This window comes from Pseudomonas sp. S11P7, from assembly GCF_023195435.1.
Classification (GTDB): Bacteria; Pseudomonadota; Gammaproteobacteria; order Pseudomonadales; family Pseudomonadaceae; genus Aquipseudomonas; species Aquipseudomonas fluorescens_G.
In genome coordinates this window covers 5,023,187-5,138,529 of record NZ_JALPKS020000002.1, presented here as the reverse complement: position 1 = coordinate 5,138,529, position 115,343 = coordinate 5,023,187, and the positions used below count along the sequence as shown (strand labels likewise).

Genomic DNA, 115,343 nt, shown 5'->3' with positions numbered 1-115,343 from the left:
TCGGCGGCGGCGACACGGCGATGGACTGCAACCGCACGTCGATCCGTCAGGGCGCCAAGTCGGTGACCTGTGCTTATCGTCGTGACGAAGCGAACATGCCCGGCTCGCGCAAAGAGGTGAAGAACGCCAAGGAAGAAGGCGTGAAATTCCTCTACAACCGCCAGCCGATCGCCATCGTCGGTGAAGACAAGGTTGAAGGCGTGAAAGTCGTCGAGACCCGTCTTGGCGAACCGGATGCCCGTGGCCGTCGCAGCCCCGAGCCGATTCCGGGTTCCGAAGAGATCATCCCGGCTGATGCCGTGGTCATCGCCTTCGGCTTCCGCCCGAGCCCGGCGCCGTGGTTCGAACAGTTCGAAATCCAGACCGACAGCCAGGGCCGCGTTGTTGCGCCTGAGCAAGGTCAGTACAAGCACCAGACCAGCAACCCGAAAATCTTTGCTGGTGGCGACATGGTGCGCGGTTCCGACCTGGTGGTGACGGCGATTTTCGAAGGCCGCAATGCGGCTGAAGGGATCCTCGATTACCTGGGCGTCTGAACCCGTCCGGCTGACTGCAATGCAATACCTGTGGGAGCTGGCTTGCCAGCGATAGCATCACCTTGGTTTACCTGACGAACCGAGTTGTCTGCATCGCTGGCAAGCCAGCTCCCACAGTGTTTTGTGGTGTTGCAAAGTCAGCATTCCAACGTGACAAATTGACCCGATAGACAAAAGGCTGACCCACATCCGTGCCTTTTGCCTCGCGCTCTGAGAAAATGCCCGCACTTTTTTTCCGGATGCCGACATGACTGCCCTGAAGAACGACCGCTTCCTCCGTGCCCTGCTCAAGCAACCCGTTGACGTCACCCCCGTGTGGATGATGCGCCAGGCCGGTCGCTATCTGCCGGAGTACCGCGCCAGTCGCGCCCACGCCGGCGACTTCATGAGCCTGTGCATGAATCCGCAATTCGCCTGCGAAGTCACGATGCAACCGCTCGACCGCTATCCGCAACTGGACGCGGCGATCCTGTTTTCCGACATCCTCACCATCCCCGACGCCATGGGCCAAGGCCTTTACTTCGAGACTGGTGAAGGTCCGCGCTTCAAGAAAGTTGTCAGCACCATGGCTGACATCGAAGCGCTGCCGATTCCTGATCCGCACAAGGATCTGGGTTATGTGATGGACGCGGTCAGCACCATCCGCCGCGAACTGAACGGCCGCGTACCGCTGATCGGTTTCTCCGGCAGCCCGTGGACCCTGGCCACCTACATGGTCGAAGGCGGTTCGTCGAAAGACTTCCGCAAGACCAAAGCGATGCTCTACGACAACCCGCAAGCCATGCACCTGTTGCTGGACAAACTGGCACAGTCGGTGACCTCGTACCTCAACGGCCAGATCATGGCCGGTGCACAAGCGGTGCAGATTTTTGATACCTGGGGCGGCAACCTGTCGGCCGCGGCGTATCAGGAATTCTCGCTGGCCTACATGAAGAAAATCGTCAGCGGCCTGATCCGCGAGAACGATGGTCGCAAGGTGCCGGTGATCCTCTTCACCAAGAACGGCGGCCTGTGGCTGGAAAGCATCGCCGAGGCCGGCGCCGACGCCCTGGGCCTGGACTGGACCTGCGACATCGGCAATGCCCGCGCCCGGGTCGGCGCCAAGGTCGCGCTGCAAGGCAACATGGACCCGACCGTGCTCTACGCCAAACCGGAAGCGATCCGCACCGAAGTCGGGCGCATTCTGGCCAGCTATGGCAAGGGCAGCGGGCATGTATTCAACCTCGGCCACGGCATCACGCCTGAGGTTGATCCTGAACATGCCGGCGCATTCCTGCGCGCGGTGCATGAACTGTCGGCGCAGTATCACGACTAATTTTCGCCCAATAAAAAAACGCCCGGTTTATGCCGGGCGTTTTTGTTTCCACGATTCAACGTCGTACGCAGATCAATTGTAGGAGTGAGCCTGCTCGCGATACGGTGAGTCAGTCGCTGAAAGTGCTGGCTGACCCACCGCTATCGCGAGCAGGCTCACTCCTACAAGGGTTTAGGCTTTGACACCTTGCAGCGGCGGCAACTTCGCCAGCTTCAACGCCACCCCAAGCGCAATCAGCAACAGCACCCCGATGAACAACCCGATCCCGTTCCAGCCTCCGAGATGCCAGAACACCCCGCCCGCCGTGCCGGCAATGCTCGACCCGGCGTAATAGCTGAACAGGTACAGCGACGATGCCTGGCCTTTGGCCTTGGTCGCGCGGCGGCCGATCCAGCTGCTGGCTACCGAATGCGCGCCGAAGAAGCCGAAGGTAAAAATCAACATGCCGACGATGATCAACAGCAGCGGTGCGAACATCGTCAGCGCGAGGCCGACGAACATCAGCGCAATCGTCGCCCAGAGCACTTTGCGCCGCCCCAGTTTGTCGGCCAGGGAACCGATCTTCGCCGAGCTGTAGATTCCCGACAGGTACACCACCGAGAGCAACCCGACGTACACCTGATCGAGGTGGTACGGCGCTGCCAGCAAGCGATAGCCGATGTAGTTGAACAGCGTGACGAACGCGCCCATCAATACAAACGCTTCAAGAAACAGCAGCGGCAGGCCGGCGTCGCGAAAGTGCATGGTGAAACCATCGAGCAGGCTGCGCGGATGCAGTGAGCGTGAGCGGAAGTTGCGCGACTCGGGAAGAATCTTCCAGAACACCGCCGCCGCAATCAGCGCCAGGCCGCCAATCACCAACATCGCCGTGTGCCAACTGACGAAGTCGATCAGCACTCCGGTAATCAGGCGCCCGCTCATCCCGCCAATCGCGTTGCCGGCGATGTACAAGCCCATCGCCAGACCGATGTGTTGCGGATGAATCTCTTCACTCAAGTAAGTCATCGCCACCGCCGCCAGGCCACTGAGTGACAGGCCGATCAGTGCGCGCATGACCAGGACGCCGTGCCAGCTCGGCATCATCGCGCTGGCCATGGTGCACAGCGCAGCGGCGAACAATGCGGCGACCATCACCGGTTTGCGCCCGACCCGATCGGAGATCGGCCCGGTGATCAACAGCCCGAAGGCGAGCATGCCGGTGGCCACCGAAAGGATCAGGCTGCTCTGCGCCGCGTTGATCGCGTATTCATGGGACAACAGCGGCATCATCGGCTGCACGCAGTAGAGCAAGGCGAAGGTCGCAAAACCGCCGCAGAACAGCGCCAGCACCGTGCGCATGAACGCCGGTGTGCCTTTTTCGATAAAGATCTCCTGCAGCTCGGCGATGGCATCGTCCGCTGCAGCTGGCGGGACTTCATGGGCTAATGGCGCAACGGCAGTTTTCACTTCAGACCTCGGGGGAGCACAGCCAGGCAGGCAATGAAAAAATCATATAGCTGGCTAATGTTTCTATCCAATATATTGTTCGACCTGTTTGATAGCTTTCACGACCTAATGGGAAATCCATGGAACTGCGCCATCTACGCTACTTCATCGCCGTCGCCGAAGAACTGCATTTCGGCCGCGCGGCACAGGTGCTGGGCATTTCCCAGCCGCCCCTGAGCCAGCAGATTCAGGCGCTGGAGCACGAGGTGGGCGCGCGCCTGTTTGAACGGACCAATCGTCGGGTCGAACTCAGCGAAGCCGGGCGGCTGTTCCTACAGGAGGCGCGGTTGGCGCTGGCGCAGGTCGATAAGGCCGCCGATGTCGCGCGTCGGGCGCAGTTGGGGGAACTGGGTGAATTGAAGATCGGCTTCACCTCGTCGGCGCCGTTCAACTCGACGATCCCGCAGGCGATCTTCGCCTTTCGCCAGCGTTTCCCGGCGGTGCATCTGAACCTGCGGGAGATGAGCAGCACCATGGTCGCTGATGCATTGGTCGACGAATCGATCGAAGTCGGCATCATGCGTCCGCTGGGATTGCCGGACTCGTTGAGCGTGGTCGAATTGATGCGTGAGCCGTTGGTCGCGGTGCTCAGCTCCACGCATCCATTGGCGCAGGGCTCCGAGCAAGGGCTGTTCCTCTCGGCACTGGCGCTGGAACCGTTCGTGTTTTTTCCGCGCAGTTATGGCAGCGGCTTGTACGCGCAGTTATTAAGCCTGGCCCGAGACGCCGGGTTCAGCCCACACTTCGCCCAAGAGGCCGGCGAGGCAATGACCATCATCGGCCTGGTTGCTGCGGGCCTGGGGGTTTCGGTGCTGCCGGCGTCCTATCAGCGGATGCGCATCGACGGCGTGGTCTACCGCCCGCTGCTCGATCCGCAAGCGATTTCGGCGGTGTGGCTGGTGCAGCGCAAAGAGCAGAAATCCCCGATGGCCAAGGCTTTTGTCGAACTGCTGACGCGAAAGGTCGACTCTATGTGAAGGCTGATGGCCTCTCCGCGAGCAGGCTCGCTTCCACTTTGGAATGCGATCCCTGTGTGCGAGCCTGCTTGCGAAGGCGTAAGGCGCACAAGCTACATACATACAATGTGTCAACTCAGATAGTTGAACCACGTATGTGAAATAGATTTAAATTAGATTAATTTGAGAGTCCGGGTCATAAGCTTTTAAGCTTATGAATATATGGCACCTCATTGTAGTGAAATTGTCGGTCGTTATTACTTCTTTTTCAGTATTAATCGTGGAGAAGTGGGTGTCGGCATAATGGAAGTCTTCGATGTACTTGTCGAGAGTTATTGGGTTCGGTGAGCCGAAGGCTTTTACTTTGATCGTCAATATGTGCGTGTCTATATACGAATAGGGGACGACGAAGCTCGAGTCTGGATCTCGGTGTTTCAACTTGAAGCTGTATTTTGCTTTTTCTTCGAATGTCTGACCCGCGCTCTTAAGATCACTGGTCGCTTTTACCATCATGGTTACCAGTAAATTCTTGAGTTCTTCTTCATTTTTTATAGTTGTGCTCATTCCATTAAGCTCCAGTAAGGATTAACAGGTTCAAGTACTCCTAAAAAGCTATGGATCTTGAATTTTCGAGGAAAGAGTAGGGCAAATTCGATTCGCTTCGCACCTGTCAGTCTTGACAGGTTTTTATAATGTTTTTTCATGGCTGAACGTTTTTTCCGCCCTTTTTATATATAAGTTTCCTGCTATAAAATTGGCAGCGTAAAGCCCGGCGCAGTTATGGCAGCGGTTTATATGCGCAGTTATTAAGCCTGCCCCGAGACGCGGGTTCAGCCCGCACTTCGCCCAAGAGGCCGGCGAGGTAATGACCATCATCGGCCTGGTTGCTGCGGGCCTGGGGGTTCGGTGCTGCCGGTGTCCTGTCAGCGGATGCGCATCGACGGTGTGGTCTACCGCCCGCTGCTCGATCCGCAAGCGATTTCGGCGGTGTGGCTGGTGCAGCGCAAAGAGCAGAAATCGCCGATGGCCAAGGCTTTCGTCGACCTTCTTACACGCAAGGTCGAGTCCGCTTGAAGATCGCAGCCTTCGGCAGCGCCTGCAAGAAAGCCCGAATCCCATGTTAGGAGCTGCAGAAGGCTGTGATCTTTTGATCCTGCCGTTAGGGCTGCTGCACCAAATCCTGCACTTTTAATATTTGCGAAAGGCCGTAATCAATCAATGTTTTTCCGAGATAAAAACAATATCCTCATTATCAGGTTTAGAGACAATAGAATCTTTGTAGGCGGGCGTTTGTACTGATATTACTGGTGAATTTTGTTCATTTATTAACAATTCTCGAAATTGTCTATCTTTAGGAGAAAGTCCTTGTGCCTGCTCTTCGGTTAGTGCCAAAAGTTGCTCGTCAGTATAAGTTGTCATGATGGTCACCAGGTTTCGGAGAAGTTTGCTGCAGCATTTTCCACCTGACGAGTGATTTTTGAACCTGTAAGAACTAACAGTTTTTTATACGTTTTTGCGATATGGGTTATGCACAATGACACGGATATCTGGATGCATCCGTTCCCTGTGGCGAGGAGATAAAACTCCTCACCACAGGCCGAAGTCAATCAGTTAGTCAGTTAGTCAGTTATTCAATCGACGTGCGCCAGATCCCCGCGCAACGCGACGCTCGACACCAATGTCCCGGCGCGGCACTGGAATTTTTCGGTGTCTTTGTACAGGTCGCGCTGGTCGACGCTGGCGATGTTGATCACAGCGTTGGCGTCGGCGTTTTTCGCGGCGTTCTGCAGGGTGGCCAAGGCTGATTGCAGAGCCCAGAAGCAGGCGTCTTCGTCCGACTTGTTCGAGCCGTTGGTCTTGCGGCTGCTGCTTACGGTGTCGAGTTTGCGCACTTGCTTGGGCAGGGTTTCGCCGGCCAGATAGAACTTCACGCTGCCGTCGAGCAGGCCGGCGTCGGTGGCGCGTTTGACGCCTTCGCGGAAGCTCAGGTAGGTCGGCTCGTCAGCGCCCTGTTTGATGATGCCGAGGTTGTTGACGGCTTCGATGTCCGGATTGATCGACAGTTCTTTGAGCACATTGTCGCGCAGGCGGTTGACCCAGCGGTTGTAGTTGCCGTGGATCTTGCCGTCCTTGGCATTGAGGCCGTAGCTGCTGCGGTAGTCGATCTCGAACGAGGTCGGGGTGAACGGAATATCGACTTCGGCGTGATGACGACCCCGTACGGTTATCGCCGCTTTGATCATGCCCGGGCGCACCGATTGCACCACCCATTGCCGATCATTGAGCGCAGTGACGATCGCGCGGCTCATCTGTTGCTGGGTGAAGCCCAGGTTCGGCGAAAATTCTTCCCTGGCGTTGTACACCGGTTTGCTGGTGCAACCGCCGAGCACAACGATCAGTGCCAACAGAGCGGCGATGCGGTGAAACTGAGTCATTCCCTTCACTCCAAACGTCTTGCGGTCAGTGCCAGCGGCGGAAAATCAACGAGGTGTTGACGCCACCAAAAGCGAAATTGTTGTTCATCACGTAGTCGTGATGCATCTGGCGGAATTCGCCGCGCAGGTAATCGAGTTTTCCGCAGTGCGGATCGACCTCGTCGAGGTTGAACGTGTGCACGTACAGGTCGCGGTTGAGCATTTCGATGCTGAACCACGACTCCAGCGCGCCGCAGGCGCCAAGGGTGTGGCCGAGAAAACTCTTCTGCGAGCTGATCGGCATGCGTTCGCCGAACAAACTGCTGGTTGCCAGTGTTTCGGCAATGTCGCCCTGTTCTGTAGCCGTGCCGTGACCATTTACATAACCGATCGCATCCGGCGTCAGCCCGGCGTCTTCCAGCGCCAGCTCCATGGCGCGGCGCATGGTCACTTGTTCGGGGCGTGTGGTGTGCTGCCCGTCGGCATTACTGCCGAAACCGACGATCTCGGCGTGGATGCGTGCGCCACGGGCGAGGGCGTGTTCCAGTTCTTCGAGAACCAGCATGCCGCCGCCTTCACCGATGACCAGACCGTCGCGGCCCTTGTCGTATGGGCGCGGGCTGCTCTGCGGGGCATCGTTTTTCAGGCTGGTGGCGTAGAGCGCGTCAAAGACCATGGCTTCGGTCGGGCACAGCTCTTCGGCGCCGCCGGCGAGCATCAGCGGCAGGCGACCGAACTTTATCGCTTCATAGGCGTAGCCGATGCCCTGGCTGCCACTGGTGCAGGCGCTGGAAGTCGGGATCAAGCGGCCGGTGAGGCCGAAAAAGATGCTGATGTTGGCCGCCGTGGTGTGCGGCATCATCCGCACGTAGGAATTGGCGTTGAGCCCCTCGGCCACCGAGTTGAGCAACATGTTGCCGAATGCCTTGATCTCATCGGTGCTGCCGGTGGACGAACCGCACGCGACGCCCATGCGGCCGTCCTTGATCGATTCGTTGCCGAGCAGCCCGGCATCGGCCAAGGCTCTTTCCGAGGCACCGACCGCCAGCCGCGAAACCCGGCCCATGCTGCGCAGTTGCTTGCGCGTCCAGTGCGCCGGCACTACGAAGTCGTCGATGGGGCCGGCAAGACGCGTGTTCAGTTCGCTGAAGCGGTCCCACTCGTGCATGCGGCGGATGCCGCTGCGGTTGGCGGCGAAATGGCCAGCAATGGTGTCCCAGTCGCTGCCCAGCGAGGTGATGCCGGCCATGCCGGTGACGACGACGCGCTTCATCAGCACAAGCCTCCGTTGACCGCCAGCACCTGACGGGTGATGTACGAGGCTTCCGCCGACATCAGGAAATTCACCGCAGCGGCCACCTCTTCCGGGGTGCCCATGCGTTGCGCGGGGATCATTTTCATCAGCTCTTCCACCGGCACGTTTTCATCGAGCATTGCCGTGTCGATCAGGCCCGGGGCGACACAGTTAACGGTGATTTTGCGCTTGCCCAGCTCGATCGCCAATGCCTTTGCCGCGCCGATCACGCCCGCCTTGGAGGCGCTGTAATTGACCTGACCGCGGTTGCCGATCAGCCCGGAAACCGAAGTGATGCAGACAATCCGCCCAGCGGCGCGGCGGCGAATCATCGGCATCATCACCGGGTGCAGCACGTTGTAGAAGCCATCGAGATTGGTGCGCAACACCACGTCCCAATCGTCATCGCTGAGCGCGGGAAAGGCGCCGTCGCGGGTGAGGCCGGCATTGAGCACCACGCCGTAATAGGCGCCATGGGTTTCGACGTCGGCTTCGAGAATGGCTTTGCAGGTTTCGCGCTCAGCCACATCGAATTGCAGGATGCGTGCGTTGCGCCCCAGCGCTTGGATTTGCGCCTGAACCGCTTGCGCTTCAGCCATGCCGCTACGGCAATGCAGGACGATATCGTGCCCGGCCTGTGCCAGACGCAGGGCAATGGCGCGGCCGATGCCACGGCTGGAGCCGGTGACCAGTACCGATTCAGTCATCGTTCGACTCCTTGGTTTGTTGCAGATATTGGGTGGCCTGTGGCGGACGAAACACATTCAGCCGCGCACTGGCATGGATGCCCACGCCGTGAATGTGGCATTCGAACACGCCCATGCCGTTGTCATCTTCCAGCGAACGCAGGCCGTGGACGGTCAGTTCGCTGCCGGCAGGAAAAGCTTCGACGTTGCACTCGAACTTGCGTGTGCCGAGCAGAAAACCCAGCTCGACCGGATTGCCTTTCTGCCGCGCGTGGCAACCGGCGAACGCGGCGACGCTCTGTGCCATCAGCTCGACTCCCACCCACGCCGGCAGGCTGCCGTCGGCAAGGTTGAACAGGCCGTCCGGCTTGACCGTGAGGCGGGTGAAAATCTGCTCATCGTCGAAACGCTCGATCGCGTCGATCAGAATCATGTCGCCGGCATGCGGCAGCAGTTCGGCGAGCGGCCAGGGGGTCATGGGGCGTCTCCGATAATCAGGCTGACGTTATTGCCGCCGAAGGCAAACGAATTGCTCATCAGGTAGCGCGGTGCAATGGACGACAGGCGTGTGCTCGCGGTCACCCAGTTCAGCGCAGGCAGGGCAGGATCGGCCGCGCCGTCCCAGACATGCGGGGGCAAGGCGTGCTCGTGGTTGTCGGCGCTCAGGCTCAGCCAGCAAAACGCCGCTTCCAGCGCGCCGGCAGCACCGAGGGTGTGGCCGGTCAGCGGTTTAGTCGAGGAGCAGGCGACGCCTTCGGCAAACAGCGCCGCGACCGCCAGACTTTCCATGGCGTCGTTGTGCTGGGTCGCGGTGCCGTGCAGGTTGAGGTAGTTGATTTGCGCTGCTTGCAGTTGCGCGCGGCTCAGGGCTTTACGCATCGCTTGCAGGGCGCCGCGACCGCTCGGCTCCGGGGCGGAAATATGGTGCGCATCGGAACTGGCGCCGGCGCCGAGCAACGCGATAGCCGGGCCTGCGCCCGCCTCTTTGCTCATCACGAACAGCACCGCCGCTTCACCGATATTGATGCCGTTGCGGTTGGCCGAAAACGGATTGCAACGCTCGTCCGACATCGCTTCCAGTGAGGAAAAACCGTTGAGGGTCAGTTTGCACAGGCTGTCGACACCGCCGCACAGCACCGCGTCGCACAGGCCCAGATCAAGCAGGCGCTGAGCGCTCATCAACGCCCGCGCGCTGGAAGTGCACGCGGTGGAAATCACATACGCCGGGCCGCTGAGTTGCAGCCACTCGGCGAGAAAATTCGCCGGAGCACCGAGTTCCTGCTGCCGGTAATCGTATTCAGCCGGGAAATGCTGCTCACGAATGTAGTGCGCCAGACCTCGGCTGGCCTCGTCGATGCCCGAGGTGCTGGTGCCGAGCACCACGCCGATGCGCTCGCGGCCATAGGTCTGGATCGCCTGCTCGATGTCATCGCGGATTTGCAGCGCGGCTTCGAGCAGCAATTGATTGTTGCGCGTGCTGTGCTCGGCCAGTTCTGCCGGGATCGGCGCCAGCTCACCGGGCACGGCGGCCACCGGCAGTTCGCGCTGTGGGACCCAGACGGATTCGCGGCACATGCCCGAGCAATCGCCGGCAAACAGCTTGCGGGCAACTTCGCGTTTGTCACGGCCCAGCGCGCAGATCACGCCCAGAGCATTCAGGTAAGCGGTCATGGCGTGGAATCACCGAGCGGGGAAACGCGATAGTGCGGGCCTTGCGGCAGGTTCAATTCGAAGCTCAACGGTTGTGCATAGTCAATGGTCCAGCGCGCTGGCAGGGAGCGTTGCCGGTCCTTTTGCTGCGCGGCGGGATAGTTGCGCAGCAGCTCGCCGGACGGGGTCAGGGCGAACAACAGCGCGGCAAACAATTCCCGCGCCTCGGGGTTTGGCGGCAGCAGGCCGTCGGCCTGCCACTGGCCATCGATCAATTGCTGGCGGGCCTGGGGATGCCCAACGGGTCCATCATCGACCAGCGGATGCCGGGCCCCTCGCGCTGGATCACCAATAGCCAATCCTGACGCTGCCCGGCCTGCTGGCGCTCGATATGCAGCTGCAGGGGCAGGGGCAAGGTCGGGTTGGCCGCGGGCAGCGGCGCCTGGCTGGCGCAAGCGCTCAACAACAGGGAACAGCACACCATCACCAGCCACACCAAAACCCCTGTGGGAGCTGGCTTGCCAGCGATAGCGACGGCACATTGAGCATTTTGGTTGACTGACACACCTCTATCGCTGGCAAGCCAGCTCCCACAGGTTTTCGGGTGTGCAGGTAGATGGCTGTACATTCAGGAGGTTCCTGCCGATGGCTTGCGAGCGACAACATTCACCAACGTCTCTTCCCGCTGCCCGAACGGCTTGGGCTTGCGCAACCCGAAGCGCTCCAGCAAGCCGAAGTCCTTCGACCGGCTCCACCACAGGTACGGGTAGGACACATTGCGCTCGGCAAACTCGAAACCCTGCTCGCGAATCATCTGCAGATACTGCGCCGCGCTCTTCTGCACATGCATCGGATGGCGGAACAGCCAGCGGATTACCCAGGTATCGATGTAAGCCTCGGTGGACTCGGCGAACAGCAGATAGCCGCCCGGTTTCAGTACGCGATAGAACTCGGCGAGGGCTTTTTCCTGCTCGACCAGGTGATGGAACGTCTGATGGCAGAACAGCAGGTCGACACTGGCGTCCGGCACATTGAGCTTCGCACAGTCGCTACCGATCAAGTCGACGTCCAAATCCAGACGTGCTGCTTCAGCAGCACTCAATTCGAGGCTGTGCCGATCGGCGTCGATACCGATCAGGCGCTGCGGGGAGAAGGTCTGGCGCAGATGAGCGAACGACTTGCCCTGGCCGCATCCGGCGTCGAGCAGCACCGGTTTTTGCGGCAGCGCCTCGGTGAACAACCCCCGCAGATCATTGATCGCCACGCGCAGTACATGGTGCTGCCAGGTGTGGCTGCGCAGGAACCAGAAACCGAAGCGGGTTTCCTCGACGTAGCTGTCGCTCAAGTGGTTCATGGGGCGTCCTTTGCACAGAGTTCGGAAATCATGTTCAGGCGTCGGCGCGCTTCGCTGACGAACGGGTTGCGTTCGTCCCAGGCGTAACCGGCGAGAATCGAGCAGATCATCCGGCGGATATCCGCCTGACCGTTTTCATAAAAAATCACGTCCTGAAAGGTGCCGGCGTACCAGCCCTCGACGTAGCAGCGGAAGGTGTCGACGCCGCGCTTGAGCGGCTCGGCAAACTCGCTTTGCCAATCGACCGCTTCACCTTGCAACTGACGGTGCAGCACCGCAGCGGCCGTGCTCGCTGAGCGCATGGCGATGGTCACGCCGGAAGAAAACACCGGGTCGAGAAATTCCGCGGCATTGCCGAGCAAGGCAAAACCCGGCCCGTGCAGGGTTTTTACATTCGCCGCATAGCCGCCGAGGGTGCGCGCCGGGGTATCCCACACGGCGTTGTTCAGTACGCCGGCCAGACTCGGCGTTTCCCTGATGAAACCGCGCAGGCAGGCATCCAGATCCGCATCGCGACCTTTGAAGTGCTCAGCTGCCGCCACTACGCCCACCGAGCAGCGGCCATTGCTGAACGGAATCGTCCAGAACCATACGTCGCGGTGTTCAGGATGGGTGGTGACGAGAATTTTCTCGCGGTCGAAGGCCGGGTTGTCGATGTGATCTTCGACATGCGTGAACACGGCCTGACGCACGGGGAAATTCGACGGTGCCTCCAGATCGAGCAAGCGCGACAACACCCGCCCGTAGCCGCTGGCATCGAGCACGAAATCGGCTTCGACGCGGTACTCGCTGCCGTCCTCGCGACGTACATCAAGCTGTGGTCGCGTCCGCTCGAAATCGACGCTGACAATGGCATCGCCGTAGCGGATCTCGGCACCTTGCAGGGCCGCTTGATCGGCCAGCAGTTTGTCGAAATCTGCGCGTTGTACCTGAAAGGTGGTCGGCTTGCCATCGGTGAAGGTGTCGCTGAAATCGAAGGCGCTGTAGCGCTCGCCCCAGGCGAAGGCGGCGCCGGTCTTGCGCTGGAAACCGGCGGCATTCACCGCCTCAAGCATGCCGGCCTCTTCGACGAAATCCAGGCAATGGCTGAGCAGGCTTTCACCAATGGAGAAACGCGGGAAATGCTGGCGTTCGATCACCAGCACATCATGGCCCTTGCGCTTGAGCAGGGCGGCGGCGATGGCACCGGACGGGCCGGCACCGATGATCACCACCTGACGCGATTGCAGTTCAGCGATTGGCACGGGAGCTCCGGGACAAATGAGAGTTGAGATTCGGCGGTGCGCGGTGCAGACCGATCAGTGCCGGCAGCAGCGTTGCGATCAGACCCATCAGCATCAAGGCAAAGTACAGCGCCGGGCTGATCAGTTGTTGCTGCAACAGCAGATTGAGAAAGACGATTTCACTCAAGCCGCGGATGTTCAGCAGCACGCTTTCGCGCCAGCGGCTGGCCCCTGCGAACGAAGCCCCGGCCCAGCCGAGGCCGAGCCAGTTGCCGAGCAGTTTACTGGCAATCGGCAACAGCAGCAGCGCCGCCCATTGCAACGCGTCGAGGCTGGCGAACGCGCTGTGCACATCGATCTGGACGATGCCGAAGGTGAGGATCAACGGAATCGCCAGCCACGTTTGCAAACGGTTCATCCACCGCGCCGGCAAGGGCAGCACCAACGGCACTTTCAGGGCGGCCATGCACAGCAGATAACCGATGCCGAGAATCAGTGCGTTGAGTTTGTAATGCTCGGCCATCACCAACAGCGCAAAGAAGCCGAGGCTGAACGTCAGCGGTCGACGCACACCGCACAGGCGCAGCAGCAACGGCACGCCAGCCAGGGCCAGCGGCAGCAACAGACTGCTCAGGTGCAGACTGCCCTGAGCGAGGCCGAACAGCGTCCAGCAGGTCAGATCGATGAGGATGGCGGTCTGCACCAGGCGGCGGGTGGCGGCGGGCGGGTAATCGATATGGCGCAGATACAGATACAGCACCGGGATCGCGGTAATCGCGAACACCAGCCCGATCGCCAGCGAACTCAGCCACGGCTGCGCGGGCAGCAGCCAACAAGCCGCCGCCAGACCCGCTGCGAAAGGCACGGCGAAACTCGGTAGAGCGATCTTTACGCTTTGCCGATCCAGTTTCAGATCGATGACATCGCTGAGAATGTGCCCCAGCAGCAGGGCGAAACTCAGGCTGTACAAACTGTTCAGCCACTCTGGTGCGATCAGTTGCGCGCCGCTGAGCTGCCAGCCCGGTTCGATCCAGACATACATCAACAGCGGCAGGCCGACACTGGCCAACAGCAACTGACTGACAATCGGGATCAGGCCGAAGTGGCGGCCAACGCGGGTCGCCACGGCGAATAATGCCAAAGCCAACAGCCAGAAAGCCGCGACCATCATGCGTGCGGCTCCGTGGCAGTGGCGCTGTGCGTATGGCGTCCGGCCCACGGCGCGAGCATGAAGCTGAACGCCAGACCGAGGCTCACCGACAGACCGAAGTTGCTCACCGCTGGCGTGCTGGACACCGCCAGCAGACCGAACGACAGCCAGGTTGTCACGGCGGCCAGCAAAGTGCCGAGCAAGCTCACCGCCGCGCCGCCGACCTGTTCACGCATGAGAATCGCGTAATCGACGCTGATCGCCGTCACCAGCAGCAGGCCGAACAGACTGAACAGCGTCAGCGGCTGACCGAGCCAGCCGAGGCTGGCCAGGCTGCACAGCGCCGCCAGCAGTGGCAGGGCGACGATGCGCAGCGCGCCACCGAGGCCGAACGGCAACATCAGCACCAGCACGATCAGCACGCAGGAGGCGAGCTTGAGTTCGGCAGCGCTGACCTGCGTCGCGGCGAAGACTTCATTCAATTCGCTGAGACGGTCGACCAGGCGCACGCCCGGCAAGTCCAGCGCCTGCACCCGCAGCAGCGCCGGGTTGTTCAGGCCTTGCAGGCTGGTGATCGCCGCGACGCCATCGTCGGTGGGGCCGAGCCACAGCGTGCGGTACGGCTCGCCGAGCGGACCGGCCAGCGCGGCGTCAATGTCCTCGGCAGGCACGCTCTGCAACTGCTGCAGCTCGGCTTGCAGCGCCGCCAGCGGTACGCCCAGGTCGAGCAGTGGCTGCCAGTGCTGCGGCAGCTGATTCAGCGCGGCGCGCACCCGCTCTTGCTGAGTGGGCGGGCTGACCAGTTGATCGAGGGCCAGATAGCCTTGCAGCTTGTCGAGATTGACCAGTTGCTGCAGACGCTCGCTGAGCGCCGCCTGACGTTCGAGCAGTTGTTCCTGATTGGCGGCACGAACCAGGAAAAACTGGCTGGTCGGCTGATAACCGGTGATGCGCGCAATGGTCTGCGCTTCATCGGTCAGCTGTTGCGGTGCGCCGACCCACTGGCGGATGTCGTTCTTGCTTTGCAGCTGCATCAGGCCGCCGGCGCAGAACGCAATCAGCAGCGCCAGCAGCACCGGCGTGCGCACGCGTGCGAGGATTCTTTCGCGCAGCGTGACCAGGCGTTCGGCCAGTTGCAGCGGCCATTGTGCCGGGCGCAGTTCGAGGTTGTTCAGCAGTGCCGGCAGCAGGCACACCGCGGATAAATAGGCGCCGAACAATCCGGCCGCGGAGAACACGGCAATCTGCGTCAGCGCCGGGAACGGCGTCCACGCCAGCGCCAGATAGCCGATAGCGCTGGTGACCAGACTCAGCGTCAGCCCGGAAAGCGTCAAACGTAGCGCCGGCCAACTGCGCCACGGCTTAAGGCTCCAGCTTTTCGATAAATAGTGCAGCGGATAATCCACCGCCACGCCGATCAGGCTGGAACCGAGCACCAGGGTCATTACGTGCATGTGGCCGAACAGCGCGACACACGCGACCGCGCCGAACAGCATGCCGACCAGCACCGGGACGAACGCCAGCAACACCCGCCAGCGGCGGAACGCGAGCAACAGCAGCAAGAGGATGCCGACCGTGGCACCGCCACCGACCCAGGTCATTTCCCGAGTCGCCTGTTGCTGGCCGTTGGCGGCATACAGCAAGCCGCTGGCGGCCAGCAGTTGTACGTCGGATTGCGCCGCTTGCGCGCGACTCTGCGCGAGCAGATCGGCGACTTGCAGTGGCAGGTTCATGTCGAAGGCGTTGCCGCGGGTGCGCGCCCGCAGCAGGACCCAGCTTTTGCCGTCGGCGTCGGCGATCAACGCGCCGCTGCCGATGTCCAGTTGCACCGCGCCATGTTGCGGCTGGCTGTTCTGGATGCGCCCGGTCAGGCCCAGCCAATCCTCCTGGCTCGATACCAGGCTGAAGCCGCTGAACGGGTCGAACAGCGCCTGAACCCGTTGCTGAATGAACGCGTCGGGATGTTCGATCAGCAGTTGTCGATCATCGGCCGAGAGCATCGCCAGCCGCCCTTGCAGCAGTTGTGCGCGCAGGGCCGGCAGATCGGCTTGCAGGTTCCACTGCACCTTCTCGAACAAGCCGCTGGCCTGCCAGTGCTCGCCGAGCGTCTGCGCCATGGTCACCGCCTGCTGGCGATCGGCGTGCCCGACCAGCACCAGCATCTCGCGGTTGAGCGGTTCCTGCATGCGTTGTTCGGCGCGCTGTTCGAGGGCGTCAGGCTGGGTGCCAGGCACCAGTTCCATGAGGTTCGCCGACAATGGTGGCCCGGCGCGCCACTGCCAGCCGGCCAGCGCAACAACCGCCAGCAGCAGGATCAGAAACAGCCACGGCAGCCTGCGTTCACTCGGCAAAGTCATGTTGCTCCGCGTCGCTCAAAGGCTGTTCGGCCGTGCTGTTCTGCATGCGCAGCACGGTAATGTCGCCCTGGGTTTCCAGCAGCTCGATGGTCTGCACCAGCGCGCCGCCGTCGATGTTGATCTGCTTGAACACTTGCTTGAGCAGCAACGAGCGCGGGGTCAGGGTCAGTTGCCACTGCTGCGCATCGCCTGTGAGCGCCAGTTCGAAATCCCGTTGCAGGCCGCTGCTGTCGCCTTGCAGTACGGCAAGGAACAAACGGTTCTGCTCGGCGCCGGCGCTCTTGTTCGGCAACAGTTGCCAGCCCGCACCGTCACGCCGGGCGATGCCTTTGGCGCTGATGCGGTAGTCCTGCTGCAACGGGGTTTTCAACAGCCACAGCAAACCGTGATTTTTTGCCAGGACGAAGCTGCCCTTGCTGATCAACGGCTGCGGCAGGGCGCGCAAGTGTTTTTCCTGGACGAACTGGCCGTGGATGACCTCCGGCTTCGCCAGTTGTGCGCTCAGTTGCTGCAGGTCGAAGGCCTGGGCCAGTGACGAGATGAGCAGCAGCGCCAAGGCGCTGAGGCTTTTGACGAGTACGTTCATCGCAGCATCCTTTCTACGGCGTCGGTAAAGACTTTCGGCGAGACCAGCTGCATCTCGCGGCGGCTGACTTCGACGGCGACCTGCACCGAGCTGGCGCGGGTCAGGCGCTCACCGGTTTGCAGGTCAGTGATCAGGTAATGGATCTTCAGACGGTTTTCCCACTCGACCAGACTGGCGCGCACATTCAGCCGCTGGCCGAACACCGCGCCGCGCACGTAGCGCAGTTGCAGGTCGATCACCGGCCAGGCGTAACCGGACTCGACCATGGCCGTGTAGTTGTGGCCGATCTTGTCCAGCAGCGCACAGCGTGCGACTTCCAGGTATTTGACGTAATGCCCGTGCCAGACCACGTGCATGGTGTCGACGTCGAAGAACGGCACGAGGATTTCCGTGTCGGCGTGCAGCACTCCGGCGCTACGCATGCAGCCTCCAGTGTTGCGCGGCAATGCGTTGCAGGCACAGGCGCAGCTCGCCTTCCAGCGCGCGGTCTTCGATGACCGGCGGGAAGTCTTTGCTCAGTTCCTCATGCATGGCGGCCAGCGCCGGCGGCAGCGGCCGCGCATCGTCAGCTTGTGCGCGCAACCACACGCCTTGGTTGGCGGCCAGCAAGGTGGCGGCGGCGACCTGTTCGGTCAGCTCCAGCACGCGGATCGCATCGCGGGCAGCGATGGTGCCCATGCTCACCTTGTCCTGGTTGTGGCACTCGGTGGAGCGCGAAAACACGCTGGCCGGCATGGTGTTTTTCAGCGCTTCGGCGGTCCACGCGCTGGTGCCGATCTGCACAGCCTTGAAGCCGTGATTGATCATGGCCCGATCCGCCGGAGCGCCGGAAAGGTTGCTCGGCAAGCCGTGGTTGTAACGCTCGTCGACCAGCAAGGCGAGTTGCCGGTCGAGCAGATCGGCAACGTTGGCCACCAGATTCTTCAGGCTGTCCATGGCGAAAGCGATGTGCCCGCCGTAGAAGTGCCCGCCGTGCAGCACGCGCTCGGCTTCGGCGTCGATGATCGGGTTGTCGTTGGCGCTGTTAAGTTCGGTTTCGATGAACGAGCGCAGCCAGTTCAGGCTGTCGGCCAGCACGCCGAGCACATGCGGGGCGCAGCGCAGCGAGTAACGATCCTGCAGGCGATGCAACGGCGCGGTCGGCGCGTCGATCGCCAGATCCCTGCGCAACCATGCGGCTACCTGCATTTGCCCTGGATGCGGTTTGGCCGCGAACAGCCGCTCATCGAAATGCTCGGGATTGCCTTGCAGCGCAACGACGTTGAGCGCGGTAATGCGCGTGGCCAGTTGCAGCAGGTAGTCGGCGCGGGCGAAGGCGAGGCAGGCGAGGCCGGTCATCACTGCGGTGCCGTTCATCAGTGCCAGCGCTTCTTTCGGGCGCAACACCAACGGCGTCCAGCCGAGTTCGCGGTGCACATCGGCGGCCTGGCGGCGCTCGCCACGCAAGAGCACTTCGCGCTCGCCGGACAGGGTGGCGGCGACATACGACAACGGCGTCAGATCACCGCTGGCGCCGACCGAACCTTCTTCAGGAATCAGCGGCAGGATGTCGTGTTCGAGAAACGCCTGCAGACGCTCGAGCAACTCGATCCGCACGCCGGACACGCCGTGGCACAGCGATTGCAAACGCGCCGCCAGCACCGCGCGGGTGGCTTGCGCGTCGAGCAGTTTACCGAGGCCGCAGCCGTGGAAGGTGTAGAGGTGACGCGGCAATGCTTCGACGTGATGCAGCGGCACCGCCACCACGCAGGAATCGCCATAACCGGTGGTCACGCCGTAGATGACGCCTTCCTTGTCCAGCAGCGAATCGAGAAACCGCGCGCCTTTGGCGATGCGCTCGCGGTAATCGGCATCGTTCTGCAATTGCACGGGCACCTGACGGTTGGCCAGGGCCAGCACGTCTTCGATGCGCAAGGGGCGTTCGCCGAAGGTTACCGGCTCAGGGATTGGCGTGGTCATCGGTTTTCCAGAAAGGGTAGAAGTTGAACCATTGCTGCGGGGCTTCAAGGCAATAGTGACTCAGGCGCTGCGCATAAAGACTGGCCCACTGATGAATGACCTGCTCGCGCTCGGGACGCGTCCACACCACCGCGTCGGCGAACGGTTCGAGGGTCAGGCGATAGTGGCCGTCGGGTTGTTTCAGGCACATCAAAAGATTGACCGGGCATTTCAACAGGCCGGCCAGCAACCACGGCCCTTGCGGAAATGGCGCCGGGTGGCCGAGAAAGTCGACGGTGACGCTGCGCCCGCCATGCAGCGGCACGCGGTCGCCGGCAATCGCCAGCCACTCGCCGCGCTCCAGCCGTTCGTGCAGTTGCAGCATGATCACCGGGTCGAGTTCGCTGACCTGAATCAGGCGCAGATTGGTTGCCCCGGCCTCGCCGAGCAAGCGATTGAACTGCTCGGCGTGCTTGGTGTGCACCAGCACGTTCATGGTGACTTTTTCGCCGATTTCCGCCAGCGCGCGACACACCTCGAGGTTGCCCAGGTGCGCGCCGACCAACAGCTGACCACGAGTGCCGCGCAACTGCTTGCGCAACAACGCCGGGTCGATGATTTCGATCTGCTCGATGCGCAGCTTGCCGTTCCACACGTCGAGCTTGTCGAGCAGCGAATCGGCGAAGGTCATGAACTGGCTGAAGACGCGCCAGTGGCTCGGGCGCAGATCGTCGCGCTGACTCCATTCGGCCAAGCGCTGCTGGTACTGCCAGGCGCTGCGCCGGGCGATGCGGCCGAACAGGAAAAAATACAGCACGATGCCGTACAGCAACGGGCTGAGCAGACGGCGACCAAGGACCTTGGCGGCCACTGCGGTGAATTTCATCAGCAGGAAGCTGCCGCGCTCTTCGCGGTCGGCCCAATGCTTGTTGTCGGTTTCTTCGCTCATGGTTTGCACCGGCGCCAGAGGATCACCGGCAAGCGCAGCAACATGCCGAAGAACAGCCGCGTATGCATGCTGGAAATCAGCGCGTTGTCATGGAACAGGCGAAAGTGCGACACCCCGTCCAGCGGGTAATGCACGCTGGTTTGCAACCAGCGCATCGGCTGGTTGCGCCACGCCAGGCGCACGAGGATGTCGGAATCGAAATCCATGCGCTTGCCGACTTTCGCCGAGTCGATCACCGCCAGCGTCGGCGCCAGCGGATACACGCGAAAGCCGCACATCGAATCGCGGATCTGCAGCGACAGCGTGTTGATCCACACCATGACGTGGGTCAGGTAGCGCGCGTACAAACGCCCCTTGGGCACGCTTTCATCGAACAGCGGATAACCGCAGATCATCGCCACGGGATGTGCACGGGACTCGGCGACGAACCGGGCGACATCGTGCAAATCGTGCTGACCGTCGGCATCGACCTGCAGGGCATGGCTGAAACCCAGCCGTGAGGCTTCGCGTAACCCGGTCATCACCGCGCCGCCCTTGCCCTGATTGGCGGTAAGGCGCACCAGAAACACGTCTTCACGCTGGGCCAGGCCATCGAGTACACGCGCGCAGGACGGTGCGCTGGCATCGTCGACCAGAATGCACGGCAGGCCCTGGGCGAGGAGGGCGTCGACCACGCTGCCGACTGCGGTTTCGTGGTTGTACACCGGAATCACGGCGCAAGGCTTATGCATGCCGGTTCTCCTTTGGCACACCGCGACCTCTGTGCGAGCGAGCCTGCTCGCGATTGAGTGCGCAGCACTCACCGAGATCAACCATGTTCAGCCCCCAGCAAGATCCGCCCACTGGAACACGTCGCCGTGTCATTGCGATAAGCAAAATACAATTTGCGCCGCTCGGCATCGAAACGCAGGTGCAGTTGAATTTCATCACCCGGGCGCACCAGTTGCTGGAATTTCAGCACTTCCATGCCGGCGAATGCACCGTCGAGTTTCAGTAATTGACGGCCGAGATTCAGCGCCCACTCCACCTGCACCACACCGGGCAAAACCGGCGCTTTGGGAAAGTGTCCGCTGAAGTAGGCCAGGTCCGGCGGCACGCTGAGTTGCAGACTCCACTCACCGTTCGTTTCGATCTGTTCCAGCACTTCAGGCGCTTTCGGGCGCGGCGCAATCAACAAGGCGTCGACTTCGGCCTGGGGCAGTTTGCCCTGGCTGTTGAGCGGTAGTTGCCGCAGCAGCCGCCAGCGCCGGGGCAGGGCCAGCGCTTCACAATGCGCCTTGAGGCGTTCGCGCAGCGACTCGGTCAGGCTGCGGCGACCATGTTCACGCAGTGCAAACAGACCGGCATCGCTGAGCACCAACAAAGCACCGAGCGAGGCGCGATTTTCTTGCACCACGCCCAGGCGTGCTTCGGCGACCCACTCGTGGGCAACCAGGGCCTGCTCGAGCATGGGCAGGGAGATGCGTTTTTCTTCGAGTTTGACGATCCGGTCGAGGCGCCCGAGCAGTTCGAAACGCCCATCGGAAGCAATGCGTGCGGCATCGGCGGTGTGTTCGATGTGCCCGGCCGGCAAGTAGGGTGAGGCGATCAGCAGCGCGCCGTCGCTGTCCTGGCTCAGTTCGACGGCGGTGAACGGTTGCCACAGTGCCTGGCCCTGACGCCAGGCGATTCCGCCGGTTTCCGAGCTGCCGAGAATTTCCGTCGGCCATTGCTGCAAGCGCTGATACAGGCTTTGCGCGGCCTCATGAGGCAGCGCGCCACCGGAGGAAAACACCCGGCGCACCGCGCTCAGCGCCGGCCAGTCGAGGTTGTCGCCCATGCGCTTGAGCAGTGCCGGGCTGGCGACCCAGGCGAAGGCCGGGTGTTCGCGGCTGGCGCGCTGCACGTCTTCGGGGAATGCCAGTTGCTTGCGCGCGAACGGGCGCCCGGCGCACAGCGGCCACAGCACGCGAAACAGCAGGCCGTAGATGTGCTGGGTGGCGACGCTACCGATGATGCACGCTTCTCCCAGATCCGCGCCCCACAACTGTTCCAGTGCCTGGACTTCATTGGCCAGTTGGCGCAGCGTTTTGTCGATGCGCTTGGGTTCGCCGCTGGAGCCTGAGGTGCACAGGCTCAGTCGGCATTGATCGAGATCCAGCGCCGCGCCCGGCAAGGGTGGCTGCTGAAGTTCATCGAGTCGGGTATCGCCAGGCTGATCGGTCAGCCACAGGTCGACGTCGCCCGTCCAGCGCTGGCGCGTCTGCCCTTGCAGATCCGCAGGCAACAGCACGCTGACGCCAGCACGCCATGCCCCCAGCAGCGCGATGGCCAGTTCGGCGGCATCTTCCAGGTGCACGGCCAGATGGCGCACGCCTCGTGCCTGCAGCGCGGCGGCGACGCTCAGCGCCTGCTCGCACAGCGCGGCATGATCAAGTGCCGGTGCGTGGCTGACGGCCCGCAGCGGTTGGGCCTTGAGCAGCAGGTGCTCAAGTTTTATCCAGTTCATGTACGGCCTCTTACCCGTTGTCGTATCAGCCATTCAATGGCAAACATCAGGCCGATCAATCCATAGGAGATCAGGCCGGTGTACAACATCCACCAATCCAGCGGCGCCCACAGGGTCAGGAGGGCGGCGCACAAACCGTTGCAGAAGAAAAACACACTCCAGGCCAGGGTGACCTGGCGCGTGTAGCGAATCGCCTCGGGCGGCAGATCCGGCTCACGCAAGCGCGCCAGCCGCTCGACCATCGGCATGCCGAACGTCAGGCTCGAGGCGAACAGCACCAGCATGAAGCCGCTGATCAGCACCGGGTACCAGCGCAGCAATTGCGGGCTGTCGAACAGCGCCAGGAGCACGCAGAAGGCAATCGCCACGCCTGCCATCCAGACGCTGCCGGGTTTGCGCTCGCCGCTCAGCACCCGCGCCAGCCACAGACTGCCCAACAGCAGGCCGAACTGCCACGGCGCGAAGTGCTCCATGCCGAAATACACCGCAAACGGGTACAACAGGCCGGCCAGCAGCAGGCCGAGGCCGATCAATCGGCTCATGCGGCCGGTTGAACCAGACGGTAGACCGCCTCGACCACATCACCGACGGTGCGCACCGCTTTGAATTCTTCGGCGGCGATTTTCTTGCCGGTCTGGCGTTTGATGTGATCGATCAGATCGACCGCGTCGATGCTGTCGATCTCCAGATCCTGATACAGGTTGGCGTCCATGCTTACGCGGGCCGGATCGAGCTCGAACAGCTCGACCAGGGCGTCGCGCAGGGTGTTGAAAATATCGTCACGAGTTTGCATGGTCCGGTCTCAAGCTGCTTTGGCCGTGACAAAAGCCGCGAGGCTCGCCACGTTGGTGAAATGGTTGCGAGTGTCTTTGGCATCGGCGTCGATCTTGATGCCATATTTTTTCTGGATCGCCAGACCCAGTTCCAGCGCGTCGACCGAGTCCAGACCCAGGCCTTCGCCAAACAGGGTCTGCTCGTCACCAATGTCGTCGGGGCCGATGTCTTCGAGACCGAGGGCATCGATGATCAGCTGTTTGATGTCACGGTGCAGATCGCTCATCTTCGGCGAGCTCCTTAATGAAATAGTCATGCAAATAATCGTTGAGCTTGCGCGAGGCTTGCGGTGCGGGCCCCTGCGCGGCGAAGGTCTGTGGGTCTATATCGGCGCCCACGCGAAAACTGAAGTGCACGCGGCGCTTGGGAATGCGGTACCAGGGTTCGGCTTTGGTCAGGGTGGTCGGGCTGACCTTGATGATGACCGGCGTGAGTATTTTCGCACCGCGCAAGGCAATCGCAGCGGCCCCCCGATGAAAGGCCGGCGCCTGTCCCGGCTGGGTCCGAGTGCCCTCGGGAAAGATGATCAGGGTCTGGCCGTCTTGCAGGGATTGGGCCGCGGCGTCGAGCATGTCCATGCTGCCGTCATTGCTGATGTATTGGGTGCTGCGCAGCGGGCCGCGGGTGAAGGGGTTTTCCCACAGGCTTTGCTTCACCACGCAATTGGCCTGGCGCACCAGGCCGATCAGGAACACCACGTCGATCAGCGACGGGTGATTGGCGATGATCATCTGCCCCGGTCGACCGAGGCGCTCTGCGCCCTCAATGTCGTAGGTCAGCACACCGGTGCGGGCCATGAAACGCACGAAAAACCAGAACAACCGGCTGACGGTTTTGCGCGCGCGTTGCCTGTGCGCAAGCGCGTCGCCGGACAGGCAGTTGAGCAACGGAAATACCAGCAGGCGCAGGCACAGGCCGCCCAGCCCGAACAGGGCGAAGCTTGCGGCAGTGGCCAGCAAGCGCCAGTAATAGGCGTCGCGGTTTTTCTCGGTCACCGGTTGCGTTGCCAGGTCCATACACGATTTTTCCACGCATGTTGGCAATGGGGTTGCTGGCCGAGCAGGGTACGCAGCAGATTCAGCGCGTGTGGCCAGTGCGCCTTGGACCGTGTTTGCGGGGTGCTGTTCAAGGTCAGCCGCCAGTCGGTGCCCGGCGTGAGCAGAAGCCCGAGCGCATAAGGGAAGGGCACGTCATCGACCCATGCCGAATAGGCCGCCGGTGGCTGTTCCTCGGTAATCACCAGCAGCACCGCCGGAGCGCCTTCAGCCAGCAGGGCCGCAGCCTCGAGCATGCCATGTTCGAGACCGTCGCCCGCGGCGGCGAGGGCGGTCATTTCACTGGTTTCGCCGCGCATGATCGACCACAGCCCGATAATCGCGTTGTGCACCGAAAGGCTGAACTGGGTGGGCGACAGCGGTTGTTCGTTGGCCAGATCGCAAAGGATGTCGTAGGTGCGCGGGGTTTCGCCGTGACGCGAGACAAACACCAGCGGCAGGTCGTCCCGTCCGTCGGCCAGCGGCCAGCCCACGCTGAAGGCCATCCGCGCCAGACGGCTCAGGCGACGGCGCTGCATGGCCGGCAAAAACGACACATCGGGCGCGGCATCACTGCTCTGAAGCACGACCGGTTGGCGGCTCCAGGCCTGCCAGGCGTCCACGCTGTCGAGCCCGGGGGCCCACGCGCGCCATTGGGCGATGTTGAAGTTGATCACGGACATTCATCCCGCCCCTACGGGCAATTATTGACGCGTTGAATCGCCCAGGCCGCGGCAGGCCTGACGTGGCGCTCGGCGCCGGGTGGCGCGCATTATCCCGGTGCGACGGGTGTGTAGCAAATGCTGGTTACATTTTGCTCAACGAAATGTACCGAGCGGTTCGCCGGGGTGACTGTCACATGGCCATTATCCAGATTCTCAGCGGCGTGTCTGTCGGCCTTCTCGGCGATCGGTGGTGGTTATCACGCTTTCTGATCGCAGATTTTTGCCCCTGAGGTTGTAGTCCGCGTCCGTGAAGGTAGCGAAGCGAGGTCGCGCGCATCTACACTCGGTCATTCTTTGATACACGGAGGTTTTGTCATGCGGCGCGTGGTGTTCAATCAGAAAGGTGGCGTAGGCAAGTCGAGCATTGCCTGCAATCTGGCGGCGGTCAGCGCCAGCGAGGGTTATCGCACACTGTTGGTCGACCTCGATGCCCAGGCCAACTCCACTCAATACCTGACCGGGCTGACTGGCGATGACATTCCGATGGGCATCGCCGATTTCTTCAAACAGACCCTGTCCTCCGGGCCGTTTTCAAAGAAGAACCAGGCCGACATCTACGAAACCCCGTTCGACAACCTGCACATCATCACCGCCACCGCCGAACTGGCCGACTTGCAGCCCAAGCTCGAAGCCAAACACAAGATCAACAAGCTGCGTAAATTGCTTGATGAACTGGCTGAAGATTACGACCGAATCTACCTCGATACGCCGCCAGCGCTGAATTTTTACGCGGTTTCAGCGCTGATCGCCGCCGATCGGGTATTGATCCCTTTCGACTGCGACAGTTTTTCCCGTCAGGCCCTGTACGGACTGATCGCCGAAATCGAAGAGCTCAAGGATGACCACAACGAAGGCCTGGAAGTCGAAGGCATTGTGGTCAATCAGTTCCAGGCAAGGGCCAGCCTGCCGCAGCAGATCCTCGATGAACTGATCGCCGAAGGCTTGCCGGTGCTGCCGGTGTACCTGTCCAGCTCGGTGCGCATGCGCGAATCCCATCAGGCCAGCATGCCGCTGATCCACCTCGACCCACGGCACAAGCTGACCCAGCAGTTCGTTGAGCTGCATGACCTGCTCGAAGGCCACTGATCCCCCCGACCACGCAAATCCCTGTAGGAGTGAGCCTGCTCGCGATCAGGCCGTTACATTCAAAGCTTGCGTTGACTGACACGACGCCATCACGAGCAGGCTCACTCCTACCATTGGATCTGTGGTGGGTCAGATTCCTTGGGTGCGCAACCACGCCATCAACTGCGGCAACGGAAACGCGCCACTCTGCCGCGCCACTTCCCTGCCGTTCTTGAACAGAATCAGGCTCGGAATCGAGCGAATCCCCAACTGCGCCGACAACTGCTGATTGGCCTCGCTGTCGAGCTTGGCCAACCGACACTTGCCCGCCAACTGCGCCGCCGCCTGCTCGAACACCGGCGCAAATGACTTGCACGGCCCGCACCAGTCCGCCCAGACGTCCACCAGCAGCGGCAGATCGCCCTTGATCTGACTGGCGTTATCGCCTTGCTTGAGTTCGAAGGGTTTGCTCAACAACACCGCCGATTTGCAGCGCCCACATTTGGGCTGATCAGCCAGGCGCTCGGCGGGAATGCGGTTGAGGCCGTTGCAGGACGGGCAGGGGATGAGGAGTGGTTCGGGCATGATGGGCTCTCCAGCGGAAGTCTATGAGACTGATCTGGAGGCAAAGTCACCATTATCAAGGATAGGTCCGTAGGTCATTACCTTCTCTATTAGAGGAAATGGCCTACGTGCGTCAGTGCGGAGGCTGACTATCTGTATCCGATCGAATCAGTAATCTTGTGCGGACTTGAACAAGTCATCTTTTGGATATCCATCTTTATGACCGTCAAAACAATCAACCGCCTCTCACTCTCGGAGCCTTTAAAGGGTTCTGAATATCGAAATACGGGAGTCTTCCCCCATTCGCTGCATCGTCCAGAAAATGAAGATGACTACGATACCTTGGTGCTAGTGCTCGACGAACTTCTAGAGATTACGGGCGACGATGAGTCGCATCCTTTGATGAGCCTTGTCGATATCATCGGTGACTGGATCGAGGAGTGGGATCACACCCATCACCCCATGGCCCAAGCGAGTGGCGAAGAGGTTCTCGGTTACATGATGCGCGAACACGGCCTGACCCAAAGCGATTTGCCGGGCGTCGGTCCTCAATCCGTCGTTTCGGAAGTTCTCAGTGGCAAGCGCAAGCTGAACCTGCGCCAGATTCGCTGGTTGGCTGAGCGCTTCAATGTGCCCATCGACGTGTTTACCTGATTCTGCCTCAGGAAGAACAACTGACCTCCAGATGCTTGCCCCACTCCGGCGGCCGTTCGGCGTAACTCTCCATCCCCGTCTGCTGTTCAAAAGGTTTGCTCAACACGGCGTGCAGTCGACGTACTTCGGAATAATCGCCTTGCTCAGCCGCATCAATAGCTTTTTGCGCCAGGTAGTTGCGCAGGATGTACAGCGGATTGACCGCATGCATCCGCGTGCGGCGCTGCTCTTGATCGGTATCGCCATCGCGAGCAACGCGGGCCACATAGCGTTCGCCCCAGGCATCGAAACCCTTGATGTCGACAAAGTCATCACGCAAGCGGGCGACGGCCTGTTCGGCTGACTCTTCACCGAGGCGGCGGAAGAACAGCGTGTAATCGACGCCGCTGTTCTGCATCAGTTGCAGCAGGTTTTCCAGCAGTTGCTGGTCGTCGTCTTCGGCAGAAGTGAAGCCGAAACGGCGGCGCATCAGGTCGAGGTAATGCGCCTGGAACAGCGGCAGGTACAAGCCGAGGGTTTCGCGCAGGGCTTCGACGCTGATGAACGGCGTCAGTGCCTGGGCGAGGGCGCTGAGGTTCCACTGGCCGACCGGCACCTGATTGCTGAACGAGTAACGGCCCTGATCATCGGAGTGGTTGCAGATGAAGTTGGCGTCGAAATCATCCAGAAAGGCGAACGGGCCGAAGTCGAAGGTGATGCCGAGGATCGACATGTTGTCGGTGTTCATCACGCCGTGACAGAAGCCGTAGGCCTGCCATTTGGCGATCAGTTCGGCATTACGCTCGACGATCTCGCGGAACATCGCCAGATACGGTTCCGGTTGTTCCAGGCATTCGGGGAAATGCATCGCAAGGACGTGCTCGCCGAGCTGCTTTTGCTGCTCCGGGCGCTTGGTGTAGTAGAAATACTCGAAGTGGCCGAAGCGGATATGACTCGGCGCCAGACGCAGCACCATCGCCGCGCGTTCTTGTTTCTCCCGCCAGACCGGCGTGTCGGAGCCGATCACGCAGGCTGCACGCGAGGAAGGAATGTTCAGCGCATACAGCGCTTCGGAAGCGAGAAATTCGCGGATCGAAGAGCGCAATACTGCGCGGCCATCGCCCATGCGCGAAAACGGCGTCTGCCCGGCGCCCTTGAGGTGCAGGTCCCAATGTTCGCCGGCGTTGTTGTAGACCTCGCCGAGCAACAAACCACGACCGTCGCCCAGTTGCGGCGTATAGCCGCCGAACTGGTGACCGGAATACACCATCGCCCTTGGTTCGGCATCGGCCCACAGCTTGTGGCCGCCAAACAGTTCGGCAAATTCCTCGGTTTCGGCGGTCGCCGGGTCCAGATCGAGCAGGGCCAGTGCGGCCGGGCTGGCCACTACCAGCCTTGGATTGTCGATCGGCTCGGGGAGTACGTGGGCGGAGAACGCGTCGCCCAGACGGGCGAAGCGATTGTCGAAAGTCAGTTCGTCGAGGGCTTTCACAGGCCGGCTCCAGCAGAATGTCCGAGCATTCTGCTGGGACCATAGCGGTTAGTCGAGTTTGCTCGGCGGCGGTTCCGGCAACGGTTTCTCCGCATCGACGACCGGCGCGATGGTTTTGTTCTCCGGCTCCACCGGCACCATCTTGTATTCCTGACCGTGAAGATTTTTCAGATAAATCTCCATTTGCCGGAACGAGATGTTGATGTGCTGCTTCTTGAACTCGCGGTTGATGAAGCGGTTGACCTCATCAAGCACCGGGTTGCGGTCGCCGAGGTCGCGCACATGCATGCGCAACTCGTGATCAAGGGTGCTTTCGCCGAAATTGAGGAAGTACACGTGCGGCTCCGGTTCCTTGAGCACGCGCGGGTTTTCGCGGGCGGCCTTGAGCAGCAGTTCCTTGACCAGATCCAGGTCCGAGCCGTAGTCCACGCCGAGTTTGAGGGTGACGCGGGTGATGGTGTCGGTCAGCGACCAGTTGATCAACTGGCCGGTGATGAACGTTTTGTTCGGGACAATGATGTCCTTGCGGTCGAAGTCGGTGATGGTCGTGGCGCGGATGCGGATCTTGCTCACCGTGCCTGACAGGTTGCCGATGGTGATGGTGTCGCCGATCCGCACCGGACGTTCGAAGAGGATCATGATGCCGGAGATGAAGTTGGCGAAGATCTCCTGCATGCCGAAGCCGAGGCCGACCGACAGCGCCGCCACCAGCCATTGCAACTTGTCCCAGCTCACACCAAGGGTCGACAGGGTCGAAACGAAGCCGACGCCGGCAATCACATACGACAACAGGGTCGTTGTTGCGTAGGCGCTGCCCTGGGCCAGATCGAGCTTGGACAATACAAACACTTCAAGCAGTCCGGGCAGGTTGCGCGCCAGGGCGAAGGTGATGCCGATGATGATCAGCGCGCCGAGCATGTCGCCGATGCTGATCGGCACCATGCTCATGTTGGCGCCGGTGCCGCTGGTGTATTCGTAGAGGGTGATGTTGTCGAGGTACGAAAACACCGAAATCAGGTCCGACCAGACCCAGTACAGCGCGGCGATGAAGCCGCCGAGCAGGGCCAGACGGATCAGGCGCAGGGACTGTTCGTTGACCTTTTCGATGTCCAGCGTCGGTTCTTCGATCACCGCTTCGCCGTCGCCAGCCTCTTTCGCCGCCTGTCGTTTGGCCAGCGCGCGTTGGTAAGCCAGACGCCGTGCGGCAACGCTCAGACCGCGGACGAATGTGGCCTCGATCACCAGCCAGAACATCAGCAGGTACAGGGTGTTGATCAGCCGGTCGCTGAGTTTCAGCGCGGTGTAGTAGTAGCCGAAGCACACCGCGACAAACAGGGCGATCGGCAGCAGGGTGAACAGCACGCCAACAGCTTTGCGGAACAGCGAAGTGTTTTCGTGGGTCGGGCTGGCGATCAGCAAGCGGCTGAGCAGCCACGCCATCAGGGCGTAGCAGGTCAGCACCACCGGCATGCCAAGCACATCATCGGCCAGTGCGGCCGGTTGCAGTTCGGCGACGGCCACGATGGTCACCAGCGCCATCACCACCAGACCGAGGCGACGGATCCAGCCTTGGAGAAATTCGACCTGCGGTTTTTCCCAGCGGAAGTGCAATTCAGCCACGCCGCCCGGCGCGAGAATCCGGTAGGCGGTGTAGAACACCAGCCACGCCTGACCCATTTGCAGCAGTGCCGCGCCCATATTGGCGTTCTGCCCGCGGGCGTCGATTTGCAAGGCCAGCCCGCACAGCGCCAGACCCAGCGCCACCGGCATCGCCAGCAGAATGTTGATCAGGATCGCCTGCGGCGTATGCCACTGACTGTCGCGTTTGAAGTGACCGATGTCCTGATGGACCTTGTTCAGCCGCGCATAAAGATTCTTGCGCCGCCACAGCAACGCGCCAATCAGCAGCGCCAGCGGCAGGAACAGCAGCGGCCGCTGGGTCAGGCCGTCGACCAGCTCACTCAGGCTCGATGCCCACGGCAGGGTGTTGACCTGACGCTCCAGACGTTCCGGCACGCCGCGCATCCATTCGACGTCCAGCGGTTTGTTGCTGGGGATCCAGAACATCTGTTCATCGAGGGTCGCGCGCAGGCTCTGCGCGGTGCTGAGCAATTGCTTCTGGTTGAGCTGCAGGGTGATCGACTCGTTGAGCACGGCGCTCAACTCGCGGTTCAGCCGTTCGAGCAGATCAGCGCGGGTGTTGGCCAGATCCAGCAGGCTTTTGCGCAGTTGCGGGGTGACCTGTTCCGGCGGTTGCGTGGCCAGCAGGTTGTCGACGTAGGTCGCCGGGTTGCTGAGCAATTCGCGCTGCTGGCTGACTTCGAATTGATACAGGCGAATATCGGCGATCTGATCGGCCAGGTCGCGATCGACCTTGAGGTGCGGCAGGGCCTGTTTCTGCTTATAGAGAATCTTCGACAGCAGCAGGCTGCCCTTGAGCACGTTGATCTGCTCATCAAGGGCCGAGTCGCTTTGGGTCAGGCTGTCGAGTTGCTGTTTGGTCTGCAGGTTCTGCTGGGTGACTTCGTTGAGGCGGTCGGTGCTTTTGAGCAGATAGTCGGAGAGTTTGAGGTTGGCTGTACTTTCACTGGCGAGCAGGCTGCTGCCACCGGCCTTCTGCGCTTCGATCGACTGCTGCGTCACGGTTTCCTGCGACTGCGCCAGACGCTTCTGGTTGATCAGGGTTTGCAGTTCCTGAATTTCGCGGTCGAGGCGATCGGACTTCTCCGAGAGCAGGTCATGTTGAGCGTTGCCCAGATCCTGCAACTGGCTGTTGCCGGCCAGTTCCTGACGGCGCAGCGGAATTAAGGCATTGAGCGCTGCGAGTTCGGCATTCAACTGGTCGCGCTGTTCGGCGCTGACGGTTTTACCCGCGTCCTTGCCGGATTTGAGGATGTTGTTGATCTGCTGAATACGCGTCTGGCTGGCGGAGATTTCCGCCTGGGCACGCTCGGGGCGAGTCTGCGCGGTGATGATCAGGCTGTTGGCGTCGGCAAGGGCCTTTTGCAAGTCGCTTTGCTGGGTCGAACGCTCGGTAAGGATCTGCTCCAGTTGCGGAATCGACTCCTTGGCGAAACGCTGCGCCACTGGCACCACGGCAGTGGCCTTCAGGCGTGCCAGCTCGCGGGTGTTTTCGATGGTCTGCCTGGGGGCGCTGGCCAGTTGCTGCTTGAGATCGACCAGTTTCTGCTCGTAATCCCGCCGATTGGTCAGTTGCGTGAGGGTACTTTGCAGCACGCCCTGCAAGGTCTTTTTATCGGCATCCGGCAGTTTGCTGTCGGCCAGCTTGTCGAGGCTTGCCTGCACGGCATCGCTGGACGGTGGTTCGGCGGCGTACAACGGGCCGACGGTGAGACTCAGGCCCAGCAGGGCCATGGCAAAAAAGGAGCGCAGGGTAGGCATAGAGACCGGTCAAGCAAGTGAGAGTGGACGCAGTTTAGAGGAAGAGCCCGGGGCCCGGGCGACTTCCTTCGGGGAATCTGACGCCCACTTTGCCGATCTTGTTCCCGTCCATGACTGCCACGGTCCAGTGGGTGTTGTTCCACTCCACCTGGTCACCGACGACGGGGGCACCGCCGACTTTCTGCGCAATGAAGGCGCCCAGGGTCATGTCCGGATCGATGCCATCGGCCGGCAAGCCATAAAGTGCAGCAACCGCTTTAAGCTGGGCGTCTCCTTCGAGCACGAAGTCGCCGAAAAAGCGCAGATCGAGGCCGCGCTGCGGCGCCTGACTGAACAGTTTTCCGAGGGCGCCGAGGTTGTGTTCATGGCCGATAACACACAGCAAATCATCGACTTCCAGCACCGTACTACCCGACGGATGGAGCAGTTGCTGACCGCGAAACAGGGCGGCGATGCGTGTGCCTTCGGGCATTTTCAGCTCGCGCAGGGGCGAACCGATGCACCATTTCTCAGCGCCGAGCTTATAGACGAACAGCTCCCACTCGCTGGTGACATGCACCTCCAGCGCCGAGCGGGAAATCGGCGCCGGCTCCGGCGGTACCGTTACTTTCAGCAGTTTCGCCACCCACGGCAGGCTCGTGCCTTGCAGCAGCAGCGACACCAGCACGATGAAGAACGCCAGATTGAAATACAGCTGCGCATTCGGCAGCCCGGCCATCAGCGGGAACACCGCGAGAATGATTGGCACCGCGCCACGCAGGCCGACCCAGGAAATAAAGGCTTTTTCGCGGCCATGGAAAGCCTTGAACGGCAGCAGGCCGACCATCACCGACAGTGGCCGCGCAAACAGAATCATCCACAGCGCCAGACCCAGCGCTGGCACGGCGATCGGCAGCAGATCGTGCGGGGTGACCAGCAGCCCCAGCACCAGGAACATGCCGATCTGTGCCAGCCACGCCATGCCATCGAGCATGTGCAGAATGCCATGACGGCTGCGCACCGGCCGGTTGCCAATCACCAGACCGCACAGGTAAACGGCGAGGAAGCCGCTGCCGTGCAGAGCGTTGGTCAAGGCGAACACCACCAGCCCGCCGGCGATCATCAGAATCGGATACAGACCGGTCGCCAGGTTGATCCGGTTGACCAGTTGCAACATCACCCAGCCGCCGCCGAGGCCGATCACCCCGCCGATGCCGAATTCGCGGATCAGGTGGGTCAGCAGGCTCCAGTGCAGGCCGGTCTGGCCGCTGGCGAGCATGTCGATCAGGGTGACGGTGAGAAACACCGCCATCGGGTCGTTGCTGCCGGATTCGATTTCCAGCGTGGCGGTGACCCGTTCGTTGAGGCCCTTGCCACCGAGCAGCGAAAACACCGCTGCGGCGTCAGTCGAGCCGACGATGGCGCCGATCAGCAGGCCCTGAATCAGGTTCAGGTCGAACAACCACGCCGCGGCCATGCCGGTGAGCCCGGTGGTGATCAGCACGCCGACGGTGGCCAGCGACAGGGCTGGCCATAAGGCCACGCGGAAACTCGACACCCGCGTGCGCAAACCGCCGTCGAGGAGGATCACCGCCAGCGCGAGGTTGCCGACCAGATAGGCCGTCGGATAGTTATCGAAAATGATCCCACCGCCATCGACCCCGGCGGCCATGCCGACCGCGAGGATGATCACCAGAATCGGAATGCCGAGGCGCGAGGAAAGCGAGCTGACCAGAATACTTGCGCCTACCAGCAACGCGCCGATCAAGAACAGGCTGTTGATGGTCGTCGCATTCAAAGGCAGTACTCCAGAAGCGTAAAGACAGGCACAAACTGACCATGCAGTCTGCGTGCCAGCGATTCTAACCTGTTGAAATGTGATGCTGTCAAAAAGCTTTTTCAGCGAGGCATCCGGATCTGCGCTCGGCGGGCGACCGCTGCCCTCACCTAGCCCTCTCCCGGAGGGAGAGGGGACTGACCGCGGTGTTTATGCGCATCACGCCGACCGGATAATCCAGAGTCGAACGCGAAATTTGAAAGGCCCCCAATCGGCTCCCTTTCCCCTCGCCCCCTGGGGAGAGGGCTGGGGTGAGGGGGTAAGCTTTTGACCTTAGAGGCTGAACCGCCCAACCATGTTGTTCAGATCCAGCGCCAGTCGCGACAACTCATTGCTCGCCGCGCTGGTCTGATTCGCCCCGGTCGCCGATTGCACCGACAGATCACGAATGTTGACCAGATTGCGATCAACCTCGCGCGCTACTTGCGCCTGCTCTTCGGCGGCGCTGGCGATCACCAGGTTGCGCTCGTTGATTTCGACGATGGCGCTGTTGATGGTGTCCAGCGACATGCCGGCACCGCGGGCGATGTTCAGCGTCGATTCGGCGCGCTCGGTGCTGTTGCGCATCGAGTCGACGGCGTGTTCGGTGCCACTCTGGATGCTGCCGATCATCCGCTCGATCTCGCTGGTCGACTGCTGCGTGCGATGAGCCAGTGCGCGAACTTCATCGGCGACTACCGCAAAACCGCGTCCGGCCTCACCGGCACGGGCCGCTTCAATCGCCGCGTTCAATGCCAGCAGGTTGGTCTGATCCGCCAGACCACGAATCACGTCGAGCACCTTGCCGATATCGCGAGACTCATTGGCCAGATCGCCAATCAACGACGCCGTGCTCTGCACATCAGCGCTCATGCGTTCGATGGCGCTGACGGTTTCCTGCACCAGATCGCGACCGTCGCCAGCCGAAGTGGTGGCATTCTTCGAGGCTTCCGAAGTGCTGACGGCGTTGCGCGCAACTTCTTCTACGGCGCTGGTCATCTCGTTGACCGCGGTGGCCGCCTGTTCGATTTCGTTGTTCTGTTGAGTCAGGCCACGGGCGCTTTCGTCGGTGACGCTGTTCAGCTCTTCGGCGGCAGAGGCAAGCTGGGTGGCCGAGCCGGAAATGCGCTGCAGGGTGTCGCGCAGTTTCGCTTGCATCTTCGCCATGGCCGCGAGCAGACGCCCGGCCTCATCGCTGCCATCGACCTGGATCGGCTGGGTCAGGTTGCCTTCGGCGATGGTTTCCGCCGCGTCGAGTGCCTTGGCGATCGGCTTGGTGATGCTCACGGTCAGCAACCAGGCGAACAGCATTGTCAGGCCGGAGGCGATCAGCAACAGGGTCACGACCAGATTGAAGGACATGGAATATTGGTCCTTGGCGCCCTGATCGATGTCGGCGATCTGCTGGGTATTGATGTCCAGCAAGCGTGCCAGCGCGGTATTAACCGCTTCCGAGTTGGCCAACAGGTCGGTGTTGAGCAGTTGCTGCAATGCGTCGATCTGATTGTTGCGCGACAGGGTTTTCATCCGCTCTTCGAGCTGGCGGTATTGTCCCAGCAACTGCACATACTGATCGTATGCCGAGCGTTCTTCCGGGCTGGAAATCAGCGGCTCGTAAGCACGTTGCGCCTCGGTGATCTGGCGGTTGCGCATGTCGAACAGTTCGATGGTTTTCTGCTGCACGTCCGCTTCGCGGTTGATCAGCAGGCGATACGACAGCACGCGCAAGCGCAGGGTCAGCTGGGTGAATTCATCCAGCGCCTTGATCGACGGCACGCTGGTGTTGGCGATGTCTTCGCCCGCCGAGCGGATCTTGCTCATCTGATTCAAGGCGAAGACGCCGAGAATCAACATCAGGCCGCCGATCAGGGCGAAACCGGTGAACGCCCGGGGGGCGATATTCATATTGCGAAGGGACATGGACGGATACCGAAAAGGGCCGCATCCATGCGGGTTGAGCTGCTGTATGGCTGACTTATCGGTCATACGACTAAAGTCTTGAGGTGGTGTGCGTATTTGTCGCAGCGGGGGCGGGGCGACGAAGTGCAGGAACCAGATCGGCAGATCACAGTCTTTTAAACTCGCGGGAACGGTCCCCCGCCAGGAAAATCAAGGCTTTGCGCCGGTTTAACCCTGGCATCCGTGGTGACTTTTCTTTATCGTACGCGCCCTTTGAAAAACGCTTGGAAGATCAAAATGTTGGAAGCATCCCTCAGCCAATTGGAACAGCTCGTCAGCGACCTGGTGCAACAGAACCAGACCCTCGCGCAGACCAACCAGACCCTGTCCACGGAACTGGCCCAGGCCAAGGATGAAAATGAAAGCCTGCAACTGAACCTGATGGAGCAGGAAGAAAAACACGGCGCCACCGCTGCCCGCATCCAGGCACTGGTTGATCGCGTCAACGCCGGCCCTGTCAGCGCATGAACCACGGCACAGCAGGGGTAAAAGTCATCTCGATTCTCGGGGAGGACTATTCGATCAAGGCACCGGCCGGGGAAGAACAGACCCTGCTGGACGCGGCCATGATGCTCAAGGCCACGCTGGAAGACACCAAGCGCAAATACCCGACCCTGATCGGAGACCGCTTGCTGGTGCTGGCGGCGATGAATCTGTGCTCGCAGCAGATTGAAATGAAGAAGCAGCACCAGGAAGAACTCGACCGTTATCAAGAGCAAGTCAGCGCCACGGTCGACACCATCGCCAAGACCATCAATCAGGGTTGAGGCTGTTGGGCACAACCAAAGAATAGATTGTCGATTGCGCTGTATACAATCGGCACGGCTGTTGCAGTGTTTCAGCCACTTATTCTTTGGGGGTGCTCCATGCAGTGGTGGCGACGCAGTATCCAATGGCAGCTGATTCTCGGCATGGGCGCAGCCCTGTTGCTCAGCATTCTGATCGTGGTTGGCATTTATACCCTGGTGGTCAATCGCCTCGCCCAGTCCTATCTGGTCGAGCAAGCGCTGCCGTCGAGCATTGAAGCGACGCGCAACGATATCGAACGCATCCTCGTGCAACCGCTGACGGCGGCCAAGGACATCGCCAGCAATTCCATGGTCCGCGACTGGCTCGCGGCAGGCGAAGACAGCGGCAAACTCGCGGGCTTCGCGCAATACCTGGAAGGCATCCGCGCCGAACACAAAGCTTTTACTGCTTTGATCATCGGCACCGAAAGCAATCACTACATCACCGAAAAAGGCCTGGATCGCACCCTCAGCCGGGACAAGCCGGCGGATGCCTGGTTCTATGCCTTTCTCGACAGCGATCAGCCGCGCACTCTGAATATCGATAACGATGGCGCGACCGGTGAGCTGGCATTGTTCATCGATCTGAAGGTCGTGCAGGCCGGCAAAGTGGTCGGCGTCGCCGGCCTCGGGCTGAGCATGAAAGAGCTGTCGGAGCTGATTCACAATTTCAGCTTCGGCGAGCGCGGCAAGGTCTATCTCGTGCGTTCCGACGGTTTGATTCAGGTGCATCCCGAGGCGCAGTTCAGCGGCAAGCGCACCTTGAGCGAGCAGATCGGCACCGATGCAGCGCAAGCGCTGCTGGGCCATAAGAATGCGGTCAACAGCAGCTTCCAGCGTGACGGCGAAGACTTCCTCGCGTTCAGCCTGCCGCTGCGCGATCTCGGCTGGACGCTGGTGGCCGAAGTGCCGCAGTCACAGATCTACGCAGAAGCGCGTAAAGCCATGTGGATGAGCGGCGGTATCGGTCTGCTGGTGGCGTTGGTCTGCCTCGCATTGATCGTTTGGCTGGCGCGAGGGCTGGTGCGGCCGATTCGTCAGGTAACAGCGGCGCTGGTAGCAATCGGTAGCGGTGGTGGAGATTTGACCCAGCGGTTAGATTCTAGCCGCGCCGATGAACTGGGTGACCTTGCGCGCGGCTTCAACCGCTTCCTCGACAGTCAGCGCGCGATGATCGGCGAAGTGCTGACCACCAGCAAGAACCTGCGCACGGCCGTGGGCCAAGTGGCGAAAGTAGTGGAAAACACCGCCGAGCGCTCCGGCCGTCAGCAGGAAATGACTGATATGGTCGCCACGGCAGTCCACGAAATGGGCCTGACCGTGCAAGAAATCGCGCAGAACGCCGGCAACGCCGCGTTCGCCTCGCAAGCCGCCCGCGACGAAGCTTTGCAGGCGCGGGAAGTGGTCGGCGGCTCGATTCGGCATATTGAAAGCATGTCCGACGAGATCGGCGTGGCGGCGGGCGCGGTCGGTGAGCTGGCGCAGCAGGTCGCGTCCATCGACTCGGTGCTGGCGGTGATTCGTGGTGTGTCTGAACAAACCAATCTGCTGGCGCTCAATGCCGCAATCGAAGCCGCGCGCGCTGGGGATATGGGCCGTGGCTTTGCGGTGGTGGCCGATGAAGTGCGCACTCTGGCGCGTCGCACCCAGGCCTCGACGGACGAAATTCAACAAATGATCGGCAGCCTCAAGCAAGGCGCGGAAAACGCCGTGTCGTCGATGCGCACCGGGCAGGCAGCGACCGGCACCGGGGTTGAGTCGAGCCAGCGCACCGGCGCGTCGTTGACGGCAATTACCGGACAGGTCGAGCGCATCAGCGACATGAACCACCAGGTGGCGACGGCAACCGAAGAACAGTCGGCGGTAACCGAAGAGATCAATCGCAACGTGCAGGGGATTTCCGATCTGGCCCGAGCGACGGCGGGGGAGGTTCGCGCGTGTCGGGAGGATTGCCGCATGCTGCAGACGCTGGCCGATGATCTGGCGCGGCAGATGGGTGGATTTCGTTTGAGCTGAGTTAACTCTGGCTTTCGTGGAGAGTCGACGCGCCTCAAAGGCGCGTCCGATTCACTTGCATTTCACTTCAGAAAAGCAGAATTTCTCGTCCATAAAAATCGATGCCGCCAATGGTCTCCAGATAAAACACCCGCTTCTCCCGGACAGTCCACACTTGCTGGCCCTCGTGATAAGTATCACCCGCTGCGACTGTTCTAAACATATCGTCGCTGTTGAAATCCGTAGTGCTGAGATAGCTCGAACGCGGAGTGACAACCATGGCTTGATAAAGATTTGCACCCTTCTTGATATAACGCTTTTCGGTGACACGCTCAGCAGATGGATCTTTGACAACGTCATTGACCCGTGCTGAAAAAACGAACTCTTCTGCGGTTAGATTGACGTACGGATCAATTAGCAGCTCTGAGTCTGCGCCGCCATATACCACTGCTCGCCACTGACTGGCGCTGATGAAGGTGTAATCCTTGTAAGCGACGCGATTGACCGTCTCATAGCGGTCCTCCGCCGTAATGATCTCAAACATTGCTGTTGCCGTTGTCTCGACAGCCGGTATTGAGTTATCCGGCGCTGTCGTGATGCTGATCAGCGATCGCTCATCAGAAAGACGATGGTGGTTTTTGCTGATGACAGTTGAAACCGAGGAGTCCTTGTTAGTCCACACCGTGCCGTTTCGCATTCCAAATTGCGAAATCGAGGCAAGGACGCAATAGTCCTCTGTTACCAGTCCGGCAAGTTTGATGGTTTGATCGGCAGTCTGGTTGTCCATGTGGCTTGCTCTTTCCAGGGTAAGAAGAGGACGTGAAGTCCGAGTTTGCCGGGCAAAGTTCAAACTACATGTCTGGCCAAACCAGCCTACTGCGCGGGACCCATTTGCACACCTGTCAAACATGACAGGTGTGCAAAGCCCGAAAACGTGTTTTGTCCGAGCGCAGGCGCTTGAATCAGAACCACGCCTCCCGCATCCCCAGACACGTATCATCCCGCGCCTCGAGCAAGTCCAGCTCATGCTGGCAACCCGGCACTTCCCACGTCAGGAAATACCGCGCCGCCTGCAACTTGCCTTTGTAGAAGTCGACGTCCGCCGCGTTGCTTCTGGCCAACCCTTCTTCGGCGCGAATCGCCTGCTCCAGCCAGCGCCAGCCAATCACCGTATGCCCGAACACCTTCAGGTACAGCGCCGAGTTCGCCAGACTGCTGTTGACCTTGCCCTGCGCCAGATCGCTGAGCAAACCGAGGGTCACGGTTTGCAGGCGGGCCACGAGTTTTTCCAGCGGCACACGCAGCGCGGTCAACGATTCATGCGCGGTTGCCCGTTCGGCGGTCGTGGCGATCAGGCGGATCAGTTGTTTCAAGCCTGCACCGCCGTTCTGCGCCAGTTTGCGCCCGAGCAGGTCAAGCGACTGAATGCCGTGAGTGCCTTCGTGAATCGGGTTCAAACGGTTGTCGCGGTAATACTGCTCAACCGGGTATTCCCGGGTGTAACCGTGGCCGCCGAGAATCTGAATCGCCAATTCGTTGGCCTTCAGACAGAACTCCGAGGGCCAGGATTTGACGATCGGCGTGAGCAGATCCAGCAACTCATGGGCCTGTTTACGCTCGGCTTCGGTTTCCAGCGTGGTGGTGTCATCGAACAGGCGCGCCGCGTAGAGGCCGAGGTCAAAGGCACCTTCGACGTAGGACTTTTGCGTCAGCAGCATGCGTCTGACATCCGCGTGCTGAATGATCGCCACCGGTGCGGTGGTCGGGTCCTTGCTGTCCGGCACCCGGCCTTGTGGCCGTTCGCGGGCGTATTCCAGCGAATACAAATAGCCGGCGTAACCGAGCATCACCGCGCCCATGCCGACGCCGATACGCGCCTCGTTCATCATCTGGAACATGTAGCTCAAGCCGTGATGCGGCTTGCCCACCAGATAGCCGACACACTCGCCGTTATCGCCGAAGTTCAACGCCGTGGATGTGGTGCCCCGCCAGCCCATCTTGTGAAACAGCCCGGCCAGCAGCACGTCATTGCGCTGGCCGAGGCTGCGGTCGTCGTTGACCAGAAACTTCGGCACGATAAACAGCGAGATGCCTTTAACCCCCGGTGGGGCGTCCGGCAGCTTGGCGAGGACCATGTGTACGATGTTTTCCGACAGCGGATGGTCGCCGCCGGAAATGAAGATCTTGTTGCCCTTGAGGCGATAAGTGCCGTCGGATGCAGGCTCGGCGCGTGTACGAATATCCGACAGCGACGAACCGGCGTGCGGCTCGGTCAGGGCCATGGTGCCGAAGAAGCGCCCGTCGATCATTGGCTGCAGGAAGCGCTGTTTCTGCTCCTCGGTGCCAAAGCTTTCGATCAGGTTCGCCGCACCCATGGTCAGAAACGGGTACGAGGTCGACGCCGCGTTGGCCGACTGGAAGTGTGCGAAGCACGCTTGTGACAGCAGGGTAGGCAGCTGCATGCCGCCAGCCTCGAAACTTCTCGCGGCGTTGAGGAATCCGGCTTCAAGGAAGGCATCCACCGCCGGTTTGACTTCGGGAATCAGAATCGCCTTGCCGTCTTCATAGCGCGGCTCGTTCTCGTCGCCCTTGCGGTTATGCGGGGCGAAGTACTTCTCGGCGATGCTGCGCGCGGTACCGATGGCGGCGTCGAAGGTTTCACGGTTGTGCTCGGCAAAGCGCTCACGCCGGGTCAGGCCCTCGGCATCGAGGACTTCGTACAGCTCGAAAGCCAGATTGCGGGAACTGAGCAGCGTCTCGGACATGGTGGCTTACCTTAAAGAAAGTATGCCGCAGTCTAGGTAGGCCCATAAAAATGGGGAAGGAAGATAGATAAGGGTGATGGGGCGGCACAAGCCACAAGCTTCAAGCTGCAAGTAAGAGCAGTTTGCTTCTACTTACAGCTTGCAGCTTATAGCTTGCCGCTGCTGCTTAACCTATTGTCATCAGACTGGCATTGCCTCCGGCAGCAGCCGTGTTAACACTCAACGCGCGCTCGATCACCAGACGCTCCAGCGCAATGTTGGTCTCGCCCTGGGACAAGCCCTGAACCCCGACAATCGCACCGGCACGCTTGGCGATCTGCTGGCAGACGCCGCGCAACTGGTCGGAGTGGCCGTGATGCAGAACCGCATCGAATACCACGTCGTCCTTGTTCCAGTCGGAAACCAGTTTGATCCGCGCCTGAATCTCCTTCGGCAGGCGTGCGAACAAGGCCTTGCTGATGTCGGACTCTGGCCACACCGCCGAACCGCCCACTGCCAGTACCGCGGCCAGCTGCGTCAGCAGATCGCCTTCGACTTCCGCCAGGCACAGCACATGCTCACGCGGCAGGATGGCATAGCTGTTGCGCTCGCCGGTCGGGCCGGCCAGTACGCGGGTGATGCCGCTCTGCGATTGCGCAGCGTACTGCACGCACAGAGTGCTCAGGTCGGCGTACTGATTGCTTTCGGCCCAGGCTTTCAGCGCGGTCAGCGGTTTGCTCATGGCGTCGCGCAAGCGAACGTCCGGCGCTACGACGGCATCACCGCGAGCGAAGGATTGTTCGATGGCGTCGGTAGGACGTGTCGACAGCAGACGGTACAGGTACAGCGGGCCACCGGCTTTCGGACCCGTTCCCGACAGGCCTTCGCCGCCGAATGGCTGCACGCCGACCACGGCACCGACGATGTTGCGGTTGACGTAGACGTTACCGGCGTTGACGTTGTCGATCACCTTGGCGATGGTTTCGTCGATGCGCGTGTGCACACCCAGCGTCAGGCCGTAACCGGATGCGTTGATCTGGCCTATCAGTTGATCCAGCTCTTTGCGCTTGTAGCGCACCACGTGCAGCACTGGCCCGAAGATCTCGCGCTGCAATTCGTCGAAGCTTTCCAGCTCGATCAGGGTCGGCATGACGAAGGTGCCGCGTTTGACTTCTTCGCTGTCGGCGATCGCCACTTGATATACGGTGCGACCTTTGTCGCGCATGGCCTGGATGTGCTTGTCGATGCCAGCCTTGGCTTCGGCGTCGATCACCGGGCCGATGTCCACGGACAGACGCTCAGGGTTGCCCAGACGGCTTTCCGCCATGGCCCCTTTGAGCATTTCGATGACGCGATCGGCGGAATCTTCCTGCAGGCACAGGACTCGCAGCGCCGAGCAACGCTGACCGGCGCTATCGAAGGCCGACGACACCACGTCGATTACCACTTGTTCGGTCAGCGCCGAGGAGTCGACGATCATTGCGTTCTGGCCGCCGGTTTCGGCGATCAGCGGGATTGGACGGCCCTGGCTGTCAAGACGACCGGCAATGTTGCGTTGCAGCAGACGGGCCACTTCGGTCGAGCCGGTGAACATCACGCCTTTGACGCGCTCATCACCCACCAGGCCGGCGCCGACGGTTTCACCGCGACCGGGCAGCAGTTGCAGCACGCCCTCTGGAATACCGGCTTCGAGCAGCAGGCGCACGGCCTGAGCGGCCACCAGCGGAGTCTGTTCGGCCGGTTTGGCCAGTACCGGGTTACCGGCAGCCAGCGCCGCAGCGACTTGACCACTGAAGATTGCCAGCGGGAAGTTCCACGGGCTGATGCACACCACAGGGCCCAATGGGCGGTGGGCGTCGTTGCTGAAATCGTTGCGTGCCTGCACCGCGTAATAACGCAGGAAGTCGACCGCTTCGCGGACTTCGGCGATGGCGTTGGCGTAGGTCTTGCCGGCTTCGCGAGCCAGCAAGCCCATCAGCGGCTGGATCTCGCCTTCCATCAAATCAGCGGCACGTTCCAGAATCGCCGCGCGTTCGGCCGGCGGCGTGGCCTGCCAGATCGGCGCGGCGTTGAGCGCGCATTGGATGGCGTTGTCGACGTCTTCGACGGTGGCTTCCTGAACGTGACCGACCACATCGCGATGATCCGACGGGTTCAGCACCGCGGCCGGCGTTTCGTTGCTCGTCGCGCAGCCGAGCATCGGCGCGGCTTTCCAGTCGTTGTGGGCAGTTGCCAGCAAGGCGCAGGACAGCGACGCCAGACGATGTTCGTTGGCCATGTCGATGCCGCTGGAGTTGGCGCGCTCGGCACCGTACAGGTCACGTGGCAGCGGAATGCGCGGGTGCGGCAGACCGAAACCACCTTCCACGGTCGCCATCTGCTCGATCTGCGCCACCGGATCGGCGACCAGTTCCTGGATCGAAATCGACTGGTCGGCGATGCGGTTGACGAACGAGGTGTTCGCGCCGTTTTCCAGCAAGCGACGCACCAGATACGCCAGCAGGGTTTCGTGTGTGCCGACCGGCGCGTACACGCGGCACGGACGGTTCAGCTTGCCTTCGGCAACTTTGCCGACAACCTGCTCGTAGAGCGGTTCGCCCATGCCGTGCAGGCACTGGAATTCGTACTGGCCGGGGTAATAGTTCTGACCGGCGATGTGGTAAATCGCCGACAGGGTGTGGGCGTTGTGCGTAGCGAACTGCGGGTAGATGGCTTCCGGCACCGACAGCAGTTTGCGTGCGCAAGCAATGTAGGAAACGTCGGTGTACACCTTGCGGGTGTAGACCGGATAACCTTCCAGACCTTCAACCTGGGCGCGCTTGATTTCGCTGTCCCAGTACGCGCCCTTCACCAGACGAATCATCAGGCGGTGACGGCTGCGGCGAGCCAGATCGATCACATAGTCGATCACGTACGGGCAGCGCTTCTGGTAAGCCTGGATGACGAAACCGATGCCGTTCCAGCCAGTCAGTTGCGGCTCGAAGCACAGGCGCTCAAGCAGATCCAGCGACAGTTCGAGACGGTCGGCTTCTTCGGCGTCGATGTTCAGGCCGATGTCGTATTGCTTGGCCAGCAGGGTCAGCGACAGCAGGCGCGGGTACAGCTCGTCCATCACGCGCTCGTACTGCGCACGGCTATAACGCGGGTGCAGTGCCGACAGCTTGATGGAGATGCCCGGGCCTTCATAAATCCCACGGCCGTGGGAGGCTTTGCCGATCGAATGAATAGCTTGTTCGTACGACGCCAGGTACTTCTGCGCATCGTGTTCGGTCAGCGCCGCTTCACCGAGCATGTCGTAGGAATAACGGAAACCCTTGGCTTCGAACTTGCTCGCATTCGCCAAGGCTTCGGCGATGGTTTCGCCGGTGACGAACTGCTCGCCCATCAGGCGCATGGCCATGTCGACGCCCTTGCGGATCATCGGCTCGCCGCTCTTGCCGATGATGCGGCTCAGCGACGACGTCAGGCCGGCTTCGTTGTGCGTCGAGACCAGTTTGCCGGTCAGCAGCAGGCCCCAGGTTGCGGCGTTGACGAACAGCGACGGGCTGTTGCCCAGGTGCGGCTGCCAGTTGCCGGTGCTGATCTTGTCGCGGATCAGTGCATCGCGAGTGCCCTTGTCCGGGATACGCAACAGCGCTTCGGCCAGGCACATCAGTGCCACGCCTTCCTGGGACGACAGGGAAAATTCCTGCAGCAGACCCTGAACAATGCCCGCGCGGCCGCCAGCACTTTTCTGGTTACGCAATTTTTCCGCGATGGTTGCGGCAAGCTTGTTGGTGGCTTCGGCCATCGCTGCCGGTAGACGTGCCTGCTCGATCAGCATCGGCACCACTTCTGGCTCAGGGCGACGGTAAGCAGCAGTGATCGAGGCGCGCAGCACCGATTGCGGCAGGATGCTTTCGGCGAATTCGAGGAAGCATTGGTGAGCGTGATCGGTATGGACTTCACCGGCGTCGTCGGCGTCCTTGGCGGTCAAACCGTTCAGCTCGGTCAGGGTTGCACCACCCTCGAGTTTTTCCAGGTAATTGAAAATTGCCTGCTTGATCAGCCAGTGCGGCGTGCGATCGATCGAGGTTGCGGCAGCCTTCAGGCGTTCGCGGGTCGGGTCGTCGAGTTTGACCCCAAGGGTGGTGGTAGCCATATTTTTATCCTCATGGTTGCCACAGTTGCGTGGCATCAGCTGGCGGCAAGATTAGCCGTGCGCCGAATGAGGTGCAACCGGGTGCAACCCTTTTTTGTCGGAAAAAACCGCAACTCGTCAGGAAATAAATTCCGCGACGAAACTACTGCTCCTGCTTGGTGCTTTTGCTTCTAGCAAAGGGCCATGACTGCTACAAAAGGGAGCAAAAACACGGCGATTGTCGGTAATTCCGACTGGGTGCAACTTATTCTCATGAAATTGGTTGCACCTCATTTGATTTGTTGCATAGCATTCGCGCCCAAGGTGCAACCGGATCTGATCCGGTGTACCGGCTGATGGCTTTCCTGGGGAAACATCAGTCATAAATGCGCGGGATCCCGGATCGTCTGCCAAACGTCGTCGTTTGCGTGCGGTTCATCACCGCCGCTACATAAAAACAAAGCCAGGGCGTAACTCAATGAGCGTAAGCAATCCAACCCTGATCACGTTCGTGATCTACATCGCAGCAATGGTGCTGATCGGCTTGATGGCCTATCGCTCCACCAACAACCTTTCTGACTATATTCTCGGTGGTCGCAGCCTCGGCAGTGTCGTCACTGCGCTGTCTGCCGGTGCCTCCGACATGAGCGGCTGGTTGCTGATGGGCCTGCCGGGCGCCATCTACATGTCCGGGCTGTCCGAAAGCTGGATCGCCATCGGTCTGGTCATCGGTGCCTACCTGAACTGGCTGTTCGTTGCCGGCCGTCTGCGCGTGCAGACCGAGCACAACGGCGACGCCCTGACCTTGCCGGATTACTTCGCCAGCCGTTTCGAAGACAAGAGCGGCCTGTTGCGGATCATCTCGGCGATCGTGATTCTGGTGTTCTTCACCATCTACTGCGCTTCCGGCATTGTGGCCGGTGCCCGTCTGTTCGAAAGCACTTTCGGCATGTCCTACGAAACGGCGCTGTGGGCCGGTGCGGCGGCAACGATTGCCTATACCTTCATCGGCGGTTTCCTCGCGGTGAGCTGGACCGACACCGTACAAGCCACGCTGATGATCTTCGCGTTGATCCTTACGCCGATCATCGTCCTGCTGGCCACCGGCGGCGTCGACACCACGTTCCTGGCGATCGAAGCCAAGGACCCGAGCAACTTCGACATGCTTAAAGGCACCACTTTCATCGGCATCATCTCGCTGATGGGCTGGGGTCTGGGCTACTTTGGTCAGCCGCACATCCTTGCGCGCTTCATGGCCGCGGACTCGGTGAAATCGATCGCCAAGGCGCGTCGCATTTCCATGACCTGGATGATCCTGTGCCTGGGCGGCACCGTGGCGGTGGGCTTCTTCGGTATCGCTTACTTCTCGGCGCACCCGGAAGTGGCGGGCGCGGTCACCGAAAACCCTGAGCGCGTGTTCATCGAACTGGCCAAGATCCTGTTCAACCCGTGGGTGGCCGGTGTCCTGCTGTCGGCGATTCTGGCGGCGGTGATGAGCACCCTGAGCTGCCAGTTGCTGGTGTGCTCGAGCGCCCTGACCGAAGACTTCTACAAAACCTTCCTGCGTAAATCCGCCTCCCAGGTCGAACTGGTCTGGGTCGGTCGCGCCATGGTCTTGCTGGTTGCGTTGATCGCCATCGCGCTGGCCGCCAACCCGGAAAACCGCGTACTGGGCCTGGTGTCCTACGCCTGGGCCGGTTTCGGTGCCGCGTTCGGTCCGGTGGTGCTGATTTCCGTGATCTGGAAAGACATGACCCGCAACGGCGCACTGGCCGGCATCATCGTCGGTGCCGTCACCGTGGTGGTGTGGAAGCATTTCGAACTGCTGGGTCTGTACGAAATCATCCCGGGCTTCATCTTCGCCAGCCTGGCGATCTACTTTGTCAGCAAGGCCGGCGAGCCGACTCGCGGCATGGTCGAACGCTTCCAGGCAGCGGAAAAGGATTTCCATCTGAACAAGTAAGGCGCTGAGCTTCGGCTCACATCGAACGGCCCGTATCCGAAAGGAGACGGGCCGTTTTTTATTGGCTGTGATTTCTCACATGCATTGAAGAACCCTGTGGGAGCTGGCTTGCCAGCGATGGCGGTGTGTCAGTCAATGAATAAGTTGAATGTGCTGACCTCATCGCTGGCAAGCCAGCTCCCACAGGGTTTTGTGGTGTTTGTTCGGGTTTGTCTGTAGTCGGATGTGCCAATTTTCAGAGGTTTTTCGACAATAGAAGTAGGGCAAATCTGATTTTCTCGTCACCCGTCCAACACCCCTTGCCCCTCATGCAGAATCGCCCGCCCTCAAACAGCAGAGAGACATCGGATGTTCGCGCCTGCCAATCAACCGCGTTTCACGTTGACCCTCGAAGGCGCCCGGCATGAGTTCAAAGTCCTTGAGTTCACGGGCAAGGAAGCCATCAGCCAACCCTTTCGTTTCGAGCTGGAACTGGTCAGTGAGCGACCGGATCTGGATCTTGAGAGCCTGCTGCACTGTCAGGCGTTTCTGAGCTTTGATGCGGACGGTTCCGGCGTTCACGGTCAGATTTATCAGGTCAGGCAGGGCGATTCCGGGAATCGTCTGACGCGCTATCACCTGAGCCTCGTCCCGCGTCTGACGTATCTGGGACACCGCATCAATCAGCGAATTTTCCAGCATCAGAGCGTGCCGCAAATTGTTGCGCAGGTGCTTAAGGATCACGCGATCCTTCGTGGTGCGTTCGAGTTTCGGTTAGGCAGCGAATACCCGGTTCGTGAGTACTGTGTGCAATACGCCGAAAGCGATTTGGCATTTATCCAGCGGTTATGTGCCGAGGTGGGTATTCATTACCACTTTCAACACGGCCCCGACGCGCACGTATTGGTGTTCGGTGATGATCAGACGGTGTTTCCCAAACTGGCCACGCCGACCCTTTATCTGCCGGGCAGTGGCATGTCTGCCGGCGCCCCGGCGGTTCAGCGTTTCAACGTTCGTGTGGAAACCCGCACCAGCGTGGTTACCCGGCGCGACTACAACTTCGAAAAGCCCCGCCTGCACCTGCAAAGTCGTATCGACGGCGAGCAGCGCCCGGTGCTCGAGGACTATCACTTTCCCGGTCAATTCAATGATCGGGAAACCGGCAAGCATCTCGCCCAGCGAGCACTTGAACGCCATGTCGCCGATTACCGTCAGGCCGAAGGTATCAGCGATGAATCCGCGTTGGTTTGCGGACATTTCCTGCAACTGAGCGAGCATCCGCGCCACGACTGGAATGACCTGTGGCTGCTGACCGTCGTTGAACACCATGGCCGCCAGCCGCAAGTGCTGGAGGAGTCGGTGACAAGCGATGGCGAAGGCTTCCAGGGTTACCGTAATACTTTTCTCGCCACGCCGTGGGACGTGTTCTTCCGCCCGCCGTTGGGGCCGGACAAGCCGCGGATGCTCGGCTATCAACCGGCGGTTGTCACCGGGCCGAAAGACACGGAAATCCACTGCGACGAGTATGGCCGGGTCAAGGTGCAACTGGCCTGGGATCGCGACGGTGAATTGAATGAGCATTCCAGTTGCTGGCTGCGCGTTGCCAGCGGTTGGGCCCATGATCGTTACGGCAGTGTGTTGATTCCGCGAGTCGGCATGGAAGTGCTGGTCGGTTTCATTGATGCCGACGCCGACAAACCTTTGATCGTGGGTTGTCTACCCAACGCGGCGACGCCGGTGCCGCTGGATTTGCCGGCCGACAAGACTCGTAGCATTTTCCGCAGTCAGAGCAGCCCCGGCGGTGGCGGCTACAACGAACTGCGCATCGAGGATAAGAAAGGCGCTGAGGAAATCTATCTGCGCGCCCAGCGTAACTGGACGCAGCATGTGTTGAACGATCAACAGGTGCAGGTTGATAACCAGCGCAGCATCGTCGTCACCGGCACCGCGCGGCATGAGTTGAAGGCTGATGAACAGCGCATCACCCACGGCCAGCGCCAGACCGAAGTGAAGCAGGACGATCATCTGAGCGTGACCGGCGACCGTCATGTTCGTGTGAGTAATCAGGCGATCAGCGCCAGCGGGCAATTCCACGTCAGCGCCGGCCAGCAAGTGGTCATCGACGGCGGCGCGAGTGCGACGATTCAGGCAGGCGGGCAGTGGATCAACATCGGTCCCGGGGGATTTTCAGCAGCGTGCCGATCGTGGTTGGTGGCGCGCCGATGGTAGCGCTGAGCGCCGCGCCGGTCGTGCCGGGGTCGCCGGAAAAACTCGCCGCCGCGCCGGCTGCAGCGCTGACCGCCGCGCAAATCATGAGCTTCAAGGGCGACGCGCCATTCTGTGAGGAGTGTGAGCGCTGCAAGGACGGTGTCTGTGCAGCCTGATTTGCTGTCACCGGCCGATTGGCTGGCGCACGCGCCGTTGCAGGCCGGCGAGCAATTATTTGCGGTCTTCAGCCATGCCAGCGCAGCCAGACCGCCCGGGGCCTGGCTCGATGCGGCGACTCCTTTATGGACTGACACGATCTATGCCGAGTGGGATGCTGTGATGCCTTGCGTGGGAATCGTCAATGCTGACAGTGAGTTTTTGCGTTGGGTCGCCAACACCGAGTCGCGTGATTGGGGTTGGCTGGTGGTTTCTTCGGCAAGTCTGGAGGTGCTTTTCGAACATTTCCGCAGCCTGACTCAAGTGCTGATGCCGAACGGCAAATCGGTGTTCTTTCGCTTTTGGGACGGGCGCTTCCTGTTGCCGATTCTGCAGGCCGATGAGGTGGATGCACGGCAACTGTTCCCTGTGGTCAGTCGCGCCCTGATCAACGGCCAGGCGCTGCACATCGGTGGCGCGGCGCAGACTTCGGGTATGGTCTTTCCGTGGTGGCGGGTGCCGGAATCGGTGCTGGCGCAGGAGGGCAATGCTGTTCGCACGGCCAATGCGTTGCAGTGGTTGAGCGAAGAAGGCCCAGCGATATATGAAGCTTTTCCCGAGGCCGTTCTGCGTTGCAAGGTGGGGCAGTTTTTTCAGCTTTCGATGTCGGAAGATTCTTCGCAATCGGCGTTGCTGGCGTATTTGCTGGCAGAGCTGGAATGACATTTCGGGGCAATGGCCTCGGAGATTTCCTTCGAGTCGCGGCGGATTGCGTGAACTGGTGGGCGGTGGGTTGCAGGGATAGTCTTTTCGTTGTCACTGCGGGAGTGGTGACAGGGTGTAGGAACCCTTGCTTTCATGGCGTTACAGTTCGTTGGATTTTTATGGCGCTTGATTCAAGTCCGTAAGATCGTTCGCGGCGGCTGTGCGTGGGACACGCTTCGGCGTGACCGAGGTCCATGATTGCTCGGTTCCTACTCTTGCGCACAGCTGCCACCCAAACCTGTAGGAAGGTTAATTGGCGGCTCACCTTTATCAATCATGGAGCTGACAAATGACCAATATGCATCCCGATCCACCCTACGAAAAAATCATCCCTCACCCGAACAACCGCTTCATGGCGCTGACCGACAACTGCAGCGACATGCCGACCCTGTTCATCGACACCCACGTGCCCCTCGACATCCTCATGGACGCCGCCAATCACCGCCTGCGCGCCGTGATTCAGGTTCTGGAAAACATGTGCATGCGCGGCTCGGTCGAATGCGACTCCGTCATCCTCAGCGACTTCGCCCGGCTCTGCGTGATCCCGTTGCGTGATGGTTGTGATGTGCTGGATGTGATCGGCTCGCGCTTGCGCGCGATGCCTTAAAAGCAAACCCCCTCACCCTAACCCTCTCCCAGAGGGAGAGGGGACCGATCGAGTTGTCTGGCAGACGTTTATCGACCTGCGACTTCAGTGGTGAGCCTGGCTATGCCAAGCCAGAGGTTCCGTGGTTCTTTCAGGTCGGCGCAGGGGGCAAGATCACTCGGTCAGTCACCTCTCCCTCGGGGAGAGGGCCAGGGTGGGCAGGCTTTCGTCCGCTCGGCCGCCAACCCCTGACTTGCCACGCGGTAAAAGGTAAACTTTGCGCCCTTCGCAGGAGCAGCCATGAATTATCGTCACGCCTTCCATGCCGGCAATCACGCCGATGTGTTCAAACACCTGACCTTGACCCGCCTCATCGCCCTGATGTCGCGCAAGGAGCAGCCGTTTGCCTATCTCGACACGCATGCCGGCATCGGTCTGTACGACTTGCAGGGCGATCAGGCCAACCGTACCGGTGAGTACCTGGAAGGCATCGCGCGCTTGTGGGACCAGCCGGATCTGCCGGCACTGACCGTTGACTACATGAAAGTGCTGCACGAGATGAATCCGGACGGCCAGTTGCGTTATTACCCGGGTTCGCCGGAGCTGGCGCGGCGTCTGACTCGCCCGCAGGATCGAGTGATGCTCAACGAGAAGCACCCGGAAGATGGCGTGCTGCTCAAGGACAACATGGCCGGCGATCGTCGGGTGAAAGTTCATCTGGGCGAGGGTTGGCATGTCGCGCGGGCGATGTTGCCGGTGCAGGAAAAACGCGCCGTGATGTTGATCGATCCGCCGTTTGAACAGCTCGATGAAATGCAGCGCTGCGCAGCGTCGATGAAAGAAGCGATCGGCCGCATGCGCCAAACCGTGGCGGCGATCTGGTATCCGGTGAAGGATCAGCGCGCGTTGCGGCGTTTCTATCAGGACCTGGCCGGCACCGGTGCACCGAAATTGTTGCGCGTGGAACTGCTGGTGCATCCGCTGGATACGCCGAACAGCCTGAACGGCTCGGGTCTGGCGATTGCCAATCCGCCGTGGGGGCTGGAAGAGGAATTGCGTGAGCTGCTGCCGTGGTTATCGAAGAAGCTTGGCCAGACTCAGGGTGGCTGGCAGATGGATTGGCTTATAGCGGAATGAAGTTGTTAGCTACAAGCTACAAGCTGAAGCGAACACAGCACTTGCAGCTTGAAGCTTGCCGCTCGCAGCTTTAATTGATCGTTCCCACGCTCTGCGTGGGAATGCCTCAATGGACGCTCTGCGTCCGCTGTTGGAACGCGGAGCGTCCCGGGCTGCATTCCCACGCAGAGCGTGGGAACGATCAGTCGGCGTTAGTTGCCCGCCAAACTCGCCGGCATGCACACGCCCGTGCCGCCAATCCCGCAATAACCTTCCGGATTCTTCGCCAGATACTGCTGGTGATACGCCTCAGCAAAGTACACGGTCGGCGCCTGGTCGATCTCGGTGCTGATTTCGCCCAGCCCGGCCTTCGTCAGTTCCGCCTGGTACAGCGCTTTGCTTTTCAGCGCGGCGTCCAGTTGCTCAGGCGAGGTCGCGTAGATCACCGAGCGATACTGCGTGCCGATGTCGTTGCCTTGGCGCATGCCCTGTGTCGGGTTGTGCAGTTCCCAGAACATCGCCAGCAGCGCTTCGTAGCTGACAACAGCCTTGTCATAAACAACCAGCACCACTTCGGCGTGGCCGGTCAGGCCCGAGCAGACTTCCTCGTAAGTCGGGTTCGGTGTGAAACCGCCGGCATAGCCGACCACCGTGCTGACCACGCCTTCGCGCTGCCAGAAGCGTCGCTCCGCCCCCCAGAAGCAGCCGAGGCCGAAGATGGCGAAGTCGACGTCCTGAAAGAACGGGCCGAGCAGTGGGGTGTCTTCGAAGACGAAATGCTTTTCAGGCAGGGTCATCGCGGTTTCGCGGCCGGGCAGGGCTTGTTCTTTGGTTGGAAGCACGTTTTTGTTCACCAGGATTTCCGAGCGCAGAACCATGAGCGTTCCTCTCAGTCAGGTTGGATGTGAAAAGTCAGACCGCCAGTGTGCCCAATGATGCCCGGTTAATCACTACCCAAAATGTATGGGTACTGAAGGAGTGAGCCTGCTCGCGATAGCGGTGGGTCAGTCAGCAAAGACGTTACAGACAGACCGCTATCGCGAGCAGGCTCACTCCTACAAGGATATGCGGTGGCTTAGAGACAGAGCGGCCCGCGCGGATAGCGCTTGAGTGCCGGGATCAGTTCGGCGCCGGGGATCGGCCGGTCGAACAGGTAGCCCTGGCCGACGTCGCAGCGGTGGCGCCGCAGGAACGCCAGTTGCTCGGCGGTCTCGATGCCTTCGGCGACCACCTTGAGTTTGAGGTTGTGGGCCATGGCGATCACTGCCGAGGTGATTTCCATGTCGTCCTGGTTGTCAGGGATTTCGTGGATGAAGCTGCGATCGATCTTGATGATGTCGATCGGGAATTTCTTCAAGTAGCTGAGCGACGAATAGCCGGTGCCGAAGTCGTCCATCGCCAGGGTCAGGCCCAGACGTTTGAGCTGATCGAGCTGCAAGTGCGTGTCTTCGGTGGCTTCCAGCAGCAGGCCTTCGGTCAGTTCCAGCTCGAGCAGATTAGCCGGCAGCGCTTCTTCCTTGAGGATGTTGGCGATGGAGGCGACCAGATCCGGGTCGGAAAACTGCTTGGGTGACAGGTTGATTGCCACTTGCAGATTACCCAGGCCGGCAGCGGTCAGGGCTTTGCTCATGCGGCAGGCCTGACGGGCGATCCATTTGCCGATCGGAATGATCAGGCCGGTCTCTTCGGCGACGCTGATGAACTGATCCGGGCGAATCATCCCGCGTTCCGGGTGATTCCAGCGCAACAGCGCTTCCATACCGAGCAGGCGGCCGCTGCGCAGGCACAGCTTGGGCTGGTAGAACACGTCCAGCTCGTTCTGGGTCAAGGCGCGGCGCAGGTTGTTCTCGACGAACAATTTGTAACTGGCCTCGGCATTCAGCGCCTCGGTGAACACCTGCAACTGGTGTTTGCCGTTGGCCTTGGCCTTGTGCAGCGCCAGACCGGCGTTGCGCATCAGCGTCTGCGGATCGCGTCCGTGCAACGGTGCGCAGGCCAGACCGACCGAGCCGGTGACGCTGATCAACTGGTTGTCGACGAACATCGGTTTGTCGAGGGTCAGCAGCAACTGGCTGGCAATGCGTTGCCCGGCTTCGAGGTCGGTATTGTCGAGCAACACGGCAAACTCATTACTCGCGAAACGCGCCAGGCTACCGCTCGGGCTGAGACTGTTGCGCAGGCGTCGAGCGAGGCTGATCAGCAGTTTGTCGCCGGTCTGATGGCCGAGGCTGTCGTTGATGCGCTTGAAGTTGTCGATGTCCACCAGCAGCAGGCTGATCGGCGTATCGCTGTCGCGGGCGAAACGCTCGTCGAGGTTGCGGATAAACGCCGGGCGGTTGCCGAGGTTGGTCAGGTTGTCGGTATAAGCCAGGCGCTCGATGCGCTGCTGCGCCAGTTTGGTCTGGGTGATGTCTTCGTAGATACCGATGTAATGCGTCAGCTCGCGGTTGTCACCGTACACCTTGGAAATCGACAACTGGCCCCAGTACGGTTCGAGATTCTTGCGGCGGCTTTTGAATTCGCCCTGCCAGCTGTTGCTCTGGGCCAGCGCCGAGGGCGCGTCGAACAACAGTTCGCTGAGGTTTTCCAGCGCCGGCAGTTCCGACAGGCGCTGGCCGTGGACTTCTTCGGTGGTGTACTGGGTGATCGCCGTGAAGCTCGGGTTGACGTACTCGACCACGCCATCGCAATTGACCAGCAAAAAGGCGTTGGCGCTTTGCTCGACCGCACGCTGGAACAGGTGCAAGGCGCTGGTGGCGGCGCGGCGGTTGTGGTTGTTGATGACTTGCGCGAACTGATCGGCCAGCTCCCCGGCAAACGCGATCTCGTCGGACTGCCAGGCGCGGGTCACGCCGGTCTGCTCCAGGCAGAGCACGCCGACCACCTGGCCATCGACGCGAATGCTCGCATCGAGCATGGCGTTGACGTCACGCGGGCGCAGGGCTTCGGCCATCTCGCGTGTGCGCGGGTCGCGCATCGCATTGTGCGCATCGATGGCGCGGCTGCCGTGCAGCGCTTCCAGGTAATCGGGGAAGCTGCCGATGTCGATCACGTCCGGGAGGATGTATTCCTGGGTCGCGCGGTGGTAAGCCGAGATCGGCACCAGCAGATTGCCCTCGAGATTCCACAGGCTGGCGCAGTCGATTTCATAGATATCGCAAGCGCAGCGGGTAATCAGTTCGGCGGCTTCCTGCAGCGAGTTGTGCGTGCTGTAGCGCTGACGGGCGAGCAGCAGAATCAGCTCCTGCTGGGCACGCACGCGCTCAAGGTGCTGCAGTTGTTCCTGCTGGGCACGTTGATTGAGTTCGAGAGCGATCTGCAGTCGTGAGTTCTGTGTTTCGAGGTCGACGGATGGCTGTGGCGGCGGCTCATCGAACACATCGTCGACTGCCAGCAGGTAACCGCGCAGCAGATGCCGATTGTGCTGTTTATAGGCTTCGCCCAGTTCCAGGATGCTCAGCGCTCCGGAGGCGGTGTGCAGGGTGTAACGCACCAGATAATGCGGGCTGATGGTGAGCTGTTGCTGGATCGCGTCATGCAGTTGATAGCGCGCTTCCGGTTCCATCAGGCTGGCATACGGCGAGCCGACCAGTGCGCACAGCTCGACGGCCGGCTGGCCAAATTGGCGTTCACAGTTGGGATCGAGGAACAGCATGGCCCAACTGGCTTCATTCAAGCGCTCGAAACGCAGCATGCCGAGCCGCGAGGGCACAGGCAACTGCGTCACTACCTCGGCCACCATACGGCTGGCGGCATCGGGTTGGCTCTTCATGAAGGGAACTCGCTTGGAAATATGCTGAATGCGCCGGGCTCGCGCCCTCTTAACTGTTGTCTGCGGCAAGGTTGCATCATTGCGGCATCGACTGACAAGAGAGATGAAGGCCAAGTGCTATAAGAATATGTCGGCTGGACTGAACATTTCTCCAGCCAGTGCACAAAACTAATACGCCGAGCATGATGGACAGCCGTTCCAGAGCAATCCGAGCTCGGCAACGGCTGTATAGGCGCCCGCTGATCAGCGCAGGGGAATGGCGATCGATTGCAGGCGTTTGCCGTCACGGTCGTGGTAGTTGACCTGTATCTGCCCGGCCTCGACCACCAGGTGGGCAAAATTGTCCTCGCTGACCACCGTGCTGGTCAGCTCATGCCGATAATCCCCCGCAGCGGTGCGCACCAGTGGCTGATCGAGAATAAACGTCGAGGCTTTGGCGTACGGCAGCAGTTTGCTGTTGCACAGCGGCGAAGACACCACGGTGTGTACTTCGAAGTCCGGGTCTTCGCTGTGACTCAGGCGTGCGGTCAGCGAACCGTGTACATCACCCGAAATGAACACGACATTCTTGATCCTTTGTGTGCGAATCGTCTCCAGCAGGCGCAGGCGTTGTTCGGGAAAGGCTTTCCAGGCGTCGTCGCCATGAAGTTTGCGGTCCGGGTAGAACATCACACTGGTCACCACGAACTTGACCCGCGCTTCACTGTGGATCAGCCATTTGAGCAGGGCCTGCTCCTGAGCCTCATCGAGAATGCGCCGATCATCGGCTGACAAGTTGCGGCGAGTACGACTGTCGGTCACAAACCATTCGATATCGCCATCGCTGAATTGATACCAGTAATGCTCAAGCGACGAGCGATCTATTTCACCGTTAGTTGTCAGTGGATGTACCGGGCTGTGACTGGCCTGATACAACTCATAGGCCGCCATTGCATTGCGGAATAAATCGACGTCGGACTTGTTGGCATTGGCTGGCCAGTTGTCTTCAATTTCATGGTCGTCGAGGATCATGTAAGTTGAAGTGCCAGACATCAGCCGTTTTATATTGGGCTGAGAGAACGCCGCGCGGTACTTGCTGAGAATATCCTTGTACTCCCGATCTGGCGCGATCAGATTCAAATCATCGACATAGATCTGGTCGCCGGTCATCAATACCGCACTGATCGGTGGCTCAATCCCCTCGATCACTTGATTGATTGAAGCAAAGATCCGGTCGCCGAGTTGGGGCAGCGACGCAACGCCGGCGGTCATACGCAGATAGCGACACGACCCGACAATATAGGCGCGCGGCTGCATAGGCTTGCTGGAGCGGGTCCGCAGACGATAGATCTCGCGCGGCCATTGCAGCGGCAACTCGGCAACGCTGTCTGGCGTATGCACCGGATTCATCGGACTGAACCAGCCGGCCTGATATTCATACTCGGTATCGGCGCTCAAGTTGTTGAGGGCGAAAACGTGGGACATGTCGCGTATATCGCTCAGATGCGCGAAGTTACCCTTTGACCATTGTTGTGCGCCGGAGGCGCGATAACGTATTCCGGCAAACACACGTGAATTATTCTGACGATCGCCGCGCAGGAATATGCGCGCATGAGCAGTTGTTACGTGGCCGACAATCGGGCCGATAGTTGGTTTTAACATGTCGAATCCATTCGAATTAACTTGAATTAACAGGATTGTTAAGTTTTCTTAGTTGAATTGGCTGCGCGTAGGTTAGTTGTGTGTCGGATAAAAAGATCACTGCCAAGTCGACCAGGGTTGTGGCCGATGTCAGCGCAGCGTGTGGGAAAAAGGCGAGGGGCAAGTTTCTTCAGGCAAAAAAAGCCCCGCCAGATGACGGGGTTGAGGTACGAGCGTGTGGCGCTCGAAAGGGTGCAACAAGCGGCCCTCCGTTGCCGGAGGGCCGTTTGGATTACAGCAGGATGGTGCGGATGTCGCCCAACAGGCTGCCCAGACGCTGGGTGAAGCGTGCGGCTGCAGCGCCGTTGATCACACGGTGATCGTAGGACAGCGACAGTGGCAGCATCAGTTTCGGCTGGAAGGCTTTGCCATCCCAGACTGGCTGGATGGTTGCCTTGGACACACCGAGGATCGCCACTTCCGGCGCGTTGACGATCGGCGTGAAGCCGGTGCCGCCAATGTGACCGAGGCTGGAGATGGTGAAGCACGCGCCTTGCATCTCGTCCGAGGACAGCTTCTTGGTGCGGGCTTTTTCAGCCAGCGAAGCCGCTTCGGCCGCCAGTTGCAGCAGGCTCTTCTGGTCGACGTTCTTGATGACCGGCACCAGCAGGCCATCCGGGGTGTCGACGGCGAAGCCGATGTTCACGTATTTCTTGCGGATGATTGCCTTGCCGCTTGGTGCCAGCGAACTGTTGAAGTCCGGCAGCTCTTTCAGCAGATGCGCGCAAGTCTTGAGCAGCAATGGCAGGATGGTCAGCTTGACGCCAGCCTTCTCGGCTACGGCCTTCTGTGCAACACGGAAAGCTTCCAGCTCGGTGATGTCCGCCGAGTCGAATTGCGTGACGTGTGGCACGTTCAGCCAGCTACGGTGCAGGTTGGCAGCGCCGACTTGCATCAGGCGAGTCATCGGCACTTCTTCGATTTCACCGAAACGGCTGAAATCGACGACCGGGATCGGCGGGATGCCCGCGCCACCGGTTGCGCCGCCAGCAGCGGCCGGTGCTTCCTTGGCCTTCTGCATCATCGCTTTGACGTAAGTCTGCACGTCTTCTTTCAGAATACGACCGTGCGGACCGCTGGCGCCGACAGCGCTCAGCTCTACGCCGAATTCGCGGGCCAGTTGACGCACGGCGGGACCTGCGTGAACTTTCGCGCCTGGCTTGGCCGGTGCAGCAGCGGGAGCGGCAGCAGCAGGTGCAGCGGCCGGGGCAGCAGCGGCAGGTGCCGGGGCGCTCGGTGCAGCAGCGGCCGCTGGAGCTGGAGCCGCAGCAGGCGCCGCGCCTTTGACTTTCAGCTTGAGGATCAGGTCGCCGGTGCCGACTTCGTCATCCAGCTTGATCGAAACGCTTTCAACCACGCCAGCGGCAGGCGATGGAATTTCCATGCTGGCCTTGTCGGATTCCAGGGTGATCAGCGACTGGTCGGCCTCGACGGTGTCGCCGGCCTTGACCAGCACTTCGATGATCTTGGCCTTGCCGGCCGAACCGATGTCCGGAACGTGGATGTCCTGCACGCTGTCGGCGACCGGTGCCGCCGGAGCAGCAGCCGGAGCTGGCGCAGCGGCGGCTGCAGGCGCGGCAGCCTGAGCCGGAGCGGCCGCAGCAGGCGCCGCAGCACCCGCCACTTCCAGATCCAGAATCAGATCGCCAGTGCCGACTTCGTCGTTGAGCTTGACGCTGATGGCCTTGACCACGCCAGCGGCAGGCGACGGGATTTCCATGCTCGCCTTGTCGGATTCCAGAGTGATCAGCGATTGATCAGCTTCGACGCTGTCGCCGACCTTGACCTGGATCTCGATGATCTGCGCCTTGCCCGACGAACCGATGTCCGGCACGTGCACTTGCTGTACCGAAGCGGCAGCAGGGGCAGCGGCAGGCGCGGCAGCAGCAGGCGCCGCAGCCGGTTTTTCCTCAGCTTTCGCCGCCGGAGCAGCCGCTGGAGCAGGGGCCGCTTCAGCGGCGCCCTCGACTTCCAGCTCAAGCAGTTCGTCGCCTTCTTTCAGGCGGTCGCCCAGCTTCACTTTCAGGCTTTTGATGACGCCGGCTTTCGGGGCCGGCACTTCCATGCTGGCCTTGTCCGATTCCAGGGTCAGGATGCTCTGGTCGGCTTCGATACGGTCGCCGACCTTCACAAACAGTTCAATTACTTCACCTTCACCGCTGCCGATGTCAGGTACGCGAATGAGTTCGCTCACAAAATGTCTCCTCAGCAGTCCAGTGGGTTGCGTTTTTCCGGGTCGATGCCGAACTTGACGATGGCTTCAGCCACGACTTTAGGTTCGATATCACCACGGTCAGCCAGTGCTTCCAGGGCTGCCAACACCACGAAATGACGGTCGACTTCGAAGAAATGACGCAGTTTCTTGCGGCTGTCGCTGCGGCCGAAACCGTCGGTGCCCAGGACTTTGAATTCCTTGGACGGTACCCACTGACGGATCTGCTCGGCGAACAGCTTCATGTAGTCGGTAGAGGCGATGACCGGACCTTTGCGGCCGTTCAGGCACTCTTCGACGTAGCTCAGCTTCGGCTTCTGGCCAGGCTTGAGACGGTTGCTGCGCTCTACGGCCAGGCCGTCGCGACGCAGTTCGTTGAAGCTGGTAACGCTCCACACATCGGCGCCAATGTTGAACTCTTCACGCAGGATCTTCGCCGCTTCACGCACTTCGCGCAGGATGGTGCCGGAGCCCATCAGCTGAACGTGGTGCGCTGCGTCGCGAGTGTCTTCCTCGAGCAGGTACATGCCTTTCTTGATGCCTTCTTCGGCACCGGCCGGCATGGCTGGCTGCTGGTACGACTCGTTCATCACGGTGATGTAGTAGAAGATGTCCTGTTGCTCTTCGGTCATCTTCTTCATGCCGTCCTGAATGATCACCGCCAGCTCGTAGCCGTAGGTCGGATCGTAGGTGCGGCAGTTCGGGATGGTCGCGGCCAGCAGGTGGCTGTGACCGTCTTCGTGTTGCAGACCTTCACCGTTCAGGGTGGTGCGGCCGGCGGTGCCGCCGATCAGGAAGCCACGGGTACGGCTGTCGCCGGCAGCCCAGGCCAGGTCGCCTATGCGCTGGAAGCCGAACATCGAATAGAAGATGTAGAACGGCAGCATCGGCTGGTTGTGGCTGGAGTACGAAGTACCGGCAGCGATGAACGAGCTCATGGCGCCTGCTTCGTTGATGCCTTCTTCAAGGATCTGACCTTTCTGGTCTTCCTTGTAGAACATCACCTGGTCCTTATCGACTGGCTCGTAGAGCTGGCCGACGGAGGAGTAGATACCCAGCTGACGGAACATGCCTTCCATACCGAAGGTACGGGCTTCGTCCGGGATGATCGGAACGATGCGCGGGCCGATTTCCTTGTCTTTGACCAGTTGCGCGAGGATGCGCACGAAGGCCATGGTGGTGGAAATTTCGCGGTCGCCGGAACCGTCGAGGATTGCTTTGAGCGTGTCCAGATCCGGAGTCGGTACGCTGAAGCTCTGCGCGCGGCGCTGCGGTACGAAGCCGCCCAGTGCGGCTCGACGCTCCGCGAGGTAGCGGGCTTCGGCGCTGTTTGGCTCCGGCTTGAAGAACGGCAGGTTCTCCAGCTCTTCGTCCTTGACCGGGATGTCGAAGCGGTCGCGGAACAACTTCAGGCTGTCGACATCGACTTTCTTGGTGTTGTGCGCGGTGTTTTTCGCTTCGCCGGCACCGGTGCCATAACCCTTGATGGTCTTGGCGAGGATGACGGTCGGTTGTTCTTTGTGGTTGACCGCTTCGTGGTACGCCGCGTAGACCTTGTACGGGTCGTGGCCGCCACGGTTGAGTTTCCAGATCTCGTCGTCGGACAGATCGGCAACCATTGCCTTGAGTTCAGGCGTGTTGAAGAAGTGCTCGCGAACGAACGCGCCGTCTTTGGCTTTGTAGTTCTGGTACTCGCCGTCGATGACTTCGTCCATGCGACGCTGCAGGATGCCGTCGACGTCTTTTGCCAGCAACGGGTCCCAGAAACGGCCCCAGATGACTTTGGTCACGTTCCACTGTGCACCGCGGAACACGCCTTCGAGTTCCTGGATGATCTTGCCGTTGCCGCGAACCGGGCCGTCGAGGCGCTGCAGGTTGCAGTTGATGACGAAGATCAGGTTGTCCAGCTTTTCGCGGCCGGCCAGGGAGATCGCGCCCAGGGATTCCGGCTCGTCGCACTCGCCGTCGCCCAGGAAGCACCAGACTTTCTGTTTGCCTGGCTGGATGAAGCCGCGGTGTTCCAGGTACTTCATGAAACGTGCCTGGTAGATCGCCTGGATCGGGCCCAGACCCATCGATACGGTCGGGAACTGCCAGAAATCAGGCATCAGCCACGGGTGCGGATAGGACGACAGGCCTTGACCATCGACTTCCTGACGGAAGTTGTTCATCTGGTCTTCGGTGATGCGGCCTTCCATGAAGGCACGGGCGTAAACGCCTGGCGAGGTGTGGCCCTGGAAGTAGATCAGGTCGCCGCCGTGTTCGTCGGTCGGGGCCTGGAAGAAGTAGTTGAAGCCGATGTCATACAGGGTCGCACTGGAAGCGAAGCTGGAGATGTGACCACCCAGGTCAGAATCTTTCAGGTTCGTACGCATTACCATGGCCATCGCGTTCCAGCGTACCAGCGAGCGAATGCGGCGTTCCATGAACAGGTCGCCAGGCATGCGTGCTTCGTGGGTAACGGGGATCGTGTTGCGGTAAGGCGTGGTGATGGCGTAAGGGAGCTGCGAACCGCTGCGGGTCGCCAGTTCACCCATACGGGTCATCAGATAGTGAGCACGGTCTTCGCCTTCTTTGTCGAGAACCGATTCCAGGGCGTCCAGCCATTCCTGGGTTTCGACGGGATCGAGGTCTTGCATGGCTTGCTCCAGGGCGGAAAGGCTTCCAGAATCGGTTGCCTGAGTTTGCGACTGGCCTTGTGGGCAGACGATTTAAAATTCTTGGATTGCCGACAGGTTGTTCCGGCGGCGTGTAGTTTTACTACAAATCTTCCGGCATTTCAGCCTTTCGAATGTATAGACGAGTAGTAAAACTACAGAAGAATGGCTCGTGGCCTCCAACTGCGTTGTGAGAATAATCGTTAAGGTTGGTCTTTTACCATCCGAAAAAGGTGAAACTTTGATATTCGCTGCCAACGACAATGAATTTTCAGCTATTTCTAACTTTTGTTCGACACTCCGGCGGGTAGCGGCTTTTCGCCAATCACTACAAGCGGCCGTTTACACGCCGATCAAGGATAGACCATGACCCTGCCCGTGCTTGCCGAACTGCCCGCCATTCTCCTGCCGTTGGTCAATCGATCCGAGCAGTCGTTCCGTACGGCCGTCGCCGCGCTGGATGACGATCACGGGCTGGCAAACTGGACGCCCGAGCGCTGGGCGCAGTTCGCCCGCGTCAGCGCTGCCAGCGAGTTTGTCATTGAACAGAGCGTTCGTGACCCTTTGATGTTACTGGCGCTGGTGCAGTCGGGCGAACTCGACCGGGCTTATGCACCGGGCGAACTGTGCACGCAAATTGCCGCCGCAGTAAATGCCGCGCAGAGCGAAGATGAGCTCGGCCGAGCCCTGCGCCGCCAGCGCGCCCGGCATCAGGTGCGGATCATCTGGCGTGACCTCACCCGCCAGGCCGATCTGGTGCAGACCTGTCGCGACCTCTCGGACATGGCCGACGCCACCATCGATCAGGCCTATCAGTGGCTGTACAGCCGTCATTGCGAACAGTTCGGCACGCCGACCGGGCGCCGCAGCGGCCTACCACAGCAAATGGTCGTTCTCGGCATGGGCAAGCTCGGCGCCGTCGAATTGAACCTGTCCTCGGACATCGACCTGATTTTCGCCTATCCCGAAGGCGGCGAGACTGTTGGTGTGAAGCGCTCGCTGGATAACCAGGAATTTTTCATCCGTCTCGGCCAGCGCCTGATCAAGGCGCTCGACCCGATGACCGTCGACGGCTTCGTGTTCCGTGTCGACATGCGCCTGCGTCCCTACGGTTCGTCCGGCGCGCTGGTGCTCAGCTTCAATGCGCTGGAACAGTATTACCAGGATCAGGGCCGTGACTGGGAACGCTACGCGATGATCAAGGCGCGAGTGGTGGCGGGCGATCAGGCGGCGGGTGCGCAGTTGCTCGACATGCTGCGGCCGTTCGTTTACCGGCGTTACCTGGATTTCTCGGCGATCGAAGCGCTGCGCACCATGAAGCAATTGATCCAGCAGGAAGTGCGGCGCAAAGGCATGGCCGACAACATCAAGCTGGGCTCCGGTGGCATCCGCGAGGTCGAGTTCATTGCCCAGGCCTTTCAGTTGATTCATGGCGGACGCGATCTGAGCCTGCAACAGCGTCCTCTATTAAAGGTGTTGAGCACGCTGGAGGGGCAGGGCTATCTGCCGCCGGCGGTGGTCAGTGAGTTGCGCGAAGGCTACGAATTCCTGCGTTACGCCGAACATGCGATCCAGGCGATCGCTGACCGTCAGACCCAGATGCTCCCGGACAGCGCACAGGATCAGGCGCGCATTGCCTTCATGCTCGGTTTCGCCGATTGGGGCGCTTTCCACGAAAAACTGATGTTCTGGCGCGGCCGCGTGGCCTGGCACTTCGCTCAGGTGATCGCCGATCCCGACGAAGAAGAAGGCGCCGAAAGCGAAGTGGTGGTCGGCGGTGAATGGCTGCCGTTGTGGGAAGAAGCGCAAGACGAAGAGGCGGCGTGTCGTCAGTTGCAGGAGGCCGGTTTTGCCGATGCGAGCAAAGCCCTGAAAGCCCTGGCCGGTTTGCGCAGCAGTCCGCAGTTGCGCGCCATGCAACGGTTGGGGCGAGAACGGCTCGATGCGTTCATTCCGCGGCTGCTCGCGCAGGCGGTAGAACATGCCAATCCGGATCTGGTGCTTGAGCGGGTGCTGCCGTTGGTTGAGGCGGTTGCGCGGCGTTCGGCTTATCTGGTGCTGCTGACCGAGAACCCCGGTGCGCTGCGGCGTTTGCTGACGCTGTGTGCGGCGAGCCCATGGATCGCTGAGCAGATCACCCGCTTCCCGCTGCTGCTCGACGAGTTGCTGAATGAGGGCCGCCTGTTCAAGCCACCCTTGGCGCCGGAGCTGGCCGCCGAGTTGCGCGAGCGCCTGACGCGGATTCCCGAAGATGACCTCGAGCAGCAGATGGAAGCCCTGCGCCATTTCAAACTGGCGCACCGCTTGCGCGTCGCCGCTTCGGAAATCGCCGGCAGCCTGCCGTTGATGAAAGTCAGCGACTACCTGACCTGGCTGGCCGAAGCGATTCTCGAACAGGTGCTGGCCCTGGCCTGGCGCCAGACCGTGGCCAAATACGGCACGCCGCTGCGCACCGACGGTACCTTGTGCGACCCCGGCTTCATTATTGTCGGTTACGGCAAGGTCGGCGGTCTGGAGCTGGGGCATGGTTCGGATCTGGATCTGGTGTTCATTCACGACGGCGATCCGCAGGCAGAAACCGACGGGCCGAAGTCGATCGATGGCGCGCAATTCTTCACGCGGTTGGGGCAGCGGATCATTCACCTGCTGACGGCGCAAACCAACTCCGGCCAGCTCTATGAGGTCGACATGCGGCTGCGACCGTCCGGTGCGGCAGGGTTGCTGGTCAGCTCGCTCGGCGCTTTCGCCCGCTATCAGGAAAACGAAGCCTGGACCTGGGAGCATCAGGCGTTGGTGCGGGCGCGGGTGCTGGTTGGTAGTCAGGACGTTGGCCAGGCATTCGAGAAAGTCCGCGCGCAAGTATTGGGCAAGGCGCGGGATCTGGTGAAGCTGCAGCAGGAAGTCAGCGAGATGCGCGCGAAGATGCGCGACAACCTCGGCACCAAGGCTACCGCGGCCGGCACGGCGGCCAATGCCTTCGAGGCGACGGCGTCGTTCGACCTCAAGCAGGACGCCGGAGGTATCGTCGATATTGAATTTATGGTGCAATACGCGGCTCTGGCGTGGTCGCAAAGCCACCCGCCACTGCTGCGCTGGACCGATAACATCCGCATTCTGGAAGAGCTGGAGCATGCAGGGCTGATGCCTGCCGAAGACGCCAGCCTGCTGCGCGAGGCTTATAAAGCCTACCGCTCGGCCGCGCACCGGCAGGCCTTGCAGAAGGATGCCGGGGTGATCCCGGGCGACCAGTTTGCCGAAGAGCGCCGGCAGGTCATGCGAATCTGGCGTGAGTTGGAGCTAAGCTGAAACGCGCCAGTGCAGCGATGAGTTTCGAATGTGGGAGCGAGCCTGCTCGCGAAGGCGAAGTGTCAGGCGACGTCAATGCTGGATATGTCGGCCCCTTCGCGAGCAGGCTCGCTCCCACAGTGGATTTTCGGTGTTCAAGGTTTTGCGGCAAAACGAATAACCCTGTGGGAGCGGGCTTGCCCGCGATAGCGGAGTATCAGACGACACTAGTGTTGGTTGTGAAGACCCCATCGCGAGCAGGCTCGCTCCCACAGAAGATCTACAGTGTTTGTAGAATTCTCGAGGCGGGGAGGCGTAATTGCCTCCCCGGTTCGTTTTTGGAAAGCACATGAATATTTTGATCGTTGGGCCCAGTTGGGTCGGTGACATGGTGATGGCGCAGACACTGTTTCAGTGTCTCAAGCAGCGCCACCCGCAATGCGCAATCGACGTGCTGGCGCCCGAGTGGAGCCGGCCGATCCTTGAGCGCATGCCCGAAGTGCGCAAAGCCTTGAGCTTCCCGCTCGGCCACGGCGCGCTGGAGCTGGCGACGCGTCGGCGCATCGGCAAATCCCTCGCCGGGCAATACGATCAGGCGATCCTGTTGCCCAACTCGTTGAAGTCGGCGCTGGTGCCGTTTTTTGCCGGCATCCCCAAGCGTACCGGCTGGCGTGGCGAGTTCCGCTACGGCCTGCTCAACGACGTGCGCACGCTGGATAAAGAACGTTATCCGCTGATGATCGAGCGCTTCATGGCCCTGGCTTACGAGCCCAACGCCGAGCTGCCCAAGCCCTACCCGCGCCCGAGCCTGCAAATCGATCCGGTGACCCGCGAAGCGGCATTGGCCAAATTCGGCCTGACCCTCGATCGCCCGGTCCTGGCCCTGTGCCCAGGCGCCGAGTTCGGCGAATCCAAACGCTGGCCGTCCGAGCACTACGCCAAAGTTGCCGAAGCGCGCATTCGCGAAGGCTGGCAGGTGTGGTTGTTCGGCTCGAAAAACGATCACGCGGTCGGCGAAGACATCCGCGCGCGTTTGATCCCGGGCCTGCGTGAAGAGGCGGTCAATCTCAGTGGCGGGACTTCGCTGGCCGAAGCCATCGACCTGCTGTCGTGTGCCGACTCGGTCGTCTCCAACGATTCCGGCCTGATGCACGTCGCCGCCGCGCTGAACCGCCCGCTGGTGGCCGTCTACGGTTCGACTTCGCCGGGCTTCACCCCGCCTTTGGCCGAGCAGGTCGAAATCGTGCGCCTGGGCATCGAATGCAGCCCGTGCTTCGACCGTACGTGCCGGTTCGGCCATTACAACTGCCTGCGCCAATTGATGCCGGACGCCGTCAACGACGCCTTGCACAAGTTGCACGGCTCCGTGGTCGAGGTTCATTAAGTTGCGGGTACTGTTGATCAAGACGTCATCGCTGGGCGACGTGATTCACGCGTTGCCGGCGCTGACCGACGCGGCCCGGGCGATTCCCGGGATCAGGTTCGACTGGGTGGTGGAGGAAGGCTTCGCCGAGATTCCGACTTGGCACCCGGCGGTCGGCAAAGTGATTCCGGTGGCGATTCGCCGCTGGCGCAAGAATCTGTGGAAAACCATCACCAGCGGCGAGTGGAAACGCTTCAAGCAAAGCGTGCGCGCCAATAAATACGATCTGGTGATCGACGCTCAAGGCCTGCTGAAAAGTGCCTGGCTGACCCGCTACGTCAAAGCCCCGGTCGCCGGCCTCGATAAAACCTCGGCGCGCGAGCCGCTGGCGGCGCGTTTCTATGACCGCAAGCTGGCTGTGGCCCGTGGGCAGCACGCTGTCGAGCGGGTGCGGCAACTGTTCGCCATCGCGCTGGGCTATGACCTGCCTAAAGGCCTGGGCGATTACGGCCTCAACGTCGAGCGCCTGGTCGAGCTGCCGCGCAAGAACGCCTTCGTGGTGTTCCTGCATGGCACCACCTGGGACACCAAGCACTGGCCGGAAATCTACTGGCGCGAGCTGACCGAGCGCGTTGGCTACCTTGGCGTTGGCGTGAAGCTGCCGTGGGGTAATGAGCAGGAAAAGGCCCGCGCCGAAAGGATTGCCGCTGGCTTCAAACATGCCGAAGTGCTGCCAAAGCTGAATCTGGCCGGCGTCGGCAAAGTGCTTGCCGGCGCGCAAGCCTGCGTCGCAGTGGACACCGGCCTCGGCCATCTGGCCGCGGCGCTGGATGTGCCGACCATCTCGCTGTTCGGCCCGACCAACCCGGGCCTGACCGGCGCTTACGGCAAGCTGCAGATTCACCTGGCCAGCGACTTTCCGTGCGCGCCGTGCATGCAGAAGAAATGTACCTATCAACCGACCGCGCAGGATGCCCGTCAGTTTGACCTCAAGCGTGAACAGCCGCTGTGCTTCACGCGTGTAAACCCCGAGCGTGTCGCCAGCCGACTGAGCACGTTGTTAATGGCTGAGGAGCTGCGCTGATGCAATTGGCATTCGTCCTGTACAAATATTTCCCGTTCGGTGGCTTGCAGCGTGACTTCATGCGCATCGCCCTCGAATGCCAGCAGCGCGGCCATCAGATCCGCGTCTACACGCTGATCTGGGAAGGCGACGTGCCGCCGGGTTTCGAGGTGCTGGTGGCGCCGGTCAAGGCATTGTTCAACCATCGTCGCAACGAAAAGCTCAGTGCGTGGATGCAAGCAGATCTGGCCAAGCGTCCGGTCGACCGGCTGATCGGCTTCAACAAGATGCCCGGTCTCGACGTCTATTACGCGGCCGACGGCTGTTTTGAAGACAAAGCGCAGAATCTGCGCAACTCGCTGTACCGTCGCTGGGGTCGCTACCGCCACTTCGCCGAGTACGAGCGCGCCGTGTTCGCGAAAGACGCGAAAACCGAAGTGCTGATGATTTCCGAAGTGCAGCAGCCGCTGTTCATCAAGCATTACGACACCCCGCTCGAGCGCTTTCATCTGCTGCCGCCGGGCATTGCTCAGGATCGTCGACGTCCGGCGAATGCCGATGAGATCCGTGCCGGTTTCCGCGCTGAATTCAACCTCAAGGACGACGAGCTGCTGCTGGTGCAGATCGGTTCCGGCTTCAAGACCAAAGGCGTCGATCGCAGCCTCAAGGCGCTTGCCGCGCTGCCCGCCGAACTGAAGAAGCGCACCCGGTTGTTTGTAATCGGTCAGGATGACCCCAAGTTATTCCAGATGCAGAGCGCGACGTTGGGCCTGGGCGACAATGTGACCTTCCTCAAGGGTCGCAGCGATATCCCGCGTTTCCTGCTCGGCGCCGATCTGCTGATCCACCCGGCGTACAACGAAAACACCGGTACGGTGCTGCTTGAAGCGCTGGTCGCCGGCCTGCCGGTACTGGTCAGCGCGGTCTGCGGTTACGCCCATTACATTGCCGAGGCCGACGCCGGGCGAGTACTGGACGAACCGTTCGAACAGGCGCAGTTGACCCAATACCTGACTGAGATGTTGAGCGACGACGCTGCGCGGGTGGCCTGGAGCCGCAATGGTCTGACCTTCGCCGAGACGGCTGACCTCTACAGCATGCCGCAGCACGCGGCCGATGTGATTCTGGCGGAGCACGCTTAATGAAGTTGATGCTGGCTGAACCGTTTAAAAGCCTTTGGGCCGGACGCGATCCGTTCACCGAAGTCGAAGGCTTGCAGGGCGAGGTATACCGCGAGCTGGAAGCGCGGCGGACACTGCGCACGGAAGTCGACGGCAATGGGTTTTTCGTGAAAATCCACCGTGGCATCGGCTGGGGCGAAATCTTCAAGAACCTGCTGACGGCCAAGCTGCCGGTACTCGGCGCGGGCCAGGAATGGCAAGCGATTCAACGTCTGCAGGAAGTCGGTGTGCCGACCATGACCGCGGTCGCCTATGGCGAGAAGGGCAGCAATCCGGCGGATCAGCATTCGTTCATCATCACCGAGGAACTGGCGCCGACTATCAGCCTGGAAGACTTCAGCATCGAATGGGTCAAGCAACCGCCCGAGCCAAAGCTCAAGCGCGCATTGATTGCCGAGGTCGCACGCATGACCGGCATGATGCACCGCGCTGGGGTGAATCACCGCGACTGCTACATCTGTCACTTCCTGCTGCACACCGATAAACCGGTCACCCCGGAAGATTTCAAGCTGTCAGTGATCGACCTGCACCGCGCGCAGACCCGCCCGGCGATTACCCAGCGCTGGCGCAACAAGGATCTGGCCGCGCTGTATTTCTCTGCGCTGGACATCGGCCTGACCCGCCGCGACAAGTTGCGTTTCCTCAAAGGCTATTTTCAGCAACCGCTGCGGCAGATCCTCGCCGAAGAAGCGCCGCTGCTCAATTGGCTGCAAGGCAAGGCCGACAAGCTCTACGCGCGTAAACAGCGTTACGGGGATGCGCTCTGATGGCGGGGTGGATTCTTGAGCCCGCCTACAGCGATCTCGCCGAAGATTTCGGCAGTCTCGACGCGGTGTTTGCCCTGCAAGGCGAGCGCCTGACCCGTGACCCGCTGTCCGAAGTGATTCGCGTACAACGCAACGGCGTCAATTACTACGTCAAACGCTACGTCGGCGCGGGTAAAGGCTTGCGCCGCTACCTCGGCAAGCCGCGGGTGAAGATGGAGTGGCAGAACCTCAAGCGCTTCGCCAAGTGGGGCATTCCCACTGCCGAAGTGATCGCCTGGGGCCTGGAGCGACGTGGCGCGGCGTACGATCGCGGCGCGATGATCACCCGCGAACTGCCGCGTACCGAAGACCTCTCGGCGCTTGCCGAGCGCAAGGATCCGAAACTCAAGGACCGCGCCTGGGTCGACGGCGTCAGCCGGCAGTTGGCCGGTTATACCCGGACGATGCACGATCACCGTTTTACCCATAACGATCTGAAATGGCGCAACCTGTTGATTGACGATCAGGCGCACATCTTTCTGATCGACTGCCCCAATGGCGAGTTCTGGCGCGGCTTCTGGCTCAAGTATCGGATCACCAAGGATCTGGCCTGTCTCGACAAGCTCGCCAAATATCACCTGTCGAACACCCAGCGCTTGCGCTTTTACAAGCAGTATCGCCAGTGCGATCGGCTTGATAGCGCCGACAAGAAGCGGATTCGGCACGTAGTGAGATTTTTCGAGGGACGTGAATGACTGATTTTCTGGCCGACGATGACCGCGCACTGCTGGCGCGCCATGGCCTGGACACCTTTGAAGCGCTGTGGGCAAAAGAGCTTGAGGCGGTGGACGAACCCAACACCGCCGGTGGTGGCTGGAGCAGTGTGTTTCGTCTGGATCTGGAGGGGCAGGGGTATTACCTCAAGCGCCAGAGCAACTACCTGACGCGCACGTTGCATGCGCCGTTCGGCGAGCCCAGTTTCGCCCGCGAGTTTCGCAACATCAGCCGCTACCGCAAGCTCGGCGTACCGGCGCTGCAAGCGGCGTTCTTCGGTGAGCGCAAGATTAACGGTGAGGTTCGCGCCATTTTGCTGACCCGCGCGCTGGATGGCTGGAGCGATCTGGATTCGCTGTTGCAACGCTGGACGCAGCTTGATCGCGCGCAGCAGTCAGCCATCCTGCGTGCCTGCGGACTGCTGGCGCGGCATCTGCACGGCGTGCGTCAGGTGCACGGCTGTTTTTATCCCAAACATATTTTTCTGCGGGCCGCGGGTGATGAGTATCGGGCGCAGTTGATCGACCTGGAAAAGACCCGGCCGTTGCTGTTCGGCCTGCGCGACCGCATCAAGGATCTGGAGCCGCTGCAACGCCGTGCACCGCAGTGGACCGAGGCGCAGCTGCGCGAGTTGCTGGCGGCTTATCTCGATCAGCCTGGTGACAGCTCGCTGGTCGACAGCTGGCTCGCCCGCCTGACCGCGCGCCGCACGCACAAGGAGACGCGCTGATGCGATTGTCCGAGCTGGCCAATGTCGGTCGTGCCCCGGCGCTGCCGCTGACAGTAACCCTGGCCGATGCCGCCGGCAGTGCCGACTTGCAACTGTTGAGTCTGCTGCGGGTATTGCCGGGGCAGCGCTATGTGGGCGCCGGCGTATGGCGCGGCCGTCCGGTGCTGGCCAAGCTGCTGGTGGGTGGCAAGGCCGCGCGACATTTTCAGCGTGAGCTGGACGGCGTGCGTCTGCTCGCCGGGCAAGGTCTGACCACGCCGCTGTTGCTGGCCGATGGGCTGACGAATGGCGAGGGTGGCTGGCTGCTGTTCGAACTTCTGGAAAACGCCGAAAGCCTGGGCGATGCCTGGGCGCAAGTCGAGTCTTTGCCTGTGCTGGCCGACGATCAGTCCGCGGTGCTGGCCGAGGCGCTGGGTGCGATTGGCCAGTTGCACGGTAAAGGCCTCTGGCAGGAAGACCTGCACCTGGACAATCTGCTGCGCCACGGTGGCCAGTTGTACTTGATCGATGGCGCCGGGATTCGCGCGCAAACCGCCGGCCAACCATTGTCACGGCAAAAGGTCCTGGAAAATCTCGGGGTGTTTTTCGCGCAGTTGCCCAAGGCGCTGGAACCGTTCACTGAAGAGCTGCTGGTGTATTACCTGCTGAGCAACAGCGAGCACGCGTTGCCGCTGGAAGCCTTGCAAAAACAGATCGACAAAGTCCGCCGCTGGCGACTGAAGGACTTTCTTGCCAAGGTCGGTCGCGAATGCACGCTGTTCAGCGTGCGGCGTGGAGCATTTGGTTTGCGGGCGATCCGCCGCGAAGAAGAAGCGGCGATGCTGCCGGTGCTCGAGCAGGCCGATGCGCTGCTTGAGCAGGGCCATCTCTACAAGACCGGCGGCGCAGCGAGCGTCGGCAAGGTGCAGGTGGGCGAGCGTACGCTGGTGATCAAGCGCTACAACATCAAAGGATTCGCCCATTGGCTCAAGCGCTTCTGGCGCCCGAGCCGTGCGTGGCACTCGTGGCGCGAAGGCAATCGCCTGGCGTTTCTTGGAATCGCCACACCGAAACCCCTGGCCATGCTGGAAAAACGCTTCCTGTGGCTGCGCGGTCGCGCCTGGTTGGTGACCGAGTTCTTGCCGGGGCCGGACATCATCGAGCGCTTTGCGCCGTATGTCGAAAGTGGCGAAGCGCCCGAGGCGGAACTACAGGCGCTGGATTCGCTGTTCGCGCAATTGATCAATGAACGCATCAGTCACGGTGATTTCAAAGGGCACAACCTGTTCTGGCACGAAGACCGCTGGGCATTGATCGATCTGGACTCGATGTGTCAGCACGGCTCTATCAGCAGTTTTGCGCAGGCGTATGCCCGTGACCGCGCGCGATTCATGCGCAACTGGCCGCAAAACAGTGCCTTATATCGAGTCATTGATCAGCGATTGCCAAACGAGGTGACCGATTTATCCTCGGTCAATCGCACAGGGTAATTCCACTGCTGTTTACGCTATAATCCCGCGCTTTAGCTGTCTCTCGCCTGTGCGGGGATACATCCATTTTCAAGGCGCATCGCGCCTGTACGCAGACTAAAGAGGCTAGACCCCTGTGGCATTGACGATTCTTGGCCTGTCCGGCGCCCTTAGCCATGACCCATCAGCAGCCTTGTACATCGATGGCAAGCTGGTGGCGGCGGCTGAAGAAGAGCGCTTCGTACGCGACAAGCATGCAAAAAACCGCATGCCCTACGAATCGGCGAAGTTCTGTCTGGAACAGGCCGGCATCAAGCCGTCCGATGTTGACGTGGTCGCGATCCCGTTTGCCCCGATCAGCCTCTTCGGCAAGGCCCGCTGGCACTACGCCAAGCGCTACTGGTATGCACCGGATCGCGCCCTTGATGCGATCCTGATGGGCAACCGTCGCTACAAGCGCTACCGCAACAAGATCGTCTGGTGTCTGGAACAACTGGGTTTCGATCCGAAGAAAATCAAGATCGAGCCGGTCGAGCATCACCTGGCCCACGCCTCCAGCGCTTATCACTGCTCCGGCTTCAAGGAAAAAACCGCGATCCTCGGGATCGACGGCAAGGGCGAGTACGCCACGACCTTCTTCGGCTATGGCGAAAACGGCAAGATCCACAAGATCAAGGAATTCTTCGATCCGGACTCCCTAGGTGGCCTTTACGGTGCGATCACCGAGTTCCTCGGCTTCGAAATGCTTGACGGCGAGTTCAAGGTCATGGGCATGGCGCCCTACGGTGACGCCAGCAAGTACGATTTTTCGCGTCTGGCCTCGTTCGAGAACGGCGAGCTGGTGATCAATACCGATTACGCCAACGTGATTGGCCTGCGTCGCTACAAAGAGAAAGGCAAAGGCTTTTATTTCTCGCCGAAGCTGATCGAATGGCTCGGTCCGAAGCGCGAAGGTGATATCGCCGACGAGCCGTACATCCACTATGCCGCGAGCATGCAAGCGCTGTTCGAGAAGCTGGCGTTGCAGATGATCGACCACTATCTGGGCGATGTACTGAAGGAAACCGGCAAGCTTGCGTTCGCTGGTGGCTGTGCGTTGAACGTCAAGCTGAACCAGAAAATCATTGCCCGCGACGATATCAAGGAGCTGTTCGTGCAGCCTGCGTCCGGCGATGCCGGCACCGCGGTGGGCGCCGCGGCTTATGTGTCGCACGCCCGTGGCGTACCGGTGGAGAAGATGGAACACGTCTATCTCGGCCCGTCCTACAGCAACGAAGACGTGATCGCCGCGTGCGCCCGCCACCCGAACAAGCCGGCCTGGCGCAAGCTCGACAACATGCCGGAGCAGATCGCCAAAATCATGGTGGATGGCAACCCGGTCGCCTGGTTCCAGGGGCGCATGGAGTTCGGTCCGCGTGCATTGGGCGGTCGTTCGATCATCGGTTGCCCAAGCGTCGCCGGCGTGGCTGACCGGATCAACCACCAGATCAAGTTCCGCGAGCGCTGGAGGCCTTTCTGCCCGTCGATGCTCGACACCGTTGCGCCGCAGATGATCAAGATCGATCACCCGGCACCGTTCATGACGTTCACCTTCGAAGTCGCTGACGAATGGAAAACCCGTGTGCCGGAAGTCGTCCATGAAGACGGCACCTCTCGCGCCCAGGTGCTCAAGCGTGAGTACAACCCGCGTTACTACGACATGATGAAGGCGCTGGAAAACCTCACCGGCAACGGTGTATCGCTGAACACCTCGCTCAATCGTCGTGGCGAGCCGATGATCTGTTCGCCAACCGATGCGCTGAACATGTTTTTCGGTTCGGATCTGGAATACCTGATCATGGAAGATATTCTGGTCGTGAAAGAGGGTGTGAAAGGATACGAACTTGACTGAAATACTGATCAGCGTCGTCATTCCGGTTTACAACTACGCGCGAACCCTGCCACGTGCAGTGGAGTCGGTGTTGGCGCAGCTGGACGAGGCGATGGCGGATCTGCTGGTCATCGACGACGGGTCGACGGACGATACGCCTCAGGTCGTCGAACAGCTCTTGCTCAAGCATGGCGGGCGCTTTCGTGCGCTGCGCAAAAGCAATGGTGGATTGTCCTCGGTGCGCAATCTTGGCATCGAGGAAACCACCGGGCAGTTTCTGGTGTTTCTCGATTCCGATGACGAGATGGCGCCCGGCGCATTGGCGGCGCTGTCTCAACACATCGCTGCAAACCCGCAAAGCCTGATGGTGATCGGGTCGCACTGGTCAGTGTTCGCTGATGGCAAGCGCAGCTTGCAGGTCGCCAGGCCATTGCCGGCGGCGCCGCGACAGCGGTTGCAGGGTTATCTGCTGGACAAGACCGTATCGATTTCCAACGGCGCCTGCGCGATGCATCGCAGCGTTTTCGAACCGGGCAATTATCCTGAGCATCTACGCAACGTCGAAGACTTGCCGGTGTTTGCCCAGGTTCTGGCGCGTTTTCCCTGCAGTGTCGTGAACGAGCCGTTGGCGCTCATTTACAAGCATGCGGACAGCATGCGCCATGATTTGCGCCAAAGCCTTGCGGCCGGCACCGATCAGGTGGTCAACGAAGTATTCTCCGACCGGCGCATGCCTGAAGAAATGCAGGATCTGCGTCAGGCATTCCTGGCGCAGCGTTGTTTGTCATTGTTTCGTGATTGCTACTCCCATGGTGAATATGAATTGGCCAAGGGCTTCTATCTGCAGGCACTGCGCGCTGACTGGCGCACGATCAAGCGCTGGTCCTATGCACGCAAGGCGTTGCGATCACTGTTTCGTTAAACCGCAGGGAAGTGGGTGTACCTGGTAATGGATGAGGTGGCTGGGTGAGGGTTGTGAGCGTGAAGATTGGGGCTCAAGTCTCCCGGATCATCGATGAATATCCTGTAGCGCTGGCATTTTTTGGCAGTGTGCTGTTATCGCTGATCGCTGTGTTGGGCACGGCGACCGTGGGGCGCGATGCTGCGCTGTATATCGATATTGCGCAGCAGGTTACCGAGCTTGGGCCCAACGTGGCATGGGCAACGTTCGACTGGCCGTGGTTTTCGTTATTGCTCGCCGCCACGCACCGTGTTTCGCATTTGCCGCTGGAATTGAGCGCTTATCTTTGGTGCGGTCTGTTTTTCGCCGGTACCAGCGCCTTGATGGTCGATTGCGTGCGCCAGCGCTCGCCCGAGCTCGCGCGATGGGCCTGTCTGGTCGTGCTCGCGATGCCGGCAGTCAATGCCTTTCGAAACGACATCATCCGCGAATGCGGCTTCTGGTTTTTCTGCACGTTAGCCCTTTGGCTCGCGTCGCGCTGGCAATCGCGCGGCGGTTGGCTGTGGGCGGCCGCGATTCATGTGGCGATTGTTGCAGCAGCGCTGTTCCGCCTTGAGGCACTGCTGCTGGTGCCGGCGCTGGCGCTGTGGCAGTTGCCCAACCTGTGGACGCCGAACCGTCGCCTGCAGTTCGTGCAGTTCTCGATTTTGCCGCTGGCAGGCCTGCTGCTGGTGATCGTGACGGGTATGTTGATGTCGGCGCGGGTCATGCTCTATCTGGACATGATCGAACCTCGCGGTGTGCTGGCTTCCTTCCAGATGTTGTGCGATCAGTTCGGCAACTCATTGATCAACAAATATTCTCAGGACGAGGCTGGCCGTATCATCTTTTTCGGCATCCTGGCGACGATGACCATTTCATTCGTCAAGTTGATGGGGCCGTTCGCTGTACCGTTCGTATTGCGCCGCAATTGGGGCGTGCTCGGCACGTACTGGCGCGATTACCGCCCGTTCGCCTGGGCGGCGCTGCTGTATCTGGTGGTGCTGGTGCTGTTTTTCATCAAGCAGCAGTTCATGAACGCGCGCTATCTGAGCTTCCTCAATCTGCTGTTCGTGCCGGTAATGGCGATGGGGCTGGCGGCGTTCGTTCGCCAGTTTCCGCGGCTGGGCAAGGCTCTGGTGATTCTGGGGCTGTTGATGATGCTGGCGAACGTGGTGTCCACCGGGGCCGGCAAGACGCATTACGTTGCCGCCGGACGTTGGGCGTCAAGTCACATCGAGCGCGGCGTGCCGACCTACTTCGAGGACGGCCGGATCAGTTATTACGCCGGTCGCGGCTATGTGCTGCCCAGCCTGACCCGTGAGGAAGCGATGTCGCCGACGCACGCGGCAAAATTCCGCTATTTCGTGATCGAGGCGAAGGGCGATGAGCCGTGGCTGAAGGAGTGGCTGGCGGCGCATCAAATGCACGTGCTCGAACACTTCAAGAATCGCAAGGGTGCCACGTTGGTGGTGATCGGACGCTGAGCCTTACGCCAGCAATGGCCGCAGGCGCGAGATCAGTGGCGCCTGTCGGTTGCTCGGCAGCGCCTGGCGGTAGCCTTCAATAAAGCTGTCGCCGGCGTCGTCGCCAAGCAACCACTGACGGTCTTCCTTGTAGCGCAGCAAATGCGCGAAGTTGCGCAGGCGTTTGCTGTCACTCAGTGCGCGTTTCTGGCAGCGCAGATCGGCAATGTCGATCAGGCCCAATTGGTGGTCCGGGGTCAGCACCACGTTGCCGAAGTGCAGCGATCGAAAGTACACGCCTTTTTCATGCAGCAGGGCGAAGTAGCTGCCCAACTGCATTCTCAGTGAATCGCCATCCTCGGGCGAACCTTGCAACTGGCGCACCGTGCGGCCTTCCAGCGGGCTGTAGTAGACGCCGTCGCGCTCGATGCCGGGGATACGATAGACCGCGATGACTTGCGGGCAAAGGATGCCGCGCTGCTGCAGTGCGCGGGTGTTGTTGGCAAAGCGCTGCGCGTAGGGGAAGAACAGCGCCGAGCTGAGCAAGCGCTTGCGGCGGAACAGTTTGAGCATGCGGCCGTCGGCCAGCTTCAACACTTTGTCGCCGGAACCGTCGGCCTCCAGTACCTGTGCACCTTTGCGCAGTGCCTCGTAAGTGCTGTGGTCAATCGATTGCATAGCGGGCTCCCCATCGTTAGCGGCGTATCTTAACCGACTTGGTCAAAAGCTGGCGCGCCGTCATGTTTATCGGGGAAAAAAGGCCTGTGATATCATCCCCGCCTCACTGAATTGTGCGGATCACCATGAGCAGTCCTGAACCGAAAGCCCAGTCAACGCTGGCGATCTACTTCCGCCTTTTGGCTTACGTGCGGCCCTATGCCGGTCTCTTTCTCCTCAGCATCGTCGGGTTTCTGATTTTCGCATCGACCCAACCGATGCTCGCCTACATCCTCAAGTACTTTGTCGACGGGCTGGCCAATCCTGAAGCCAGCCTGTTCCCGGGCAACCCTTATCTGGGCGATTTGCAATTGCTGCAAACCGTGCCGCTGATGATTGTGTTCATTGCCCTGTTGCAGGGCGTGGGTTCGTATCTGGGTAACTTCTTTCTGGCCCGGGTTTCTCTGGGGCTGGTGCATGACCTGCGGGTAGTGTTGTTCAACAAATTGCTGGAGTTGCCTAACCGCTTTTTCGACAAGAACAACTCCGGTCACCTGATTTCGCGCATTACCTTCAACGTGACCATGGTCACCGGCGCGGCAACGGACGCGATCAAAGTGGTCATCCGTGAAGGCATGACCGTGATCTTCCTGTTCTGCACGTTGTTGTGGATGAACTGGAAGCTCACGTTGGTAATGGTGGCGATCCTGCCGGTCATCGGCATCATGGTGAACAGCACCAGCAAGAAATTCCGCAAACAGAGCAAGAAGATTCAGGTGTCGATGGGCAACGTCACGCATGTCGCCTCCGAGACCATTCATGGTTATCGCGTGGTGCGCAGCTTCGGCGGCGAAACCTATGAAAAGCAACGCTTTCGTGATGCCAGCCAGAGCAATACCGACAAACAACTGACCATGACCAAAACCGGCGCGGTGTACACGCCGATGCTGCAATTGGTCACGTACAGCGCCATGGCCGTGGTCATGTTCCTTGTGCTTTATCTTCGCGGCGACGCCTCGCCCGGTGATCTGGTGGCCTACATCACCATGGCGGGCCTGTTGCCCAAGCCGATCCGGCAGCTGTCGGAAGTCAGTTCGACGATTCAGAAAGGCGTGGCGGGTGCCGAAAGCATTTTCGAGCAACTGGACGAGCCGGCCGAAGTGGATCAGGGCAGCGTCGAGCGCGATCGTCTCGAAGGGCGCCTGGAAGTGCGCAACCTCAGCTTCCAGTATCCGGACACCGACAAACCGGTGCTCAACGACATCAGCTTCAGCGTCGAGCCGGGGCAGATGGTTGCGCTGGTCGGGCGTTCGGGCAGCGGTAAATCAACGCTGGCCGGTTTGATTCCGCGTTTCTACCAGCACGAGCACGGGCAGATTCTGCTTGATGGCGTGGAAGTCCAGGACTTTACCCTGCGCAGCCTGCGCCGCCAGATTGCGCTGGTGACCCAGGCCGTGACGCTGTTCAACGACACGGTCACCAACAACATCGCTTACGGCGACCTGGCCGGTGCGCCGCTGGATGAAGTCAAGCGCGCGGCTCGCGAGGCTTACGCCGACGAGTTCATCGCCAAGATGCCTCAGGGTTACGAAACCATGGTCGGCGAAAACGGCGTGCTGTTGTCCGGCGGTCAGCGTCAACGCATCGCCATCGCTCGCGCCTTGCTCAAGGATGCGCCGCTGCTGATTCTCGACGAGGCCACATCGGCCCTCGACACCGAGTCGGAACGGCACATTCAGGCGGCGCTGGATCACGTTGTGCAAAACCGCACCACGCTGGTGATCGCGCACCGCTTGAGCACCATCGAAAAAGCCGACCTGATTCTGGTAATGGATGAAGGGCGAATCGTCGAACGCGGCTCCCATGTGCAGTTGCTTGAGCAAAACGGCTACTACGCACGACTGCATGCGAAGGAATTCGAAGAAGGTGACGAGCCTCAGCCGACCCACGCGACCGACGTATGCTGACGGTGTTTCGCAGCTTTCGTGAGCGTGGCTGGACCGAGATCGACCGCGACAGCTATGCCCAGGCGTGGCAGCGTTTCGGTGGCAGTTTTGCGACGCACCCCGACGTGGTCGAGCGCTTGTCGAGCTTCGTCAATATCGAGCTGCGCTATCTGGGCTGGCTGGTCGGCGGCGAGATCGTCGCCGCCGTGCCGTGCTGGGGCCGGCACGTGGCGTTGTCCAAGGAAGTGCTCAAACGCGAGGGCAAGCGCGGCTTGCTCGACATGGGCAATGCGGAAATCATCCTGCCGATTGCTGCCGACAGGGTGGTGCCGGTGCGCCAGCGCATGGCTTACGTGTCCCAGCTCAATGCCGAGCAGATCAGCACCTTGAAACCGCAGCCCGAAGGGCTGGCCCTGGCGCGATTGCCGGAAGAGTATTCGAAGAAATTCCGCTACAACCAGCGCCGCGAGCAGCGCCTGCTGGAAGAAGCGGGCGGGTCGCTGGTGCCGATGTCCGACTTCACTGCGCAGGAACAGGCCGCCGCTTACGGCGATCTGTTTCAGCGCCGCTGGGGTTTCGAAGTGCCGGGCAAGGCTGGGCTGGTTGAAGTGTTCAGCTTGTTGCGCGAGTTCATGACCGGCTCGGTCGCGATGCTCGATTCGGCACCGGTGGCCATTCAGGTGTTGTATCGCGTCGAGGCGCCGCAGTGGGTTTCGCTGGAGTACGTCAACGGTGGCGTCGATCCGCAAAGCCGCGAATTCAGCCCCGGCAGCGTGCTGAGTTTCGTCAATACCCAGCAAGCGTGGGCCGATGCTCAGGCGCTGGGCAAGCCGCTGCGTTACTCGTTCGGCCGTGCCGACCGTGAATACAAGGATCGCTGGTGCCACACGGTGCCGGTCTACAAGGTCTGAATCGATGAGCGCACGCAAGCAGCAACTCCTCAAGGCTCACCGGCGCAACAAGCGCCTGTTCCTGATCGGCTTTTTGCTGGCGCTGTTGCTGATCGGGGTGCTGGTCAAATGGTGGCTGGTGCCGCTGTTGCTGGTGCTGGCCTGGATCGCTCATGAAGCGTGGTTCGCCGATCACCTGTTCTATCGACCTTCTGACGACTATCAATACAACTTTCCTGTACAGACTGCGCGGCAGGCGGTGAGCGTCGACGCTGGCGTGGTGCGCCTGAGCGAGCCGCTGGCACCGGGCGAGACGCTGGTGCTGGAACTGGAGCTGAAGTCGACCTGGCTGGGGCGCTGGCTCGACCCGTATGTTCAGGTCGGTGATGACCGTCAGGAGTTCGAGCGCGGAGTGCGCGGTCGGCGCTTCCTCAATCTGTCCGGGCAGGAAATGGCCTTGGCGCAAGGTTCGCTGACCCTGCGCGGCCGCCACTGCGTGCCAGCGAGCACGGGTGTGCTGTGGATCATGGCCAACCCCGATTTCAGCCAGCAGCGGGTCATGGTCATCGCGCCGCATGCCGACGACGCCGAACTCGCGGCGTTCGGCCTTTACAGCCGTTGTGATGAGGTCAGCATCGTCACGTTGACCCAAGGCGAAATCGAGGCCAAGGATTATCAACGGCTGGGGCTTGATCAGGCCGCAGCGGCGCGTCTGAAGGGTCGTCTGCGCAGTTGGGACAGCCTGGTGATTCCACTCTGGGGTGGCGTGCCCGTCGAGCGCTGCGTGCAATTGGGGTATTACTGCCTGCAACTGCCGGCAATGGCCGCAGCGCCGACGACAGCGTTCGGTTCCCGCGAATCGCAGGAAAGCGACGTGCGCAGTGTGCGGCGGCACAATCCGATGCGCCTGCCCGGCGATGGCGACGGCCAGCCGACCTGGGAAAATCTGCTGGCTGATCTGACCGCACTGCTTGAGCACTATCGTCCCGAAGTGCTGGTGACGCCGCATCCCGAACTCGATCCGCACAGCGATCATGTGGCGTCGACGCAAGCGCTGCTCGAGGCAGTCAGCCGCAGTCAATGGAAACCGACGACGCTGCTGATGTACGCCAATCATCTGCACGACAACGATCGCTGGCCGATGGGCGCTGCAGGCTGCGGTATCGCGCTGCCGCCGGCGATCGAGCCATTGCCGGCCGACCGCTTGTGGAGCCCGCAGCTGTCTGAGCCGGTGCAACTGGACAAAGCCATGGCACTGGCCATGGAGCACGATCTGCAGGGCGCCGAGGTGTTCAAGCGCAGACTGCGCCGCTGGATTCAGCAGGGGCTGGCGGGCCGGCGCTGGCCTGCTACAGGCAATAACGAGTTTTTCCGCAAGGCCGTGCGGCGTCATGAATTGTTCTGGGTGCGCGACCTTTCAGAATGAGGCGGACGGCGCTTTACCCTGTGGTAATATCGCGCCCCTGTTCATTTTGTATGTGGGTTGCTCCATGAAGTTGTCCATGCCGCGTTTCGATCAAGCCCCGGTCTTGGTAGTCGGCGATGTCATGCTCGACCGCTATTGGCATGGCGGAACCTCACGGATTTCCCCTGAGGCGCCGGTGCCGGTGGTCAAGGTCGAGCAAATCGAAGACCGCCCGGGCGGTGCCGCCAACGTTGCCCTGAACATTGCCGCGCTGGGTGCGCCGGCCTCGCTGGTCGGTGTGACCGGCGATGACGAAGCCGCCGACAGCCTGAGCAACAGTCTCAAGGGCGCAGGCGTTCGGGCCTTGTTCCAGCGCATCGCGCACCAGCCAACCATCGTCAAGCTGCGAGTCATGAGCCGGCATCAGCAATTGCTGCGCATCGACTTCGAAGAACCGTTCGCCACTGATGCGCTGGCCCTCGGCTCGCAGGTCGATGACTTGCTCGAAGGCATCAAGGTGCTGGTCCTTTCCGATTACGGCAAAGGCGCGCTGAAAAACCATCAGGCGCTGATCCAGGCCGCCCGCGCGAAGAACATCCCGGTGCTGGCCGACCCTAAAGGCAAGGATTTCTCGATCTATCGCGGCGCCAGCCTGATCACCCCCAATCTCAGCGAGTTCGAAGCCATCGTCGGCGGCTGCGTCGATGAGCATGAGCTGGTGAGCAAGGGCGCCACGCTGATGCACGACCTCGACCTCGGGGCGCTGCTGGTGACTCGCGGCGAGCACGGCATGACCCTGTTGCGTCCGGACCAACCGGCACTGCACCTGCCGGCGCGGGCCCGTGAAGTGTTCGATGTCACCGGTGCCGGTGATACGGTGATTTCCACCCTGGCTGCAGCGATTGCCGCCGGTGAAGACCTGCCCCACGCGGTCGCGCTGGCCAATCTGGCCGCCGGCATCGTCGTCGGCAAGCTCGGTACGGCCGCCATCAGTGCCCCGGAACTGCGTCGCGCCATTCAGCGTGAAGAAGGTTCCGAGCGCGGTGTGCTGGGCCTTGAGCAATTGCTGCTGGCGGTAGCCGACGCCCGCGCGCACAACGAGACCATCGTGTTCACCAACGGCTGCTTCGACATTCTGCACGCCGGGCATGTGACCTATCTGGAGCAGGCACGGGCGCAGGGCGATCGTTTGATCGTTGCGGTCAATGACGATGCCTCGGTCAGCCGCCTCAAGGGGCCGGGCCGGCCGATCAACAGCGTGGATCGACGCATGGCGGTGCTCGCCGGCCTCGGTGCGGTGGACTGGGTGATCAGTTTCTCTGAAGGCACCCCGGAAAACCTGCTGCGCGAGGTCAAGCCGGACGTGTTGGTCAAGGGCGGTGATTACGGTATCGACCAGGTAGTCGGCGCCGATATCGTCAGCGCTTACGGTGGCACCGTTAAGGTGCTGGGACTGGTGGAAAACAGCTCGACGACTGCGATTGTCGAAAAGATCCGCAGTCGCTGATCAGATGAACCTTTACCGTTGTGTGCTGCGTGTGAACGGATTTTGCCTTGGGGATCTCACCGTTTCCGTTGAAGTTGGCAGGTTTGAATCCGCTGCGCTTGCCTGCCAAAGTCGCGTGGTCATTAACCTATGAAAGTCATGCTCCTGGTGATGGACGAGCAGCGGGTCATTCTCGACCGGCTCTACGACATCGTGCAGCAGAACTGTGATGAATGTGTCATCCATCGTTTGAGCAAACAGCAGCAGATGAACCTCGGGCCGTTTCTGGCCTCAGTGGATTATCAGACCTTTGATCGCGTGGTGATTTTCTCCCGGGTCAAGCGTCTGGCCCCGCAGTTGCGGGTGCTCAAGTGCATTCCGGGGCTGGTATTTCTCGAACACGACGCCTATCAGAACTACATGCCGGCGAGTAAATATCGCGGCGTGTATTCGCGCTTGTATGGGCGCCTGCCGAGTTGCCGGGCGCTGGTGTCCGGGGCGGTGGTCGCACGCAAGATGCTCGCCGAGGGCATCGACACGGTATTCGTCTCCAAGGGTTACGACGAGCAGATGCTGCACAACACCGGCGTCGAGCGCGACATTCCCATCGGTTTTCTCGGCAGCCTGAAAAGCACCGAGTACGCCGAGCGCAAGGCCATGCTCGAGTCGCTCTCGCGGCGGACCGGGATGCTGGTGACCCGGACGAAATCCGGTGATGAGTACTTGCAGACCCTCAACCGCATCCGCATTTTCGTCAGCGCCGACATCGGCATGAACGAGTTCATGATCAAGAACTTCGAGGCCATGGCGTGTGGCTGTGTGCTGCTGGCCTGGAGCCAGGGCGAAGAAGACCGCTTGCTCGGTTTTGAAGACATGCACAACACCGTGTTCTACCGCAGTGAAGAAGAAGCGGTAGAGAAGATCAAGTTGCTGCAGAGCGATCCCGAGCTGGCTGAACGTATTGCCCGCAATGGCCAGGCGTTTGCCGAGAGCCGCTATTCGTTCGCCCGTGTCGGTCAGGCCCTCGCGGCTGAAATCCAGCGCGAAATGCGCCCATGGCAGCCACCCTCGGCCTTCACGCAATGGTGGGTGAAAGTGCGTTACGGGATGAAGGTGCCGGTCTGAAATGAAGGATCAACCCATGGCGCCGGATGCGCTGCCCGGTGGTGATCAGGCGGTGTTCGAGGCATTGCCGGCAGAGCTGCGTGCGCGCCTTGATCGCGCCGCGCGAGTGGTGCTGATTGCCAATAACCCGGCCATCACCGCAGCGGATTTTCAGGCGCTTAACATCGGCGCGGATGACGTCGTGGTCAGCTTCAATACCTGCATCAAGGCCACGCTGCTCAACGAGCAAAGCGTCAATGTCTTCGTGCACGGTTACAACGCGCCGGACGCCTACTTTTTTGGTCTGCCTTACGGGCCACACGTTCAACACATGTTCGAACGTTCGGGCGAGCGCTGCTTCAGCATGCTGGTGGGCTGCGCCGCGCCGATGTGCCCGTTACCGCGCGTGACGATGTATTGGGACCGCATCCCGCTGCCGCCGCTGTGGCATTACCCGGTGGACCGTCCGGGCGGCAAACGCTATGTCGGGCCGTCCACCGGTTTCAACACACTGGTACTGTTTGACTGGCTGCGCGGTGAAGCGGGTTATACCTATGAGTTGATGACCCTGGGCTTTTCCAACGAAGCCGGGAAACTCTGGGGCGGGCACGCCTGGGACTACGAGCGCGACTGGCTGCGCCAATCGAATATCATCGTGGTACCGCTGCAACCGCGGCGTTGGTGGCAAAAACTGTTTCGACGAAAGTAAGCGACATCGTGTATCCGGATGCCGGCAGGCCCGAACGACTATCAAAAGGTGCTGTTGAGTGTTGAAAATCGCCGTGGCTTTTTTCGGGATCCCGAGGAATTCGCCGATCTGCTTCCCCTCCATCGAACAGAATGTTCTGGCGCAGTTGCCGGCAGGCAGCGAGGTGCAGTGTTTCTACCATCTGTACAGGATTGATGAAGTACAGAACGCGCGCTCCGGTGAACAGGGCGCGCTGACGGCTGACAACTACCAGCCTTTTGAGGCGATGACAGGCTCGCTGACGTCGACCGAAGGCGTGCTGGAACGCTGGGATTTTGAACGAGTTAAATCACTGGGCGACACCTGGGCCGATGACTACGCATCGCTGCGCAACCTGATTTATCAGCTCAATTCGCTGCACACCGTGACCACGATGATCGAAGCCTTCGATCCGGATTTTGTCGTGTACGTGCGCCCGGACAATTTCTTCCACACAGCGCTGCCCGGCTACGTGTTCAATCATGCCCAGGCCCGGCGGCACCATGCCTATATCCCGGACTGGCAGTGGTGGGGCGGGCTCAATGACCGCTTCGCGGTGTGCGGGCGTGATACTTACGTCGCGTATGGCAAGCGCATTGAGCGGATCTTCGATTTCTGCGAGGCGACTGGCAGAAAGCTGCACTCTGAACGCTTGCTCAAATACGCGTTGCAGCAGGCCGGCGCGAAAATCTGCACGCTGCCGACCCAGGCATCACGTGTACGCATTACCGGCGCCTTCGCCGAAGAGTCGTTCTCGCCCAAGCGTGGCATGGGCAAACGCGAGAACCGCTACTTTCATTTCTTCGCCACACTGCGCACCTGGTTCGACCGCCGGCGATAGTTCAGGACCTGGCCGGTTTCTTTTTGCCCAGGCCCACCAGCCGCAGCGCCTTGATGCTCAATTGCTTGAGCCCTGAACGCGGAGCTTTGGCCGGTTGCAGACCCTGTTGCACCAGCCAGTCTTTCCAGCGAATCCGTTCCTCGCGCACGACCCAGCCTTCCTGAGTGGCAAAGCTTTCGGCCAGATAGAGCCCGCGGGTGCTGGCTGGAACCAGCTTGTCGCGCTTGAGGGTGTACAACTCGGCCACTGGCGCGCCGTCCTTGAGTGGCATCAGGTACAGATCGGGGCGCTTGCGATCGAGGCGGGCCACCAGTTGATCACCTTCCAGCCGCTCATCGACATGGAACAGGCTCAGGGACTTGGCTTCCTTGGGCACGTCCAGACGCAAGTCGTAGATCAATTGCAGGGAAGCAGTCGGCAGGTGCACATAGGCCCGCGGCCGCTCGAGCAATTGCAGGCTGGCGCAACGCACCGGCCGCGCCGAACCGGACAGCGGCGTCAGGCGAAACGGCAGCGCTTCGCGATAATGCAGGGCCGCCGAGTAGGGCGCCGGCAGCCAGGTGTCATTGAAGCGCCCGCCGAGCCAGCCTTCTGGCGTTTCCAGTAGGCATTCTTCGGCAATTTCCTGAATCGCTGTGTGCAGTGGAATGTTCAGCTCATGGGCCGGCACATAACCGGAAATCAGCTTCAGCACCACATCGCCGCGATCCTGGCGGCGTTGGCGCACCAGCACCCAGTAATCGCGATTCTGCCAATGCAGGGTCAGGCGCACGGACACGCCGAGGTTGGCCAGTTCCAGCGAGAAGTGTTCGGCGTCGGCCACGCTGACCGGTTTGCGTCGCTGCAGGGTCTGCGCAAAATTCAGCGGCATGCCGACGCTCTGGTAGCTCAGGCCTTCGGCAGTGGCTTCGACGAACAGCGGCAGGGTCTTGAAGTTGCTCGGGTTCTTGCGGATGAGCGTGCGCGGCATATCGGCTCCTGCTTATGGCCGCGGGGCGGCGTCAGTGACCACGAAGGACCTGGGCAACGGTCGCAACGTTGTGGGCGAGGTGCAGCGGATTGATCGTGCCGACAATAGCACTGGCGACGCCAGCTTGCGCGAACAGCAACTCGAAGCTGGCCCGCACCGGATCCACGCCCGGACTCAGACAGACGTGACCGCTGGCCAAGGCTTTTTTCACCAGAATGGCTTTGCCGTGGGCAGCAGCATAGTCAATGACTGCCTTCTCGTTTCGTTCGTTCAGATTGTAGGTGACCATCGCACAATCGCCTTGCTCCAGGGCTTTCAGGCCGCCCTCGACAGTTTTGCCGGAAAAGCCGAAGCCGCGAATCTTGCCCTCGGCTTTGAGCGCCGCAAGCGTTGCGTAAACCTCTTGGTGTTCGAGGATCGCCAGGTCGTTGCCGTCGGAGTGCACCAGCACCAGATCGATAAAATCGGTTTCCAGACGTTGCAGGCTGCGCTCTACCGACATCCGCGTATGCGCTGCACTGAAGTCATGGCGCGACAGGCCATCGGCAAATTCTTCGCCGACCTTGCTGACGATCACCCAATCCTGGCGCTGGCCGCGCAGCAGCGGGCCGAGGCGTTCTTCGCTGCGGCCATAGGCCGGGGCAGTGTCGATCAGGTTGATGCCCAGCTCGCGGGCCTGACGCAGCAGCATGCGCGCGGCATCGTCGTCGGGAATCTGGAAGCCGTTGGGGTATTTCACCCCTTGATCGCGGCCGAGTTTGACCGTGCCCAGGCCCAGCGGCGAAACCGTCAGACCGGTGCTGCCCAGTGGGCGATGCAGATCATGCAAATTGGCGATAGTCATGGCAGCAGTTGCTCCCAGGCTGGAATACCCAGTGGCGGTTTTGGCAGCGGCGGCAGCGGCTCGGTGACTTGCGGGGTAATACCGTCGCGTTCCAGCGCCGTGATGACGCGATCGGCAAAGTCCGGCGCCAGTGCCAGTTTGGTCGGCCAGCCGACCAGCAGGCGGCCCTGTTCGGCGAGGAAGGCGTTGTCCGGCCGGGTCAGCCCGGTTTGCAGCGGTTCGGCGCGGTCGACGCGCAGGGTCGCCCATTGCGTGGTACTGAGATCGATCCACGGCAACAACTGCGCGATTTCCTTTTGCGCGGTGGCGATCTGCTCGGCCGGCTCGCGATGCACGCCTTCGCTCTCGGCGATATCGCCGCCCATGTACCAGACCCACTGGCCATCAGCGGCCGGGTGGGTGGTCACGGTAATGCGTGGTTTAGTGCCGCCGCCGAGGCAGTGGGCATACAGTGGTTTCAGGCCCGGGCCTTTGGCGAGGATCATGTGCAGCGGCCGGCGTTGCATCGCCGGTTGGCTGAGGCCGAGTGCTTCGAGCAACTGTGCAATACCGGCGCCGGCGCTGAGGACGATGCGCTGCGCATGAATGGCGCGGCCGTCGACCGTCAGGCCGACCAGTACGCCATCCTCCAGCAGCGGTTCGATGGTCTGCCCGGCGAGCAAGCCATCGCCGGCCAGGTCGGCCAGCCGCTGAATCAGGCTCGGCACGTCGACCACCAGTTCGGCAAGACGATAGACCTTGCCTTTGAAACGCTTGTCTTGCAGGGCCGGCGGCAGCTCGTCGCCCTTGACCTGATCGACGCGACCACGCACGGCTTTGCTGGCGAAGAAACTGGTGAGGTTGCCGGCCAGAGTGCCCGGCGACCACAGGTAATGGGCTTCGGACAGCAGGCGCACGCCGGTCAGGTCCAGCTCGCCGTTGCCGGCCAGGGCTTCGCGCCAGCGCCGCGGCATGTCAGCGATCGCTTCCGACGCCCCGGTCAATGCGCCGTGCAAAGCGTATTTGGCGCCGCCATGAATGATCCCCTGCGACTTCACGCTTTGCCCGCCGCCGAGGCTGGCGCTTTCCACCAGCACGGTCGAAAAACCCTGACGGCGCAGACGCGCGTTCAGCCAGAGGCCGGCGACACCAGCGCCGACAATCAGAACGTCGGTGGAAATAACGGATGGCATGCAGCGACCTCGGGGTATAGAGAAGCTGCAAGTTTCAAGCTTCAAGCTGCAAGCTGCAACCTGAAGCGTCAAATCGCTCGTGCTTGCGGCTTATCGCTGGGAGCTTGTTGCTGCTCTCAGTGGCCGGCGGTTTTCGAGAACAGCTGGATGACGACCACGCCCAACACGATCAGCGCCATCCCCGCCATCGCCGGTATATCCAGTTTCTGCCCGTACAGAAACAGTGCCGCGACGCTGACCATCACGATGCCCATGCCGGCCCACACCGCGTAGGCCACGCCGACCGGAACCGTGCGCACGACCAGCGTCAGCATCCAGAACGCAATCGCATAGCCGACGATGACCAGGATCAGCGGCAACGGGGTGCTGAAGCCTTTGACGGCTTTCATCGACACGGTGGCGATCACTTCGGCGCAGATCGCGATGGCGAGATAGGCGTAGGCGTTCATGGTTTCAATCCTCAATAAAATGCTGCTCACTGAGGCGATATTCTAGGGATTCGCCAGATGGGGTAAAGTCATTACCTATCTGTTATGTAGATAGGTTGGTGAGCCATATGCAATGGAATCTGGACCAGTTGCGCGTATTTGTAGAGGTCGCCGAACAGCGCTCGTTCTCCGCCGTGGCGCGTCAGCAGCGCAAGGCGCAATCAGCCATCAGCAGCGCCATTGCCATGCTCGAAGATGACTTGGGCGTAAGCCTGTTCGAACGCAGCAGCGGGCGTCAGCCGACTCTCACCGAAGCCGGCGGGGCCTTGCTTGAAGAAGCGCGGGAAGTCTTGCGTCAGTGCGAACGTCTGAACGGCCGCGCCATGGCAATGCTGCGCGGCCAGGAAGCGCAGTTGCGCGTGGCGCAGGATGAGGCGATGCCATATCAGGCGCTGGTGGAAAGTTTCGGTGAACTGGCCGAGCAGTTTCCCAGCCTCGAAGTGCAACTGACCAGCGCCGCTCAGGGTGAAGTCGCGCGCAAACTGGTCGAGCGCCGCGCCGATCTCGGCCTGTTGTTCTATCACGATGAAATTCCCGAAGCGCTCGAACGTCGCGTGCTCGGCAGCGTGGAAATGGTCACGGTGTGCGGCATTCATCATCCGTTGGCAGCGCAGCCTTACGTAACCTGCCAGCAACTGGCGCAACATCGGCAGTTATTGATGTCGACGCAAACCAGCGTCTACCCCGGTAACGAAGCGGCCAGCCCGCAAGTGTGGCGCGCCGACAGTTTCTATGTGATGTCCGAATGGCTGGTGCGCAACCTTGGCTGGGCGTGGTTGCCGCGCCATGTGGTGCAGTATTCGGCGTATCAAGGGCAGATGGTCGAACTCGCCAGCGAATGGACGCCGCCGGCCCTGGTGGTGGAGCTGGTCTGGCGCCGTGACGAGCCGCTTGGCCCGGCTGCACGCTGGCTGGCCGAACGTTTTGCCGTGCACTTGCGCGCGATCGGCGACAAAAGCCGATAAACTCCGCCGCCATGAATAGAACTCTGTACACCGCGCTGTTTTACCTGGGGCTGCCACTGGTGGTGATTCGGCTGTGGCTGCGCGCGCGCAAGGCGCCGGCGTATGCCAAACGGATTGGCGAACGTTTCTCCTGCAACATGCCGACACTGCAGCCCGGCGGCATCTGGGTCCACGCCGTGTCGGTGGGCGAAAGCATTGCCGCCGCGCCGATGATCCGCGCCTTGCTGCAGCGTTATCCACAGTTGCCGATCACCGTGACCTGCATGACGCCGACCGGTTCGGAGCGGATTCAGGCGCTGTTCGCCAATGAGCCGCGCATCCAGCATTGCTATCTGCCGTACGACTTGCCGTGCGCGGCGGCGCGCTTTCTGGATCGCGTCCAGCCAAAACTCGCGGTGATCATGGAAACCGAGTTGTGGCCCAACCATATTCACCAATGCGCCAAGCGTGGAATTCCGGTGGCGCTGGCCAACGGTCGGTTATCGCAGCGCTCGGCCAAAGGCTACGGGCGCTTCAGCAAACTGACCGCGCCGATGCTCGCTGAAATGAGTCTGTTTGCCGTGCAGACCGAGGCCGAGGCTCAGCGCTTCCGTGATCTGGGCGCGCGGCCGGAAACCGTCGACGTCACCGGTTCGATCAAGTTCGACCTGACCATCGACCCGCACCTGCTGCAACGCGCCGCCGACCTGCGCGCTCAATGGCAGGCACTGGAACGTCCGGTCTGGATCGCTGCGAGCACCCACGAAGGCGAGGACGAAGTGGTGCTTGACGCCCATCGCCGTCTGCTCGCCAATCACCCCGACGCCTTGCTGATTCTGGTACCGCGCCATCCCGAACGTTTCAATGCGGTGTTCGATCTGTGTCAGCGCGAAGGTTTCGCCACGGTACGGCGCTCGACCGGTGCCCATGTCGATGCGCAGACGAGCGTGCTGCTCGGCGACACCATGGGCGAGTTGCTGTTTCTCTACGCCCTGGCCGACAGCGCCTTCGTCGGCGGCAGTCTGGTCGCCAACGGCGGGCACAATCTGCTCGAGCCGGCAGCGCTGGCAAAACCGGTCATCAGCGGTCCGCACCTGTTCAATTTCCTCGACATCGCCGCGCAACTGCGCGAAGCCGGGGCACTGGCGGAAGTGGACGATGCCGAAGGGCTGGCGGTCGAGGTACAGCGTTTGTTCGAATTGCCGCGCGATGCGCAACGCATGGCCGAGGCCGGGCTGGCGGTGATGCGCCGCAATCAGGGCGCGTTGCAGCGTTTGCTGGAGGGTTTGGGCAGGCTGATCAAATAAGTCGGGCGTAAAAAGATCGTCCGGGCATGCCTCGGACGATCTTTTTTCATTTCAAGGCCGGGCTTTCAATTGCGCCTCGGCCGCCGACGCCAGATCCGGCGGCAAGAAATCCTTGTCCGGGTTGTAGTCGGCTTTCAGATAACGCCGCAGGTCTTGCAGGTCCCCGGGTTCAACGTGCCCGCCGCCTGCTTCAGGCGCAGGTTGTCGAGGATGTAGTCGTAGCGGGTGTTGTTGTAGTTGCGCACCGAGGTGTACAGCTGACGCTGGGCGTCGAGCACGTCGACGATGTTGCGCGTGCCAACCTGATAACCGATTTCCGTGGCTTCCACCGCGCTCTGGTTGGAGATGATCGACTGGCGGCGCGCCTGCACCTGCTCGACGTCGGTATTCACCGCACGGTGCAGGTTGCGGGTGTTCTCCACCACCTGGCGGCGCAGCGATTCGCGCTGCTGCTCGCTCTGATCCAGTTGCGCGTAAGACTGGCGCACTTGCGAGCTGGTCAGCCCGCCACTGTAGATCGGGATGCTCAGCTGCAGGCCCAGCGTGCTTTGTTCGACGTTGCCGCCGTAGGGGGCGCCGAACGAGTTGGGGTTGGCGAAGCCGAGGGCGTCGTTGTCACCTTTTTCGTATTTGGCTACGGCATCGAGGGTCGGCAAATGCCCGGCCTTGCGCTGCTTGAGGGTTTGCTCAGCCGAGCTGACCGCGTAATTGCTGGCGAGCAGGTTGAGATTCTGCCGCGCCGCCGTGTCGACCCAGGATTTCGCATCGTTCGGTGCCGGCGGCAGAATCGGCAGGCTGTGGACGATGCCCTGAATCGAGTTGTACTGGCGGTTGGTCAGGGTGATCAGCGCTTCGAACGCATCATCGACCTGGCGCTGCGCAACGATGCGGTTGGCTCGCGCGGTGTCGTAACTGGCCTGCGATTGCAGCACGTCGGTCTTGTCCGAGAGGCCGACATCGAAGCGCTCGTTGGACTGGTCGAGCTGGCGCTTGAACGCGGCTTCTTCAGCCTTGGTCGAGGCAAGGTTGTCCTGGCTGCGCAGCACATTGAAATAGCTTTCGGCGGTTTGCAGGATCAGGTTCTGTTCGGTCGCCGAGAGTTGCAGGGCGGCCTGTTCGTTGACGTCCTTGGCGGCCTGGTACTGGAACCAGCGATCGGCGCGGAACAACGGTTGGGCGAGGGTCGCCTGATACGAATGAGCGCTGCGATTGGCAATCGCTGAAGGCTGGTCGATCGAGGTGCGCACGTCGGCGACTTCGGCGCCACCGGACAGATTCGGCAGCAAACCGGCGCGGGCCTGTGGCACCACTTCTTTCTGCGCGCCGTACTGGGCGCGAGCGGCGGCCAGATCGGCATTGTTGTCGACCGCTTCCTGATAGACGCTGACCAGATCGGTTTTGGTCGACAAAGGCGCTTCGGCCGCCCAGGCCATTGCGGTGGACGCACAAGACACGGCCACAGCCAGTGAGAGTTTGCGCAGCATGAGGCGATCCCTAGCATTAATATTATGGAAATAATCCGGGCGCCAAAGGTAAGGCGCGGCCTGCACAGCGTCAAGGCGGGGCAGAGCAAGGCGAGTGTAGTTGCGCAAGCGCATCACAACAATCGGCCGAGCCCCTGTATTTGTGCCATTGATCATGGCGTTTGCCGCGGTGTTGGCGTTCTTTGCCAGTTGTGTCTAGACTGGCCGGGTTCTTGTCGGGGTGCCTTGCTATGAGGCTGAGATCGAATAATTTCGGATCCCGTTGAACCTGATCAGGTTAGCGCCTGCGTAGGGAACAAGATTTCTCGTCACCCGGCGAGTCCTCTTGTGCTTCGTCCGGGAATTGTTCGACAATCGAACGCCCCCATGACGAATGCACAGCACCGGTCCTGGTGCGTCCGTGCCTCTCAGGTTCTGCTCCGACAATCCACTGCTGGATGCTGTCTGGAGAGCCCGTGATGACGACAAAAGAAAAAAACGCGATCAATCTCAGTGACTCGGCCAAGGTCGATGAGCAATCGGTCAAGCCGTTCACCCGTTCGCAAAAAGTCTACGTTCAGGGCTCACGCCCGGACATCCGCGTGCCGATGCGCGAAATCAGCCTGGACGTGACCCCGACCGACTTCGGCGGCGAAATCAACGCGCCGGTCACCGTCTACGACACCTCCGGCCCGTACACCGATCCGAACGTGGTCATCGATGTGCGCAAAGGCTTGGGCGACGTGCGTTCGGCGTGGATCGACGACCGTGGCGACACCGAGCGTCTGCCGGGCCTGAGCTCGAACTTCGGTCAGCAGCGTCTGGCCGATGCCGAGCTGACCAAGCTGCGTTTCGCTCACGTCAACAACCCGCGCCGGGCCAAGGCCGGCGCCAACGTCAGCCAGATGCACTACGCGCGCAAAGGCATCATCACCGCCGAGATGGAATACGTCGCCATCCGCGAAAACATGAAGCTGCAAGAGGCCCGCGCTGCCGGCCTGCTGAAGCAGCAACACGCCGGCCACAGCTTCGGCGCGAGCATCCCGAAAGAAATCACTCCTGAGTTCGTCCGCGAAGAAATCGCCCGCGGCCGCGCAATCATTCCGGCCAACATCAACCACGTCGAACTGGAACCGATGATCATCGGCCGTAACTTCCTGGTGAAGATCAACGGCAACATCGGCAACAGTGCGCTGGGTTCTTCGATCGAAGAAGAAGTGGCGAAACTGACCTGGGGCATTCGCTGGGGCTCGGACACGGTGATGGATTTGTCCACCGGCAAGCACATTCACGAAACCCGCGAGTGGATCATCCGCAACTCGCCGGTGCCGATCGGTACCGTGCCGATTTATCAGGCCCTGGAAAAAGTTAATGGCGTTGCCGAAGACCTGACCTGGGAGTTGTTCCGCGACACGCTGATCGAGCAGGCCGAGCAGGGCGTCGATTACTTCACTATCCACGCCGGCGTGCTGCTGCGTTATGTGCCGCTGACCGCCAAGCGCGTGACCGGCATCGTTTCCCGTGGCGGTTCGATCATGGCCAAGTGGTGCCTGGCGCACCACAAAGAGAACTTCCTCTACACCCACTTCGACGAAATCTGCGAAATCATGAAGGCCTACGACGTCAGCTTCTCGCTGGGCGATGGCCTGCGTCCGGGCTCGATTGCCGACGCCAACGACGAAGCGCAGTTCGGCGAACTGGAAACCCTCGGCGAGCTGACCAAGATTGCCTGGAAGCACGACGTGCAATGCATGATCGAAGGCCCGGGCCACGTGCCGATGCAGTTGATCAAAGAGAACATGGACAAGCAGCTCGAGTGCTGCGACGAAGCGCCGTTCTACACCCTCGGTCCGCTGACCACCGACATCGCTCCGGGCTACGATCACATCACTTCCGGCATCGGAGCGGCAATGATCGGCTGGTTCGGCTGCGCGATGCTCTGCTACGTGACGCCTAAGGAACACCTGGGGTTGCCGAACAAGGATGACGTGAAAACCGGGATCATCACTTACAAGATCGCTGCGCATGCTGCGGATCTCGCGAAAGGGCATCCGGGCGCGCAGATTCGTGACAACGCCTTGAGCAAGGCGCGCTTTGAATTCCGTTGGGAAGACCAGTTCAACCTCGGCCTGGACCCGGACACCGCGCGTTCGTACCACGACGAAACCCTGCCGAAAGACTCGGCCAAGGTCGCGCATTTCTGCTCGATGTGCGGGCCGAAATTCTGCTCGATGAAAATCACCCAGGAAGTCCGCGAATACGCGGCCAACCAGCGTATCGACGCGGTCGACGTGGACGTCGCCAAAGGCCTGGCGGAACAGGCCGAGCGGTTCAAGCAGGAAGGCAGTCAGCTGTACAAGAAAGTCTGATCCGGTTCGCACTGATCGTTCCCACGCTCCGCGTGGGAATGCAGCCCGTGACGCTCCGCGTCACTGGACGCGGAGCGTCCCTAGAGGCATTCCCACGCAGAGCGTGGGAACGATCAAAAGTCTAGCCACAAGCGGCAAGCTACAAGCTGCAAGATTAGAAGCGGTCCGCGTACTGCCTTTACTTGCGGCTTGCAGCTTGCAGCTTTTTCTCTGCTCCTCTTGAGAAAACACCCTTGAGCATTCAACCCGGCACTTATTCCCCCGACCTCGCGGTACCCGCTGACAAGCGTGTCTTCGGCGGTCGCGATCTGTTTTCCCTGTGGTTTTCCCTCGGCATCGGCCTGATGGTCTTGCAGACTGGCGCCTTGCTCGCACCCGGCCTGGGCTTGTCCGGTTCGTTGCTGGCGATTTTTCTCGGCACACTGGTCGGTGTGCTGTTGCTGGCCGCCGTCGGCGTAATCGGCAGCGACACTGGCCTGTCGTCGATGGCCGCGCTTAAACTCAGCCTCGGCAACAAAGGCGCGAGCCTGCCGGCGCTGCTCAATCTGCTGCAACTGATCGGTTGGGGCTCGTTCGAAATCATCGTCATGCGCGACGCTGCCAGCCTGCTCGGCACCCGTGCGTTCAGTGAAGGTTCGCTGTGGGCCAATCCGATGCTGTGGACCCTGTTATTCGGCGCGCTGGCGACCCTGCTTGCGGTCAGTGGACCGCTGACGTTTGTGCGGCAGATCCTGCGCAAATGGGGCATCTGGCTGTTGCTCGCCGCCTGCCTCTGGCTGACCTGGAACCTGTTCGCCAAAGCCGATCTGGCTAATCTATGGGCGCGCGCCGGTGACGGTTCGATGCCGTTCGCCGTGGGCTTCGACATTGCCATCGCCATGCCGCTGTCGTGGCTACCGCTGATTGCCGATTACTCGCGTTTCGGCAAGCGCGCGAAGAATGTCTTCGGTGGCACGGCTGTCGGTTTCTTCATTGGTAACTTCTGGCTGATGAGTCTCGGCGTCGCCTACACCCTGGCCTTCGCGCCGAGCGGTGAGGTCAACGCGCTGCTGCTGGCACTGGCGGGTGCCGGGCTGGGCATTCCGCTGCTGCTGATTCTGCTCGACGAGTCGGAAAACGCCTTCGCCGACATTCATTCGGCGGCGGTATCGAGCGGGATTCTGTTGCGTCTGAAAGTCGAGCATCTGGCGCTGGCCATCGGCGTGATCTGCACGCTGATCGCCCTGCTGGCGCCGTTGGCGCAGTACCAGAACTTCCTCTTGCTGATCGGCTCGGTGTTCGCGCCGCTGTTCGGTGTGGTGCTGGTGGATCACTTCATCCTGCGCAAGCGCAGTGCCCAAGTGGCGTCAGCCGCATTGCGCTGGCCGGCGTTGCTGGCGTGGCTGGGTGGCGTGAGCACTTACCACTTGCTGGCGAATCTGTACCCGGATGTCGGCGCAACCCTGCCGGCGCTGGTGCTGGCAGGGCTGTTGCAACTGATCCTGGGTCGGGCTTTCAGTTACGGCCGGGAAACAGCTCAGGCTTGAGAATGCCGTTCAGGCGCGGATAAGGAATCTTCAGTTCGACGTGGCCCAGCGCGTAAGGCGCAATGGTGGTCACGTCGTACTTGAGGATCACGCCGCCGTAGGTCAGCGCCACGTTCGGCGTTTTCACGAACGGCCAGTTCGCCACGAATTCCGGCTCCTGATCGAGCTTGGTGCTGATCAGCCAGCTGTTGTGCGCAACCTGCGCGGCTTTCCAGAAGGCTTCTTCCTGGCCTGGCAGCAGCATGTCGGACAGGTTCAGCACCTTGTGCTGCTGGCGCGAATAGTTGATGAAACCGCGACCCGGCGTGCCATGGGCACCGCCGGTGTCGAGGTAGCTCGACAGCTCGATGATCACCAAGCCGTCATGCTGCTCGCGTACTTTCGCTTGCAGGTAGCTGCTGTAGCGCGGGCCGGCGCTGGCCAGAAACTGTTCGCGGTAAGCCGCCAGGGTCGGCGCGACCGGGGCGTTCTTCTCGGTGCGGGTCATCTGCAGCAGGCGTTTTTCGATAATGCCGTCCAGTGCCGGCTCGTCCGGGAACCGCAACGTATCGATGTTCACCAGTGGGCATTCAGGGTTGGCGCAGCCGGGTTTGAGCTGTTCCGAGGCATCGCGTTTGGTGTCCAGCGGCGTACGGTAGTTGGGCTGGAACAGGCTGGCACAGGCGCCCAGAGTCAGGGCGATTGCGGCCACAGAGGTAATTTTGAAAAGCGACATGGGCGTCCTTTCGAAAGCAGGGGAAGGCAAAAAAGTTACCGCTTCGACTCTCAACGAAGCAGTCAGTTCGCCACTAAGCTAATTAGAGTGGGTTTCGCCGTCACCGTCCATCCCGCTGACGGTAAAGGGGCTGCATCAAACGGTGCGGGCGCGTTAGGATGGCGCGAAGTCGAGGTCGCCCAGCGCAACCTCGTTATGGACTTGTAGTAGAGAGGATGCTCATGACCGATTTTGCCAACGCCATTCCGACCGCCGTCGATATCGTGCGGCGCGAAAAGTGCTACGAGGGCTTCTACAAGCTCGATCGCGTGCACCTGCGCCATGAGCTGTTCGCCGGTGGCATGAGCCGCGAGATCAACCGGGAAATTTTTGTTCGCCACGACGCCGTGTGCGTGCTGCCCTACGATCCGCAGCGCGACGAAGTGGTGCTGATCGAGCAGTTTCGCGTCGGCGCCATGGGCAAGGCCGACAATCCGTGGCTGGTCGAACTGGTTGCCGGTCTGATCGACAAGGATGAGCAACCGGAAGAAGTTGCTCACCGCGAAGCGCAGGAGGAAGCTGGGCTGGACATCAAGGCACTCTGGCCGATGACCAAGTATTTCCCCTCGCCGGGTGGCAGCAACGAATTCGTGCATTTGTATCTGGGGCGTTGCAGCACCGAGGGTGTGGGCGGTCTGCATGGCCTGGAAGAAGAGGCAGAAGATATCCGCGTCACGGTCTGGGCTTTTGAAGATGCCTTGCAGGCCGTCCGTGACGGACGCATTGCCAATGCGGCGAGCATCATCGCCTTGCAGTGGCTGGCGCTGAACCGCGCCGAAGTGAGGGGGTTATGGTTGTAAACAAGCTGCGCGATCGTTATCGAGTCGACCTCGTGGGGCTGCAAGCCGCCTGCGAGGCCAACTACGCGCGCCTGATGCGCTTGCTGCCGGACATGCGCAGCGAGCCCGAGGCGCGGCGCATCGCCGTGACCCAGGGCGAGCAGATGCTCGGCGTGCTCGCCCTCGAAGTGCTGCAGACCTGCCCGTACACCACGACGTTGCAGGTGCGCCAGGAACACAGCCTGCCCTGGCTGCCGGTGCCACAACTGGAAGTGCAGGTCTATCACGACGCGCGCATGGCTGAAGTGGTCAGCGCCGAACATGCACGACGCTTTCGCGGCATCTATCCTTATCCGAATGCTTCGATGTACCAGCCGGATGAAAAGGCTCAGCTCAATCTGTTCCTGGGGAAGTGGCTGAGCCATTGCCTGGCACTGGGGCATGAGTACGAAGTCGTACGCTAGTTGTGAACTGCTTCCGGTTCGCCGGTTTCCTCTTTGCCTGAACCCCCAGCATAATTGCGGCACCTGACCGATTCCGTGCTTTTGCCTTGGGAGAACGCCTTTGCCGAGCGTATCCACGTTGACCACCGCCGATCCGGCGCTGCTGGTGCAGCTGTCCGATAGCCATCTCTTCGCTGACGCGGACGGTGCGCTGCTGGGCATGAAAACCCGCGAGAGCCTGCAAAAGGTCATCGAGCGGGTGCTGGAGCAGCAGCCGCAGATCGATCTGCTGCTGGCCACCGGCGATATTTCCCAGGACGGTACGCTGGAGTCCTATCAACAGTTTCGTCAGATGAGCGCGCAGATCGACGCCCCGGCGCGCTGGATTCCTGGCAACCACGATGAACCGATGATCATGGCGCAGGCAGCGGTGCAAAGTACGCTGCTGGAGCCGGTGGTCGATATCGGCAACTGGCGAGTGACGCTGCTCGATTCAGCCGTGCCGGGATCGGTGCCGGGCTATCTGCAGGACGATCAATTGCAGTTGCTGGTGCGGGCGTTGAGCGAAGCGCCGGAGCGCCATCATCTGGTGTGTTTTCACCACCATCCGGTGTCGATCGGCTGTGCGTGGATGGAGCCGATCGGTCTGCGCAATCCCGAGGCGTTCTTCGAGGTGCTGGATCGCTTTCCGCAGGTGCGCGCGGTGTTGTGGGGGCATGTACATCAGGAAATCGATCGCGAGCGCAATGGCGTGCGCCTACTGGCCTCGCCTTCGACCTGCATCCAGTTCGAGCCGGGCAGTGTGGATTTCAAGGTCGGTGAGCAGGCGCCGGGGTATCGCTGGTTGCGGCTTTGGCCGGATGGGCGGTTGGAGACGGGTGTCGAGCGGGTCAGCGGTTTTGCCTTTACGGTTGATTACGGTTCCAATGGTTACTGAGGCCTCACTGGCCTCTTCGCGAGCAGGCTCGCTCTCACAGGAGAAACACATTTCAAGGTGGGAGCGAGCCTGCTCGCGAAGGCGTCCTCACAAACACCCACGATTGCCCTGACTCCCTGTAAACTCCGCTATCTTTCGCCGACAGCCAGGGAGTTCAAATGTCCGGTTCGATCCTCTATATCCACGGTTTCAACAGCGCGCCGGCCTCGAAAAAGGCCTGTCAGCTGGTAACGGTGATGGAGCGGCTGGGTTTGAGCGAGCAACTGCGAGTACCGGCCCTGCATCACCATCCGCGCGAGGCCATCGGTCAGTTGCAGCAAGCGATTGCCGAACTGGGCCGGCCGCTGCTGGTGGGAAGTTCGCTCGGCGGCTACTATGCGACTCACCTGGCCGAGCGCCATGGCCTGAAAGCCCTGCTGGTCAACCCGGCGGTCAGCCCGCACCGGATGTTCGACGGCTATCTGGGCCCGCAGAAAAACCTGTATACCGATGAAACCTGGGATCTGACCCACGACCACGTCGCGGCGCTGGCCGAACTGCAAGTGCCAGCACCGCAGGATGCGCAGCGCTATCAGGTCTGGTTGCAAACCGGCGACGAAACGCTGGATTATCGCCTCGCCCAGCAGTATTACCGCGCCTGTGCCCTGCGCATCCAGGCCGGCGGCGATCACAGTTTCCAGGGCTTTGCCGGGCACTTGCCGGCATTGCTGAGTTTTGCCGGCATTGGCGCCGATATGTATCAGGCAATCGATTTCACCGCACTGTGAAGTCTTGCCCCTATTCAATGAATGACTGACGACGAGACCCTATGGCCACTCCCAGCGCTAGCTCCTATAACGCCGACGCCATCGAAGTCCTCTCGGGCCTCGACCCGGTGCGCAAACGCCCCGGCATGTACACCGACACCAGTCGGCCGAACCACCTCGCCCAGGAAGTCATCGACAACAGTGTCGACGAAGCCCTGGCCGGCCACGCCCGATCGGTGCAGGTCATCCTGCACGCCGACCATTCGCTGGAAGTCAGCGACGACGGCCGTGGCATGCCGGTCGACATCCACCCGGAAGAGGGTGTGTCCGGTGTCGAACTGATCCTCACCAAGCTGCACGCGGGCGGCAAGTTTTCCAACAAGAACTACCAGTTCTCCGGCGGTCTGCACGGGGTGGGTATTTCCGTGGTCAACGCGCTGTCGACCGAAGTGCGCGTACGGGTCAAACGCGACGGCAATGAATACCAGATGACGTTCAAGGACGGCTTCAAGGCCTCCGAGCTGGAAATCGTCGGCACCGTCGGCAAGCGCAACACCGGTACCAGCGTGTACTTCGCGCCGGACCCGAAATACTTCGATTCTCCGAAATTCTCCATCAGCCGCCTCAAGCATGTGCTCAAGGCCAAGGCTGTGCTGTGCCCGGGGCTGCTGGTCAGCTTCGAAGACAAAGGCACCGGCGAAAAAGTCGAATGGCATTACGAAGACGGACTGCGCTCGTATCTGGTCGACGCGGTCAGCGAATTCGAACGCCTGCCCAACGAGCCGTTCTGCGGTGCGTTCGCCGGTAATAAAGAGGCGGTCGACTGGGCGCTGCTGTGGCTGCCGGAAGGTGGCGACGCAGTGCAGGAAAGCTACGTCAACCTGATCCCGACGGCGCAGGGCGGCACCCACGTCAACGGTCTGCGCCAAGGCCTGCTTGATGCGATGCGCGAATTCTGCGAATTCCGCAGCTTGCTGCCGCGCGGCGTGAAGCTGGCGCCGGAAGACGTCTGGGAGCGCATCGCTTTCGTTCTGTCGATGAAAATGCAGGAACCGCAATTCTCCGGCCAGACCAAAGAGCGTTTGTCGTCGCGCGAAGCCGCGGCGTTCGTCTCCGGTGTGGTCAAGGACGCGTTCAGCCTGTGGCTCAATGCCAACCCGGAAACCGGTCTGGCCCTGGCTGAACTGGCGATCAACAACGCCGGCCGTCGCCTCAAGGCGAGCAAGAAGGTCGAGCGCAAGCGCGTCACCCAAGGCCCGGCATTGCCGGGCAAACTGGCCGACTGCGCCGGGCAGGACCCGATGCGTTCCGAGCTGTTTCTGGTCGAAGGTGACTCCGCCGGCGGTTCCGCCAAGCAAGCGCGGGACAAGGAATTCCAGGCGATCCTGCCGTTGCGCGGCAAGATCCTCAACACCTGGGAAGTCGACGGCAGCGAAGTGCTCGCCAGCCAGGAAGTGCACAACATCGCCGTGGCCATTGGCGTCGATCCGGGCGCGGCGGACATGAGCCAGCTGCGCTACGGCAAGATCTGCATCCTTGCCGACGCCGACTCCGACGGTCTGCACATCGCCACGCTGCTCTGCGCGTTGTTCGTCCAGCACTTCCGCCCGCTGGTCGATGCCGGCCACGTTTACGTAGCGATGCCGCCGCTGTACCGCATCGACCTGGGCAAGGAAATCTACTACGCCCTCGACGAGGCCGAGCGCGATGGCATTCTCGATCGTCTGGTCGCCGAGAAGAAGCGCGGCAAGCCGCAGGTCACCCGATTCAAGGGTCTGGGTGAAATGAACCCGCCGCAACTGCGTGAAACCACCATGGACCCGAACACCCGGCGCCTGGTGCAGCTGACGCTCGGCGAAGATTTCGCCGAGACCTCGGAAATGATGGACATGCTGCTGGCGAAAAAACGCGCCGGCGACCGTAAATCCTGGCTCGAATCCAAAGGCAACCTCGCCGAGGTGCTGGCCTGATGCGGTGTGGCTTGGCCCTGGCGTGTACGTTGTTGCTGAGTGCGATGAGCGTGTCGGCCGAGCCGTTGCAGGAACTGCGCGTGCTGTCCGAGCATGCCGTTGAAGGCATGCGCGGTGGCAATCTGTCAGGGCTGGCCATGTGCGGCGACGCACTGTGGGCGGTATCGGATCGCGATGACGATCAGATCTATCGACTCGATACTGCCGACCAGGTCTGGCAGGCCGAAGCCATGCGCATCGACGTGCCGCTGGTGCCGGATACCGGTTTGCCATGGGGCTTGCGCTCGCGCAACTGGGCAGCGTCGTTCGTGCGCGGTGGCGATCTGGATTTCGAAGGCATCAGCTGTGACAGCGCGGGCAATCGCTACCTGGTCAGCGAAGGCCATGCCGCGGTCTTGCAGGTGCCTCTCATCGGCCCTGCCAACTGGCTGAAGATTTCGCCGATGCTGGTGCGTGAAGCGCGGGCCAGTGGAATGTTGCTGCATTTCAACGCGATTTTTGAAGGCTTGGCGATCAACCCGGCGGGCGATCGCATGTGGCTGGCTGCCGAGCGACAAAGCCGCGGCTTGTTGACGATCAAGCGTCAGCAGACCGTGTGGGATTGCGAAGGTCGCTGCGTGCTGCTCAGCGAGGGCGGCAAAGAGATGCAGCCGTCGCAGTTTCCCCACGCCAGGGCCGTCGATCGCGACTTTTCCGACATTGCGCTGTTCAACGGCAAGCTGTTTACCCTTGAGCGCAATGCGTTTCAGATCTGTCGTCGCGATGCGCAGACGGCCAAGGTCGAGCAGTGCTGGTCGTATGCCGCTGAACTGTTACAGGCCAATCGCCGTTACTCGCAGAACTACGGACTTGAAGAAGCGTTGATCATCGACGCCAAAGGTGCCTGGGTGGGCGTCGACAATAATTTCGGACCGCGTGCCGACGGTGAAGTCCGCCCGATCGTCTGGCGTTTCGCCGCGCCTGACGGCGGCTGGGGTGTCAGGCCATTATTGAATGTGCTGAATGCGCATCGCTCAAGCCTGTTTCCGTTCTGCGAGCAGATCGGCAAACTGCTGCAATACTCTACTTTGCGATGACTTGTCTGTGTTTCCTGGCAGGCAAGTAATAAAGCTCTGAAGCAATGCTGTCGAGAAAGTAGTGTGTTCGTTGAATTCCGACATGTCGTGCACGGCTCGGGGAAACTTGATACGCCGACTGCGGGAGATTCAACGATGAAACTCGACCACTCTATTGCGGTTTTTTTGCTTGTCTGGAGTTCGATAGGGCTTGCTGCCGACCCTGAATTAAGAATGCTTTCAGAACATCCGGTGGAGGGAATGCGTGGAGGTAATCTGTCCGGGCTGGCCCGGTGCGGCGAGCAGTTGTGGACAGTGTCGGACCGGGATGACGATCAGATCTACAGGCTCGATACGCGAGACAAGGTGTGGAAGGCTGAAGCTGTTTTGATTGATGTACCGACGGTGCCGAATGATCCAGGCCGGACATTGGCCATGCAAGCTCAAAGCGCTTTGCGAGCTCTGGCAGGCAATGGGAAGTTGGATTTTGAAGGCATCACCTGTGATCCTGCAGGCAACCTTTACGTTCTCAGTGAAACGTATTCAGCCATTCTCAGAATCTCACCGGATGGCGGGATCAGATGGTTGCAGATCTCGTTGCGGATGGTGACTATGGCGCGCGAAGCTGGATTGCTGATACACGCCAATGCATTGTTTGAGGGATTGATCATTACGGGAATCGCCAGTACTGAAATATGGCTGGCTGCCGAGCGGCAAAAAAGAGGGCTGGTAAAAATCAAACGGTCAATTGCTCCCGTTTACTACACATGGTTTTGTGGTGCGGAATGTGTAGTCATGACTGAAGAGGGGTTGGCGCCGCAGCCTCCTCAATTCCCGGATTCCACATGGGTAGACAAGGATTTTTCGGATATCGCTTTGTTCAATAAAAAGTTGTTCCTGCTGGATCGCAATGCTTTCAAAATCTGTCGTCATGAAATGCTGACAGGAAAGCAGGAACGCTGCTGGTCATTCGCAGCAGATGCGCTGGTTCCGAGCCGTCAGTACGCGGCCCGGCATGGTATGACCGAAGCCTTGCTGGTCGATGCCCAAGGAGCATGGATCGGGGTCGATAACAATTTTGCGACTCGGGCAGATGGCGAGTCTCGCCCGATCGTCTGGCGCTTTGCTGCGCCCGCGGGCGGCTGGGATGCGGGTCTTTGAGCCAGCAGCCACCGGGCAAACGCGCCGGGCGGGTGCTGATGGTGCTCGCCTGGTGCGCGGCGCTGTTTCTTGCCACGCGCTTTTTCGGGCAGTGGGAACAGCGCCAGCAGAATCCGAACATTGTCGTGACGTCCGAGCAGGGCGAAGGCTTTATCGAAGTGAAACTGGCGAGCAATGCTCAAGGGCATTTCGTCGCCAGCGGTCAGATCAACGGCGAGCCGGTGGAATTCATGCTCGACACCGGGGCGACCGATGTGTCGATCCCGGCGGATCTGGCCAAGCGTTTGAAGCTTGAAGAAGGTTTCGGTGTGACCCTGAGTACGGCCAATGGCCTGAGCCAGGGCTATCGAACAAAAATTGCCCGCCTGCAACTGGGCGACATCGTTTTGCGTGACGTTCGCGCACTGGTGGCGCCAGGGTTGCATGGCGATCAGGTACTGCTCGGCATGAGCGCCCTGAACAGACTTGAATTTACTCAGCGCGGTGGCACCATGCTGCTGCGCCAGACAACGAACCGATGAGGCCCGCATGAGCGACTCCCTTGATCTCAGCCTGGACGGTGTAGAACGCCGCTCGCTGGCTGACTTCACCGAAAATGCCTACCTCAACTACTCCATGTACGTGATCATGGACCGCGCGCTGCCGCATATCGGCGACGGCCTGAAACCGGTGCAGCGGCGTATCGTCTACGCCATGAGCGAGCTGGGGCTGGATGCCGATTCCAAGCACAAGAAGTCGGCGCGTACCGTCGGCGACGTGCTCGGCAAGTTCCACCCGCACGGTGACTCGGCGTGCTACGAAGCGATGGTGCTGATGGCGCAGCCATTCAGCTATCGCTACACGCTGGTCGACGGTCAGGGTAACTGGGGTGCGCCGGACGATCCGAAGTCCTTCGCCGCCATGCGTTATACCGAAGCGCGGCTGTCGCGCTATTCCGAAGTGCTGCTCAGCGAGCTGGGCCAGGGCACTGCCGACTGGGGCCCGAACTTCGACGGCACCCTGCAGGAACCGCTGGTGTTGCCGGCGCGCCTGCCGAACATTCTGCTCAACGGCACCACCGGTATCGCCGTGGGCATGGCCACCGACGTACCGCCGCATAACCTGCGCGAAGTCGCCACCGCCTGCGTGCGCCTGCTCGATGAGCCGAAGGCCACGGTCGAGCAGCTCTGCGAGCACATTCAGGGCCCGGATTATCCGACCGAAGCGGAAATCATCACGCCGCGTGCCGACCTGCTGAAGATGTACGAAACCGGCAAGGGCTCGGTGCGCATGCGCGCCGTGTACCACGTTGAGGACGGCGACATCATCGTCACCGCGCTGCCGCATCAAGTCTCCGGTGCCAAAGTGCTGGAGCAGATCGCCGCGCTGATGCAGGCGAAACCATCGAAAGCGCCGCAAATTGCTGACTTGCGTGACGAGTCCGATCACGAAAACCCGTGCCGCATCGTGATCATTCCGGTCAACAGTCGCGTCGATCACGAAGCGCTGATGCAGCACCTGTTTGCCAGTACCGAGCTGGAGTCGACCTACCGGGTCAACGTCAACATCATCGGTCTGGACGGCAAGCCGCAGCTGAAAAACCTGCGCGCGTTGCTGGTCGAGTGGCTGGAATTCCGTGTGCTGACCGTGCGTCGCCGTCTGCAATTCCGCCTCGACAAGGTCGAGCGTCGCCTGCACCTGTTGGACGGTTTGCTGATTGCTTACCTCAACCTGGATGAAGTGATCCATATCATCCGTACCGAGGAACACCCGAAGGCCAAACTGATCGAGCGTTTCGCCCTCAGCGAAATCCAGGCGGACTACATTCTCGATACCCGTCTGCGTCAGTTGGCGCGACTGGAAGAGATGAAGCTGCGCGACGAGCAGGACGAACTGCTCAAGGAGCAAGCCAAGCTGCAAGCGCTGCTCGGCAGCGAAGCCAAGCTTAAAAAGCTGGTGCGTACCGAGCTGTTGAAAGATGCCGAGACTTACGGCGACGACCGTCGCTCGCCGATCGTCGAGCGCGCTGAAGCCAAGGCGCTGACCGAGCATGATCTGCTGCCCAACGAGAAAGTCACCGTGGTGCTCTCGGAAAAAGGCTGGGTGCGTTCGGCCAAGGGCCACGACATCGACGCCACCGGCCTGTCGTACAAGGCCGGTGACGGCTTCAAGACCTCGGCAGCGGGGCGCTCCAACCAGTTTGCGGTGTTTATCGACTCCACAGGCCGCAGCTATTCGGTCGCCGCGCACACCTTGCCGTCGGCCCGTGGTCAGGGCGAACCGTTGACCGGTCGTCTGACGCCGCCGCCGGGTGCCTCGTTCGAATGCGTGCTGATGCCTGAAGATGACGCGCTGTACGTGATCGCCTCCGACGCCGGCTATGGTTTCGTGGTCAAGGGCGAAGACCTGCAAGCCAAGAACAAGGCCGGCAAGGCGTTGTTGAGCCTGCCGAATAACGCCAAGGTCATCGCCCCGCGTCCCGTCGCCGACCGTGAACAGAACTGGCTGGCGTCGGTCACGACCGAAGGTCGCCTGCTGATCTTCAAAATCAGCGATCTGCCACAATTGGGTAAGGGCAAGGGCAACAAGATCATCGGGATCTCCGGTGAACGCGTCGCCAGCCGCGAGGAATACGTGACGGACATCGCCGTCCTTCCAGAGGGTGCCACCCTGGTATTGCAGGCCGGAAAGCGCACTCTGTCACTGAAGGCCGACGACCTTGAACACTACAAAGGTGAGCGTGGGCGTCGCGGAAACAAACTTCCGAGAGGCTTTCAGAGGGTCGATGCGCTGCTCGTCGAAAACCTCAATTAGGCGAGAACGCCCTCCTAGAGCGTTCGATCTGCGATTAAACACGTAGATCGACGCTTTGGCGCTGGAGTCGGAACGCATATTCACGGATGATATGGCCTTTCAAGCGCCGGCGTGGCCGAGCGTTCTTCATATTTATTGAGTATTTTCACTGTGGTCAGCCTTGTGGCGGCCACCTGGACGGGATGATGACTGCTCTGCGCCTTCCTCTTTTTTTGTTGCTCGCCGGCGTTCTTGGCCTGGCGGGTTGCAGCGTACACCAGCCGGTGTCGCTGTATCAGCTGGACAGCGGAAGTCCGGTTCAACCTGCGCAAAGCGCAGGCATGGCGGTTTTGCTGGGCCCGGTAATCATTGCTGATTACCTGCAACGAGAAACCCTGCTGCAACGCCAACCTGATGGCAGCTTGCAGGCGGCGACCGATGGTCGTTGGGCCGGTAGCCTTTCGTCGGATATCGATCAGTTACTGATGCGTCAGGTCGCCGGTCATCTGGACAGCCAGCGTGTGGTGCTGGCTCCGGCGACGACCGGTTTTACGCCGGATGTACAAGTGCTGCTGACCATCACGCGTCTGGATTCCGGTGCGAAGCAACCGGCGATTCTCGATGCGCAGTGGCGCTTGATCGACCGTCGCGGTCAGGTGCGCGATAACCGCATTGTTCATCTGCAGGAGCTGCATGCCGGCAGCACCGCTTCGCAGGTGCAGGCGCAGGGCATCCTGCTGCAGCGTCTGGCCGAGCAGTTGTCGGTGGCACTCAAGCCGTTGGCCAACCAGCCTCCGGTGGCCGAGGCGCCGCGCAAGCGGGACGCCAAACCGGCAGCTCCGGCGGCGGAAGCCGAAAAGCAGCCGAAGATTCCGATGGCATCGCCGATTCGTACGGATATGGAAGTGTTTCGCTTCTAAGACTGGATCGAGTCAGAACAGAGCCCGCCTTGTGCGGGCTTTGTTGTGTCTGGGGCTCCGTAGACATCAAAAGCAACCCTCACCCCAGCCCTCCCGAAACGTCGGACCGCCCGGAGGGAGAGGGAGCCGACCGAGGTGACTCATGGCTTACATCGACCTGAAAAACCGAGTCGATTATGGATTCACAGCCAAGCGTTCATGTCGGCATCATTCTCGAATATCCCCCAATCAGTGCCCTCTCCCTCTGGGAGAGGGCTAGGGTGAGGGGCTTTTAGGGGATGAACGCGACATCATTAACACCGCACACAAAAAAGCCCGCAGACAATCCCTCATCTGCGGGCTTTCATATTTCAGGCCTAAGGCTTAAGCCCGGCGCTCATGCATCCGCGCCAGTTGCCGCTCCAGCATCGACGGATACGGCTCCATCAACCGCTCCACGCAGCATGCGCCTTCCGGGCTGGCGATCGGGCGGATCCGTGCACGCTGGCGAATCAGCGCATCGTCACTGATCTTGCGCTCGACCAGCAGCAGGTTGCGGCTGTGTTGCGACAAGGCCAGGGCATCCTGCGCCGAATCGGTCAGCAGCAGATCGATCTGGCTCAGGCCGAACAATTCATCGCCCAAGGTCAGACCCAATTGCAATTGCAGGGTGATGCCGCTGTCCGCGACCTCGATCTGCAATTGGTGGCCCAGTGCACGCAGCAGTTCGCCGCAGCAGATCGCGTTGGTCAGGTAATCGTCGCCACAGTCTTCGGTGTGGAACAGCATCAGCGTACTGCCGTCGTTCAGGGTTTCGATTTCGCCCTGATACAGCGAAGCAGCCTGTTCGAGGCAATCGCGATAGCGTTCCTGCAACTCTTCCAGGCGGGCGCGTGGCAAGCGGCGCAACTGCTCTTGCGAACCGAGCTGCACGGCCAGTACCGCGCTGTGCTGCGCAATGCTTGGCGTCGGCTTGCGCACGGCCGGTTGCGCGGCGGCATCAAGCGATTCGTCGCGCAGGTCGGCAAACGCGTCATCGTCGTCATCATCTTCGACGGTGCTGACCAGATGCCGCGGTGCAGGCTTTTGTGCGGCCATCGGGCGGGTTTCGTCGAAGCTTGGGTCACGCAGGTTGCGCACCTCGAATTCCGGCTCATCCTCTTCGTCTTCGAACACCGGTTCCGGTTCAGGCGCGGGCTCCGGGGCGTAGCTGGCGTGCAGTTGCCGCGCCAGATCGCCGATTTCATCCTGGCGATCGATGCCCGGGGTGTGCTCGTCGATCCGCCGCAGCCACACGCGCAATTGCAGCAATGGTGTCGACAGATGCCGGCCCATGCGCAAGCTCAGGGCCAGTGACAGCGCCAGCAGAATCCCGCTGAGAATGCCCATGCTTTGCAGGCTGATGGTCATCGGTTGCTGGAACTGATCCATGTCCAGGCTGATGCGCAGTTGCCCGGCGGTCACGTCCTGGAAGGTGATCTTGCTCTCGTACATGCCTTCGGCTTCGCCCAGCAGGCTGTGCTTGGGACGCTGACCGGATTCGGCGAGGATGCGGTTGTCCACGCTGTAGATCGCCGCGTGGGCCACCAGTTTGTTCTTGGTCAGGTTGTTGAGCAGCACGTTGAGGCTGAGGATGTCATTGGACACCAGCAGCTCGGTGGCCGAGGTCGCGGTCTGCGTGGTCAGGCTTTCGCCCAGCGCATCGGCCTGCTGGTGCATGGCCTGCTTGAACTGCAGGCCCATCACACCGGCGTAGATCACCAGGGCCAGAGCGACCAGGATCACGTTATGGCTGGCAATGCGCAATGCAATCGGTACACGGCGATGGCGCAGTGCACGGAAGATCAGCAGGAAGAAGTTATCGGTTTTAACAGGCGTGGGCCGGTTCACTGAGCTCGGCTCTTTGTCCGTGAAGTTGACGCGCAGTATAGCGACAGGCCCCAGACCGGCAAAGCGCTGGCGGTGCCCGATGGTCACTGAAAGTGCGTAGAATGCGGTTTTTTTCCAGTTGCGGGGGTGCGCGTTGCGCGAAATCGTCCTGATTAACATCACGGGAGTCGACCGTCCGGGTCTGACGGCGGCCATTACCGGCGTTCTGGCCCAGGGTGGCGTGAACATTCTCGACATCGGTCAGGCGGTGATCCACGACACCCTGTCGTTCGGCATCCTGGTTGAAATCCCCGATTCCGAGCAAGGCAAGGCCGTGCTCAAGGACATCCTGTTCAAAGGCTACGAGCTCGACCAGCAGGTGCGCTTCACCCCGGTGTCCGAAGCGGATTACCAGCAATGGGTGGGCAATCAGGGCAAAAAGCGCCACATCGTTACGCTGTTGACCCGCAAGGTCACCGCCGGGCAATTGCAGGCGGTCAGTTCGATCACCGCCAAGTACGGCTTGAATATCGATCACATCGACCGTTTGTCGGGGCGTATGGCGCTCGACACACCGGCCGATCAGGGCAAGGGCTGCATCGAGTTTTCCGTGCGCGGTGAAGCGGCCGATCCGCAAGCATTGCGCGCGGAATTCCTCAGCGTTGCCCAGGAGCTGAACGTCGACATCGCCTTCCAGGAAGATTCGCTGTTCCGCCGCAATCGCCGTCTGGCTGTGTTCGATATGGACTCGACGCTGATCGAAGCCGAGGTGATCGACGAATTGGCAAAAGCGGCTGGCGTCGGCGACCGCGTCTCGGAAATCACCGAACGCGCCATGGCCGGTGAGCTGGATTTCCGCGCCAGCTTCAAGGAGCGTCTGGCGCTGCTCAAAGGTCTGGACGTCAGCGTGCTCGACTCGATCGGCGCGTCGTTGCGTCTGACCGAAGGCGCGGAAACCTTGTTCGCCGAACTCAAGCGGCTGGGTTACAAGACCGCCATCCTGTCCGGCGGCTTCACCTACTTTGCCAAGCAATTGCAGGCCAAGCTGGGCATCGATTACGTGTTCGCCAACGAACTGGAAGTGATCGACGGCAAGTGCACCGGCGTGGCGATCGAGCCGATTGTCGACGCGCAGCGCAAGGCTGACCTGCTCAAGGAACTGGCGCACAAGGAAGGTTTGCGTCTTGAGCAGACGATCGCCGTGGGCGACGGCGCAAATGACCTGCCGATGTTGGCGATTGCCGGGCTGGGCGTGGCGTTCCGTGCCAAGCCGCTGGTCAAGCAGTCGGCGAAGCAGGCGATCTCGACGCTTGGTCTGGATGGCGTGCTGTATCTGCTGGGCTTCCGTGATCGTGATGGGCAGGCCTGAAATTTCTGTCGCCTGATCTGGCCTCTTCGCGAGCAGGCTCGCTCCCACAGGGAATCTCATTCCAATGTAGGAGCGAGCCTGCTCGCGAAGGCCGCGCCTCGGTCTAGAGTGACTTCCACAACGAATCAAAGTCCTCCTCGCTTGCGCCATTCTGCGCGGTCTCCAGCGAGCGATAGGCGAACTGGTTGAAGCTGTGCGTACTCGCCACGCGTCGATCGAGCCCGGCGCGATGCTCTTCGCCGTGGGTGTTGATCAGCACTTTTTGACCTTCCTGAAACGGCAACCGCGGCGTCAACAGCGTGGCCGGCAAGTCGATCGCGCTGATCTCCGGTAACAGCAAACCGCGCAGATACTGGCTGTGATCATCCCGTGAGCGCACCAGTTGCAAGCCGCATGGCTGGGCGTGCGGCGCTACCAGCTCAATGCCCATTTGCGTACCGCCACCGCGCACCTGACGTATCCAGCGAATCACCGCGATGCTCCAGCCCTGGCTGGCGCTGTCACGAATACCGAGCATTTCCCCGGCCTGCAATTGGGCAGGGACTTCGTTCGGCCATGCCAGGCAATAACCGCCGGGGCTGTGGTTGATCACCGGGAGGGCGTAGGTTGGATAATTGGCGGTGGCTTCGCTGCCCTCGTCTTCGATCAATTGGTCGTACTGGATTTCTTCGTAGGGCAGGTACTCATCGTTGCTTTGTGGCGCCGCGTCGTACGCCTGGCTCCAGCTGTCCTTTTCGCCTTTGGCGACCACCTGGCTGAAATTCGCCGGGCGCGCACCGGGATGCTTGAGCAATTCGCTGAAGGTGCGTCCGCCCCCGAGGTAGAAATGCAGGGCGCTCATGCCTACGCACACGGTCAGGTCGCCTTGACCGGCGGTGCGTTGAAAGCTGCGCTCGGCGGTCTGGCCCCAGGTGGCGTGCAGATGTTGCAGGGTATCGAGGCTGAGCCCTGCGGGAATCGGCAGCGCCGCGGCCGATTGCTGATTCAGCTGCGCGTCGAGGGCGGCCACCAGCGGTTGCGGATCGAAGCTGAGCAGGCTGCTGCGTTGCTCGCTGCGAAACATGCTGCGGTAACGCGGGCCGACATCCAGTTCGGCGCTGACTGCAAACAGACCCGTGTCTGGCCCGGCGGGCTGCAACTTGAGCAGGGTGCTCCATGGCTCCAGCGCTTCGCCCAGCCGCGCGATCTGATTCTGCCGTAACTGATTGCACCGGGCACTGCCCAATAGCAGCGCGGCGATGTAGGTCTGCTCCAGGCTCAATTCAGGCGTGAGGCTGGCCAGATCGTCGTGCACGCGTCGATGTTGCAGTTGCAGTTCAACGGCGTTGCGATAGAGCTGATGCAGCTCGAACCACAATTGCTCCGGCGGCGCGCTGTACAACTGGGTGGCGCGCAGCAGTTGGCCTTTCAAGGCATGCGCGGCCCGTTGCAGGGCGGTGCTGACCAGTGCCGCGCGTTCCTTGCGGTACTTGGGCGTAATGCGCAGGACGATCTGTATATAGCCGATCGCCAGATGGCCTTGCAGTGCCTGGCACAGATTGCTGATCTTGCGCGAGCGCTCGTCGAGCATGATCGCCTGATGCAGGAAGTGCCGCTCCAGATGCTGGCAGACGAAATACACTTCCGGGCGCAGCAATTCGAGCAGCGCGAGGCGGTTGTCGCTGGGCGTGAGCAATTGGTTGAGTTCGCCCAGGCCCTGATACAACTGGCGCGCGGTTTCGCCGATGTTGGCTTTGGGCAGGCCGGCGATCCAGCGCTTGAGATCGCGCGGGCTCGCTTCGCAAAATGACAGACGCGGCTGACTCGGAGTCGGGGCGCGCAGCCGGAGTGGGGAATTGGTCTGGCTCATGCCAAAAACCATAGCAGCAAATGGCGGAGTGCGGGAGCAGCACCGTGCTGCCCCCGCTGCGCTCCAATCAGGCTTTTGGCAGTGCCAGGCTTTGGCCCATTTGTACTGGCGAACCGGCTACCAGCTCTTCGGCCCACCTCACCTGATCCGGGCCAAACAGCACGATCGCTGTCGAACCGAGCTTGAAGCGCCCCAGTTCAGCACCTTTTTCCAGATGAATCGGCGCGCGGGCGGCTTCGTCATAGCGGAAGGTTTTCAGCTCACGCTTCGGCGGCGTGACCAGGCCGGCCCAGACAGTTTCGATCGAAGCAACGATCATCGCGCCGACCAGAACGACGGCCATCGGCCCGCGTTCGGTGTCGAAGATGCACGCGACGCGTTCGTTGCGGGCGAACAATTCCGGAACGTTTTCGGCGGTGGTCTGGTTGACCGAAAAGATCCGCCCCGGAATGTAGACCATTTCCCGCAGGGTGCCGGCCAGCGGCATGTGCACGCGGTGGTAATCCTTCGGCGACAGGTAAATGGTGGCGAAGTCGCCGCCCATGAATGGCGCTGCGTTGGCCGCGTCACCGCCGAGCAATTCGAGCACGCTGAAGCTGTGGCCCTTGGCCTGGAACACGCGGCCGTGCTCAATCGGGCCGAGTTGGCTGACCGCACCGTCGGCCGGGCTGAGGATCGCGCCTGGGGTCTGGTCCAGCGGACGCGCGCCGTCTTTCAGGGCGCGGGTGAAGAAGGCGTTGAAGTGCTCGTACGCGGTCAGGTCTTCGACCAGCGCTTGCGACATGTCCACCTGATAGCGCTTGGCGAACCACTGGGTGAAGGCATTCTTGAACCAGCGCACGCGGCACTCGGCAATACAGCCAGCCAGACGCGACAGCAGGTGATGCGGCAGCAGGTACTGGCTGAGGATAAACAGACGCTCTTTCATTGATTTTCCTTGGAAGCTTGAATCTCGACGGGCGTGTCGGGGTGGTTGCCCCATTCGCCCCAGGAACCGGCGTAGCCCTTGACCCGCGGATAACCGAGGGATTTGGCCACCAGATACGTGAAGCCCGACCGGTGATGGGTCTGGCAGTGGGTAATGATTTCTTTGTTCTTGGTGATCCCGAG

At 60.9% G+C, this 115,343-nt stretch carries 88 protein-coding genes, 8 pseudogenes and 1 riboswitch (2 of these 97 running past the window's edge); of the genes and pseudogenes, 48 read left to right on the top strand and 48 right to left on the bottom strand.

The genetic code is table 11. The annotated features are described in order from the left end of the window. Both M0746_RS23565 and hemE read left to right on the top strand, forming a co-directional pair. Positions 1-536: the final stretch of an FAD-dependent oxidoreductase gene (locus M0746_RS23565; protein WP_039757038.1), read on the top strand. The gene continues 883 nt to the left of window position 1, outside the view; only the last 536 of its 1,419 coding nucleotides appear in the window; its start codon lies beyond the left edge, outside the window; its stop codon occupies positions 534-536. Between the two features lie 247 nt (positions 537-783). Continuing rightward, positions 784-1,851: a uroporphyrinogen decarboxylase gene (gene hemE / locus M0746_RS23560; protein ID WP_258450770.1), complete on the top strand. Its 1,068-nt coding sequence runs from the start codon at positions 784-786 to the stop codon at positions 1,849-1,851. Positions 1,852-2,022: 171 nt separating this feature from the next. On the opposite strand, the gene M0746_RS23555 is transcribed toward hemE, so the two are convergent. Further along, positions 2,023-3,237: an MFS transporter gene (locus M0746_RS23555; protein ID WP_446731309.1), complete on the bottom strand. Its 1,215-nt coding sequence runs from the start codon at positions 3,235-3,237 to the stop codon at positions 2,023-2,025. Positions 3,238-3,416: 179 nt separating this feature from the next. Between M0746_RS23555 and M0746_RS23550 the strand changes: the two genes are divergently transcribed. Further along, on the top strand, positions 3,417-4,313 hold the full coding sequence (locus tag M0746_RS23550; protein ID WP_258450768.1) for a LysR family transcriptional regulator: 897 nt from the start codon (positions 3,417-3,419) through the stop codon (positions 4,311-4,313). 752 nt (positions 4,314-5,065) lie between these two features. Then, positions 5,066-5,366, top strand: a pseudogene (locus tag M0746_RS23545) (LysR family substrate-binding domain-containing protein); the annotation flags it as partial. 141 nt (positions 5,367-5,507) lie between these two features. Here the strand turns inward: M0746_RS23545 and M0746_RS23540 are convergent. The 22 genes and pseudogenes from M0746_RS23540 to M0746_RS23435 all read right to left on the bottom strand — a co-directional run bounded on the left by M0746_RS23540 (position 5,508) and on the right by M0746_RS23435 (position 24,932). Further along, a complete protein-coding gene (locus tag M0746_RS23540) occupies positions 5,508-5,711 on the bottom strand; it encodes a hypothetical protein (protein WP_208939055.1) in 204 nt (67 codons plus the stop codon). Between the two features lie 212 nt (positions 5,712-5,923). Further along, a complete protein-coding gene (locus M0746_RS23535; RefSeq protein WP_258450767.1) occupies positions 5,924-6,727 on the bottom strand; it encodes a hypothetical protein in 804 nt (267 codons plus the stop codon). A gap of 25 nt (positions 6,728-6,752) precedes the next feature. Beyond that, a complete protein-coding gene (locus tag M0746_RS23530) occupies positions 6,753-7,979 on the bottom strand; it encodes a beta-ketoacyl-ACP synthase (protein WP_258450766.1) in 1,227 nt (408 codons plus the stop codon). Then, positions 7,979-8,707 carry a 3-oxoacyl-ACP reductase FabG gene (fabG, locus tag M0746_RS23525; protein ID WP_208939052.1) on the bottom strand — a complete coding sequence of 243 codons (729 nt, stop codon included), beginning with the start codon at positions 8,705-8,707 and terminating at the stop codon, positions 7,979-7,981. Before fabG ends, M0746_RS23530 begins: the two co-directional genes overlap by 1 nt. Next, the gene (locus M0746_RS23520; RefSeq protein ID WP_258450765.1) at positions 8,700-9,164 is read right to left on the bottom strand and encodes a hotdog family protein; all 465 of its coding nucleotides are present in this window, start codon (positions 9,162-9,164) and stop codon (positions 8,700-8,702) included. The genes fabG and M0746_RS23520 overlap by 8 nt, the downstream gene beginning before the upstream one ends. Further along, positions 9,161-10,357, bottom strand: a complete 1,197-nt coding sequence (locus M0746_RS23515; protein ID WP_258450764.1) for a beta-ketoacyl-[acyl-carrier-protein] synthase family protein — start codon at positions 10,355-10,357, stop codon at positions 9,161-9,163. Before M0746_RS23515 ends, M0746_RS23520 begins: the two co-directional genes overlap by 4 nt. Continuing rightward, a pseudogene (locus tag M0746_RS23510) lies at positions 10,354-10,820 on the bottom strand (hypothetical protein). The gene M0746_RS23515 and the pseudogene M0746_RS23510 overlap by 4 nt, the downstream one beginning before the upstream one ends. Positions 10,821-10,964: 144 nt before the next feature. Then, the gene (locus tag M0746_RS23505) at positions 10,965-11,690 is read right to left on the bottom strand and encodes a class I SAM-dependent methyltransferase (protein WP_258450763.1); all 726 of its coding nucleotides are present in this window, start codon (positions 11,688-11,690) and stop codon (positions 10,965-10,967) included. Further along, positions 11,687-12,934, bottom strand: coding sequence for an NAD(P)/FAD-dependent oxidoreductase (locus M0746_RS23500; RefSeq protein ID WP_258450762.1), 1,248 nt, complete (start codon positions 12,932-12,934; stop codon positions 11,687-11,689). Before M0746_RS23500 ends, M0746_RS23505 begins: the two co-directional genes overlap by 4 nt. Then, on the bottom strand, positions 12,921-14,084 hold the full coding sequence (locus tag M0746_RS23495) for a sodium:proton antiporter (RefSeq protein WP_258450761.1): 1,164 nt from the start codon (positions 14,082-14,084) through the stop codon (positions 12,921-12,923). The genes M0746_RS23500 and M0746_RS23495 overlap by 14 nt, the downstream gene beginning before the upstream one ends. Next, positions 14,081-16,420 carry an MMPL family transporter gene (locus M0746_RS23490; RefSeq protein WP_258450760.1) on the bottom strand — a complete coding sequence of 780 codons (2,340 nt, stop codon included), beginning with the start codon at positions 16,418-16,420 and terminating at the stop codon, positions 14,081-14,083. Before M0746_RS23490 ends, M0746_RS23495 begins: the two co-directional genes overlap by 4 nt. After that, positions 16,404-17,006: an outer membrane lipoprotein carrier protein LolA gene (locus M0746_RS23485; protein ID WP_258450759.1), complete on the bottom strand. Its 603-nt coding sequence runs from the start codon at positions 17,004-17,006 to the stop codon at positions 16,404-16,406. The genes M0746_RS23490 and M0746_RS23485 overlap by 17 nt, the downstream gene beginning before the upstream one ends. Beyond that, positions 17,003-17,428 carry an acyl-CoA thioesterase gene (locus M0746_RS23480; protein ID WP_258450758.1) on the bottom strand — a complete coding sequence of 142 codons (426 nt, stop codon included), beginning with the start codon at positions 17,426-17,428 and terminating at the stop codon, positions 17,003-17,005. Before M0746_RS23480 ends, M0746_RS23485 begins: the two co-directional genes overlap by 4 nt. Then, on the bottom strand, positions 17,421-18,965 hold the full coding sequence (locus tag M0746_RS23475; RefSeq protein WP_258450757.1) for an HAL/PAL/TAL family ammonia-lyase: 1,545 nt from the start codon (positions 18,963-18,965) through the stop codon (positions 17,421-17,423). Before M0746_RS23475 ends, M0746_RS23480 begins: the two co-directional genes overlap by 8 nt. Further along, positions 18,946-19,893 carry an LpxL/LpxP family acyltransferase gene (locus M0746_RS23470; RefSeq protein WP_258450756.1) on the bottom strand — a complete coding sequence of 316 codons (948 nt, stop codon included), beginning with the start codon at positions 19,891-19,893 and terminating at the stop codon, positions 18,946-18,948. Before M0746_RS23470 ends, M0746_RS23475 begins: the two co-directional genes overlap by 20 nt. Further along, positions 19,890-20,624: a glycosyltransferase family 2 protein gene (locus M0746_RS23465; RefSeq protein WP_258450755.1), complete on the bottom strand. Its 735-nt coding sequence runs from the start codon at positions 20,622-20,624 to the stop codon at positions 19,890-19,892. Before M0746_RS23465 ends, M0746_RS23470 begins: the two co-directional genes overlap by 4 nt. A 77-nt stretch (positions 20,625-20,701) precedes the next feature. Continuing rightward, positions 20,702-22,381, bottom strand: a complete 1,680-nt coding sequence (locus tag M0746_RS23460) for an acyl-CoA synthetase family protein (RefSeq protein ID WP_258450754.1) — start codon at positions 22,379-22,381, stop codon at positions 20,702-20,704. Further along, positions 22,378-22,923: a COG4648 family protein gene (locus M0746_RS23455; RefSeq protein ID WP_208939038.1), complete on the bottom strand. Its 546-nt coding sequence runs from the start codon at positions 22,921-22,923 to the stop codon at positions 22,378-22,380. The genes M0746_RS23460 and M0746_RS23455 overlap by 4 nt, the downstream gene beginning before the upstream one ends. Next, positions 22,920-23,174 (bottom strand): acyl carrier protein, encoded by a 255-nt coding sequence (locus M0746_RS23450; RefSeq protein ID WP_208939037.1) that lies wholly within the window; start codon positions 23,172-23,174, stop codon positions 22,920-22,922. Before M0746_RS23450 ends, M0746_RS23455 begins: the two co-directional genes overlap by 4 nt. 9 nt (positions 23,175-23,183) lie before the next feature. Next, entirely contained in the window at positions 23,184-23,441 is a 258-nt protein-coding gene (locus M0746_RS23445; RefSeq protein ID WP_258450753.1) for a phosphopantetheine-binding protein, read from the bottom strand. After that, on the bottom strand, positions 23,422-24,231 hold the full coding sequence (locus M0746_RS23440; RefSeq protein WP_258450752.1) for a lysophospholipid acyltransferase family protein: 810 nt from the start codon (positions 24,229-24,231) through the stop codon (positions 23,422-23,424). Before M0746_RS23440 ends, M0746_RS23445 begins: the two co-directional genes overlap by 20 nt. Then, entirely contained in the window at positions 24,207-24,932 is a 726-nt protein-coding gene (locus M0746_RS23435) for a beta-ketoacyl synthase chain length factor (protein WP_258450751.1), read from the bottom strand. Before M0746_RS23435 ends, M0746_RS23440 begins: the two co-directional genes overlap by 25 nt. A 357-nt stretch (positions 24,933-25,289) precedes the next feature. Between M0746_RS23435 and M0746_RS23430 the strand changes: the two genes are divergently transcribed. Further along, entirely contained in the window at positions 25,290-26,060 is a 771-nt protein-coding gene (locus M0746_RS23430; protein WP_090280512.1) for a ParA family protein, read from the top strand. 129 nt (positions 26,061-26,189) lie between these two features. On the opposite strand, the gene trxC is transcribed toward M0746_RS23430, so the two are convergent. After that, positions 26,190-26,624: a thioredoxin TrxC gene (gene trxC / locus M0746_RS23425; RefSeq protein WP_258450750.1), complete on the bottom strand. Its 435-nt coding sequence runs from the start codon at positions 26,622-26,624 to the stop codon at positions 26,190-26,192. A gap of 198 nt (positions 26,625-26,822) precedes the next feature. On the opposite strand from trxC, the gene M0746_RS23420 reads away from it, so the two are divergent. Further along, the gene (locus tag M0746_RS23420; protein ID WP_258450749.1) at positions 26,823-27,257 is read left to right on the top strand and encodes a helix-turn-helix domain-containing protein; all 435 of its coding nucleotides are present in this window, start codon (positions 26,823-26,825) and stop codon (positions 27,255-27,257) included. A 7-nt stretch (positions 27,258-27,264) separates the two neighbouring features. Here M0746_RS23420 and selO read toward each other — a convergent pair whose 3' ends face one another. From selO to M0746_RS29610, 5 genes and pseudogenes are all read right to left on the bottom strand, one after another. After that, positions 27,265-28,728: a protein adenylyltransferase SelO gene (gene selO / locus M0746_RS23415; protein WP_258450748.1), complete on the bottom strand. Its 1,464-nt coding sequence runs from the start codon at positions 28,726-28,728 to the stop codon at positions 27,265-27,267. 48 nt (positions 28,729-28,776) lie between these two features. Further along, on the bottom strand, positions 28,777-32,130 hold the full coding sequence (gene mscK, locus M0746_RS23410; RefSeq protein ID WP_258450747.1) for a mechanosensitive channel MscK: 3,354 nt from the start codon (positions 32,128-32,130) through the stop codon (positions 28,777-28,779). Between the two features lie 34 nt (positions 32,131-32,164). Then, positions 32,165-33,907, bottom strand: coding sequence for a potassium/proton antiporter (locus tag M0746_RS23405; protein WP_258450746.1), 1,743 nt, complete (start codon positions 33,905-33,907; stop codon positions 32,165-32,167). A 312-nt stretch (positions 33,908-34,219) separates the two neighbouring features. Beyond that, positions 34,220-34,819, bottom strand: a pseudogene (locus tag M0746_RS29615) (methyl-accepting chemotaxis protein); the annotation flags it as partial. Positions 34,820-35,122: 303 nt separating this feature from the next. Continuing rightward, positions 35,123-35,779, bottom strand: a pseudogene (locus M0746_RS29610) (MCP four helix bundle domain-containing protein); the annotation flags it as partial. Between the two features lie 342 nt (positions 35,780-36,121). Here M0746_RS29610 and M0746_RS23395 point away from each other — a divergent pair. From M0746_RS23395 to M0746_RS29600, 4 genes and pseudogenes are all read left to right on the top strand, one after another. Continuing rightward, the gene (locus M0746_RS23395) at positions 36,122-36,352 is read left to right on the top strand and encodes a hypothetical protein (RefSeq protein ID WP_007909525.1); all 231 of its coding nucleotides are present in this window, start codon (positions 36,122-36,124) and stop codon (positions 36,350-36,352) included. Beyond that, positions 36,349-36,651 (top strand): cell division protein ZapA, encoded by a 303-nt coding sequence (locus M0746_RS23390; protein ID WP_186619599.1) that lies wholly within the window; start codon positions 36,349-36,351, stop codon positions 36,649-36,651. Before M0746_RS23395 ends, M0746_RS23390 begins: the two co-directional genes overlap by 4 nt. A 99-nt stretch (positions 36,652-36,750) precedes the next feature. Next, positions 36,751-37,821, top strand: a pseudogene (locus M0746_RS29605) (HAMP domain-containing protein); the annotation flags it as partial. A 21-nt stretch (positions 37,822-37,842) separates the two neighbouring features. Continuing rightward, entirely contained in the window at positions 37,843-38,688 is an 846-nt protein-coding gene (locus tag M0746_RS29600) for a methyl-accepting chemotaxis protein (protein WP_446731308.1), read from the top strand. 67 nt (positions 38,689-38,755) lie between these two features. On the opposite strand, the gene M0746_RS23380 is transcribed toward M0746_RS29600, so the two are convergent. From M0746_RS23380 to putA, 3 genes are all read right to left on the bottom strand, one after another. Continuing rightward, positions 38,756-39,454, bottom strand: coding sequence for a hypothetical protein (locus tag M0746_RS23380; RefSeq protein ID WP_208939025.1), 699 nt, complete (start codon positions 39,452-39,454; stop codon positions 38,756-38,758). Positions 39,455-39,629: 175 nt separating this feature from the next. Beyond that, positions 39,630-41,432, bottom strand: coding sequence for an acyl-CoA dehydrogenase (locus tag M0746_RS23375; protein ID WP_258450743.1), 1,803 nt, complete (start codon positions 41,430-41,432; stop codon positions 39,630-39,632). 166 nt (positions 41,433-41,598) lie between these two features. Further along, positions 41,599-45,552 (bottom strand): trifunctional transcriptional regulator/proline dehydrogenase/L-glutamate gamma-semialdehyde dehydrogenase, encoded by a 3,954-nt coding sequence (gene putA / locus M0746_RS23370; RefSeq protein ID WP_258450742.1) that lies wholly within the window; start codon positions 45,550-45,552, stop codon positions 41,599-41,601. A gap of 457 nt (positions 45,553-46,009) precedes the next feature. Here putA and putP point away from each other — a divergent pair, with 457 nt between their 5' ends. The 5 genes and pseudogenes from putP to M0746_RS23345 all read left to right on the top strand — a co-directional run bounded on the left by putP (position 46,010) and on the right by M0746_RS23345 (position 52,325). Further along, complete coding sequence (putP, locus tag M0746_RS23365; protein WP_258450741.1) at positions 46,010-47,494, top strand: sodium/proline symporter PutP; 1,485 nt, start codon at positions 46,010-46,012, stop codon at positions 47,492-47,494. Positions 47,495-47,842: 348 nt separating this feature from the next. Beyond that, a pseudogene (locus M0746_RS23360) lies at positions 47,843-49,857 on the top strand (type VI secretion system Vgr family protein). Next, positions 49,847-50,560: a DUF4123 domain-containing protein gene (locus M0746_RS23355; protein WP_258450740.1), complete on the top strand. Its 714-nt coding sequence runs from the start codon at positions 49,847-49,849 to the stop codon at positions 50,558-50,560. The pseudogene M0746_RS23360 and the gene M0746_RS23355 overlap by 11 nt, the downstream one beginning before the upstream one ends. A 331-nt stretch (positions 50,561-50,891) precedes the next feature. After that, the gene (locus M0746_RS23350; protein ID WP_258450739.1) at positions 50,892-51,209 is read left to right on the top strand and encodes a hypothetical protein; all 318 of its coding nucleotides are present in this window, start codon (positions 50,892-50,894) and stop codon (positions 51,207-51,209) included. Between the two features lie 279 nt (positions 51,210-51,488). Next, entirely contained in the window at positions 51,489-52,325 is an 837-nt protein-coding gene (locus tag M0746_RS23345) for a 23S rRNA (adenine(2030)-N(6))-methyltransferase RlmJ (RefSeq protein WP_258450738.1), read from the top strand. Positions 52,326-52,516: 191 nt separating this feature from the next. On the opposite strand, the gene msrA is transcribed toward M0746_RS23345, so the two are convergent. The 5 genes from msrA to aceE all read right to left on the bottom strand — a co-directional run bounded on the left by msrA (position 52,517) and on the right by aceE (position 62,607). Further along, the gene (msrA, locus tag M0746_RS23340; protein WP_258450737.1) at positions 52,517-53,182 is read right to left on the bottom strand and encodes a peptide-methionine (S)-S-oxide reductase MsrA; all 666 of its coding nucleotides are present in this window, start codon (positions 53,180-53,182) and stop codon (positions 52,517-52,519) included. Between the two features lie 197 nt (positions 53,183-53,379). Next, positions 53,380-56,076 (bottom strand): putative bifunctional diguanylate cyclase/phosphodiesterase, encoded by a 2,697-nt coding sequence (locus M0746_RS23335; RefSeq protein WP_208939018.1) that lies wholly within the window; start codon positions 56,074-56,076, stop codon positions 53,380-53,382. Positions 56,077-56,319: 243 nt separating this feature from the next. Then, complete coding sequence (locus M0746_RS23330; RefSeq protein ID WP_258450736.1) at positions 56,320-57,717, bottom strand: alkaline phosphatase D family protein; 1,398 nt, start codon at positions 57,715-57,717, stop codon at positions 56,320-56,322. Between the two features lie 271 nt (positions 57,718-57,988). Continuing rightward, complete coding sequence (gene aceF / locus M0746_RS23325; protein ID WP_258450735.1) at positions 57,989-59,950, bottom strand: dihydrolipoyllysine-residue acetyltransferase; 1,962 nt, start codon at positions 59,948-59,950, stop codon at positions 57,989-57,991. A gap of 11 nt (positions 59,951-59,961) precedes the next feature. After that, a complete protein-coding gene (aceE, locus tag M0746_RS23320) occupies positions 59,962-62,607 on the bottom strand; it encodes a pyruvate dehydrogenase (acetyl-transferring), homodimeric type (RefSeq protein WP_208939015.1) in 2,646 nt (881 codons plus the stop codon). A 384-nt stretch (positions 62,608-62,991) separates the two neighbouring features. On the opposite strand from aceE, the gene glnE reads away from it, so the two are divergent. The 11 genes from glnE to M0746_RS23265 all read left to right on the top strand — a co-directional run bounded on the left by glnE (position 62,992) and on the right by M0746_RS23265 (position 77,512). Further along, entirely contained in the window at positions 62,992-65,931 is a 2,940-nt protein-coding gene (glnE, locus tag M0746_RS23315) for a bifunctional [glutamate--ammonia ligase]-adenylyl-L-tyrosine phosphorylase/[glutamate--ammonia-ligase] adenylyltransferase (protein WP_258450734.1), read from the top strand. 328 nt (positions 65,932-66,259) lie between these two features. Continuing rightward, on the top strand, positions 66,260-67,294 hold the full coding sequence (waaF, locus tag M0746_RS23310; protein WP_258450733.1) for a lipopolysaccharide heptosyltransferase II: 1,035 nt from the start codon (positions 66,260-66,262) through the stop codon (positions 67,292-67,294). Position 67,295: 1 nt separating this feature from the next. Beyond that, complete coding sequence (gene waaC, locus M0746_RS23305; RefSeq protein ID WP_258450732.1) at positions 67,296-68,357, top strand: lipopolysaccharide heptosyltransferase I; 1,062 nt, start codon at positions 67,296-67,298, stop codon at positions 68,355-68,357. After that, a complete protein-coding gene (locus M0746_RS23300; protein ID WP_258450731.1) occupies positions 68,357-69,478 on the top strand; it encodes a glycosyltransferase family 4 protein in 1,122 nt (373 codons plus the stop codon). The genes waaC and M0746_RS23300 overlap by 1 nt, the downstream gene beginning before the upstream one ends. Beyond that, positions 69,478-70,284 (top strand): lipopolysaccharide core heptose(I) kinase RfaP, encoded by an 807-nt coding sequence (rfaP, locus tag M0746_RS23295; protein ID WP_258450730.1) that lies wholly within the window; start codon positions 69,478-69,480, stop codon positions 70,282-70,284. Before M0746_RS23300 ends, rfaP begins: the two co-directional genes overlap by 1 nt. Then, on the top strand, positions 70,284-71,018 hold the full coding sequence (locus tag M0746_RS23290; RefSeq protein ID WP_258450729.1) for a lipopolysaccharide kinase InaA family protein: 735 nt from the start codon (positions 70,284-70,286) through the stop codon (positions 71,016-71,018). Before rfaP ends, M0746_RS23290 begins: the two co-directional genes overlap by 1 nt. Then, the gene (locus M0746_RS23285; protein WP_258450728.1) at positions 71,015-71,767 is read left to right on the top strand and encodes a lipopolysaccharide kinase InaA family protein; all 753 of its coding nucleotides are present in this window, start codon (positions 71,015-71,017) and stop codon (positions 71,765-71,767) included. The genes M0746_RS23290 and M0746_RS23285 overlap by 4 nt, the downstream gene beginning before the upstream one ends. Continuing rightward, positions 71,767-73,236: a lipopolysaccharide kinase InaA family protein gene (locus M0746_RS23280; RefSeq protein WP_258450727.1), complete on the top strand. Its 1,470-nt coding sequence runs from the start codon at positions 71,767-71,769 to the stop codon at positions 73,234-73,236. The genes M0746_RS23285 and M0746_RS23280 overlap by 1 nt, the downstream gene beginning before the upstream one ends. Positions 73,237-73,351: 115 nt before the next feature. After that, a complete protein-coding gene (locus tag M0746_RS23275; RefSeq protein ID WP_208939006.1) occupies positions 73,352-75,106 on the top strand; it encodes a carbamoyltransferase family protein in 1,755 nt (584 codons plus the stop codon). After that, positions 75,099-76,007 (top strand): glycosyltransferase family 2 protein, encoded by a 909-nt coding sequence (locus tag M0746_RS23270; protein ID WP_258450726.1) that lies wholly within the window; start codon positions 75,099-75,101, stop codon positions 76,005-76,007. Before M0746_RS23275 ends, M0746_RS23270 begins: the two co-directional genes overlap by 8 nt. Positions 76,008-76,060: 53 nt before the next feature. Then, positions 76,061-77,512: a hypothetical protein gene (locus M0746_RS23265; RefSeq protein ID WP_258450725.1), complete on the top strand. Its 1,452-nt coding sequence runs from the start codon at positions 76,061-76,063 to the stop codon at positions 77,510-77,512. A gap of 3 nt (positions 77,513-77,515) precedes the next feature. Here the strand turns inward: M0746_RS23265 and M0746_RS23260 are convergent, their stop codons facing one another. Next, positions 77,516-78,169, bottom strand: a complete 654-nt coding sequence (locus M0746_RS23260) for a lipopolysaccharide kinase InaA family protein (protein WP_258450724.1) — start codon at positions 78,167-78,169, stop codon at positions 77,516-77,518. A gap of 125 nt (positions 78,170-78,294) precedes the next feature. On the opposite strand from M0746_RS23260, the gene msbA reads away from it, so the two are divergent. The 7 genes from msbA to M0746_RS23225 all read left to right on the top strand — a co-directional run bounded on the left by msbA (position 78,295) and on the right by M0746_RS23225 (position 86,547). Then, entirely contained in the window at positions 78,295-80,115 is a 1,821-nt protein-coding gene (gene msbA, locus M0746_RS23255) for a lipid A export permease/ATP-binding protein MsbA (RefSeq protein WP_203420467.1), read from the top strand. Continuing rightward, a complete protein-coding gene (locus M0746_RS23250; protein WP_258450723.1) occupies positions 80,109-81,005 on the top strand; it encodes an antimicrobial resistance protein Mig-14 in 897 nt (298 codons plus the stop codon). The genes msbA and M0746_RS23250 overlap by 7 nt, the downstream gene beginning before the upstream one ends. 4 nt (positions 81,006-81,009) lie before the next feature. Next, positions 81,010-82,410, top strand: a complete 1,401-nt coding sequence (locus M0746_RS23245; protein ID WP_258450722.1) for a PIG-L deacetylase family protein — start codon at positions 81,010-81,012, stop codon at positions 82,408-82,410. Between the two features lie 64 nt (positions 82,411-82,474). Continuing rightward, positions 82,475-83,896, top strand: a complete 1,422-nt coding sequence (gene hldE / locus M0746_RS23240) for a bifunctional D-glycero-beta-D-manno-heptose-7-phosphate kinase/D-glycero-beta-D-manno-heptose 1-phosphate adenylyltransferase HldE (RefSeq protein ID WP_208938999.1) — start codon at positions 82,475-82,477, stop codon at positions 83,894-83,896. 129 nt (positions 83,897-84,025) lie between these two features. After that, entirely contained in the window at positions 84,026-85,000 is a 975-nt protein-coding gene (locus M0746_RS23235) for a glycosyltransferase family protein (protein ID WP_258450721.1), read from the top strand. Between the two features lies 1 nt (position 85,001). After that, positions 85,002-85,688, top strand: coding sequence for a hypothetical protein (locus tag M0746_RS23230; RefSeq protein ID WP_258450720.1), 687 nt, complete (start codon positions 85,002-85,004; stop codon positions 85,686-85,688). Positions 85,689-85,746: 58 nt separating this feature from the next. After that, complete coding sequence (locus M0746_RS23225; protein WP_258450719.1) at positions 85,747-86,547, top strand: hypothetical protein; 801 nt, start codon at positions 85,747-85,749, stop codon at positions 86,545-86,547. 1 nt (position 86,548) lies between these two features. On the opposite strand, the gene M0746_RS23220 is transcribed toward M0746_RS23225, so the two are convergent. The 4 genes from M0746_RS23220 to M0746_RS23205 form a co-directional block, all read right to left on the bottom strand. Then, a complete protein-coding gene (locus tag M0746_RS23220; protein WP_208938995.1) occupies positions 86,549-87,517 on the bottom strand; it encodes a metal ABC transporter ATPase in 969 nt (322 codons plus the stop codon). Positions 87,518-87,548: 31 nt separating this feature from the next. Further along, the gene (locus M0746_RS23215; protein ID WP_258450718.1) at positions 87,549-88,361 is read right to left on the bottom strand and encodes an aldo/keto reductase; all 813 of its coding nucleotides are present in this window, start codon (positions 88,359-88,361) and stop codon (positions 87,549-87,551) included. Continuing rightward, the gene (locus M0746_RS23210; RefSeq protein ID WP_258450717.1) at positions 88,358-89,533 is read right to left on the bottom strand and encodes an NAD(P)/FAD-dependent oxidoreductase; all 1,176 of its coding nucleotides are present in this window, start codon (positions 89,531-89,533) and stop codon (positions 88,358-88,360) included. The genes M0746_RS23215 and M0746_RS23210 overlap by 4 nt, the downstream gene beginning before the upstream one ends. A 116-nt stretch (positions 89,534-89,649) precedes the next feature. Then, positions 89,650-89,982, bottom strand: a complete 333-nt coding sequence (locus tag M0746_RS23205; RefSeq protein ID WP_090280663.1) for a DMT family transporter — start codon at positions 89,980-89,982, stop codon at positions 89,650-89,652. A 107-nt stretch (positions 89,983-90,089) separates the two neighbouring features. Here M0746_RS23205 and M0746_RS23200 point away from each other — a divergent pair, with 107 nt between their 5' ends. Together M0746_RS23200 and waaA are read left to right on the top strand one after the other, a co-directional pair. Continuing rightward, complete coding sequence (locus tag M0746_RS23200; RefSeq protein WP_258450716.1) at positions 90,090-90,986, top strand: LysR family transcriptional regulator; 897 nt, start codon at positions 90,090-90,092, stop codon at positions 90,984-90,986. A gap of 11 nt (positions 90,987-90,997) precedes the next feature. After that, a complete protein-coding gene (waaA, locus tag M0746_RS23195; protein ID WP_258450715.1) occupies positions 90,998-92,272 on the top strand; it encodes a lipid IV(A) 3-deoxy-D-manno-octulosonic acid transferase in 1,275 nt (424 codons plus the stop codon). 51 nt (positions 92,273-92,323) lie between these two features. Here waaA and M0746_RS23190 read toward each other — a convergent pair. Beyond that, positions 92,324-93,756, bottom strand: a pseudogene (locus M0746_RS23190) (TolC family outer membrane protein). Positions 93,757-93,962: 206 nt separating this feature from the next. Beyond that, positions 93,963-94,068, top strand: a riboswitch (TPP riboswitch). A gap of 146 nt (positions 94,069-94,214) precedes the next feature. Here M0746_RS23190 and thiC point away from each other — a divergent pair. Together thiC and cytX are read left to right on the top strand one after the other, a co-directional pair. Beyond that, positions 94,215-96,104, top strand: a complete 1,890-nt coding sequence (gene thiC, locus M0746_RS23185; protein ID WP_186619565.1) for a phosphomethylpyrimidine synthase ThiC — start codon at positions 94,215-94,217, stop codon at positions 96,102-96,104. Positions 96,105-96,337: 233 nt separating this feature from the next. After that, entirely contained in the window at positions 96,338-97,630 is a 1,293-nt protein-coding gene (gene cytX, locus M0746_RS23180; RefSeq protein ID WP_258450714.1) for a putative hydroxymethylpyrimidine transporter CytX, read from the top strand. Here cytX and M0746_RS23175 read toward each other — a convergent pair. Further along, positions 97,599-98,345, bottom strand: coding sequence for an RsiV family protein (locus tag M0746_RS23175; RefSeq protein WP_258450713.1), 747 nt, complete (start codon positions 98,343-98,345; stop codon positions 97,599-97,601). The genes cytX and M0746_RS23175 overlap by 32 nt on opposite strands. Before the next feature lie 221 nt (positions 98,346-98,566). Between M0746_RS23175 and M0746_RS23170 the strand changes: the two genes are divergently transcribed. The 10 genes and pseudogenes from M0746_RS23170 (at position 98,567) to M0746_RS23125 (ending at position 109,167) form a co-directional block, all read left to right on the top strand. Beyond that, positions 98,567-99,184 carry an NUDIX domain-containing protein gene (locus tag M0746_RS23170; RefSeq protein ID WP_093105471.1) on the top strand — a complete coding sequence of 206 codons (618 nt, stop codon included), beginning with the start codon at positions 98,567-98,569 and terminating at the stop codon, positions 99,182-99,184. Continuing rightward, positions 99,175-99,627 (top strand): DUF1249 domain-containing protein, encoded by a 453-nt coding sequence (locus M0746_RS23165; protein ID WP_258450712.1) that lies wholly within the window; start codon positions 99,175-99,177, stop codon positions 99,625-99,627. The genes M0746_RS23170 and M0746_RS23165 overlap by 10 nt, the downstream gene beginning before the upstream one ends. Positions 99,628-99,727: 100 nt before the next feature. Next, on the top strand, positions 99,728-100,543 hold the full coding sequence (gene cpdA, locus M0746_RS23160; protein WP_258450711.1) for a 3',5'-cyclic-AMP phosphodiesterase: 816 nt from the start codon (positions 99,728-99,730) through the stop codon (positions 100,541-100,543). A 158-nt stretch (positions 100,544-100,701) separates the two neighbouring features. Further along, a complete protein-coding gene (locus tag M0746_RS23155) occupies positions 100,702-101,310 on the top strand; it encodes a YqiA/YcfP family alpha/beta fold hydrolase (protein WP_258450710.1) in 609 nt (202 codons plus the stop codon). A gap of 41 nt (positions 101,311-101,351) precedes the next feature. Then, positions 101,352-103,259, top strand: a complete 1,908-nt coding sequence (gene parE, locus M0746_RS23150) for a DNA topoisomerase IV subunit B (protein ID WP_093105463.1) — start codon at positions 101,352-101,354, stop codon at positions 103,257-103,259. After that, a pseudogene (locus M0746_RS23145) lies at positions 103,259-104,245 on the top strand (esterase-like activity of phytase family protein); the annotation flags it as partial. The gene parE and the pseudogene M0746_RS23145, both read left to right, overlap by 1 nt. 225 nt (positions 104,246-104,470) lie before the next feature. Next, the gene (locus M0746_RS23140; protein WP_258450709.1) at positions 104,471-105,475 is read left to right on the top strand and encodes an esterase-like activity of phytase family protein; all 1,005 of its coding nucleotides are present in this window, start codon (positions 104,471-104,473) and stop codon (positions 105,473-105,475) included. Then, on the top strand, positions 105,472-105,996 hold the full coding sequence (locus M0746_RS23135) for a retropepsin-like aspartic protease family protein (protein WP_093105455.1): 525 nt from the start codon (positions 105,472-105,474) through the stop codon (positions 105,994-105,996). The genes M0746_RS23140 and M0746_RS23135 overlap by 4 nt, the downstream gene beginning before the upstream one ends. 7 nt (positions 105,997-106,003) lie before the next feature. After that, positions 106,004-108,268 (top strand): DNA topoisomerase IV subunit A, encoded by a 2,265-nt coding sequence (parC, locus tag M0746_RS23130; RefSeq protein ID WP_130909839.1) that lies wholly within the window; start codon positions 106,004-106,006, stop codon positions 108,266-108,268. Positions 108,269-108,453: 185 nt separating this feature from the next. Next, positions 108,454-109,167: a PqiC family protein gene (locus M0746_RS23125; RefSeq protein ID WP_208938981.1), complete on the top strand. Its 714-nt coding sequence runs from the start codon at positions 108,454-108,456 to the stop codon at positions 109,165-109,167. 363 nt (positions 109,168-109,530) lie between these two features. Here the strand turns inward: M0746_RS23125 and M0746_RS23120 are convergent, their stop codons facing one another. Beyond that, a complete protein-coding gene (locus M0746_RS23120) occupies positions 109,531-111,036 on the bottom strand; it encodes an AhpA/YtjB family protein (protein WP_208938980.1) in 1,506 nt (501 codons plus the stop codon). Positions 111,037-111,169: 133 nt separating this feature from the next. Here M0746_RS23120 and serB point away from each other — a divergent pair, with 133 nt between their 5' ends. After that, positions 111,170-112,384: a phosphoserine phosphatase SerB gene (gene serB, locus M0746_RS23115; RefSeq protein WP_258450708.1), complete on the top strand. Its 1,215-nt coding sequence runs from the start codon at positions 111,170-111,172 to the stop codon at positions 112,382-112,384. 103 nt (positions 112,385-112,487) lie between these two features. Here serB and M0746_RS23110 read toward each other — a convergent pair whose 3' ends face one another. The 3 genes from M0746_RS23110 to rhdA form a co-directional block, all read right to left on the bottom strand. Next, positions 112,488-114,233 (bottom strand): molecular chaperone, encoded by a 1,746-nt coding sequence (locus M0746_RS23110; protein WP_258450707.1) that lies wholly within the window; start codon positions 114,231-114,233, stop codon positions 112,488-112,490. A 67-nt stretch (positions 114,234-114,300) separates the two neighbouring features. Continuing rightward, positions 114,301-115,161 carry an archaetidylserine decarboxylase gene (asd, locus tag M0746_RS23105; RefSeq protein WP_258450706.1) on the bottom strand — a complete coding sequence of 287 codons (861 nt, stop codon included), beginning with the start codon at positions 115,159-115,161 and terminating at the stop codon, positions 114,301-114,303. After that, on the bottom strand, positions 115,158-115,343 hold the end of the coding sequence (gene rhdA / locus M0746_RS23100) for a thiosulfate sulfurtransferase (protein ID WP_258450705.1). It continues 651 nt past the right edge of the window; only the last 186 of its 837 coding nucleotides appear in the window; the start codon falls outside the window, past its right edge; the stop codon is at positions 115,158-115,160. The genes asd and rhdA overlap by 4 nt, the downstream gene beginning before the upstream one ends.

Coding starts and splice junctions, on each gene's coding strand:
- hemE (WP_258450770.1), top strand. CDS start 784: ATGACTGCCCTGAAGAACGACCGCTTCCTCCGTGCCCTGCTCAAGCAA.
- M0746_RS23550 (WP_258450768.1), top strand. CDS start 3,417: ATGGAACTGCGCCATCTACGCTACTTCATCGCCGTCGCCGAAGAACTG.
- M0746_RS23540 (WP_208939055.1), bottom strand. CDS start 5,711: ATGACAACTTATACTGACGAGCAACTTTTGGCACTAACCGAAGAGCAG.
- M0746_RS23535 (WP_258450767.1), bottom strand. CDS start 6,727: ATGACTCAGTTTCACCGCATCGCCGCTCTGTTGGCACTGATCGTTGTG.
- M0746_RS23530 (WP_258450766.1), bottom strand. CDS start 7,979: ATGAAGCGCGTCGTCGTCACCGGCATGGCCGGCATCACCTCGCTGGGC.
- fabG (WP_208939052.1), bottom strand. CDS start 8,707: ATGACTGAATCGGTACTGGTCACCGGCTCCAGCCGTGGCATCGGCCGC.
- M0746_RS23520 (WP_258450765.1), bottom strand. CDS start 9,164: ATGACCCCCTGGCCGCTCGCCGAACTGCTGCCGCATGCCGGCGACATG.
- M0746_RS23515 (WP_258450764.1), bottom strand. CDS start 10,357: ATGACCGCTTACCTGAATGCTCTGGGCGTGATCTGCGCGCTGGGCCGT.
- M0746_RS23505 (WP_258450763.1), bottom strand. CDS start 11,690: ATGAACCACTTGAGCGACAGCTACGTCGAGGAAACCCGCTTCGGTTTC.
- M0746_RS23495 (WP_258450761.1), bottom strand. CDS start 14,084: ATGATGGTCGCGGCTTTCTGGCTGTTGGCTTTGGCATTATTCGCCGTG.
- M0746_RS23490 (WP_258450760.1), bottom strand. CDS start 16,420: ATGACTTTGCCGAGTGAACGCAGGCTGCCGTGGCTGTTTCTGATCCTG.
- M0746_RS23485 (WP_258450759.1), bottom strand. CDS start 17,006: ATGAACGTACTCGTCAAAAGCCTCAGCGCCTTGGCGCTGCTGCTCATC.
- M0746_RS23480 (WP_258450758.1), bottom strand. CDS start 17,428: ATGCGTAGCGCCGGAGTGCTGCACGCCGACACGGAAATCCTCGTGCCG.
- M0746_RS23475 (WP_258450757.1), bottom strand. CDS start 18,965: ATGACCACGCCAATCCCTGAGCCGGTAACCTTCGGCGAACGCCCCTTG.
- M0746_RS23470 (WP_258450756.1), bottom strand. CDS start 19,893: ATGAGCGAAGAAACCGACAACAAGCATTGGGCCGACCGCGAAGAGCGC.
- M0746_RS23465 (WP_258450755.1), bottom strand. CDS start 20,624: ATGCATAAGCCTTGCGCCGTGATTCCGGTGTACAACCACGAAACCGCA.
- M0746_RS23460 (WP_258450754.1), bottom strand. CDS start 22,381: ATGAACTGGATAAAACTTGAGCACCTGCTGCTCAAGGCCCAACCGCTG.
- M0746_RS23455 (WP_208939038.1), bottom strand. CDS start 22,923: ATGAGCCGATTGATCGGCCTCGGCCTGCTGCTGGCCGGCCTGTTGTAC.
- M0746_RS23450 (WP_208939037.1), bottom strand. CDS start 23,174: ATGCAAACTCGTGACGATATTTTCAACACCCTGCGCGACGCCCTGGTC.
- M0746_RS23445 (WP_258450753.1), bottom strand. CDS start 23,441: ATGAGCGATCTGCACCGTGACATCAAACAGCTGATCATCGATGCCCTC.
- M0746_RS23440 (WP_258450752.1), bottom strand. CDS start 24,231: ATGGACCTGGCAACGCAACCGGTGACCGAGAAAAACCGCGACGCCTAT.
- M0746_RS23435 (WP_258450751.1), bottom strand. CDS start 24,932: ATGTCCGTGATCAACTTCAACATCGCCCAATGGCGCGCGTGGGCCCCC.
- M0746_RS23430 (WP_090280512.1), top strand. CDS start 25,290: ATGCGGCGCGTGGTGTTCAATCAGAAAGGTGGCGTAGGCAAGTCGAGC.
- trxC (WP_258450750.1), bottom strand. CDS start 26,624: ATGCCCGAACCACTCCTCATCCCCTGCCCGTCCTGCAACGGCCTCAAC.
- M0746_RS23420 (WP_258450749.1), top strand. CDS start 26,823: ATGACCGTCAAAACAATCAACCGCCTCTCACTCTCGGAGCCTTTAAAG.
- mscK (WP_258450747.1), bottom strand. CDS start 32,130: ATGCCTACCCTGCGCTCCTTTTTTGCCATGGCCCTGCTGGGCCTGAGT.
- M0746_RS23395 (WP_007909525.1), top strand. CDS start 36,122: ATGTTGGAAGCATCCCTCAGCCAATTGGAACAGCTCGTCAGCGACCTG.
- M0746_RS23390 (WP_186619599.1), top strand. CDS start 36,349: ATGAACCACGGCACAGCAGGGGTAAAAGTCATCTCGATTCTCGGGGAG.
- M0746_RS29600 (WP_446731308.1), top strand. CDS start 37,843: ATGATCGGCGAAGTGCTGACCACCAGCAAGAACCTGCGCACGGCCGTG.
- M0746_RS23380 (WP_208939025.1), bottom strand. CDS start 39,454: ATGGACAACCAGACTGCCGATCAAACCATCAAACTTGCCGGACTGGTA.
- M0746_RS23375 (WP_258450743.1), bottom strand. CDS start 41,432: ATGTCCGAGACGCTGCTCAGTTCCCGCAATCTGGCTTTCGAGCTGTAC.
- putA (WP_258450742.1), bottom strand. CDS start 45,552: ATGGCTACCACCACCCTTGGGGTCAAACTCGACGACCCGACCCGCGAA.
- putP (WP_258450741.1), top strand. CDS start 46,010: ATGAGCGTAAGCAATCCAACCCTGATCACGTTCGTGATCTACATCGCA.
- M0746_RS23350 (WP_258450739.1), top strand. CDS start 50,892: ATGACCAATATGCATCCCGATCCACCCTACGAAAAAATCATCCCTCAC.
- M0746_RS23345 (WP_258450738.1), top strand. CDS start 51,489: ATGAATTATCGTCACGCCTTCCATGCCGGCAATCACGCCGATGTGTTC.
- msrA (WP_258450737.1), bottom strand. CDS start 53,182: ATGGTTCTGCGCTCGGAAATCCTGGTGAACAAAAACGTGCTTCCAACC.
- M0746_RS23335 (WP_208939018.1), bottom strand. CDS start 56,076: ATGAAGAGCCAACCCGATGCCGCCAGCCGTATGGTGGCCGAGGTAGTG.
- M0746_RS23330 (WP_258450736.1), bottom strand. CDS start 57,717: ATGTTAAAACCAACTATCGGCCCGATTGTCGGCCACGTAACAACTGCT.
- aceE (WP_208939015.1), bottom strand. CDS start 62,607: ATGCAAGACCTCGATCCCGTCGAAACCCAGGAATGGCTGGACGCCCTG.
- glnE (WP_258450734.1), top strand. CDS start 62,992: ATGACCCTGCCCGTGCTTGCCGAACTGCCCGCCATTCTCCTGCCGTTG.
- waaF (WP_258450733.1), top strand. CDS start 66,260: ATGAATATTTTGATCGTTGGGCCCAGTTGGGTCGGTGACATGGTGATG.
- M0746_RS23300 (WP_258450731.1), top strand. CDS start 68,357: ATGCAATTGGCATTCGTCCTGTACAAATATTTCCCGTTCGGTGGCTTG.
- rfaP (WP_258450730.1), top strand. CDS start 69,478: ATGAAGTTGATGCTGGCTGAACCGTTTAAAAGCCTTTGGGCCGGACGC.
- M0746_RS23290 (WP_258450729.1), top strand. CDS start 70,284: ATGGCGGGGTGGATTCTTGAGCCCGCCTACAGCGATCTCGCCGAAGAT.
- M0746_RS23285 (WP_258450728.1), top strand. CDS start 71,015: ATGACTGATTTTCTGGCCGACGATGACCGCGCACTGCTGGCGCGCCAT.
- M0746_RS23280 (WP_258450727.1), top strand. CDS start 71,767: ATGCGATTGTCCGAGCTGGCCAATGTCGGTCGTGCCCCGGCGCTGCCG.
- M0746_RS23260 (WP_258450724.1), bottom strand. CDS start 78,169: ATGCAATCGATTGACCACAGCACTTACGAGGCACTGCGCAAAGGTGCA.
- msbA (WP_203420467.1), top strand. CDS start 78,295: ATGAGCAGTCCTGAACCGAAAGCCCAGTCAACGCTGGCGATCTACTTC.
- M0746_RS23250 (WP_258450723.1), top strand. CDS start 80,109: ATGCTGACGGTGTTTCGCAGCTTTCGTGAGCGTGGCTGGACCGAGATC.
- M0746_RS23245 (WP_258450722.1), top strand. CDS start 81,010: ATGAGCGCACGCAAGCAGCAACTCCTCAAGGCTCACCGGCGCAACAAG.
- hldE (WP_208938999.1), top strand. CDS start 82,475: ATGAAGTTGTCCATGCCGCGTTTCGATCAAGCCCCGGTCTTGGTAGTC.
- M0746_RS23235 (WP_258450721.1), top strand. CDS start 84,026: ATGAAAGTCATGCTCCTGGTGATGGACGAGCAGCGGGTCATTCTCGAC.
- M0746_RS23230 (WP_258450720.1), top strand. CDS start 85,002: ATGAAGGATCAACCCATGGCGCCGGATGCGCTGCCCGGTGGTGATCAG.
- M0746_RS23220 (WP_208938995.1), bottom strand. CDS start 87,517: ATGCCGCGCACGCTCATCCGCAAGAACCCGAGCAACTTCAAGACCCTG.
- M0746_RS23215 (WP_258450718.1), bottom strand. CDS start 88,361: ATGACTATCGCCAATTTGCATGATCTGCATCGCCCACTGGGCAGCACC.
- M0746_RS23210 (WP_258450717.1), bottom strand. CDS start 89,533: ATGCCATCCGTTATTTCCACCGACGTTCTGATTGTCGGCGCTGGTGTC.
- M0746_RS23205 (WP_090280663.1), bottom strand. CDS start 89,982: ATGAACGCCTACGCCTATCTCGCCATCGCGATCTGCGCCGAAGTGATC.
- M0746_RS23200 (WP_258450716.1), top strand. CDS start 90,090: ATGCAATGGAATCTGGACCAGTTGCGCGTATTTGTAGAGGTCGCCGAA.
- waaA (WP_258450715.1), top strand. CDS start 90,998: ATGAATAGAACTCTGTACACCGCGCTGTTTTACCTGGGGCTGCCACTG.
- thiC (WP_186619565.1), top strand. CDS start 94,215: ATGACGACAAAAGAAAAAAACGCGATCAATCTCAGTGACTCGGCCAAG.
- M0746_RS23175 (WP_258450713.1), bottom strand. CDS start 98,345: ATGTCGCTTTTCAAAATTACCTCTGTGGCCGCAATCGCCCTGACTCTG.
- M0746_RS23170 (WP_093105471.1), top strand. CDS start 98,567: ATGACCGATTTTGCCAACGCCATTCCGACCGCCGTCGATATCGTGCGG.
- M0746_RS23165 (WP_258450712.1), top strand. CDS start 99,175: ATGGTTGTAAACAAGCTGCGCGATCGTTATCGAGTCGACCTCGTGGGG.
- M0746_RS23155 (WP_258450710.1), top strand. CDS start 100,702: ATGTCCGGTTCGATCCTCTATATCCACGGTTTCAACAGCGCGCCGGCC.
- parE (WP_093105463.1), top strand. CDS start 101,352: ATGGCCACTCCCAGCGCTAGCTCCTATAACGCCGACGCCATCGAAGTC.
- M0746_RS23140 (WP_258450709.1), top strand. CDS start 104,471: ATGAAACTCGACCACTCTATTGCGGTTTTTTTGCTTGTCTGGAGTTCG.
- parC (WP_130909839.1), top strand. CDS start 106,004: ATGAGCGACTCCCTTGATCTCAGCCTGGACGGTGTAGAACGCCGCTCG.
- M0746_RS23125 (WP_208938981.1), top strand. CDS start 108,454: ATGACTGCTCTGCGCCTTCCTCTTTTTTTGTTGCTCGCCGGCGTTCTT.
- M0746_RS23110 (WP_258450707.1), bottom strand. CDS start 114,233: ATGAGCCAGACCAATTCCCCACTCCGGCTGCGCGCCCCGACTCCGAGT.
- asd (WP_258450706.1), bottom strand. CDS start 115,161: ATGAAAGAGCGTCTGTTTATCCTCAGCCAGTACCTGCTGCCGCATCAC.